This is a genomic window from Streptomyces sp. NPDC007991, from assembly GCF_042958445.1.
Classification (GTDB): domain Bacteria; phylum Actinomycetota; class Actinomycetes; order Streptomycetales; family Streptomycetaceae; genus Streptomyces.
The window spans coordinates 1-113145 of record NZ_JBIBJD010000015.1; the positions used below are offsets into that span (position 1 = coordinate 1).

101 protein-coding genes and 1 pseudogene (1 of these 102 only partly in view) are annotated in these 113145 nt (G+C 72.1%); 47 read left to right on the top strand and 55 right to left on the bottom strand.

The window, feature by feature from the left end:
- Positions 1 to 199: 199 nt before the first annotated feature.
- Together rox and ACFZDA_RS34840 are read right to left on the bottom strand one after the other, a co-directional pair.
- Positions 200 to 1636 (bottom strand): rifampin monooxygenase, encoded by a 1437-nt coding sequence (gene rox / locus ACFZDA_RS34835; protein ID WP_391089380.1) that lies wholly within the window; start codon positions 1634 to 1636, stop codon positions 200 to 202.
- A gap of 206 nt (positions 1637 to 1842) precedes the next feature.
- The gene (locus ACFZDA_RS34840; protein WP_391089605.1) at positions 1843 to 2703 is read right to left on the bottom strand and encodes a helix-turn-helix domain-containing protein; all 861 of its coding nucleotides are present in this window, start codon (positions 2701 to 2703) and stop codon (positions 1843 to 1845) included.
- Positions 2704 to 2839: 136 nt separating this feature from the next.
- On the opposite strand from ACFZDA_RS34840, the gene ACFZDA_RS34845 reads away from it, so the two are divergent.
- Entirely contained in the window at positions 2840 to 3835 is a 996-nt protein-coding gene (locus tag ACFZDA_RS34845; RefSeq protein ID WP_391089382.1) for an aldo/keto reductase, read from the top strand.
- 22 nt (positions 3836 to 3857) lie between these two features.
- Here the strand turns inward: ACFZDA_RS34845 and ACFZDA_RS34850 are convergent, their stop codons facing one another.
- The 4 genes from ACFZDA_RS34850 to ACFZDA_RS34865 form a co-directional block, all read right to left on the bottom strand.
- Positions 3858 to 4700 (bottom strand): ABC transporter permease subunit, encoded by an 843-nt coding sequence (locus tag ACFZDA_RS34850; protein ID WP_391089384.1) that lies wholly within the window; start codon positions 4698 to 4700, stop codon positions 3858 to 3860.
- A 3-nt stretch (positions 4701 to 4703) separates the two neighbouring features.
- On the bottom strand, positions 4704 to 5723 hold the full coding sequence (locus tag ACFZDA_RS34855) for an ABC transporter permease subunit (RefSeq protein ID WP_391089386.1): 1020 nt from the start codon (positions 5721 to 5723) through the stop codon (positions 4704 to 4706).
- Positions 5724 to 5784: 61 nt separating this feature from the next.
- On the bottom strand, positions 5785 to 7131 hold the full coding sequence (locus ACFZDA_RS34860) for an extracellular solute-binding protein (protein ID WP_391089388.1): 1347 nt from the start codon (positions 7129 to 7131) through the stop codon (positions 5785 to 5787).
- Positions 7132 to 7238: 107 nt separating this feature from the next.
- Positions 7239 to 8258, bottom strand: a complete 1020-nt coding sequence (locus ACFZDA_RS34865; RefSeq protein WP_391089390.1) for a substrate-binding domain-containing protein — start codon at positions 8256 to 8258, stop codon at positions 7239 to 7241.
- Positions 8259 to 8437: 179 nt separating this feature from the next.
- Here ACFZDA_RS34865 and ACFZDA_RS34870 point away from each other — a divergent pair, with 179 nt between their 5' ends.
- The 3 genes from ACFZDA_RS34870 (at position 8438) to ACFZDA_RS34880 (ending at position 11459) form a co-directional block, all read left to right on the top strand.
- Complete coding sequence (locus tag ACFZDA_RS34870) at positions 8438 to 9787, top strand: mucin-1 (protein WP_391089392.1); 1350 nt, start codon at positions 8438 to 8440, stop codon at positions 9785 to 9787.
- A gap of 551 nt (positions 9788 to 10338) precedes the next feature.
- Positions 10339 to 10818, top strand: coding sequence for a hotdog fold thioesterase (locus ACFZDA_RS34875; RefSeq protein WP_391089394.1), 480 nt, complete (start codon positions 10339 to 10341; stop codon positions 10816 to 10818).
- A complete protein-coding gene (locus tag ACFZDA_RS34880; RefSeq protein WP_391089395.1) occupies positions 10815 to 11459 on the top strand; it encodes a TetR family transcriptional regulator in 645 nt (214 codons plus the stop codon). The genes ACFZDA_RS34875 and ACFZDA_RS34880 overlap by 4 nt, the downstream gene beginning before the upstream one ends.
- A 97-nt stretch (positions 11460 to 11556) precedes the next feature.
- Here ACFZDA_RS34880 and ACFZDA_RS34885 read toward each other — a convergent pair whose 3' ends face one another.
- The 4 genes from ACFZDA_RS34885 to ACFZDA_RS34900 all read right to left on the bottom strand — a co-directional run bounded on the left by ACFZDA_RS34885 (position 11557) and on the right by ACFZDA_RS34900 (position 15569).
- Positions 11557 to 12210: an NAD(P)H-binding protein gene (locus ACFZDA_RS34885; RefSeq protein WP_391089396.1), complete on the bottom strand. Its 654-nt coding sequence runs from the start codon at positions 12208 to 12210 to the stop codon at positions 11557 to 11559.
- Between the two features lie 149 nt (positions 12211 to 12359).
- Positions 12360 to 12884, bottom strand: coding sequence for an AAA family ATPase (locus tag ACFZDA_RS34890; RefSeq protein WP_391089399.1), 525 nt, complete (start codon positions 12882 to 12884; stop codon positions 12360 to 12362).
- A gap of 241 nt (positions 12885 to 13125) precedes the next feature.
- Positions 13126 to 13770: a LuxR C-terminal-related transcriptional regulator gene (locus ACFZDA_RS34895; RefSeq protein WP_391089401.1), complete on the bottom strand. Its 645-nt coding sequence runs from the start codon at positions 13768 to 13770 to the stop codon at positions 13126 to 13128.
- Complete coding sequence (locus tag ACFZDA_RS34900) at positions 13761 to 15569, bottom strand: histidine kinase (protein WP_391089402.1); 1809 nt, start codon at positions 15567 to 15569, stop codon at positions 13761 to 13763. The genes ACFZDA_RS34895 and ACFZDA_RS34900 overlap by 10 nt, the downstream gene beginning before the upstream one ends.
- A 331-nt stretch (positions 15570 to 15900) precedes the next feature.
- Here ACFZDA_RS34900 and ACFZDA_RS34905 point away from each other — a divergent pair, with 331 nt between their 5' ends.
- From ACFZDA_RS34905 to ACFZDA_RS34955, 11 genes and pseudogenes are all read left to right on the top strand, one after another.
- Positions 15901 to 16263 carry a peptidase inhibitor family I36 protein gene (locus ACFZDA_RS34905; protein ID WP_391089404.1) on the top strand — a complete coding sequence of 121 codons (363 nt, stop codon included), beginning with the start codon at positions 15901 to 15903 and terminating at the stop codon, positions 16261 to 16263.
- Positions 16260 to 17249 carry a hypothetical protein gene (locus tag ACFZDA_RS34910; RefSeq protein ID WP_391089405.1) on the top strand — a complete coding sequence of 330 codons (990 nt, stop codon included), beginning with the start codon at positions 16260 to 16262 and terminating at the stop codon, positions 17247 to 17249. The genes ACFZDA_RS34905 and ACFZDA_RS34910 overlap by 4 nt, the downstream gene beginning before the upstream one ends.
- A 51-nt stretch (positions 17250 to 17300) precedes the next feature.
- Complete coding sequence (locus ACFZDA_RS34915; protein ID WP_391089406.1) at positions 17301 to 18575, top strand: GH25 family lysozyme; 1275 nt, start codon at positions 17301 to 17303, stop codon at positions 18573 to 18575.
- A gap of 53 nt (positions 18576 to 18628) precedes the next feature.
- Positions 18629 to 19012 (top strand): peptidoglycan-binding protein, encoded by a 384-nt coding sequence (locus tag ACFZDA_RS34920; protein ID WP_391089408.1) that lies wholly within the window; start codon positions 18629 to 18631, stop codon positions 19010 to 19012.
- Between the two features lie 55 nt (positions 19013 to 19067).
- The gene (locus ACFZDA_RS34925; RefSeq protein WP_391089410.1) at positions 19068 to 19598 is read left to right on the top strand and encodes a hypothetical protein; all 531 of its coding nucleotides are present in this window, start codon (positions 19068 to 19070) and stop codon (positions 19596 to 19598) included.
- A gap of 31 nt (positions 19599 to 19629) precedes the next feature.
- Entirely contained in the window at positions 19630 to 20010 is a 381-nt protein-coding gene (locus tag ACFZDA_RS34930; RefSeq protein ID WP_391089412.1) for a peptidoglycan-binding protein, read from the top strand.
- Positions 20011 to 20142: 132 nt separating this feature from the next.
- A pseudogene (locus ACFZDA_RS34935) lies at positions 20143 to 21206 on the top strand (tyrosine-type recombinase/integrase).
- Positions 21203 to 21550: a helix-turn-helix domain-containing protein gene (locus tag ACFZDA_RS34940; RefSeq protein WP_391089413.1), complete on the top strand. Its 348-nt coding sequence runs from the start codon at positions 21203 to 21205 to the stop codon at positions 21548 to 21550. Before ACFZDA_RS34935 ends, ACFZDA_RS34940 begins: the two are co-directional and overlap by 4 nt.
- A gap of 260 nt (positions 21551 to 21810) precedes the next feature.
- On the top strand, positions 21811 to 23133 hold the full coding sequence (locus tag ACFZDA_RS34945; protein ID WP_391089415.1) for a hypothetical protein: 1323 nt from the start codon (positions 21811 to 21813) through the stop codon (positions 23131 to 23133).
- Positions 23130 to 23372 (top strand): hypothetical protein, encoded by a 243-nt coding sequence (locus ACFZDA_RS34950; RefSeq protein WP_391089416.1) that lies wholly within the window; start codon positions 23130 to 23132, stop codon positions 23370 to 23372. The genes ACFZDA_RS34945 and ACFZDA_RS34950 overlap by 4 nt, the downstream gene beginning before the upstream one ends.
- Positions 23373 to 23391: 19 nt before the next feature.
- On the top strand, positions 23392 to 23829 hold the full coding sequence (locus ACFZDA_RS34955) for a hypothetical protein (protein ID WP_391089418.1): 438 nt from the start codon (positions 23392 to 23394) through the stop codon (positions 23827 to 23829).
- A 50-nt stretch (positions 23830 to 23879) separates the two neighbouring features.
- On the opposite strand, the gene ACFZDA_RS34960 is transcribed toward ACFZDA_RS34955, so the two are convergent.
- Complete coding sequence (locus ACFZDA_RS34960; RefSeq protein WP_391089419.1) at positions 23880 to 24689, bottom strand: methyltransferase domain-containing protein; 810 nt, start codon at positions 24687 to 24689, stop codon at positions 23880 to 23882.
- 242 nt (positions 24690 to 24931) lie between these two features.
- Positions 24932 to 25300 (bottom strand): excisionase, encoded by a 369-nt coding sequence (locus ACFZDA_RS34965; RefSeq protein ID WP_391089421.1) that lies wholly within the window; start codon positions 25298 to 25300, stop codon positions 24932 to 24934.
- 71 nt (positions 25301 to 25371) lie between these two features.
- Between ACFZDA_RS34965 and ACFZDA_RS34970 the strand changes: the two genes are divergently transcribed.
- The 4 genes from ACFZDA_RS34970 (at position 25372) to ACFZDA_RS34985 (ending at position 28995) form a co-directional block, all read left to right on the top strand.
- A complete protein-coding gene (locus ACFZDA_RS34970; protein WP_391089423.1) occupies positions 25372 to 26346 on the top strand; it encodes a Clp protease N-terminal domain-containing protein in 975 nt (324 codons plus the stop codon).
- A gap of 332 nt (positions 26347 to 26678) precedes the next feature.
- The gene (locus tag ACFZDA_RS34975; RefSeq protein WP_391089425.1) at positions 26679 to 27551 is read left to right on the top strand and encodes a metalloregulator ArsR/SmtB family transcription factor; all 873 of its coding nucleotides are present in this window, start codon (positions 26679 to 26681) and stop codon (positions 27549 to 27551) included.
- Positions 27548 to 28150, top strand: a complete 603-nt coding sequence (locus ACFZDA_RS34980; RefSeq protein WP_391089427.1) for a dihydrofolate reductase family protein — start codon at positions 27548 to 27550, stop codon at positions 28148 to 28150. The genes ACFZDA_RS34975 and ACFZDA_RS34980 overlap by 4 nt, the downstream gene beginning before the upstream one ends.
- Positions 28151 to 28257: 107 nt before the next feature.
- Complete coding sequence (locus ACFZDA_RS34985) at positions 28258 to 28995, top strand: transporter substrate-binding domain-containing protein (protein WP_391089429.1); 738 nt, start codon at positions 28258 to 28260, stop codon at positions 28993 to 28995.
- A 157-nt stretch (positions 28996 to 29152) separates the two neighbouring features.
- On the opposite strand, the gene ACFZDA_RS34990 is transcribed toward ACFZDA_RS34985, so the two are convergent.
- The 10 genes from ACFZDA_RS34990 to ACFZDA_RS35035 form a co-directional block, all read right to left on the bottom strand.
- Positions 29153 to 29716 (bottom strand): snapalysin family zinc-dependent metalloprotease, encoded by a 564-nt coding sequence (locus tag ACFZDA_RS34990; protein WP_391089430.1) that lies wholly within the window; start codon positions 29714 to 29716, stop codon positions 29153 to 29155.
- A 282-nt stretch (positions 29717 to 29998) separates the two neighbouring features.
- Positions 29999 to 30667, bottom strand: coding sequence for a hypothetical protein (locus ACFZDA_RS34995; protein ID WP_391089432.1), 669 nt, complete (start codon positions 30665 to 30667; stop codon positions 29999 to 30001).
- A gap of 203 nt (positions 30668 to 30870) precedes the next feature.
- The gene (locus ACFZDA_RS35000; RefSeq protein WP_391089433.1) at positions 30871 to 32076 is read right to left on the bottom strand and encodes a beta-1,3-glucanase family protein; all 1206 of its coding nucleotides are present in this window, start codon (positions 32074 to 32076) and stop codon (positions 30871 to 30873) included.
- Between the two features lie 243 nt (positions 32077 to 32319).
- A complete protein-coding gene (locus ACFZDA_RS35005; RefSeq protein ID WP_391089435.1) occupies positions 32320 to 34482 on the bottom strand; it encodes a beta-L-arabinofuranosidase domain-containing protein in 2163 nt (720 codons plus the stop codon).
- 52 nt (positions 34483 to 34534) lie between these two features.
- The gene (locus tag ACFZDA_RS35010; RefSeq protein WP_391089437.1) at positions 34535 to 35476 is read right to left on the bottom strand and encodes an Ig-like domain-containing protein; all 942 of its coding nucleotides are present in this window, start codon (positions 35474 to 35476) and stop codon (positions 34535 to 34537) included.
- Positions 35364 to 38735, bottom strand: a complete 3372-nt coding sequence (locus tag ACFZDA_RS35015; RefSeq protein ID WP_391089438.1) for a discoidin domain-containing protein — start codon at positions 38733 to 38735, stop codon at positions 35364 to 35366. Before ACFZDA_RS35015 ends, ACFZDA_RS35010 begins: the two co-directional genes overlap by 113 nt.
- Positions 38678 to 40666, bottom strand: coding sequence for a beta-L-arabinofuranosidase domain-containing protein (locus tag ACFZDA_RS35020; protein WP_391089440.1), 1989 nt, complete (start codon positions 40664 to 40666; stop codon positions 38678 to 38680). Before ACFZDA_RS35020 ends, ACFZDA_RS35015 begins: the two co-directional genes overlap by 58 nt.
- A gap of 17 nt (positions 40667 to 40683) precedes the next feature.
- Positions 40684 to 41505, bottom strand: a complete 822-nt coding sequence (locus tag ACFZDA_RS35025) for a carbohydrate ABC transporter permease (protein WP_307180098.1) — start codon at positions 41503 to 41505, stop codon at positions 40684 to 40686.
- Positions 41506 to 41534: 29 nt separating this feature from the next.
- Positions 41535 to 42491, bottom strand: a complete 957-nt coding sequence (locus ACFZDA_RS35030; RefSeq protein ID WP_391089442.1) for an ABC transporter permease subunit — start codon at positions 42489 to 42491, stop codon at positions 41535 to 41537.
- 44 nt (positions 42492 to 42535) lie between these two features.
- Positions 42536 to 43852 (bottom strand): extracellular solute-binding protein, encoded by a 1317-nt coding sequence (locus ACFZDA_RS35035; RefSeq protein ID WP_391089444.1) that lies wholly within the window; start codon positions 43850 to 43852, stop codon positions 42536 to 42538.
- A 245-nt stretch (positions 43853 to 44097) separates the two neighbouring features.
- Here ACFZDA_RS35035 and ACFZDA_RS35040 point away from each other — a divergent pair, with 245 nt between their 5' ends.
- Positions 44098 to 45126 (top strand): substrate-binding domain-containing protein, encoded by a 1029-nt coding sequence (locus tag ACFZDA_RS35040; protein WP_391089446.1) that lies wholly within the window; start codon positions 44098 to 44100, stop codon positions 45124 to 45126.
- A 12-nt stretch (positions 45127 to 45138) separates the two neighbouring features.
- Here the strand turns inward: ACFZDA_RS35040 and ACFZDA_RS35045 are convergent, their stop codons facing one another.
- Positions 45139 to 46380, bottom strand: a complete 1242-nt coding sequence (locus tag ACFZDA_RS35045; protein ID WP_391089448.1) for a nucleotide disphospho-sugar-binding domain-containing protein — start codon at positions 46378 to 46380, stop codon at positions 45139 to 45141.
- 516 nt (positions 46381 to 46896) lie between these two features.
- Here ACFZDA_RS35045 and ACFZDA_RS35050 point away from each other — a divergent pair.
- Positions 46897 to 47022: a hypothetical protein gene (locus ACFZDA_RS35050; protein WP_391089450.1), complete on the top strand. Its 126-nt coding sequence runs from the start codon at positions 46897 to 46899 to the stop codon at positions 47020 to 47022.
- 246 nt (positions 47023 to 47268) lie between these two features.
- Complete coding sequence (locus ACFZDA_RS35055; protein ID WP_391089452.1) at positions 47269 to 48132, top strand: LLM class flavin-dependent oxidoreductase; 864 nt, start codon at positions 47269 to 47271, stop codon at positions 48130 to 48132.
- Between the two features lie 19 nt (positions 48133 to 48151).
- Here the strand turns inward: ACFZDA_RS35055 and ACFZDA_RS35060 are convergent, their stop codons facing one another.
- From ACFZDA_RS35060 to ACFZDA_RS35085, 6 genes are all read right to left on the bottom strand, one after another.
- Positions 48152 to 49294: an NADAR domain-containing protein gene (locus tag ACFZDA_RS35060; RefSeq protein ID WP_391089454.1), complete on the bottom strand. Its 1143-nt coding sequence runs from the start codon at positions 49292 to 49294 to the stop codon at positions 48152 to 48154.
- A gap of 111 nt (positions 49295 to 49405) precedes the next feature.
- Positions 49406 to 50413, bottom strand: coding sequence for a trypsin-like serine peptidase (locus ACFZDA_RS35065; protein WP_391089456.1), 1008 nt, complete (start codon positions 50411 to 50413; stop codon positions 49406 to 49408).
- Positions 50414 to 50655: 242 nt separating this feature from the next.
- Positions 50656 to 51138 carry an SRPBCC family protein gene (locus ACFZDA_RS35070; protein ID WP_391089458.1) on the bottom strand — a complete coding sequence of 161 codons (483 nt, stop codon included), beginning with the start codon at positions 51136 to 51138 and terminating at the stop codon, positions 50656 to 50658.
- A 153-nt stretch (positions 51139 to 51291) separates the two neighbouring features.
- Positions 51292 to 51582 carry a zinc-ribbon domain-containing protein gene (locus ACFZDA_RS35075; protein WP_391089460.1) on the bottom strand — a complete coding sequence of 97 codons (291 nt, stop codon included), beginning with the start codon at positions 51580 to 51582 and terminating at the stop codon, positions 51292 to 51294.
- 113 nt (positions 51583 to 51695) lie between these two features.
- A complete protein-coding gene (pgm, locus tag ACFZDA_RS35080; protein ID WP_391089462.1) occupies positions 51696 to 53336 on the bottom strand; it encodes a phosphoglucomutase (alpha-D-glucose-1,6-bisphosphate-dependent) in 1641 nt (546 codons plus the stop codon).
- 240 nt (positions 53337 to 53576) lie between these two features.
- Entirely contained in the window at positions 53577 to 54005 is a 429-nt protein-coding gene (locus tag ACFZDA_RS35085; protein ID WP_391089464.1) for a hypothetical protein, read from the bottom strand.
- 137 nt (positions 54006 to 54142) lie between these two features.
- Here ACFZDA_RS35085 and ACFZDA_RS35090 point away from each other — a divergent pair, with 137 nt between their 5' ends.
- The gene (locus ACFZDA_RS35090; protein WP_391089466.1) at positions 54143 to 54289 is read left to right on the top strand and encodes a hypothetical protein; all 147 of its coding nucleotides are present in this window, start codon (positions 54143 to 54145) and stop codon (positions 54287 to 54289) included.
- 150 nt (positions 54290 to 54439) lie between these two features.
- Here the strand turns inward: ACFZDA_RS35090 and ACFZDA_RS35095 are convergent, their stop codons facing one another.
- Positions 54440 to 56662, bottom strand: coding sequence for a glycoside hydrolase N-terminal domain-containing protein (locus ACFZDA_RS35095; RefSeq protein ID WP_391089467.1), 2223 nt, complete (start codon positions 56660 to 56662; stop codon positions 54440 to 54442).
- Positions 56663 to 57038: 376 nt separating this feature from the next.
- Here ACFZDA_RS35095 and ACFZDA_RS35100 point away from each other — a divergent pair, with 376 nt between their 5' ends.
- A complete protein-coding gene (locus ACFZDA_RS35100) occupies positions 57039 to 57902 on the top strand; it encodes a hypothetical protein (protein ID WP_391089469.1) in 864 nt (287 codons plus the stop codon).
- A gap of 7 nt (positions 57903 to 57909) precedes the next feature.
- Here ACFZDA_RS35100 and ACFZDA_RS35105 read toward each other — a convergent pair whose 3' ends face one another.
- On the bottom strand, positions 57910 to 58860 hold the full coding sequence (locus ACFZDA_RS35105) for a TIGR01777 family oxidoreductase (RefSeq protein ID WP_391089471.1): 951 nt from the start codon (positions 58858 to 58860) through the stop codon (positions 57910 to 57912).
- A gap of 113 nt (positions 58861 to 58973) precedes the next feature.
- Here ACFZDA_RS35105 and ACFZDA_RS35110 point away from each other — a divergent pair, with 113 nt between their 5' ends.
- Positions 58974 to 59303, top strand: a complete 330-nt coding sequence (locus tag ACFZDA_RS35110; protein ID WP_391089472.1) for an antibiotic biosynthesis monooxygenase — start codon at positions 58974 to 58976, stop codon at positions 59301 to 59303.
- A 102-nt stretch (positions 59304 to 59405) separates the two neighbouring features.
- Here the strand turns inward: ACFZDA_RS35110 and ACFZDA_RS35115 are convergent, their stop codons facing one another.
- Positions 59406 to 60758, bottom strand: a complete 1353-nt coding sequence (locus ACFZDA_RS35115) for a diacylglycerol kinase family protein (RefSeq protein ID WP_391089474.1) — start codon at positions 60756 to 60758, stop codon at positions 59406 to 59408.
- 319 nt (positions 60759 to 61077) lie between these two features.
- Here ACFZDA_RS35115 and ACFZDA_RS35120 point away from each other — a divergent pair, with 319 nt between their 5' ends.
- The gene (locus tag ACFZDA_RS35120) at positions 61078 to 61584 is read left to right on the top strand and encodes an SRPBCC family protein (protein WP_391089476.1); all 507 of its coding nucleotides are present in this window, start codon (positions 61078 to 61080) and stop codon (positions 61582 to 61584) included.
- Positions 61584 to 62642: an LLM class flavin-dependent oxidoreductase gene (locus ACFZDA_RS35125; RefSeq protein ID WP_391089607.1), complete on the top strand. Its 1059-nt coding sequence runs from the start codon at positions 61584 to 61586 to the stop codon at positions 62640 to 62642. The genes ACFZDA_RS35120 and ACFZDA_RS35125 overlap by 1 nt, the downstream gene beginning before the upstream one ends.
- A gap of 205 nt (positions 62643 to 62847) precedes the next feature.
- On the opposite strand, the gene ACFZDA_RS35130 is transcribed toward ACFZDA_RS35125, so the two are convergent.
- On the bottom strand, positions 62848 to 63435 hold the full coding sequence (locus ACFZDA_RS35130; RefSeq protein WP_391089477.1) for a hypothetical protein: 588 nt from the start codon (positions 63433 to 63435) through the stop codon (positions 62848 to 62850).
- 148 nt (positions 63436 to 63583) lie between these two features.
- Between ACFZDA_RS35130 and ACFZDA_RS35135 the strand changes: the two genes are divergently transcribed.
- On the top strand, positions 63584 to 66151 hold the full coding sequence (locus ACFZDA_RS35135) for a SpoIIE family protein phosphatase (RefSeq protein WP_391089478.1): 2568 nt from the start codon (positions 63584 to 63586) through the stop codon (positions 66149 to 66151).
- Between the two features lie 394 nt (positions 66152 to 66545).
- Positions 66546 to 67211 carry an ANTAR domain-containing protein gene (locus ACFZDA_RS35140; protein ID WP_391089609.1) on the top strand — a complete coding sequence of 222 codons (666 nt, stop codon included), beginning with the start codon at positions 66546 to 66548 and terminating at the stop codon, positions 67209 to 67211.
- Between the two features lie 91 nt (positions 67212 to 67302).
- Here ACFZDA_RS35140 and ACFZDA_RS35145 read toward each other — a convergent pair whose 3' ends face one another.
- Complete coding sequence (locus ACFZDA_RS35145) at positions 67303 to 67485, bottom strand: hypothetical protein (RefSeq protein ID WP_391089480.1); 183 nt, start codon at positions 67483 to 67485, stop codon at positions 67303 to 67305.
- Positions 67486 to 67702: 217 nt separating this feature from the next.
- Here ACFZDA_RS35145 and ACFZDA_RS35150 point away from each other — a divergent pair, with 217 nt between their 5' ends.
- The 3 genes from ACFZDA_RS35150 to ACFZDA_RS35160 all read left to right on the top strand — a co-directional run bounded on the left by ACFZDA_RS35150 (position 67703) and on the right by ACFZDA_RS35160 (position 71899).
- Positions 67703 to 68524: a chitosanase gene (locus ACFZDA_RS35150; RefSeq protein ID WP_391089481.1), complete on the top strand. Its 822-nt coding sequence runs from the start codon at positions 67703 to 67705 to the stop codon at positions 68522 to 68524.
- An 88-nt stretch (positions 68525 to 68612) separates the two neighbouring features.
- Positions 68613 to 69602 (top strand): EamA family transporter, encoded by a 990-nt coding sequence (locus tag ACFZDA_RS35155; protein ID WP_391089483.1) that lies wholly within the window; start codon positions 68613 to 68615, stop codon positions 69600 to 69602.
- 59 nt (positions 69603 to 69661) lie between these two features.
- Positions 69662 to 71899: an MMPL family transporter gene (locus ACFZDA_RS35160; protein ID WP_391089484.1), complete on the top strand. Its 2238-nt coding sequence runs from the start codon at positions 69662 to 69664 to the stop codon at positions 71897 to 71899.
- Between the two features lie 10 nt (positions 71900 to 71909).
- Here ACFZDA_RS35160 and ACFZDA_RS35165 read toward each other — a convergent pair whose 3' ends face one another.
- The 4 genes from ACFZDA_RS35165 to ACFZDA_RS35180 form a co-directional block, all read right to left on the bottom strand.
- Positions 71910 to 72659, bottom strand: a complete 750-nt coding sequence (locus tag ACFZDA_RS35165; protein ID WP_391089611.1) for a TSUP family transporter — start codon at positions 72657 to 72659, stop codon at positions 71910 to 71912.
- A gap of 195 nt (positions 72660 to 72854) precedes the next feature.
- On the bottom strand, positions 72855 to 74837 hold the full coding sequence (locus tag ACFZDA_RS35170) for a DUF1996 domain-containing protein (RefSeq protein ID WP_391089613.1): 1983 nt from the start codon (positions 74835 to 74837) through the stop codon (positions 72855 to 72857).
- 253 nt (positions 74838 to 75090) lie between these two features.
- Positions 75091 to 75762: a lytic polysaccharide monooxygenase gene (locus tag ACFZDA_RS35175; protein WP_391089486.1), complete on the bottom strand. Its 672-nt coding sequence runs from the start codon at positions 75760 to 75762 to the stop codon at positions 75091 to 75093.
- Positions 75763 to 75992: 230 nt separating this feature from the next.
- On the bottom strand, positions 75993 to 76625 hold the full coding sequence (locus tag ACFZDA_RS35180; protein ID WP_391089488.1) for a GNAT family N-acetyltransferase: 633 nt from the start codon (positions 76623 to 76625) through the stop codon (positions 75993 to 75995).
- A gap of 103 nt (positions 76626 to 76728) precedes the next feature.
- Here ACFZDA_RS35180 and ACFZDA_RS35185 point away from each other — a divergent pair, with 103 nt between their 5' ends.
- On the top strand, positions 76729 to 77835 hold the full coding sequence (locus tag ACFZDA_RS35185) for a YhjD/YihY/BrkB family envelope integrity protein (RefSeq protein ID WP_391089490.1): 1107 nt from the start codon (positions 76729 to 76731) through the stop codon (positions 77833 to 77835).
- 5 nt (positions 77836 to 77840) lie between these two features.
- On the opposite strand, the gene ACFZDA_RS35190 is transcribed toward ACFZDA_RS35185, so the two are convergent.
- Positions 77841 to 78293: an NAD(P)H-dependent oxidoreductase gene (locus ACFZDA_RS35190; protein WP_391089492.1), complete on the bottom strand. Its 453-nt coding sequence runs from the start codon at positions 78291 to 78293 to the stop codon at positions 77841 to 77843.
- A gap of 95 nt (positions 78294 to 78388) precedes the next feature.
- On the opposite strand from ACFZDA_RS35190, the gene ACFZDA_RS35195 reads away from it, so the two are divergent.
- Positions 78389 to 78838 (top strand): SRPBCC family protein, encoded by a 450-nt coding sequence (locus tag ACFZDA_RS35195; protein ID WP_391089494.1) that lies wholly within the window; start codon positions 78389 to 78391, stop codon positions 78836 to 78838.
- A 97-nt stretch (positions 78839 to 78935) separates the two neighbouring features.
- Here ACFZDA_RS35195 and ACFZDA_RS35200 read toward each other — a convergent pair whose 3' ends face one another.
- Together ACFZDA_RS35200 and ACFZDA_RS35205 are read right to left on the bottom strand one after the other, a co-directional pair.
- Entirely contained in the window at positions 78936 to 83273 is a 4338-nt protein-coding gene (locus ACFZDA_RS35200) for an HAD-IC family P-type ATPase (RefSeq protein WP_391089496.1), read from the bottom strand.
- 17 nt (positions 83274 to 83290) lie between these two features.
- Positions 83291 to 83869: a hypothetical protein gene (locus ACFZDA_RS35205; protein WP_391089497.1), complete on the bottom strand. Its 579-nt coding sequence runs from the start codon at positions 83867 to 83869 to the stop codon at positions 83291 to 83293.
- A 316-nt stretch (positions 83870 to 84185) separates the two neighbouring features.
- Here ACFZDA_RS35205 and ACFZDA_RS35210 point away from each other — a divergent pair, with 316 nt between their 5' ends.
- The 6 genes from ACFZDA_RS35210 (at position 84186) to ACFZDA_RS35235 (ending at position 92156) form a co-directional block, all read left to right on the top strand.
- Positions 84186 to 86096, top strand: a complete 1911-nt coding sequence (locus tag ACFZDA_RS35210) for a protein-arginine deiminase family protein (RefSeq protein WP_391089499.1) — start codon at positions 84186 to 84188, stop codon at positions 86094 to 86096.
- A 904-nt stretch (positions 86097 to 87000) separates the two neighbouring features.
- Positions 87001 to 87687 carry a nucleotidyltransferase family protein gene (locus ACFZDA_RS35215; RefSeq protein WP_391089501.1) on the top strand — a complete coding sequence of 229 codons (687 nt, stop codon included), beginning with the start codon at positions 87001 to 87003 and terminating at the stop codon, positions 87685 to 87687.
- Positions 87688 to 87712: 25 nt separating this feature from the next.
- Positions 87713 to 88000, top strand: a complete 288-nt coding sequence (locus tag ACFZDA_RS35220; protein ID WP_391089503.1) for a BON domain-containing protein — start codon at positions 87713 to 87715, stop codon at positions 87998 to 88000.
- Positions 87997 to 88764, top strand: coding sequence for a metallophosphoesterase (locus tag ACFZDA_RS35225; RefSeq protein ID WP_391089505.1), 768 nt, complete (start codon positions 87997 to 87999; stop codon positions 88762 to 88764). Before ACFZDA_RS35220 ends, ACFZDA_RS35225 begins: the two co-directional genes overlap by 4 nt.
- A gap of 179 nt (positions 88765 to 88943) precedes the next feature.
- A complete protein-coding gene (locus ACFZDA_RS35230; protein ID WP_391089507.1) occupies positions 88944 to 90608 on the top strand; it encodes an alkaline phosphatase D family protein in 1665 nt (554 codons plus the stop codon).
- A 174-nt stretch (positions 90609 to 90782) separates the two neighbouring features.
- Positions 90783 to 92156: an alpha-lytic protease prodomain-containing protein gene (locus tag ACFZDA_RS35235; protein ID WP_391089509.1), complete on the top strand. Its 1374-nt coding sequence runs from the start codon at positions 90783 to 90785 to the stop codon at positions 92154 to 92156.
- Between the two features lie 7 nt (positions 92157 to 92163).
- Here the strand turns inward: ACFZDA_RS35235 and ACFZDA_RS35240 are convergent, their stop codons facing one another.
- The gene (locus tag ACFZDA_RS35240) at positions 92164 to 92319 is read right to left on the bottom strand and encodes a hypothetical protein (RefSeq protein WP_391089511.1); all 156 of its coding nucleotides are present in this window, start codon (positions 92317 to 92319) and stop codon (positions 92164 to 92166) included.
- Positions 92320 to 92338: 19 nt separating this feature from the next.
- Entirely contained in the window at positions 92339 to 93817 is a 1479-nt protein-coding gene (locus ACFZDA_RS35245; protein WP_391089513.1) for an aminotransferase class I/II-fold pyridoxal phosphate-dependent enzyme, read from the bottom strand.
- 231 nt (positions 93818 to 94048) lie between these two features.
- Between ACFZDA_RS35245 and ACFZDA_RS35250 the strand changes: the two genes are divergently transcribed.
- The 5 genes from ACFZDA_RS35250 (at position 94049) to ACFZDA_RS35270 (ending at position 98928) form a co-directional block, all read left to right on the top strand.
- A complete protein-coding gene (locus tag ACFZDA_RS35250; RefSeq protein ID WP_391089515.1) occupies positions 94049 to 94804 on the top strand; it encodes a hypothetical protein in 756 nt (251 codons plus the stop codon).
- 44 nt (positions 94805 to 94848) lie between these two features.
- Positions 94849 to 96033 (top strand): amidohydrolase, encoded by a 1185-nt coding sequence (locus ACFZDA_RS35255; protein WP_391089517.1) that lies wholly within the window; start codon positions 94849 to 94851, stop codon positions 96031 to 96033.
- A 63-nt stretch (positions 96034 to 96096) separates the two neighbouring features.
- The gene (locus tag ACFZDA_RS35260) at positions 96097 to 96630 is read left to right on the top strand and encodes a DoxX family membrane protein (protein WP_391089519.1); all 534 of its coding nucleotides are present in this window, start codon (positions 96097 to 96099) and stop codon (positions 96628 to 96630) included.
- Between the two features lie 76 nt (positions 96631 to 96706).
- A complete protein-coding gene (locus ACFZDA_RS35265; RefSeq protein WP_391089520.1) occupies positions 96707 to 97270 on the top strand; it encodes a hemerythrin domain-containing protein in 564 nt (187 codons plus the stop codon).
- A 377-nt stretch (positions 97271 to 97647) separates the two neighbouring features.
- Positions 97648 to 98928 carry an MFS transporter gene (locus ACFZDA_RS35270; RefSeq protein ID WP_391089523.1) on the top strand — a complete coding sequence of 427 codons (1281 nt, stop codon included), beginning with the start codon at positions 97648 to 97650 and terminating at the stop codon, positions 98926 to 98928.
- A 266-nt stretch (positions 98929 to 99194) separates the two neighbouring features.
- On the opposite strand, the gene rfaE2 is transcribed toward ACFZDA_RS35270, so the two are convergent.
- The 11 genes from rfaE2 to ACFZDA_RS35325 all read right to left on the bottom strand — a co-directional run bounded on the left by rfaE2 (position 99195) and on the right by ACFZDA_RS35325 (position 111113).
- Positions 99195 to 100601, bottom strand: a complete 1407-nt coding sequence (gene rfaE2 / locus ACFZDA_RS35275) for a D-glycero-beta-D-manno-heptose 1-phosphate adenylyltransferase (protein ID WP_391089524.1) — start codon at positions 100599 to 100601, stop codon at positions 99195 to 99197.
- Positions 100598 to 101233, bottom strand: coding sequence for an SIS domain-containing protein (locus tag ACFZDA_RS35280; RefSeq protein ID WP_391089526.1), 636 nt, complete (start codon positions 101231 to 101233; stop codon positions 100598 to 100600). Before ACFZDA_RS35280 ends, rfaE2 begins: the two co-directional genes overlap by 4 nt.
- Before the next feature lie 100 nt (positions 101234 to 101333).
- A complete protein-coding gene (locus tag ACFZDA_RS35285; protein ID WP_391089528.1) occupies positions 101334 to 102611 on the bottom strand; it encodes a glycosyltransferase in 1278 nt (425 codons plus the stop codon).
- Entirely contained in the window at positions 102608 to 103573 is a 966-nt protein-coding gene (locus ACFZDA_RS35290; protein ID WP_391089529.1) for a glycosyltransferase, read from the bottom strand. Before ACFZDA_RS35290 ends, ACFZDA_RS35285 begins: the two co-directional genes overlap by 4 nt.
- Positions 103570 to 104643 (bottom strand): glycosyltransferase family 9 protein, encoded by a 1074-nt coding sequence (locus tag ACFZDA_RS35295; RefSeq protein ID WP_391089531.1) that lies wholly within the window; start codon positions 104641 to 104643, stop codon positions 103570 to 103572. Before ACFZDA_RS35295 ends, ACFZDA_RS35290 begins: the two co-directional genes overlap by 4 nt.
- A complete protein-coding gene (locus ACFZDA_RS35300) occupies positions 104640 to 105377 on the bottom strand; it encodes an HAD-IIIA family hydrolase (RefSeq protein ID WP_391089532.1) in 738 nt (245 codons plus the stop codon). Before ACFZDA_RS35300 ends, ACFZDA_RS35295 begins: the two co-directional genes overlap by 4 nt.
- A complete protein-coding gene (locus ACFZDA_RS35305) occupies positions 105374 to 106447 on the bottom strand; it encodes a glycosyltransferase (protein ID WP_391089536.1) in 1074 nt (357 codons plus the stop codon). The genes ACFZDA_RS35300 and ACFZDA_RS35305 overlap by 4 nt, the downstream gene beginning before the upstream one ends.
- Positions 106444 to 108108, bottom strand: coding sequence for a carbamoyltransferase C-terminal domain-containing protein (locus tag ACFZDA_RS35310; RefSeq protein ID WP_391089538.1), 1665 nt, complete (start codon positions 108106 to 108108; stop codon positions 106444 to 106446). Before ACFZDA_RS35310 ends, ACFZDA_RS35305 begins: the two co-directional genes overlap by 4 nt.
- A gap of 72 nt (positions 108109 to 108180) precedes the next feature.
- Positions 108181 to 109146, bottom strand: a complete 966-nt coding sequence (locus ACFZDA_RS35315) for an NAD-dependent epimerase/dehydratase family protein (protein ID WP_391089540.1) — start codon at positions 109144 to 109146, stop codon at positions 108181 to 108183.
- Between the two features lie 929 nt (positions 109147 to 110075).
- The gene (locus ACFZDA_RS35320; protein ID WP_391089542.1) at positions 110076 to 110603 is read right to left on the bottom strand and encodes a hypothetical protein; all 528 of its coding nucleotides are present in this window, start codon (positions 110601 to 110603) and stop codon (positions 110076 to 110078) included.
- Between the two features lie 186 nt (positions 110604 to 110789).
- Positions 110790 to 111113, bottom strand: a complete 324-nt coding sequence (locus ACFZDA_RS35325) for a hypothetical protein (protein WP_391089543.1) — start codon at positions 111111 to 111113, stop codon at positions 110790 to 110792.
- A 224-nt stretch (positions 111114 to 111337) separates the two neighbouring features.
- Here ACFZDA_RS35325 and ACFZDA_RS35330 point away from each other — a divergent pair, with 224 nt between their 5' ends.
- A complete protein-coding gene (locus ACFZDA_RS35330; protein WP_391089545.1) occupies positions 111338 to 111793 on the top strand; it encodes a hypothetical protein in 456 nt (151 codons plus the stop codon).
- A gap of 70 nt (positions 111794 to 111863) precedes the next feature.
- A complete protein-coding gene (locus tag ACFZDA_RS35335) occupies positions 111864 to 112718 on the top strand; it encodes a fructosamine kinase family protein (protein WP_391089547.1) in 855 nt (284 codons plus the stop codon).
- 4 nt (positions 112719 to 112722) lie between these two features.
- Here the strand turns inward: ACFZDA_RS35335 and ACFZDA_RS35340 are convergent, their stop codons facing one another.
- Positions 112723 to 113145, bottom strand: the end of a protein-coding gene (locus ACFZDA_RS35340; protein ID WP_391089548.1) for a catalase. Its footprint extends 1236 nt past the window's final position; 423 of the gene's 1659 nt are visible here — the last part of the coding sequence; its start codon lies off the right edge, out of view; it ends in the stop codon at positions 112723 to 112725.

A 113145-nucleotide genomic window follows, 5' to 3' on the forward strand; every position in this document is an offset into this window, starting at 1 on the left:
GGGGCCCCCCCTGGGGCGGGCGGGGGCGCCCCCCCCCGCGGGCCCCCCGGGGGCCCCCGCGGGCCCCCGGGGGGGGCGGGGGGGGGCGCGGGGGGGGGGGGGGGGGGGGGGGCCCACCGGAGGCGGAACGCCCCCGGTGCCCGAACACGATCCGGGACGGTCAGGAGCATCGACTCTCCTGACCCTCCTTACAGGCCGATCAGTCGGCGGGCTTGCCGAACCAGCGGGCGAGGTGGTTGTCCAGGTCCCGCTGGTCGTCGCCGATCCACGCGACGTGGCCGTCGGGGCGTAGCAGGACGCACGGAACATCGAGTGCCGCTGTGGGATCCGCGAGGTAGTCGACCCGGTCGGACCAGCCGCCGACGGTCAGGCGTTCGGTGCGGTCCAGCAGCAGGCCGCGGCCGCGATGCAGCAGACGGTAGAGGTTGCCCTGTTTCACGTCGATGTCGCGCAGGCGGCGGCCGAGCAGGTCGGGGCCTTCGCCGAAGTCGTAGCGGATGCCGATCGCGGTGATCTTCTCGATCAGATAGCGGTTCACCTCGTCGAAGTCCATCAGTTCGGTGAGCAGCCGGCGCACGGCCTGCGGGCCCGGTTCGGTGGAGTGCAGTTCCATCTGTGCGCGGGTGTTGTCCAGCACGTCCTCGGCGACCGGACGGCGTTCGGCCTGGTAGCTGTCCAGCAGTGTTTCCGGCGCCCAGCCGCGGATCTGTGCGGCCAGTTTCCAGCCGAGGTTGAAGGCGTCCTGAACGCCCAGGTTGAGGCCCTGCCCGCCGACGGGTGGATGGATGTGTGCCGCATCGCCGGCCAGCAGCACCCGCCCGACCCGGTAACGTTCGGCCAGCCGGGTGGCGTCGTTGAAGCGGGACAGCCAGCGCGGGGAGTGCACGCCGAAATCGGTTCCGGCGATGGCGCGCAGCTGTTGTGCGAAATCATCGAGGGTGGGCGGTTCCGCGCGGTCGCCGACTCCCGCGACGGGTACTACGACGCGGTAGACCGCCTCGCCGAAGGGCCTGAGATCGAATCGCTTGTCAGTCCGCTGGATTTCGGCCACCTTGGCGGCGACCTCCTCCTGCGGCACACCCATTTCCATCTCGCCCATCAGCGTCTCGGTCCGCGCGGGCTCGCCGGGGAAGCCGACGCCGAGCAGTTTGCGCACCGTACTGCGGCCGCCGTCACAGCCGACGAGACAGCGTGCGCGCAGTTGTTCGCCGTCGGCCAGCTCGACGGTCACGCCCTCGTCGTCCTGCTCGAAACCGGCCACCGCACAACCGCGCCGGACCTGCGCACCCAGCTGGATCGCATGCTCTTCGAGCAGGTGAACGATGACGGGCTGCGGGATGCCCAGCAGATAGGCGTGCGCGGAATCCAGGTCCCTGGGCGCGGGTTTGGCGATGGCGGCGAAGAATCCGGCGGCCGGGCGCCGCCTTCCGTGCTGGAGCAGGCGATCGAGCAGTCCACGCATGGCCATCAGCTCGATACTGCGGATGTGCAGACCGACGATGCGGACGAACGACGCGGGCTCGGTTTCCTTCTCCAGGACGAGTACCCGCACATCGTGCAGCCGCAGTTCGGCGGCCAGCATCGCGCCGGTCGGCCCGCACCCGGCGATGATCACGTCGTACATGGGAGAGCGCATAGGTGTTGCCTTTCGGGAGTGCCTGGTTGGCGAGGCGCTCCCGGCGACACCTACGTCAGTCGCCGGCCGTGACGGGAAGGGGGAGCACCCACGTCGATACAGCGTTCATGGGTCTCACCTCCTCGGGTGGTGTCGCGGTCCACTGCAAGTTACAAGCCCGGCATCACCCCGTCCATTGCTTTTCTCCCCGCGACACCGGGACCGCTTCACCGTGTCGTCGGGTCCGTTGCCCCCGTGGGGAATTCCTCGACACCGATGACCCGCAGCAGTTCCAGCCGCTCGCGGCTCTCGGCGTCCGCCGGGGTGAGCACCAGCAGCTGCTGGCCCTGGTCGGGAGTGACCAGGGTCTCGCAGTCCATCAGCAGGCGGCCGACCCGCGGATGCAGCAGGGTCTTGCGGTCGGCACGCCGGACCGCCACCTCGTGCTCGGCCCAGATCCGGCGGAAGTCGGCGCTCGCGGCCCGCAGCCGGTCGACGAGTGCGGCGACCGCCACGTCGCCGGTCCGGCGGCCGGCGGCCGCACGCAGGTCCGCCACGAGCCGGCGGGCGTGGCGTTCTTGTTCCTCGGGCGGGGTGACGGCGCGGGCCGCGGGGTCGGTGAACCAGCGGTAAGCGACGTAGCGGCGGTCGCCGGACAAGCCGGTGTAGTTGCCCATGAGCAGGAGGGCGGCCCGGTTCTGGGCGAGGACCTCGCCCAGGTCGCACAGGACCAGGGCCGGGGTGTCGCCGAGCAGGTCGAGCATGCGGATCAGGCCGGCGCGGGCCAGGCGGGCCACTTTGTCGGCCGGTGGGGGCCGGTGGCCGGCCAGGTGGAACAGGTGGTCGCGCTCGTCGTCGGAGAGGCGCAGCGCCCGGGCCAGCGCCCCGAGCAGCTGGACCGAGGGCTGGCTGCTGCGGCCCTGCTCGAGGCGTACGACGTAGTCCACTGACATGCCGGCGAGCGTGGCCACCTCTTCCCGGCGCAGGCCGGAGGTGCGGCGGCGGGGGCCGTCGGCGAGGCCGACCTCGGCGGGACGCATCGCCTCGCGGCGGCGGCGCAGGAAGTCGGCGAGCTGGTCACGTTGCATGGTCCCCATGGTCCTCATCGTCCTCGCGGCGGCCGGGCCGATCCAGGGAGCGTCTCTCCCAGGATGAACGCTCCGCTCCCGTACGTCGCGGCGCGGGGCCAGGGTGAGGGGCAGACCGACGACGAAGGAGAACGCGATGCAGACACGAGCCCTGGGCACCGCCGGCCCGGCCGTTTCCGCGCTGGGCCTGGGCGCGATGGGCATGTCGGGTGCCTACGGCGAGGCCGACCGCGCGGAGAGTATCGCCACCGTCCACGCCGCGCTGGAGACCGGCGTCACGCTGATCGACACGGGCGATTTCTACGCCATGGGCCACAACGAGCTGCTGCTCGCCGAAGCGCTGCGCGGCCGGGACCGGGACAGCTACCGGTTGAGCGTCAAGTTCGGCATGCTGCGCGGGCCGGGCCCGGAGTTCGGCGGGATGGACGGCCGTCCCGAGGCGGTGCAGAACTTCCTGGCCTACTCGCTGACCCGCCTGGGCACCGACCACATCGACATCTACCGCCCCGCCCGGCTGGACCCGGCGGTACCGATCGAGGAGACGGTGGGCGCCGTCAAGGAGATGATCGACGCCGGGTACGTCCGGTACCTCGGTCTCTCGGAGGTCGACGCGGCGACGATCCGCCGGGCGCATGCCGTGCACCCGGTCGCCGACCTGCAGATCGAGTACTCGCTGATCTCCCGCGCCGTGGAGGCGGACATCCTGCCGGCGCTGAGGGAGCTCGGCATCGGCCTGACCGCGTACGGAGTCCTCAGCCGCGGCCTGATCTCCGGGCACTGGTCCGTCGGCCGTACCGCCGGCCCCGGCGACAGCCGCGGCTTCAGCCCGCGCTTCTCCAGCGGGAACGTGGAACACAACCTCGCCCTCGTGGAAGCACTGCGCCGGGTCGCCGACGCGAAGGGGTGTACGGTCGCTCAACTGGCCATCGCCTGGGTGGCCGCACAGGGCGACGACATCGTGCCGCTGATCGGCGCTCGCACCCGCCAGCGGCTGGCCGAGGCGCTGCCCGCGGTGGAGCTGGCTCTCACCGCGGACGACCTCGCCAAGATCGGGAAGGCGGTGCCGCCGGGCTCGGCGCGCGGCGACCGCTACCCGTCCGCGTTCATGTCAGGCCTCGGCACCGGAAACTGATTCCGCCCGTCGAGACCCGCGTTCAGCCCTTGACGGCGGAGCTGGCGACACCTTGGACGAACCACCGCTGGAAGAAGGCGAAGACCACCAGGACGGGCAGGACCAAGAGGACGCCGAAGGCGAGGATCTGGCCCCAGTCCGGGGGCTCCTGGCCCTGGAAGACGCTCATCTCCAGCGGCAGTGGACGTACCGACGGGTCGGAGACCATGAGCACCGGCCACAGGAACGAGCCCCACTGGATGAGGAAGGTCAGGATCGCCACGGAGGCGAAGGCCGGCTTCGACATGGGGACGATGATCGCGAAGAAGGTGCGCCAGGGGCCCGCGCCGTCGATGCGGGCGGCTTCTTCGATGCTCGGCGGGATCGAGCGGAAGAAGGTGTGGAACTGGTAGACCGAGAAGGCGTTGGCGATGAACGGCAGCGCCAGGATGGGCAGGGTGTTGCGCTGGTCGTTGAACATGTAGAAGAGCGGCACCGCCACCGACTCGAACGGGACCAGCATCAGCAGCAGGATGAGCGTGAAGACGGCGTTCCGCCCCCGCCACTTCAGCCGGGACAGCCCGTAGGCGGCCATCGAGTTGACGAACAGACCGCCGGTGACGACGACGAATGCCAGCAGCAGTGAGACGCCCATGAAGCGCCAGAAGTAGCCGGTGCTGTCGGAGTCGAGGCTGTCGAGGACGGCGGAGTAGTTGTCGAAGGACAGGTGGGTGGGGAGGAAGCCGGTCAGGCCGTCGAGAACCTCGTCCGACGGCTTGAGACTGCCGAGGAACAGGTAGATCACGGGCAGCAAGAAGACGAAGGCCAGCACGCTGAGTACGGCGTAGTCCATGAAGCGGCGCAGGGGCGTTGGGGTGGTGCCCATGGGTCAGTCCTCGTTTCCGGGCCGGACGACGCGGCGCTGGATGAGCGTCAGGACGACGACGATCAGGAAGAAGACGACGGTGATCGCGGACGCCTGGCCGATGTTGTTCTGGTCGAAGGCGGTGGTGACGGCCTGGTACATCACGGTGCGGGTGGCGTCCTCGTCCAGGCCGCCGCCGCGGACGAGGACGTACACCTGGTCGAAGACCCGGAAGGAGAGGACCGAGGTGAGCATGGCGACGAAGACGAGGGTGCCGTGGATGCCGGGCAGGGTGACGTGGCGGAACTGCTGCCAGCGGGAGGCGCGGTCGAGTGCGGCGGCCTCGTAGAGCTCCCCCGGGATCTGCTGGAGGCCGGCCAGGAGGATGACCATCTGGAATCCGACGCCCTGCCAGATCGACAGCACGATGATCGAGGCCATGGCGGTGGCGCCGTCGCCGAGCCAGTCGAAGGCGCCCCAGTTGCCGAAACTCACCGCGTCCAGCGCGGAGTTGAGCATGCCCTGGTCGCTGCGGGCCAGGATGAGGCGCCAGATCACGGCGACCAGCGCCATGGGGAAGACGACCGGCATGAAGAACAGGGACCGGAAGAGGCCGATGGCCTTGAGCTTGCGGTTGAGCAGGATGGCCAGCCCGAGTGCCAGGGCCGTCTGCACCGGGACGACGACCACGGCGAAGGTCAGGTTGTTCAGCAGGGCCCGGAGGAACGGGCCCGACAGGTCCGGGTCGGTGAACAGCCGCCGGTACTGCTCCAGGCCGAAGAAGGTGGGTTCCAGCGGGGAGCCGAGGCGGACGTTGTAGAAGGAGAGCACCACGGCGTAGCCGAACGGCACACCGACGAAGACGATGAGTCCGACCACGGCCGGGGCGGACATGAGCAGCCCGTGCAGCCAGTCGCGGTTCTTGCGGCCCGGACGGGTTGATCGCATCGATCGCTTCCAAGGCGCGGGCTTCACGGAGGTCACGGAGGGGTCCTGCTCCGGGCCGGGCGGCGGCACGGCGGGCGCGGGTTCCACGGATGTCACGGGAGGGTCCTGTTCCCGGCGGGGCGGGCGCGCGGTGGGCGGCCCGCCCCGGCCGATGGTCCTACGGGATCTTGTAGCCGGCGTTGTCGGAGTAGTCCCGGTCGATGGCGCGGGCGGCCTTGTCCAGGGCGCTCTTGGGGTCGGCGCCGCCGTAGACGGAGTTCAGGGCCTCGCTGAACTTCGCGGTGACGGTGGGGTATCCGGCGGTCACGGGGCGGGTGACGGCGACGCAGGACTTGGTGATGTCGCTGTCACCGCAGGGCTTGGCGATCTGGTCGGCGAAGAGCTGGAGCGGGCCGCCCTGCTTGTAGAGGTCGCTCTTGGCGAGTGCGGTCTTGGTGGCGGGCACCGCCCCGTTGGCGGTCGTCATGGCGGTGACGTTGGTGTCGTTCAGGAGGGTGTCGAGGAACGTGCCGGCCGCTTTGGCGTTCTTGGTGTTGGCGCCGATGCCCCAGGCCCAGGAACCCTGGCCGGTCTTGGGGCCGTTGCCGAAGTCGGGCAGCGGAAGGACGACGAGGTCGTCCCCGAGGGCCTGGCTGTAGGCGGGGTACATCCAGTGGCCGACCCAGCTGAGCGCGACGCGGCCCTTGGCGAAGGCGTTGCCGTCGGTGTTGGGGTCGACGTAGGGCTTCCAGGACTGGAAGGTCTTCAGGGCCGAGTCCACGGCCGGGGTGTCGAGGGCGCCTTCGGCCTTGCCGTCCTTGAGCAGGGAGCCTCCGGCGGACCAGACGATCGGCGCGAAGCCGTAGGTGCCCCACTCGGTCGCGAAGCCGTTGCCCTCCTGGAGGTCGAGGGTCTTGCCATCGGAGTCCTTGGCCTTCAGCGCCTTGAGTGCGGAGGTGAACTGAGCGGCCGTCCAGTCGTCGGAGAGGCCTTTCGGGTACTTCACTCCGGCCGCGTCCAGCAGCTTCCTGTTTCCGTAGATTCCGAGGCCCGAGTCGTACATGCCCAGGCCGTAGTGCTTGCCGCCTATTTCGCCCTGCGCCTTGATCGCGCCGGTGGCATTGTCCAGTGTCTTGGCGGACACGTAGCCGTCGATCGGCGCGAGCTTCTTGTTGTAGACGAAGTTGGCCATGGTCGGGCCGTCGAACTCCATCACGTCCGGCAGCTTGGTGGCGTCCGTGGCGGTGATGGTCTTGGTGTAGTCGTCGGCGGGTATCAGCTTCAGCTCAACCTTGACCTTGCTCTGCGAGGAGTTGAAGGACTTCACCGCGGACTGCAACGCGCTGTCCTCGCTCTGCTGACCCTGGTGGGCCCAGACACTGATGGTGCCCGTGCCGCTGCCCGCCTCGGCGGCGGTGTCGGTGCCGCTGCCACCCCCGCCGCAGGCGGCGAGTGCCGCCAGAGGCAGGGTGAGGGCAAGGCCCGTACAGGCCGCGTGACGGTACCTTCGGTTTCCGGCGTTCATGGGTTGGTGCCTCCGTGCGAGGGTCGGTGCTGCTGCGGGGGTTCTGGGCGCTGAAGTGCTTCCGGGTCTTGGGATGTGGGGGCTCGGGGCGTGGGGCTCCGGGACGGTTACTGCGGTCCGCGCGGGTGTGGTGGTGCGGTGGTGTCGCGCAGGATCAGGCGGGTGGGTACCTGGACATGCCCGGGTGAGGCGGCGTCCGGCTCCTCCAACTGCCGCAGCAACAGCCGGGCGGCTTCCGTACCCTGGCCCGCGACCGGCTGGGCGATGGTGGTCAGCCCGAGCACCTCGGCCAGTTCGTGGTCGTCGAAGCCGATGACGGACACGTCGTCCGGCGCCTTCAACCGGTGCAGCCGCAGGGCACGGAGGGCACCCATGGCCATCTCGTCGGACTGGGCGAACACCGCCGTCGGCGGGCGGGGAGCGGCCAGCAGTTCGGTCATGGCGCGCTCGCCGCCCTCGACCGTGTAGCCGCCGTCCGTCTCCAGGGCCGGATCGTGCGGTATCCCGGCGTCCGCCAGGACGTCCAGGTAGCCCTGGCGTCGCTCGACCGGGGTGGTCCAGTGCAGTGGTCCGCTGGTTCCGCCGATCATGCCGATCCTGCGGTGGCCGAGGTTCACCAGATGCCGCACGGCGCTCTGCGCGGCGGCTCGATCGTCGATGCCCACGACCGTGAAGCCGGGTCTGGGCGCGGTCCAGAAGGTGGCAAGCGGCACCCCGAGTGACCTCAGCGCGTCGGCCTCGTCCTCGTCGAGGACCAGCAGCGAGAGCACCGCGTCCACGCGTTTGCGTACCGGCATCTTGGTGAAGAAGCGTTTGCGTGCCTCAGGGGAGCCGAGGTTGTACAGCAGTACGTCGTACCCGGCCGCACCGAACATGTCCTCAGCCGCATCCAGCACCGTGCCGAAGAACCAGCGGCCCACGAACGGGGCGACGACGCCGATGGTGAGCGTGCGACCGCTGGCCAGGCTGGACGCCGAACGCGACGCGGTGTAGCCGAGCGAGGCGGCTGCGGCCGCGATCTGCTCCCGCACCTCGTCCGACACCCCCGGTCGGCCGCGCAGCGCGCGGGACACGGTGGACGCCGAGACCCCGACAGCACGGGCGACGTCGGTGATGCTGGCCGTCACAGTAGGTCCCTCCGATCCGGTTCACATCCGTGTGATCCGCGAGTGACCAGACCGTAAACCCACACCCTTGGTTGCGCAAGCGTTTGCGTTCATATTTACTTGCAATGCTTTCCCATCAGCGCAGATATGACAGCGATTCAGCGCACGCGTTTGTCTACCGAGAGCCACAGGAGTCATCCATGCGTTACGCCCCGCCCGGCCTCTGTGTGAACGACTTCGCCCTGCTGAGCCACGCGGACGGCACGCACACGGTGCTGCACCTGCAAGGTCCGTGGACAGCGCGGTTCGACCACCTGTGGATGGAGACTTCCTACGGCCGGGCCACCTCCACCGACCTGGTGCACTGGCAGCCGCAGGGCACCGCCTTCGGCACCGGCCTGCCCGGCTGCTTCGACCAGCAGGCCGTGTGGACGATGCACCCCTTTCCCCACGGTGACGGGCTCGCCATGTTCTACACCGGTGTCCGCGGACTCACGCCCGGAGGCTGGCCGCTCCAGGCCGTCGGGCTCGCCTACTCCGACCGCCTCGACGGCACCGGATGGCGCCGCCACGCCACGGGGCCGGTCGTCGAGGCCGACCCGCGCTGGTACCGCACCACCGAACGCATGGGCTGGCGCGACCCCTTCGTCGTACCCGACGACGAGTCAGACGGCTGGATCATGGTCGTCTGCGCCAGCGACGCCTCGCTGCCGGTCGAGGTCAGCGGATGTGTCGCCCTCGCCACCTCGGACGACCTGGAACACTGGACCGTCCACCCGCCGCTCATCGCCCCTGGCGACGTCAACGAACTGGAGTGCCCGGTCCTCGAACGTCTCGACGACGGGACCTGGCTGCTGCTCGGCTCCATCGGCTCCGCGCAGGGCTTTGAGGCATGGACCGCCCCACGCCTGCGCGGGCCTTGGACCCGCCGCGGCCCCCTCGGGCCGTCCGGCGCCTACGCCCCCCGCGTCACGACCGCGCCTGACGGCTCTCGGGTGGTCCTGCACACGACCCCCCGCCGCGTCGGCCTCACCGATGCCGGCAAGAGCTGCCGCGGCATGCTCGCCCAGCCGAAACTCCTCGTCACACCCCCGGATGCGGCACCCCGCCTCGAATGGTGGCCCGGCCTGGACACCTGGCTCGATGAGAAGACGGACCAACCGACCCTGCACGCGGTCGGCGACATCGCGGTGTCCGGACCCGTCGAGGTCACCCTGCGTACCGATGTCCCGGGCAGCAGCCGCGCCACCCTTGCCGTCGGCTGCGACGGCAAGAACCTCTGGGCCACCGGCCCCGACGGCACCCGGCTCGCCGAAACCCTCCTGCCCAGCTCCGCGGCCACCCTGCGCATCCTCACCGTCGGGGAATACGTCGAGGTCTACGCCGACGGCGTGTTCGCCCTGACCACCTTGTGCTACGCCGGTAGCCCCGCCCCGTGGACGGCCGTCACGGAAGGACGCGAACGCACCATCGCCGTCCGCCCGGTCCGGCTGCCCGACCCCCACCGCGACGACGCCTCGGCCATCTGGCCCGGCCCCTCGGCTCCCTGAGGGCGAGAGCCCGAGCGGTCGGCTACGTCCTGAGCGCCCACCGCCGAGATCGTCGGCGACGTGTCCGGGGGTGTGCCGGACAGCCGCGAGGGCGTCCGGCACAGTCCGGAACGCACAGGTCACGTGGGTGCTCGGTGTCCGGGACACCCATGAGGCCGTGGGTCTCTTGCGGCCGGCCGGCTGGTGGCCACCATCGGGCAGCGACGTCCGGCGACCTGTCCGGCCCCGACGACGTTTCCGACGCCCGGTCGTTCGTGGACCGCATGCGCGCGCTCAAAGCCTGGTCCGGGCTGACGTATCGGGAGATCGCGGCTCGCGCGCACCGGAACGGCGACATGCTGCCGCCAGCACGCTCGCGACGGTGCTGGGACGGGCCACTCTGCCCCGGGAGGACGTGGTGCGGAGCACCAGCAGGGAACCCAGGAAGCCGGTGACCGTGATCGCGGGCCGTACCAGTCCGAGTGCCGTGCGCGGGGACTCGGCCACCGCCCTGGCCCTCCTCAGCGGCCGGCGCGTCGTGTCGTGTCGTGGAAGGTCATCGAGGCAACTCGTTGACCGCATGGGTTAACGACGTTAAGTTAACGCCGTTAACCATCAGCTTCGATCGGAGTAGCCGGGTGCTCACACTTGATGCCGAAGAGGTCTACGCGCTCGCCCCGTACGCCAAGACGCTCGGAGTCGTGTTCGACGAGATCTCGGCAGTCAGCGTTCGCGCCACGCTGGCGCACGATCACTCTCTTTCCACGGTGGGCGGTGGCCTGCACGGAGGCGCGTTGATGGGACTCGCCGACGTCTGCGCTGCCGTTTGCGCCGCTCTCAACGGGCCGACCGGCGCCGCACCGGCCACCGTGGAGTCGTCCACGTACTTCCTGCGGCCGGCACACACAGACGTCGTCGCCACAGCCGTCCCCTTGCGGGTGGGGCGCAACACCGTCGTCGAGGTCGACGTTCATGACGCCGGCGGTGAACTGTGCGCCCGGGTGACCCAGGTGGTCACGACCGTCAGGCCAAGGGCTGGATCACAGCCGTGACCGGCTCCCGAGTTCGTGCCAGGAAGGGCCAAGGCGGCGTACTCCGGGACCAGTTCCTCGACATCGCCGATCAGCTACTCGAAGACGGTGGCGCCGACGCTCTTACGATTCGTGCGGTAGCGGCACGGGCGGGAGTCACTCCCCCAGCCGTCTACCTCCACTTCGCCTCGAAGGCGGAACTCGTCCATGCGACGTGCCTGCGCGTATGGGGGTCATTGTTCAGCGAGTTGGAAGTGGTTTCCCGGGAGGTCTCCGATCCGGTGACGGCGCTCTACGAAACCTGCGTCGCCTATATCTCCTTTGGACTTCGCCACCCATCCCCATACAGACTGGTGATGTCCGGCACGGCCACAGAAGCCAGCCGTCAGAACGAAGACGCGTGCTTTCGCTATTTTCGCGAGAAGGTGGCGGCCTGCCTGGATGCCGGAGTGCCGATGGAGAGCAAAACCGGGACCACCAGATTGCTGTGTGCCGGCGTCCACGGGGCAGTTTCCCTGCTCATTCACCAAGAGAGTGACGCATGGCCGCCGGATGTCGCCGGCTACGTGAGACGGGCAGCCTCCTCAGCCGTCTACGGTGCTCTTCTCACCGCGTTTCACACCGCCAGGCCCTCGATGGCGGCCTTGAACCAGCCGGGCTGAACCGCGCATCGAACAGGACTTTGTCAGCGGTCAGCTCTACCCTGCGCGACCGGTCCGGAGAGGGGCGCAGGATGCCGGCCGCCGCGGCGGCGGTTGGTCACGAGCGGACGTTCGCTCGGACCGCTTCGTCGATGGGTGTCGACCCTGAGTTGAGTTCGAGGATCTGCCGGCCGATCCGGGGCTCGTGGAGCAGTTCGGCCAGGGTGGCGGCGACGTCGTCGCGAGTGATCTCACCGTGGAGCTCTGCCGGACCGAGGGATACGGTGCCGGTTCCCGGGCCGTCGAGAAGCAGTGACGGACGGAGGATCAGCCAATTCAGATCGCTGCGGCTGAGCGCGACGTCCGCGGCCTTCTTCACGGCGAAGTAGTACTCGACCTCCTCTCCGAGGTCGCGTTCCCGCCATGATTCCGGGAGCACCGAGACCAGCGCGAAGCGCTCCACACCGGCGACGCGTGCCGCTTCGATCGCTTTGACGACCCCATCGCCGTCGATCGCCGTCGTGACCTCCCGGCTGCCGCCATTCGATCCGGCGCTGAAGACGATCACGTCGACGTCACCGAATGCTGCCGCCAGTTGTTCCACCGTCATGCTGGACAGCTCGCCGACTCGTGCGTTGACGCCTCGCGTTGTGAGGTCAGCCCGCTGATCGTCCCGGCGAACGAGCCCGTGCACGGCGTCTCCCCGAGTGCGCAGCTTCTGCGCGAGCAGGCCACCGATACCGCCGGTGATGCCGATGATGAAGACGTCCACGCCGGATGCTCCGTTCTCTCGGACGTGACTCCTGGCTCCGTCGTCAGACCGGTGCCTGAATGATCAACGGCCCGCTTCCGCCCGGGTATTTCCGGGCCCGGCGCTCCTGGCACGGTGCGTTACTCGGCGGCACCAAGGCCGGCCGACAGTCACGCGAGTGATGGCCACCGAGCGGCGGCCCACTCCAGCCATCCTGACCACCCGGGAGGCGGACCTCCTGCCTCATGTCCAGCGAGTTCCGTGGCGTCGGGCTCCTCGAACAGCGTCCTCCAGCGCACGAGGTCCGTCTCGCTCATCGCGAAGGTCTGATCAGGGGTGGTCGACCGGCGATGGGCGATCCGAGCGCGTTGGGTCTCATGGTCCACCGGCACGTACACCAGGTGACAGGACGCGCCCACAGACATCGCCAACCAGCGGATCGCGGACCTCTCGTCACGAGACCAGCAGCCGAAATCCAGCACCACGTTCGTTCCCAGCTTCAGCGCCTCCAGCCCCAGCCAGAGCAGCCGTCCTTCCAGCACATCGCGCTTCCCGGCCGGCTGCGGATCACCGAACAGCGGGAGCATCCACTCATCCGGCGTCAGCCGCAGCGCGCTGTGCTCCTCGGCCAGTTGTCGAGCTCTCGTGGTCTTTCCGGCCCCGGGCAGGCCTACCGTCAGGAACAACGTCGTCACGCCCAGATCTTGTCACGAAGGCCAAGTGATCACGGCTTGAGCCAAAGTCGGATCGAAGCCGCGGTGACAGTGCCATGGAAGACGTAGGCGCGCTTGTCGAATCGCGTGGCCACGGCCAGGTGTGGTAGATCATCCGACGGAGTTGTGCCGGGGCGGATCAAGTGTCAGGACAAGTTGATCGAAGTTCCAGCCAACGATCGGGCAGGGTGGATCGACTGGGACTTTGCAGCGCGCCTTGGCGTCACGCCTCCAGATAGGCGAGCACGGCCAGTACGCGGCGGTGGCCCTCGAGGTCGGGTTCCAGACCCAGTTTGGTGAAGATGTTACGTACGTGCGTCTCGACGGTCTTACCGCCCACCCCCAGACGCCGGGTGATCGATTCGTTGGAGCGGCCTTCCGCCATGAGCGCGAGCACCTCCCGCTCACGCCGCGTGAGCGTCTCCAGGGCGCTCGCCGGGCGCCGTCGTTCGAGGAGTCGGCGGATGACCTCCGGGTCGATGCAGGACTCGCCGTTCGTCAGCCGTTCGAGTGCGTCGACAAGCTCGTGCGTGTCGGATACCCGGTCCTTGAGGAGATAGCCGAAGCCCGCTGTGTCACGGGACAGGGCCTTCAGGGCGCTTCCGGTCTCCACGTACTGGGAGAGGAGCAGCACGGCCGTCCCCGGGTGACGGGAGCGGATGGCGGCGGCCGCTCGGATGCCCTCGTCGGTGTGGGTGGGGGGCATCCGGATGTCGATGACAGCGGCGTGCGGACGTAGTTCGGACACCAGGGCGAGGAGGTTGTCGGCGTCGCCGGCCTGGGCGACGACCTCCAAGCCCGCCTCCCGCAGCAGTCGTACAAGCCCTTCGCGCAGCAGCACGGAGTCCTCGGCCACGATCACGCGCATGGCAGCTCCGCCCGTAGCCGCGTCCCGTTTCCGGGTGGACTGGTCACCTGCAAGGTGCCGCCGGTGGCCGCGACGCGGTCGGCGAGTCCGCACAGGCCGGATCCGCCGGCCGGATCGGCGCCGCCGATCCCGTCGTCGACGACCTCGATCACCAGCCGGTCCCCTCTCTCGGAGGTCTCGCGTCGTCCGGCCACGCTGACCGCGGTGGCCTGCGAGTACTTCATCGCGTTGGACAGCGCCTCGCAGATGACGAAGTAGGCCGTGGACTCCGTCAGCGAGGAGAAGCGTCCCGGGTCCACCATGACGAGCACCGGAATGTGCGCCTGCTGTGCGAGCGTTCGGACCGCTGCCGCGAGGCCGTCGCGGGTGAGGACGGCGGGGTGGATGCCACGGGCGAGGTCGCGCAGTTCGTCCAGTGCCTGCCGCACCGCCTGGTCGGCCTCCGCCACCGTGCGGCGCAGCGCCGGGTCGGGGGCCCGTTCGCCGCCGCGGGACAGCCCGGCATCGAGCCTGCGCAGTGTCATCAGGGCGAGGACCAGCCGGGTCTGCGCACCGTCGTGGAGGTCGCGTTCCAGCCGCCGGCGCTCCTCGTCCGCGGCTTGCAGGAGCCGGGGGCCGATGCCCGTGGTCTCCGGCGCGGCGGACCGCAGACACATGCGTACGGAGCAGCTGACGGCGAGCAGCAGCTTCCCGTCCTCCTCCAGCGCCGTGTCATGCACGAGGACGACCGTGGGTGTTCCCGCGGACTCGTCGATGACGGTGGTGCTCGCCCCGCTTCCCGGGCGTGGCAGCACGAGTGGCTGCCCGTCCGGGTCGACGTACAACGGTTCCCCGCCTCCGCTCCGCCCTCCGATCTGAGGTGATCGCAGGCCGAGACGCAGCGACGGGTCGCCGAGCAGTCGTGCCAGCGTGTCCTGCAGCCGCTTGGGGGTCGGGTCCGCGCCCACCTCGATGACGAGATTGCCGATGTAGGCGCGGCGCAGTCGCATGCGCAGCAGACTGATCAGGAACGCGATCGGCACCAGGACCTCGCTCGCGTCCGACGGCCAGGTCAGCACCGCGTCGGCGGTGTCCATGGCCTCGGGGGCGAGCAGGTGGATGATCTCCCAGCCGACGAAAGCCACGGCGATGGCGACCGCGACCCACGCGGGCATGAGGACGTGACGCCGCGCCGGGCAGCTGATCCGCCAGCGACGGACCAGCGCCCCGAGGCACAGAACGGTCAGCATCGCCCCCGCCCAGCGGTAGCCCAGATCCACCGCGTCGAACCAGCCCGGCTCCGTGTGGGCCAGCAGGAGGTTGAGGTCCGGTCGGCAGTCCCGGCAGGAGAGGTAGGTGGCGTCTTTGTGGACCGACGGGTCGTACAGCGTCACCCGGACCAGTCCGCCGAAGGCCACCAGTGCGTAGCCGCTTCCCACCACGGCCCGGTCATAGACCGTGGCGAGCCGTCCTTCCGGGAAGGCGAGCAGAAGGTGCGCCAGGACGGCCAGGTTCAGCGCCTCGCCCCACACGCCGAGGGTGAACAGCGGTGGGATGCCGGTGCCTTGGAGGTTGCCGAGGAACCAGGTGATTCCTTCGGCCAGCATGATGCGCCCGGTGCGGTTGGCCGGTCGCCGCCACCATGCGATCAGCCCGGCACCCGCGTAGGACCAGCCCACCGACAGGTCGCGCGCCACGTCCGCCCACGCAGCGCCGGCGCGGTGGTAGGCCCAGGCTCCGCTGAGCCCCGCGACGACTGCGGTCGTCGCCCAACCCCACGGTGACCAGCGGAAGTCCGTTCCCCCACGGCTCCTCTTCACGGCGGTGACCATAGGCGGGCAGTCCCTGGGGACCACAGCTTTCCGGCCAGGCGGCGGAACTCGGGCCGGATGGCGCCGCCGGGCGGCATGACGATTTCAGGGTCTGCCCTGATGCCGCGCTCCCCTGGCCGTCCCTACCTTGTGTTCGTGACGCCGAGGAGCGCGGCGGGCCTGATGGACCGAGGCCCGGTGGCTCCTGGGGCCCTCGCGCCGGAGGCTGCCGTTTTCCTCGGTTTGTCACGCTGTCAACTGCTTCAGAAAGTGCCGAATCGAACCGTCACCCAGTTGACGTGTTCATGACCTATTTGCCGCACGAAGGAGGACCTACATCATGAAGAGGACAGCTGTACTCATCTCGGCTCTGGCACTCACCGGCGTCGGATTCCTCGGGTCCACGGGGACCGCGTCCGCCGACACCTGTCCCTCCGGCGCGGTCTGCGCCTACCTCAACGAGAACTGGTCGGGCAAGGCGTACCCGGTCTATCAGGACAACGACGACCTGACCATGTACTCGGGGTGGCGGTGGGCCGAGTCCATCTACAACAACGGCAAGTCGTGCAACGTCCACATCTACTCGGAGAAGAACCACGGGGGCGCCCGGTATCCGCTGAACAGGGGAACGGGCTGGAAGTCCATCAAGGGCTCGGCCGTCTACCACCACGCGTTCTCCAACAAGTGGTACGGCTGCAAGTGACGCTCGCCGTGTGGCGCAGGGTGCTCACGGCATCCTGCGCCGCCGCGGCGGCGGGCGCGGTCCTGGCCGGGTGTACGCAGCAGCCCGCACCGGACCGCCCCGTTCCCCGGCTCTATCCCTTCGACTCGGCCGTCTACTTCACCCCGCAGCAAAGCGTGCTCCTGCAGAGCGCGGAGGAGCGCGCCGTCCAACGGTGCATGCGCCGGCACGGCTTCGCTTACACACCCGCGCCCCCGTCGCCGGTGCAGGAACCGCGCAACCCCTACGGGCTGCTCGATGAGCGCACGGCACGGACGAACGGCTACGGAATCACGGCGGCCGCCGCGCGGGGCGCCTTCGCCTCACCCGCCCCCTCGCCGCCGGCCGGCCGGTCGCGGGACTCGGCGCGATCGCGCCGGGTCCTGCTGGGGACCGAGGCGCGGCAGCGGACCATCTCGTTGCCCACGGGGGAACAGGTGACCGTGCGGACGGACGCCTGTGTCACGCGCGCCCGGGAGATGGTGTACGGCCCGGGATGGGACGATCTGTTCTACCTCTTCCAGGCACTGAGCAACGAGGTCATCGAGCGGGTGGAGGACGATCCTGCCGTGACGGGGGCGTGGCGCCGTTGGGCGGCATGCATGGAGAAGCAGGGCTTCGCCAAGCCGACGCGGGACGACGTCCTCAGCTCGGTCGAGCGGCGTGTGCGCCGGGCAGCCGGCAGAGGCGAGTCCGTCAGGGCAGCCGCCCGCGCGGAGATCAAGACCGCGGTGCGGGACGCCCGCTGCCAGGAGCAGGCCGGCCTGCGACGGCATGTGGAGGCAGCGCAACACGCGGCGGAGCAGCGGCGCCTGGGGTCCTACGAGGACGAGCTGTCCCGGCTGCGGTCCATGCGGGACCACGGACTCGCCCAGGCCTCCTTGCCCGCAAAGGCGCCCTCCGACGAGTCCGCGGAGGGGTCCTCGAAGACGACCGCGGAGCAGTCCGCGGCGGACTCACGCCACTGACCTCCAGCCCGACAGCGGGCTGAACTCCCTTCCCCACTCGGAGTCAACAGCATGCACAGATCTCCCTCCCGCCGGACCCGGACCCGTCGAAGCGCGATGCGCGCCGTCGTGCCCGTCGCCCTCGGGGCGGCCGTGTGCTCCGCCGTGCCGTCCGCCCAGGCGGCCCCGCTCCCGGCACCGTCCAGCCCGTCCTCGACCGCTCCGAGCGACGACCACCACGCCGGCTTCGGTCTCGCGGCCCGGACCCCCGCGCCGGTCGCTCCCCGGCTCGCGGCGAGTGCCGTACGCGGCCTGGACGTCAGCAGCCATCAGCAGAACGTGAACTGGCCGTCGGTCGCCGCGGCCGGAGCCGCGTTCGCCTACGTCAAGGCGACCGAGGGCACGAGCTACAAGAACCCGCAGTTCGACCAGCAGTACAACGGCTCTGCCTCCGCGGGCCTCCTGCGCGGCGCCTACCACTTCGCACTGCCCGACAGGTCCGGCGGCAGCGCCCAGGCGGACATCTTCCTCGCCAACGGCGGCGGTTGGTCCAAGGACGGCAAGACGCTCCCGGGCGCGCTCGACATCGAGTACAACCCCTACAGCGGCGGGACCTGCTACGGGCTCTCGCAGACCGCCATGACGAACTGGATCAGCTCCTTCGTCGAGCGCTACAAGTCGCGTACCGGCCGTTACCCCGCCATCTACTCGACCACCAGCTGGTGGTCGCAGTGCACCGGCAACAGCGCCGCGTTCGGCGCCAAGTCGCCGCTGTGGATCGCCAACTACAACGGGACCCCTCTGCCGCTCCCCAAGGGCTGGTCCTCGTACACGATCTGGCAGACCGCCGACAGGGGGCCCTTCCCCGGCGACCAGAACGTCTTCAACGGCTCCCTCGCCGACCTGCGCAAGTTCGCCGAGGGCTCCTACACCCCGCCCCCGCCGGGCGACGTCTGGCCGACGGTCCAGGAAGGCAGCTCCGGCTACCGGGTCACGGGGTTGCAGCACCTGCTCAACGCCCACGGGGCGGGCCTCGCGGTGGACGGGCGGTTCGGCCCCGGAACTCGCGCGGCGGTCGTCTCCTTCCAGAAGTCCAAGGCGCTGGACGCCGACGGCATCGTCGGCCCCCTGACCTGGCAGGCACTGATCATCACCGTGCAGTCGGGCTCCAGCGGCCACGCCGTGCGCGCCGCGCAGGCGCTCCTCAACGCCCACGGCGCCACGCTCGACGTGGACGGTGAGTTCGGCCCCGGAACCCGCGCGGCGGTCGTCTCCTTCCAGAAGTCCAAGGCGCTGGACGCCGACGGCATCGTCGGCCCCGACACCTGGAAAGCCCTCGTCGACTGACCGGGGGCCGCGCCGCGCGGCCCCTCGGCAACACCCATGAGAGGACACCGAACGTGACACCCATCCGAACGACCTCCCGCCTCACGGGCACCGTCCTGGCCGGCGTCCTGGCGATCGGCTCACTCACCATGGTGGCGGCACCGGCCGGCGTCGCCACGGCCGCCGCCGCAGCGTACAAGTGCGACCGCACCTACTACACCGGCAACGCGCTCACCTCCTACGGCGACTCGGGCAACCGCGTCATCGAGGCCCAGTGCCGTCTGGTGTTCTACCAGCGGCTCAAGGCCGGCGACGTCGACGGCCGGTTCGGGCCGAAGACCCGCAATGCCGTCATCGCCTTCCAGCAGGGGCTGCGCAGCGGCGCGTGCGGCAAGGTCGACGTGGACGGCATCGTCGGCCCGGTCACCTGGTACTTCCTGCGCCATGGCTGCGGATGACCACGTCGCTGACTCAACCCCCATCCCACCTTCCTCTCGACTCAGGAGCACCCTCATGAGCATCAAGGCGTACGCAGGGTCCGCCGCCGCGGCCCTGCTGGTCACCGGCCTCCTGGCGGCACCGGCCGTGGCGCGGCCCGGTCACGCCTCCGCGGCCCCGCAAGCCGTGGCCGCCGTGACGAAGATCAGCCACACCGAGGCGACGAACCGCTTCCGGGCCGCCGGCATCGCGTGGAGCTCCAGCGGCAACTGCTCGGACCGGAACCGGCCCACCTGCACGTCGTTCCAGAACCTCAACCTCAACACCGCGCTCGGGGCGGTCACCCTCAAGCGGGCCACCGGCTGTGCCCTGACCATCACCGGCGGCACGGAGACGGGGCACGCCTCCGGCACGTACAGCCACTGGAACGGCTACAAGCTGGACTACAGCCCCACGACGTGCCTGTCGAACTACATCACCGGCACGTTCACCCGCATCGCCGACCGCGGGGACGGGGCCAGGCAGTACCGGTCCGGCTCCGGCAACATCTACGCCCGCGAGAGCAACCACTGGGACGTCACCTACTACAACTGCGGTGGCTGCTGAGCCCCGCGCTGACGACCGAAGGAGAGTACGCATGGCAGTGCTCAGGAACAAGACGGCCTTGGCGGCGGCCGCACTGGCGGCGTCCGCCGTGCTCGCCGGGGGCTTGCCGGCCACCACGGCCTCCGCCGCGCCGAACGTCGCCAACATCTCGCAGGGCTCGGGGAACCGGCAGGGCGTGTGGTGCGTGCAGTTCGCCACCAGCAACTGGGCCAGCCGCACCGGCAAGGCCGACCCGATCAGTGTGGACGGCGTGTTCGGCCCCGCCACGCTCGCGTTGGTGAAGAAGTTCCAACGAGCGTCCGGGCTGGCGGCCGACGGCATCGTCGGCAAGCTGACCGGCAACAGCATCCTGGACAACGCGGGTGCCATGCGCGACTGGTGCTACCCGCGGGTCCCCAGCACCAGGCGCTGAACCACGGCCCGCTGTCAGGCCGTGGGGACGGGCAGCATCGTGCCGCCGTCGCAGGAAATTTCCGGGGTCGTGTCAGATTCCGAAAGTCGTCTGCTGAGGCTCCTCCGCCCAGCGGGGGATTCCGCCACTCCCCTGGACCCGGCAGCCGTGGCGGTCGAATCCGGGCTGGCGGATGTCGTGACGCTGCAGCGACATCGGCAGGCCCGGGTGTCCGCGCACGATGAGGAGAGCTTCTTCCTCGACACGCTCTCGGAGTACCAGTGGGCCAGGGACGCGGCGGGGCTCGCACCGGCCACCCTTGATGGCCTGGTCAAACCAGTCATCGAGGTGTGCGACTACTACGGCACAGTCCCGTGGCAGCTCTCGCCGAGGGAGGCCGACCGGTACTTCACGGGGCCGGGCAAACGGGCGTCCTCGACTCTGCGCGCAAAGATCAACAAGATCGACGCGTACTTTGCATTCCTTGAACAGCGGTATGCCGGCGAGATCACGCGCCGATTCGGTGCTTCCGTGGAGTCACCGATCGACATGTTCAACCGCCCCAACATCGCGGGGACTTCGGCCTTCGGATCCCGCCGTCGCAGGCGGCGATGCGCGACTTCTTCGCGAGCTGGCGCGAGGACCTGCCGAACGCACGGAAGTACTTCGTTGCCTGCCGCGACTACGTGATGACCAAGGTCGCGTACCTGTCAGGTGTCCGCGCGGTTGTCCAGGGGAAGGGAGCCCGCGGTTCCGGGCCCCGGCCTCGCGAGGCGTACATGTTCCAGGAGGGACGTGCCCTGTTGTGGTGGTACATCGAAGAGATCCGGGGCGAGTTCGGGGACGATGCCGAACACCCCAGGGCGCCTTTGTGGCCGTCGGAGCGCAAACCGACTGCGGTTGCCGCTCTGAATCTGCCGATCGCTCCGGCGATCGGGCCATCCACCTTCCGGCGGTCGCTTCACGGCGCAGCCTCCAACTACCTCACGGGCCCAGTCACTGACCTGTTCCCGCACTTGCTGCGGCACGCCTGCGCGACCCACAACTACGAGCGCGGGATGACGCTGTGGGAGGTGCAGAAGGTCCTCGGACACGACTGGGCCACCACGACGCTTCGGTATATGGCAACCGCGCATGCCGATCCGGAGGTGGCGAACCTGGCCGCGAGCTCGCGGGCGGCGCAACGACTGGTGATGGACAAGGGGAACCTGCGGTGAACTGGAATCTGCGGATGGTTGCCGCCCAGCGGGACCTGTGGCGACCCACCGAGGTGCTGGCTGCCTTCCAACAAGTGGGGTTCAACCCTTCCCTGAGCAAGGTCGCCGCACTGTGGGGCGGTACCCCGGTCACGGTCCGCCTGGACGACCTCGACAAGATTTGCACCGCGTTGAACTGCACAGTCGCTGATCTGCTTCAGGCAGAGCCGCTTGCAGACATGCAGGCGGCACCGGAGTCCGGCCAGCAGGCGGTCGGCGCTGAGACGCCGCCGTCGGCGGGCCCGCTGAGGCCAGTGCCGCGTACTCGGTGGGGCAGTGGGCCTCGAACGCTTCCGCCGAGCTGACAGCCGGTGGGGACGGACCAGGGTACGGCCCGGAGTTGCGAGTCGTGCCTGGGCTGGGTCGTGTTGCACCAGAGCCGGGTGTGCGCCGGCTGCAAGGGCTGGCAGCAGAAGCATCGAGAGCGGGGCCTATGCCCGCGTTGCCGCCATGACGGCTACCTGAACACGGATGGGCTGTGCGTCCCTGCCTCCATGCGATCCGTGCCGAGGACGACGCAGAGTGGGCCCTGGGCATCGAGGGGGCACGGCCGCTACGCCGAGGCGTGAACGACGGGCGCTACGTGCTGGCGGATTGGCGCCGCAAGCTCAATCAAGCGCGCGTCTACCTCGACGAACCGGCGGCTCACGTATTGAAGCCGGCGCCCCGGGGGCAGATTCCGCTGTTCACCCTGCCCAGGACGCTGACTGAGACGACGGTCAGGGCGATCGCCGACCGACCGATATCCGGCTGGGATCGGACCCGAGAAGTGCTCGTCGCGATGGCGGACGAGCATCGTTTCGGTCGGGGGTGGTACTACAGGGTCGCCGAGATGGTGCGCCTCGCCTTGGCGGTCAGGGAGACCGAGGGCACGGACCTATTTCCCGAGACGCTGTTGTGGGAACTGCCGGCCAGAAGGGATGCGGTCCGCCTGGTCCTCCTACGCGCCGGACTGCTGGCCGAGGCGCCGGAACCCATGCGGTTGCACCCGGCCGACCAACCCAGCACGCCCTACATCAACGTCCCAGTACCCCGGCCGCCGCTTACGCCGCGCCAGTGTCGGGACTGTTATGCGTGGATTCCTGGAGGCTGGCGAGGGTTCCGCTGCAACCCATGCAAGGACTGGCGCGAGAAGTACGACCGAGGCTGCTGCCTGCGCTGCCGCCGCGACGGCCTCCCGTTGCGTGGCGGTCGCTGCCGCGGGTGCCACCCCTATCGCCTTCTCGATGAGGCAGGGAGTCCCACAGCGCAAGTCACACAGCTCCAGATCGACCTGCCCGCTGGCACAACAGCAGGGGTCCGGCCACTGAATTGGGTCCGACCACCCCATGGAACTGACGAGAAGGCGGTGCCTCATGTCGGCCGCGGGCAAGAGACACTCTTCGACATACAGCGCGACTGGGCGCCTGTGCTAGCCCGCTTGGACCGCAGGGACCCTGGCGTGTTGCCGTTGTCCGAGGAAGCCAGGCGGCTGGTTGAGAAGTTCGACCAGCTCATTCTCGATCGTCGGACGCCCGACTACCCCAAGAACATTCGCACGCTGACCATCCTGGTGCACTGGCTCAGCGCCGAGAACGCCATCCCGGAGCGCGACGTCCATGACTTGGCAAGATGCTCGGCGACTCTCGCGGCCAAGCCCGTCTGCCAGTTCCTCCGCTCTCACGGTCTGCTCATCGATAATCCAGACCGTCGCCAGGACGTGAATCTCGTGTGGATCCAGGCAGCGACCAGTGTCCTCCCAGATCCGCTTGCCAGCGAGATCCGCGCATGGGTGACCCTGCTACGCAATCAGGGCCGCCACGAGGGCGAGCTCCGCGATTACCGCAGCATTCGCCGCTACTTCGCCCACATCCAGCCCGTCCTCACCACGTGGACCGCCGACGCGTGACAACTCTGCGAAAGATCACGACGCACCACATTGAGGCGGCGGTAGCCGGCCTGTCCGGACAAGAGAGGCAGAAGGTCGCGGTGAGCCTGCGCAGTCTCTTCAAGACGCTCAAGCGGGAACGGATGGTCTTCCGGGATCCGACCCGTCAACTGTCGGCCGGCCACCTCAAGGGACTCCCGCAGTCCATGCGAAGTGATCTTCTGGCCGGATTGATGGATCAGGACAATACCCAAGCTTAGCCGTCTGATCATCGCTTTGGTGGCCATCCATGCGTTGCCCGGTGAAGAACTCCGTACGCTGCTGGCCACCGATTTGAGCCTCGCCCGCGGCACCCTCGAAGTCCGCCGCGGCTTGCTGCGACACACCCTTTACCTGGAGGAGTTCACTCACCGGCTTGCCAGCGAATGGCTGGCCTACCGCCACCGGCGCTGGCCAGCCTCAACCAACCCGCACCTCCTCGTCAGCCAGAAGACGGCCCTTGATCCGGACCACCCAACAGTCAGCAGGACTCTGCTCCGCAAGGCTCTGCCCAAGGACGTCACGCTCGTCGGCCTGCGGCAGGACCGCATGCTCAACGAAGCGTTTGCCACCGGCGATCCACTCAAGCTGATGCGGCTCTTCGGGATCACCGCTCAGACCGCCATGCGCTACGTCGCTGCGGCGTATCCGGAGCGGACGGCCCGACTACCCCGTTGACCGCCTGGCTGCTGAGGTGATCACCGCGATAGAGGGTGCCTGCGGGGCTGTCAGCCTGCCAGCCGGGCTTTCCAGATCTCGTCGCTCGGCCATTGCTGGGCCCAGTCGGCGGAAACTTCTGCGTAGTCCCGTGCATGCTGGGGTGCCTGAATCTCAATCAGGTCTTCGACGACGAAGTTGCAGGACCGCAGCAGACGGACCATCTCGCCGTGCGGCAGGATGAACTGCACATGATTCCCCCAGTCCAGCCGCGTCAGGCCGAATTGGCTGCGGGACAGGGTGGTGGAAGCCGGTCCCTCGGGCGGTACACACAGCGCGAACAGCGGTGAGTAGTGCGAGAACACCAGCCAGCCTCCGGGAACGAGAAGCCGGGCTGCCTCCGGGATCCACTGGTAGGGGTCGCACCACAGCGAGGCGCCGTATTCGCTGATCGCCAGGTCGAACGTGTTGTCCTCGTAGGGCACCTTCTCGGCATTTCCCAGGACAAGGGGGAAGTCGATGCCGAACTCCGTCTGCATCGCGCGAGCAGTGGCGAGTTGCTCCTCCGAGACGTCGATCCCGACCGGGTGGGCTCCTGCTCGGGCCAGCCAAGCGGAAACGTAGGCAGTACCGCAGCCCAGCTCAATGGTGCGCATCCCGTCGATGCCGTCGGGAAGCACGGAGACCTGCGACTCGGGGGTGGCCCACAACCCCCAGGACGGTTCCATCCGCGCCCAGTGATCACGGGCGAGGGGACCGTGCCACGCAGCAGCCTCGTCATCCCAAAAGCGTCGGTTCTGCTCCACATGGTCCGCCGGGCCGTCATGAGTCATGGAGGCATTCGATCGAAGATGCTGCTGTTCCGGCAACGGAATTTCCACGGCGCCAGGCTTCCTCGAGAGGACGCGAGTACGCGGCACCTCAACATACGAGCCCGCCGACAGGCGAGTGGGTTCGTCATCTCACCGCTCCAGGAATCCACGAACCCACGTGTTTCAGCGGCGGAGTTGACGTTGCTGCCCGAGCACCGGTGTGGGCACGGGGCGATGTACGACAGCCTCAACCGGGGCCGGGTCGCGGCCGACCGACGGCAAGGCCGTCATACAGGCGGGGTTGAAGCCGCTCACGCCGGTGACTTCCGCTCCAACGCCGCCAGGCGCAGCTCGAGTTGGTCGACCCGGTGCCGTAGCAGGGTGACCTGGGCTTCCAGGCTGACTTCCCGCTCCGCCCTGCGCTGAATGCGCGGTGACGCGGCGGCGCGCTCGATCACCGCGTCCAGCTGCACGAGGCGCTGCGGTCCGTTCGGGCCGTCCACCAGCCGGGACTGGATCTCGCCGTTGCGGTACCAGGACCGCAGGGCTGAGCGGGAAACCCCGGTCTCGGTTTCTGCCTTGGCCAGCGTGACCCAGGGCGTCTCGTCCAGCTGCTCGAACAACTCCAGCTCGTTCCGCCAGCGCGCGAGCCGGTCCTCCCAGTCCGACGGTGTCTCCATCACACCACCCTCCCTTCGGCACGGTGACTCTGTCAATGACAGTGTATTGACAGGGTTGAGACCATGGAACCATGACTTTCGAGAGGTTCACGGTGAAAGCCCGTCGGGTGGTCGTCACGGCTCAGGAGCAGGCGAGGCTGCTCAAGCACCATCACATCGGCACGGAGCACCTCCTGCTGGGGCTGCTCGACGTGCCGGACAGCACGGCGGCGAAGGTTCTGCACGAGCTCGGGTACGACAAGGAGACGGCGCGGGCCGATGTCGTCGCGGTGGTCGAGCCGGGTACGGAGGAGCTGAGCGGGCATATCCCGTTCGCGCCGCGCGCGAAGAAGACGCTGGAACTGGCCCTGCGTGAGGCGCAGCAGCTGCACCACAACTCCATCGGTACGGAACACATTCTGCTCGCCCTGGTGAGGGAAGGGGAGGGCGTCGGCGCGAAGGTGCTTGCCGAGCGGATCAATCCGATCAGCAAGATCCGTGCCGCGGTGCTGGCCTCATTGGAGGGGTCGCGGGACGCCGCGGCCGGCCCCTGGCCGGTCGGCACACCTGCCACCGAGGACACCGTGTCCGCCGCCAGCGCGCTGGCCGGTGGCGCGCCGGTCGGCAGCCATCACCTGCTTGAGGCGATGCTGCGGGCGGAGAACAGCATGGCGGCCAAGGTACTGCGCGAACTCGGGGTCGACCCGGACGAGGTCGCCGCCAAGATCGACGAACTGGATCCGGAGACGACCACGGACGCCAACCCGGAGGAAGCCGCCGCCCGCAGGATGGAGATCAGGCTGGTCGACGACGAGGTACACGTGATTCTCCGGGATCCGTCGACGGTCGCGATCGCCAAGAAGGTCACCGAGCTGTCCGACGGCCCGATCCAGGGTGTCGGGCCGGTCGCCGGCCTGTTCGTCCCGCTCTGGCGGTCGACCAGCCAACTGCTGCTGCAGATCCAGCGGATGCTGGAACCGCAGCCCGAAGAAGAAGAGGACGACTCCGCCGCGAGCAAGGTGGCCAAGGTCGTGCGCACGGTGCTTGCGCCCCGGCTCCGCCGGTGAACCACTGACGTGGCGAAGTGTGCCTGCGCGGCTACCGCAGCGCGGCGATCCGCACAGTCGAGCGATGTGATCACTCGATCGTGAGTTCCTGTGTTCTCGTGCCCGGTCTGCCCAATGCTCGGAGGGGCGGCGCGTGACCGGCGTCGCCCGGACGCGGTGTGAGCGAGGGGGCACGACGCGGGAAGCGGGACGGCGCGCGGCGGCTTGGACGAGCAGGCGGTGCTGCTGGTGGCCGGGCCGGCCGATCTGCTCTTCGAGCGCGGCCAGGCAGGCACGTTCAACGGGGAAGTATTCCTTGACACGAATATTCGTTGCGAGGAATACTCGCGCCCATGGACGCACTCCTGGCCGCGCTGGCCGATCCGGCCCGCTGGCGGCTCGTCAACCTGCTGGCCGAGCGGCCCCGCCCGGTCGGTGTGCTCGCCCAGCTCGCCGATGCACGCCAGCCGCAGACGACCAAGCACCTGCAGACCCTTGAACGCGCAGGTGTCGTCACCTCCCGACGCACCGGTCAGCGCCGCATCTACGCACTGCGGCCCGACACCCTGCGGGACCTGGCCGCCACGCTCGGCGGTATCGCCGACACCGCGGAACGGGTCAGCGGCCCGCGGGCGACGTACGACCGCTACGGGCGCAGCCTCCACGAGGAGCGGCTCGCCGCGCAGGAGCCGGGGTGGGCCGACGGCCGCTCGTTCGCGTTCCACCGGTCACTGACAGGGCGCCCCGAGCTGGTCTGGCGCCACCTGACCGAGGCCGTGCTGCTCGCGCAGTGGTGGACTCCCGAGGACCTCCGTGTCTCCGAGCTGGTCTTCGAGGCGCGACCCGGTGGGCGGATCGTGCAGGAGTACCGCGACGTCGAAGACGCCGACAATTCCGATGCGGTCGCCGGGCGCGCGGAGGGAGTCGTCGACGACGTACACCCCGGGGAGCGCCTCGCCTACCGGCTCTCCCCGCTGCTTCCCGACGGCGGCCCCGCCTTCACCGCCCACGTCGACATGGCCCTGAGGCCCACGGACACCGGCACAGACCTCGACATCCGCTGGCGCGTCACCGACAGCACGATCGACTCCGCGGACTTCATCGCCGGCATCGAGGTCGGCTTCGGCCAGAGCCTGGACAAGCTCGCGGCGATCCTCGCCGCCGACACGCACGACACCGACAGCACCGACAGCACCCACAGCACCCACACGAGGAGCACGAAATGACTGAGCAGACCGCAGGCCGCCGGGTCGTCACCAACATGAGCCTCTCCCTCGACGGCCATTACGCCGCGCCGGACAACCCGCTGGACATGAGCTGGGTGATGCCGTACGCCATGAGCGACGTCGCCCGCGACCACCTGACCAGCCTCTGGGAACCGGCCACCACGGCGCTGCTCGGGCGGGTCAACGCCGAGGGTTTCCTCGGCTTCTGGCCCACCGTCATCGGCATGGAGGGCGCAGACCCGCGCGACGAGGGCTTCGCGAAGTGGCTCGTCGACACCGACAAGGTGGTCCTCTCCTCCACCCTCGACGCGGCGCCGTGGGAGCGGACGACGATCGTCGACAAGTCGGCCGCCGAGGCGGTCGGGGACCTGAAGGCAACCGCAGGCGGCGACATTCTCGTGCTGTCCAGCGCGAGCGTCATCAAGGCGCTGCTGGCGGCGGACAAGGTCGACCGGCTGGCGCTCACGATCTTCCCGGTCTTCCTCGGCGGCGGGCCGCGCCTCTTCGACGACGGTCTTCCCGCGGGGCAGTGGACGCTCGTCAGCCAGGCCGCGGGCGAGCACGGCACGCTGGCCCTGGTCTACGACCGGGTCCGCTGAGTCACGCCCTGGAGATGGGCAGCCGCCTGGAGTCCGAGTCGCTGGAGTGCCGCCGGCTGCCCGGAAAACACGGCCTGGACACCGGATCAGGAACCTAAACTCGCGGCATGGTCCTTCCCTCTCTCGCCGCCGACCTCGCGCCCACCGGTGTCCTGCGCGCCTCCATCAACCTCGGCAATCCCGTCCTCGCCCAAGGGACACCGCAAGCGCCCGGCGGCATCACCGTCGATCTCGCCCGGGAGATCGCGGCCCGGCTCGGTGTGCCGGTGGAATTCCTCTGCTTCGACGCCGCACGCGCCTCGTTCGAGGCGATGGCCGGTGGACGGGCCGATGTCTGCTTCCTCGCGATCGAGCCCGCCCGTGAGACGCAGGTCGCGTTCACCGCCCCGTACGTGCTCATCGAGGGCGTGTACGCCGTGCCCCGGGACTCCGCCCTGAACACGCCCGAGGACGTCGACGCGCCGGGCATCCGCATCGGCGTGAAGGCCGGATCGGCCTACGACCTCTACCTCACCCGAACTCTGCGCCACGCCACCCTGGTTCGTGGCCACGAAGGCGTCGACGTCTTCACCGAGCACCACCTGGAGGCGGGCGCGGGCATCCGGCAGCCGATGACCGCCTACGTCGAAGCACACCCCGAAGTGCGGCTGATCGAGAAGGAGTTCATGGAGATCCGCCAAGCCGTCGGCACCACCACCACCCGGCGGCCCGAGACCGTACGATTCCTCCGGGAGCTGGTCGAGGAGCTCAAGGCCGACGGCTTCGTCGCCGCGTCACTGCGTCGCGCGGGCCAGTCCGAAACCCTTGCGGCACCGGCCCTGCCGGAACACCGTCCGGCCGGGTGAACACAGCCCGGCCGCCGTCGGCACCTCGGCTTTGAGACGGCGGGGCCGCGTTCGACACGGGGCCCGGTGCAGTGGGCCGCTCCCCCGGCGGCGGGATGCCCCCCGGGGGGCTCCGCCTCGCCGCGGAGCTCCCCGCCGCCGTGTGATGCGGTACGCGTCAGTCCACGATCACCTCGGTACGCACCGCCGGGGCCCGACCGGCGAGTCCACCGCCGAAGTTCCCCTCGACCTCCGTCTTCTCCGCCGCGTTCGGATAGGGGTTCCTGCACGCGGTGCCCGCGGTGGAACCGGACATCAGGCTCGAGCACGGTCCGGGCTTGCGGTCGGGAAGGCCCAGGATGTGCCCGAGTTCGTGGGCGGAGATACGGATCGTGTCGTAGCCCTGGTCGACGGCCTGGCGCCCGATGTAGACGGTTCCGTTGCCCAGGGTGGTGGGCAGGGCGCGCGGCCAGCCGTTGTCCGCGAGGACCCGTATGTTCGCGCGTTGCCCGGCTGCGGCCGGTCGCAGTTCGACGGCGTCGACACTCTCGTTCCAGATCGCCGCGCCCCGGTCGACGGCGCTCTTGAACTCCGCGGAACCGCTGGCGTCGTAGACGAGGACACGAGCGGCCAGGGGGGCGTCCTCCCCGGCGGGGGGAGCGGCCACAGCCTGGCCACCGGTCAGGGAAACGGACAGCACCAGGGCAGCGGCCAGGCCGCCGGTGAGCGTGCGGACGTACATGATCGACCTCCTTGTGGGGGAAGGGCAGTCGTGCTCATGACATTCTCGGGTTCACTGCCCACCGGGGATGGAGGTGAATCCGTCAATTCGAGGTGGTCCCGACCGGACGCCGCCAAGGGCCAGGGCCTGGTTGGCCGGACGACAGGCGCAGGACGTCGGCCGTCCTCAGCACGAGTGGAGACGACACTGAGCCCACGGCCCAGGACGCCGTCGGACAAGGCAGTATTCGATGACCCGTCTGCCGCTCCGGCCGGACCGGCCGGCCGGAGCGCGCGCTGTGGGTCAGCCGCGGGTGAAGAGCTCGCCCTGGGTGGAGCCGGTGGAGCACAGCTTCTTTTCCTCGGCGGTCATCTTGCGGGACTTGACGACGACCGCGCTGTGCTTGCCGTCCGTGCCGTTCGGGGCCGGGCCGGTGACCACGTCGGGGACGAACCAGTAGTAGTGGCCCCACTTGGGGTCGTCGTAGTGGGTCTGCCACGTGCCGCTGATCTGCCGCATCACCTGGGCGCGGGAGATCCAGCCGACTTCTCCGGGCCGCACGTTCACGGTGAAGGAACTCGTCTCGGTGTGCGAGCTCTGCCATGTGTAGTTGTACGTGGCGGTCACGCTGGCCGTGATGATGCCCTCTATGCCTCCGCCCGCCGTGACCGAGCCGCCCACCGAGTGGGAGGAGCCCACCGTGTCGGCCCAGGACATCAACTGGGAGGCGGGCGAGTCGGTGCAGTTGTAGAGGAGTTCGGAGACCTGGTGCGGCTCACCGAGGTAAGCCCGGCCGAGCTGCGGGGAGTTGAAGGTGCACTTGCCGTCCCCGGACGCGCAGTCGGCCATGATCTGCTCGGCGGTGGGCTGTTCCTCGGCCGCCGCCGGAACGGCCGTCGCGATCACTCCGAGCGCGGTCGCCGTCAATGCCAGTGTGCGGCTGCCGTACCGCGGTGTGCGGTTCTTCGTCATGGTTGGTGCCTCTCACCCTTGCATGGGGGGACAGTGACCACACCCCCCTGTGACAGGAGGGTGTGCAGTCACTGCCTGGTGCCCACGAGGCTCACGCACACCGCGGTCCATCTACACCAAGAACAAGTAAAGTTGTGATTGATTTCCAGAAATGATGCAGAGTCAACAGTGCCTCTGTAAGCCGGAGTTGGGGAGGGTGCAGGTCAGTTGAGAGGATCGAGGGTGAGGTAGGCCTGGCGCGGGTTGCCGTCGTGCACGAGGGACTCGTGGTGGCCCACGTCGTCGAACGCGAAGGCGTACGCCTTGCCGTCGGCCATCTGGGCGTGGATCTTGCGGGCGTAGTGGTTGGTGACGGCGTCCTTGTAGAAGGCGTCGGCGCCGGCGTCGGGTTGCTGGGGGTTGGCCAGCAGGGTGGAGCGGTTGAACCCGGCGCACAGGGTGCGGGAGATCGGGCCGCGGACCTGGTCGTTCGGCGCGTCGAGCCTTCCGTGGCAGCCGAAGACGGAGGAGGCGTCCGGCTTCTGGAAGCCGGTGACCGTGGCGCCGGCGCTGTTGGTGAAGTGCATGACGCCGCCGGAGACCCGGCCGTAGTACTTGGTGCCCGGCTGGTCGGCGAACGGGGTGACCGTCAGGGTCGAGGTGGAGTACTTCTGCCAGACGCGGTTGATGTAGTCGTCCATGACGGTGGCCGGCAGTGCGCCGGTCTCCAGGCCGTACAGCGGGGACAGGGCGCGCAGGACTGTGCCGTCGGGGCGGGTCTGGATCAGGTTGGCCCAGCCTCCGGGCTGTCCCCTCAGGGCGTTGAAGAAGCCGTTGTAGCCACCGGGCTTGAGGCGGCCTGTGGTTACGGTGGTTCCGTCGGCTCGCTGCACTCCTACCGCGTACGGTACGGAGAACATGTCGACCTGTGTGCTGTTGATCCACAGGCCCGCGTCGTTGAGTGTGTACTCCGACCAGTTGAACAGGATGTTCCGGTTGGGGTCGGACGGGTTCTGTACGGCGGGCTGGACCAGGCCGCCGGTGGTGAGCCTGAACACCAGTTTCTGGCCGTAGGAGAAGTACACCCGGCCGGAGAACTTCGGCATGCGGATGGTGGTCGACTGGCCCGCCGCGGGGCCCGGGATCGAGGCGTCGGGGGCGGGAGTCGGCGGGTTGCCGCCCGCCGGCCAGGGGTGGAACGTGCCGTTGGCGTCGGCCCAGCCCTGCCGTCCGGTCGACAGGTCGGTGCCGAGGTTGTAGATGTACACCTGCTCGCCGCGCGCCGAGTTGTTGGTGATCTTCAGGGGGATCGTCGCCGGGACGGCGGCGTGGGCCGGTGTTCCCGCTCCGGTGGCGAGGAGGGAGCCGGTCAGGGCTGTGGCGAGGGACAGCCCGACAGCTCGGAGGCTGCGTCCGATGGTGCGTAACATGCTCTGTCTCCGTTCGACGAAGGCCGATCCGGGAAGGGGGTGAGAGCGCTCTCAGAGCGTGCCGTGTTGGTCCGGACCTGTCAATGTGCCGGGACGGATGCCGGCCCGGTCCCTCACTCCACCGCCGTACGGGCGATGCGGTCCGTCAGGACGCCGAAGGAGCCGGCCGCACCGCCCCGTTCACGTAACTGCCGTACGTCGAGAGGCCGTTGCCCAAGCTCTTGCCTCTCAGGACGCCGCCGGTCAGCGTCGCAGGTCCGCCCGGTTCGCCGCCGTGATGACGGCGTCGTGTTCGGCGCGGGTGAACAGGCTCTCGGACAGCCAGCGGCCCGCGAGGGTGCGTACGGCGCGGACGAAGTGCGCGGAGGTGAGGAAGGGGGCTTGCTGCCACAGGACGTCGAGGAAGGTCTGGCCGTCGGGGCGGGCGTGGTTCGGGACGCCCGAGTCGGAGGCGCCGAACGCGATCACGGGTTCGGAGCGCCTGAAGTAGGCGTGGTAGGGGGCGTCGTCGCCGATGTGGAAGGGGGCGAGGGTCAGGTTGTGCGTGGTGAAGTGCAGGGGGCGGTCGGTGGGTTTGACCGCGTCGGCCAGGTCGCCGCGGAGGGTGAAGTCCTTATAGAAGGAGAAGGTGCGGAACTGCTGTTCGGGGCTCTGGGCGGTCAGCAGGAGAGGGCCGTAGAACAGTGACTGGACGGCCGGGTCGTCCAGGGCGCGTTCGATGCGCAGGCGGTAGGGCGTCGAGACGCTGACGCGGTCGCCTCGGCGCCATGTCCTGTTCAGGGTGAGGTGGGTGCCGGGTTCGGCGTCGGCCCGGTGCGGGGTTCCGTTGACGGTGACCGTGGCGCCTGCCGTGGCCCAGGACGGGATGCGGAGTTTCAGGGCGAGCCGGCCGCCGCCCTCGCGGAACGTCAGGGTGCGGACGCCCTCGGCCGGGTAGTCGCTCGTCTGCTCGATGACGAGACCGCGTTCCGGCCAGCGCAGGGTGGAGGCCAGGTAGAGGTTGACGTACAGGGCGTTGCCGTCGGCGGAGCGGAAGTAGACCGAGTCCTGGTACTTGGTGTGGTTCTCCATGCCGGTGCCGCCGCAGCAGGTGCCTGTGTTGCCGAACTGGCGGCGTACGCCCGGCCCCATGCCGACGAAGTAGGTGACCTCGGGGCTGTCGGTGCTGGGCGCGTCCCGGCGGGAGGCGAGGATGTGGTTGGTCAGGCCCCGCTCGTAGTAGTCCATGTAGGCGGGGTCGGGGTCGTGGAAGAAGAGCCGGCGGCTCAGCTTGAGCATGTTGTACGTCGCGCAGGTCTCGGCGTTGTTGTCGTCGAGGGTGGCCGCGATGGCGCCGCGGGCGCGGAACATCTCGCCCTGTCCGGTGCCGCCCAGGGCGTACGTGCGGGGGCCCGCGACCATGCCCCAGAAGTTGCGGGCCGCGGCGGCGTACTGCTCCTCCCCCGTGTGGTCGAACAGGCGGAGGTAGCCGGTGAACTGTGGGATGTGCTGGTTGGCGTGTCTGCCCTCCAGGATGTCGCGGTCCTCGGCGCAGGCCTTCAGCAGCGCGGTGTTGTCGAAGCAGCGGGCGGCGGCGAGGTGTTCCTCCCGGCCGGTGAGCGCGTACAGGTCCGTCATGACCTCGTTCATGCCGCCGTACTCACCGGCGATGTAGATCGACCACATGCGTTCCAGCTGGGCCTTGGGGAGGTGGCCCAGCCGGCCGTGCACCCAGTCGCCCATCTTCGCGGCGATGGTCAGCGCCTGTGCGTTCCCGGCCAGGGTGTGGGCGTCCAGGAGGCCGCGCATGATCTTGTGGCAGGTGTAGTACGGCGCCCAGATGGTGGGGTACGTGGTGTAGCTCTCCAGGAGGATGAACTGGGTCTCCGGGTAGGCCGCCAGGTAGCCGGGATGGCTGGGCTTCGGGGAGCCGTGCTCGGCGAGGGCCTGCTGGCAGTCGCCGAGGGCCGCCACCAGATAGTCGAGCTTGGACTTGAGCGCGGCCTCGCGAGTGCCGGCGTACGCCTGGGAGACGAGGGTGAGGAAGTGGCCGCCGTAGTGGCCGCGCAGGTTGCCGTCGGCCGTCTCCCAGCCGCCCGGCGGCCGTGCGCCGCGTGTGTCGAGTCCGGCGTTGGCGCGGAAGACCGCCAGGATGCGGTCGGCCGGGTACGACCGGGCGTAGTCGAGCATCAGATCGCGCTTGGCGCGGAAGACCCCTCCGCCGAGGGTGACCTCGTGCAGGGCGAAAGGCCGCACCGACCAGGCGGGCGGGGCGGGCAGCGCGCCCCCGGTCTTCGCCGTGGAGGTCGCCGGAACGGTGTGGGCGGCGTGGGCGGCTTGGGCCAGTGGCCCGGAGGCCATGAGCGGGCCGGCCGCGGCGCCGGCGGTCAGGCTCAGCACGCGGCGCCGGGTGGGTGACTGGGACATGGCGCACTCCGATCGTCGTCGGTCGTCAGCGGGCGGGAGAGGGGCCCACCGGTCATGCGGGGGGCGTCACGGTGACCGTGGCCGTGGCGCGAAGCGAGGTGTCCGGCACGGTTCCCTCGATCTCGAAGGTTCCGGGGCCGGCGTACTGGTCCGGGTTTACCGGGTCCCAGGTCACCTTGGTGCGGCTGTCCTTGGAGCCGTCGTTGTAGGTGGCGACCACCGTGGCGGGGAGCGCGGGGGGCGTGCCCGGGCGGGTGGTGACGCGTTCCCCGGCGAAGCCGGTGATCTCCACCGCGTCGGTGTGCCGTACCCACACCGTGGCGGTGACCGGCTGCGCGGTGCGGTCGGCGAGGCCGGTGATCGTCACGCTGGTGCCGCCCTCGGCGACCTGGTCCTCGGTCAGGGCGGGCCAGGCCACGGGTGAGCGGGCCGTGGAGCCGTCGGCGTAGACCAGCGTCACCTGTCCGGGCAGGTCGGGGACGGTGCCGCGCGGGGTGGGGATGTGGGTCTCGCGTACCGACTCCGGTGTCTCGGCGTAGACCTTCCACTCCTGGACGCCGAGGGCGAGGTTCGGATGGCCGGTGAGTTTCGCCCGCACCGCGGTCGTGGTGACGGGTGTGAAGGTGGTCCGGTTGTAGCGGTCCTCGGCGGTGCCGTAGCCGCTGGGGGCGGGGACCTCGCGCCAGGTGTCGCCGTCGCGGTACTCGATGGTCCAGGACCGGGGCACGCCCACGCCGTCGGCCGCGCCGGGCTGCGCGTCGCGGAAGAAGTACAGGTCGGATCCGGCCACGCGGACGGGTTCGTCCCAGGTGTACTGGACCCACTGGGTGTCCTTCTGCGGCCAGCTGCCCCAGCGCGGGGCGTCGGAGGACGAGGCGGGTTCACGGCCGTCGTTGATCGCGCCCACCGACTCCCAGCCGGAGGTGTAGGACGCGGTGGGGGTCGCGGACGGTGCCAGGTTCACCTGGCCGTCGCCGGGCTTCTCGACCTTCACCACGACCCTGCTTCGACGAGGTCGACGCGCCGTCGTCAGCGGTGAGTTCGAGGGTGTACGCACCGGCCTCGGTGAACCGGGCGACGGTGGTGGGGGCGCGCGGGTCGTCGAAGATGACGGCGGCGCCGTCCGGCCCGTCGGCCGTCTTCCAGGAGGCGGAGAGGGTGCGCCGCGGCAGTCCGTCGTCCTCGACGATGCCCGTGAGCCTCACCTGACCCGGGCGGGCGTGCGTGGTGTCCCGCCAGGCCTCGACGTAGGGAGGGCGGTTACGGGCCGCCGGCGGGCGCGTGCCGGTGTCGTAGGCCTGGATCTCCTTCAGGCCACTGGTGTGACCGTCGCGGTGGCGCAGCAGCACCCGCAGCTTGGCCGTGGTCACTTCCTTGAAGCGCACCTGGTTGAGGTTGGCGCGCGGATACGGCGGGGACTTGGCGGCGCCGGTCACGTCCTGCCACTGACCGCCGGCGTTCTGGTACTGCACGGTGTAGAGGGCCGGTTCGGCGTATCCGCCGGGCCGTTTGTCGCTGGAGAAGTGGAGCCGGACGTCGTCGACCGTGCGGGGGCGGCCGAAGTCGAGCTCGTACCAGTCCTCGGCGTTGCCGGAGCCACGGGCGCCCCAGGAGGGCTCGTTGACGGTGAAGCCGTCGACGGCACCTGCCACGCCGTGGCCGTCGGCCTCGTGGGAGGCGCGGGCGGTGGCGCCGGCCGCGAGGTTGTCCCCGGCCTTGCCGGTGAGGTCGCGGCCGGCCTTGGCGAACAGGTCGGTGACGCGGTCCTTCTTGCCGTAGGCGACGTCCTGCGGGTTCGCCACGGCCGTGCGCAGGCCGGTGGTCCTCGCCTTGGCCCCTCCCCCGTCGGGGAGGGTGACCGTGCGGGTGGCGGGGTCGTAGACGAGGTGGGCGAGGCGGTCGGCGGTGAGGGCGAGCTTCCCGTCGAGGTAGACGGAGTAGCCCTCGGGGACCTGGTGGCCGTACGGCCGTTTCCCGTCGCCCGGTTCGTCCCAGAGGACGGCCACGTCGGTGCCGCGGTAGTTGATGTCGGTGGCGGCGAAGTGAGGCCAGTCGACGTCGATCGGCCACAGCTCGATCTTCCGGTCGGTGCGCGGCCGGAAGCCCATCGCGTCCTCGATGACCGTCCAGTTGGTGGTGCCGAGGATGGTGTGGTGGATCCAGGAGCGGTAGCCGATCTTCTGCGGATCGGCGCTGCCGTCGGACCAGAACTCGTTCTGGTCGGGCCGGCGGTTGTCGCCGTCGATGTAGTGGGCCCAGGCGTTCCAGGACAGCAGCTTCTTGTACCAGGTGCGGTCGATGTACTCGTTCGGGTATTTCCGCAGCACCGAGGACAGGAAGCGGAAGGTGACGGTGGAGTTGATGACGGAGAAGTTGTTGCTCCCCGGGTGCCCCTGCCCGGCCGCCTCCGCCTTGTCGGCCTGGTTGGCGGTGAAGAAAGGGAAGACGGGGTACTGCTTCGCGTCCGCCCACAGCCGCAGCGCTTCGAGGTACTGCGGGTCCTCGTCCGGGGTCGGCATCAGGCCCACGCTGTACGGGTAGTAGTTGTTGATCTCCTTCCAGGGCACCAGGGTGTCGCTGTCGACGTGCCGGTGCTTGAGCAGCTTGTCCTTCGGGTCCCAGAGGTGTTCGAGGACGGCTTTGCGCACGCGGTTCGCCGTCGCGCGCATCTCGTCGGCCTTCGTCTTCTCGCCGAGCAGGTCGTACGCGCGGGCCGCCGCTGTCGCGTTGCTGTAGACGTACGCGGATTCGGCGCGGTCCAGGTTCCCGGGCTTCCAGTGGAACGACACGGCGTCGGCGTCGTTGCCGGTCATCGCGCCCCAGTCGTACTCGATCAGGCCGTTGCCGTCGTGGTCGTAGCTGTCCAGCTGGCCCTTGACGTCCTTCTCGGCGTAGCGCGCGAGGTTGCGCACGATGCCGTCGGGGCCGCCGTGCACCTGGTAGGAGCGCCAGGCCGTCTCGGAGAGGTACTGGGTGTAGCTGTTGGACCAGTTCTCCGGGTCGCCGGGGTTGTCGGAGTACTTGCCGTTCTTCGACACCTCCCCGGCGGACACCCACGGGCCGTAGGAGTAGGCCGGGTCGCGCAGGTACTTGAGGTCGTCGACGAACATGCCGACCGTCAGGGCGATCGCGTTGTTGTAGCCGAGCACGCCCTCCATGGAGGTGGGGAACTGGTAGTCGCTGCCCGGGATGTCGGCGTCGAGGTAGTTGTACCGCAGCAGCCACCAGCGGTAGTACAGCGTCTTCTCGATGTTGTCGTCGGGGAGGTCGAGGTACGGCAGGTTCTCGGCCCACCAGCGGTTGTACGTCTGTACGTGCCGGCGGAACGCCGTGGCCGGGGAGGCGGTGCGCACCGCGTCGTACTCGTGCCGCGAGTCGGTGATCTCCTCGGTGACGAAACCGAGTTGGACCTTGGTGGTGAGGGTCCGGCCCGCGGCCAGGGTCAGGGTGCGCGTCAGGGACTCGTCCTCGGGGGTGAAGCCGTCACCGCTGAGGCGGGGGAAGACGGTCGTGAGGTTGTTCTTCGCGGGCACAGTGCCGGTGAGTTCCCGGCCCTCGGCGGTCGTCGTGTACGGGGACGTGGCGCGCAGCCGGACCTCGCGGAGCCGAGTCCCTGTGTTGGTGAGGGCCAGGTTCGTGACGGCGACGTTCGACTCGGTGATGAACTTGGTCTGCGTCACCTTCAGGCCGGTCGCTTCGTGCGTGAACTCGCTGCGCCAGTAGCTGGGCGTCTGGGTGCGGGCCCCGGTGTCCTCCCGGAGGGTGAGGTTCTCACCGTCGGCGTTCAGGGTGAGCGTGTACGCGGAGCGGTTGTCGATGCTCTCCCAGTAGGCGACCTTGCCGGCGAAGCCGAGCCCGGCGGGGTCGTGTTCCTTCATGAAGACGGCGCGTCCCCGGGTGAACAGCCAGTCGCCCGCCGGGTCCTCGCCCTTGCGGGCCAGCATCCGGTCCATCCAGAAGTCGGTGCCGTTCCCGGCCTTCCGGTCGGCCTCGTACTGGGCGCGCAGGGTCCGGTGGACGGTGAAGCCGGCGGGGAGGGCGGGCACGGGGTGGTCCGTGCCCGAGTAGACCGGGTAGCCGATCGCCGAGTTGTCCGCCGCGGCCGGTGCGGTCACGGCGAGCGGGGCCGGCAGGCCCAGGGTCAGCGCTGCGGCCAGGGCGCCGCGGCTGTGCCGTCTTCGCGGTGCGGGCACGACTACCTCCGGGTGGGCGTCGTCGGGGGCGTGGTCGGGGACTGGGTGGTCGGCAGCCACACGCGCATGGTCGAGGGTCCGCGGTTCGCCCAGGAGTGGTACGGGACGAGCGTGATCCCCGTGCGGTCGGCCGTGGGTGCGGTGGCCCGGTCGAGCGGGCGGTACGGCCAGGCGCTGTCGTGTGGGCCGGCGGGTGCGGCGAGTTCGCCGGGGGCGACGACCGTGCCGTCCGGGCCGTCCTCCGGTGCGGCGGACGGGTCCACGCGGAGTGCGTCGACGTCGTGTCCGTGCGGCAGGTCGGCGGACTCGGCGCAGTAGACGAGGGGTCCGCGCTCGACGGCCACGGTGCCGCGGATCGCGTCGACGCGCGGGTCGGACACGGTCCAGCGCGGGGCGACGGGCAGTTCGAGGCGTATCTCGTCGCCGGGCCGGAAGACCTGGGTGAGCCGCGCCGTGCCCGGGGTGGCGGTGCGGCGTCGCCCGTCCGGGTCGACCAGCCAGGCGGTCGCGCCCGCCGTCCACGCGGGGACGCGCAGGGACAGGGTCCAGGGGCGGGCCGGGGAGCGGCTGATCCGCACGGCGACTCTCCCGCCGGACGGGTAGTCGGTGCGGACCCGCAGCGCCACGCCCTGCCCGTCGGCGAGGGTGGTGGCGAGCTCCGCGTCGGCGTACTGGTGCAGCTGGACGCCGTCGTCGTCCGCGGTCGCCAGGTACGCGGGCAGTTGGGCAAGGGTGCGCGCCACGTTGGTCGGGCAGCACGACACGGCGAACCAGGGGGCGCGCAGGCCCGAGTCGGCGCGCGGGCTGACCCGGTCCGCCCAGGGCGTGGTGCCGCGGTGGCGGCGGTGCAGGGTGTTGGCGTAGAAGAAGGCCCGGCCGTCCTCGGAAGGGGACGTGGCGATCACGTTGAACAGGGTCCGCTCGGCCAGGTCCGCGAAGCGCTGTTCGCCGGTGGCGAGCAGCAGCCGCCAGGCGAGCAGCACGGAGGCGACGCCGGCGCAGGTCTCCGAGTAGGCGCGGTCCGGTGGCAGGACGAAGTCGTCGCCGAAGGACTCGTCGCGGTGGTGCGAGCCCATCCCGCCGGTGAGATAGGTGCGCCGGGCGACGGTGGCCTCCCACTGCCGTACGACGGCGGCGAGCAGGGCGTCGTCGCCGGTCTCCACGGCCACGTCGACGGCGCCGGCCGCGAGGTAGAGGGCGCGCACGGCGTGGCCGCGCAGGACACCGGCCTCGCGGACGGGCACGTCGTCCTGGAAGTAGGCGCGGCCGAACTCGATGTCGGCGAGGGTGCCGTGGCCGCGCCGGTCGACGAACAGCGCGGCCTGGTCGAGGTAGCGCTGCTCGCCGGTCAGCCGGGCGAGTTCGACGAGGGCCGTCTCGATCTCCGGATGTCCGCACAGGCCCGGGTTTCCGCCCGGGCCGAAGGCGGCGCAGACGTGGTCGGCTGCCCGGCGGGCGATCTTCGTCAGCTCGCCCTCGCCGCGGGCGCGGGCCTGGGCGACCCCCGCCTGGATGAGGTGCCCATGACAGTAGAGTTCGTGGCCCCATTCGAGGTCGCTGTAGCGGGGCTGCTGTCCGGGTCGGCCGAAGGCGGTGTTCAGGTAGCCGTCCGGGTCCTGGGCGGCGGCGATCACATCGGTGAGCGCGGCGGTCTCCGCGTCGTAGGCGGCACCCTCCCACGCCATGGCTTCGAGCAGCTTGTAGATCTCGGAGTCGGCGAACTCCCGGCCGCGCCGGTCCCGGTGGATCCGGCCCTCGGCGGCGGCCCGGAAGTTGCCGGTCCAGCCCTCGCGTTCCATCCAGTCCCGGCAGTGCCCGAGCGTCGCGGTCGCGTTGGTGTGGCGGCGCCGGGCCCAGAAGCCCCCGGTGATCCTGACCTCGTCCAGGCCGAGCGGGCGCAGCCGGCCGCGGGTCGGCGCCACGGGCAGGACGGGCGAGTGCGCCGTGTTCCCCTTCACCGGTTCATGCCTTCGGTACGTCCCTTCGGTCATGGTGGATTCCCCGCGCCTCAGCCCTTGAGCGCGCCGGACATGAAGCCCCTGATGTAGTGCCGTTGGAGGAGCAGGAACAGCAGCAGGCAGGGCACGGCGAGGACGACCACGCCCGCCTCGGTCGCGCCGTAGTCGACGGCGCCCATGCTCTGCTGCCGCAGGTTCGCCACGGCCAGCGGCAGCGGTGCCTTCTCGCTGTCGGAGATGAGGATCAGCGGTGCGATGAAGTCGTTCCAGGCGGCGAGGAACGCGAACAGGCCCACCGTGATGAGCCCCGGCCGCACCGCCGGGAGCAGGACCCGGCGCAACGCGCCCGCGGTACCGCAGCCGTCGACCAGTGCCGACTCCTCCAGTTCGCGGGGCACCGCCTCGAAGGAGATCCGCATCATGAAGGTGGCGAACGGCAGTTGGAACATGGCGAGCACCAGGCTCAGCCCGATCAGCGAGTTCTGCAGGTGGAGCCTGCCCAGCAGGACGTAGAGGGGGATGAGGAGCGTGGCGTAGGGGACCATGAGGATGGCCAGGGTCAGCAGGAACAGCAGGTTCCGGCCGGGGAAGTCGAAGCGGGCGAAGGCGTAGCCGCCGAGCAGGGAGACGCCCAGGGTCAGGGCGACGGTCAGCGCCGAGACGACGGTGCTGTTGAGGAGGTACCGCCACAGGCCCGCGTCGTAGTCGAGCAGGGTCCGGTAGTTGCCGAGGCCGTAGCCGGACTGCTGGGCGGTGCCGGGCTGGCCGCTGACCGACGCCCAGGCGTTCCACAGCAGGGGGAAGAGGAAGATGACCGCGAGGCTCGCGGCGACGACGTAGTGGGGCGTGCGGCCGAGGGCGCGGGTGAGCACCGTGGTGTCCCTTCTGGGTGCGGCGGGGGTCATGAGTCGTCGGCGTGGCGCAGGCCGCGGAACTGCAGGGCGTTCAGCAGGAGCAGCACGGCCAGGACGACGATCGACAGGGCGGCCGCGGTGCCGAGGTCCAGCCGCTGGAAGGCCTCCCGGTAGATCAACTGGACGACGGTGACGGTGCTGTTGTCCGGTCCGCCCTTGGTGAGGATGAAGAACTGGTCGAAGGCGAGCAGGGAGCCGGTCACGCACAGCAGCAGGCACAGGGCGAGGGAGGGCCGCAGCAGCGGCAGGGTGATCGAGCGGAAGATCTGGCCGCGGCTCGCGCCGTCCATCCGGGCCGCCTCGTACACCTCGTGCGGGATGCGCTGGAGGCCGACGAGCAGGATCAGCATGTAGAAGCCGGCGAACTTCCAGACGATGAGGAAGACCGTCGACAGCAGGGCCGAGGTCGGGCTGCCGAGGAAGGACACCGGCTCGTCGACCAGTCCGAGCTTCTCCAGCAGGCGGCTGAGGGGGCCGGTGGTGGGACTGTACAGGCTCCAGAACAGCAGGGAGGCGGAGGCCAGCCCGAGGGCGCTGGGCAGGAAGTAGACCGTGCGGAAGAAGCCGGCTCCGGGGCGGGATTCCTGCACGAGCAGGGCGAGGCCGAGTGCCAGTGCGAGGAGTACGGCCGTGACGATCACGGTGTAGAGCAGGGTGAAGCGGATCGCCGGCCAGAACAGGGTGCTGCCGGTGATGTCGCTGTAGTTCTCGGGGGCGTTGAGGCCGCGGTCTCCCGCCAGCAGTGGCCAGTCGCTGAGCGACATCTGCCCGACGAGCAGCAGGGGCAGCAGGAAGAACACGGCGACGAAGACGGCCGTGGGTGCCGCGTAGGCCAGGCCCTTGGCCGTGCGGGACCGCCAGCGGGGCGGGGCGGCGGCCGGAGCCGGGCGGTGTGGTGGCGTCCGGGGCTCGGCGGCCGTCCGGTCGGGCGCCTTGACCTGCATGACTCTCCTCTGCCGTACGACGTGGGAGGGGCGGGGCCGGTCGCTCAGTCGGCCAGGGATGCGGTGATCGCCTCGTTGTCCTTCGCGACGGACGTCCCGTCACCGAAGACGGCGTGTCGCATCAGGGTCAGCCAGGGCCCGTTCGGGTCGTTGAAGGTCTGGCCGAACTTCAGGGCGTACGGCGTGCGGCCGTGCGCGACGAGTTCGTTGATGGTGACCAGCCGCGGGTCGGCCTTGGAGTGCTTGTTGGACGCGAGGTCGGTGCGGGCCACCACGTCCTTGTGCGCGGCGACCACGTCGACCTGGGCCTTGTCGCCCAGGGACCAGGCGAGGAAGTTCCAGGCCTGGTCGGCCGACTCGCTGGTGGCGGAGATGCCGATGGCGTCACCGCCGACGAACGTGGACTTCCCCCCGTCGGGTCCGGGGATGGGTGCGACGCCGAGGTCCAGGTCCTTGGGCATGAGCCCCAGCGTGGTGGACGGCATGGGCATCACACCGACCTTGCCCTTGGGGAAGACGCCGGTCCAGGTCGTGCCCGTCTCGTCGCGCGCGCCGGGGGCGACGATGTCGTCCCGCACCCAGCCGCGGTAGGTGTCGTAGACCTTCTTCGCGGCGCCGGAGGCGAGGTTCGCCGCGGTGCCGTCCTTGTCGAGGACGTCCTCGCCGGCGGCCCAGATGGACGGCCACCAGGTGAAGACGCCGCAGCCGCCGCAGTTGCCGCCGAAGAAGGTGCCGTCGACGCCGCCGCCCAGGGCGTCCACGGCCCGGGCCTGCCGGTCCCACTCGCGCAGGGTGGCGGGCGGCTTCTCGGGGTCGAGTTCCGCCTTCCGGTAGAGGTCCTTGTTGTAGAAGAGCACCGACAGGTCGAGGGTGTGCGGGACGACGTACTTCTTGTCCTCGTACGTGCCGGCCTTGATGTGCGACGGGGCGAGGTGCCCGGCGAACGGCAGGGCGTCGATGCGGTCGGTGAGGTCGGCGAAGAGGCCGCTGGAGGTGTAGTTGGGCACGAACACGACGTCGGAGGCGAACAGGTCGGGCAGGTCCTTGGATCCGGCCGCCGCGCCGACCTTGGCCTGGTAGTCGTCGGTGGGGACGACGGTCAGCTCGATCTTGTTCTTGTGGCTCGCGTTGTACGCCTCGACCAGGGCCTCGCTCTGCGGCCGGGTCGCCGCACGCGTCCACATCGTCAGTTTCGTGCCGTCGTCGACACCCCTGGCGTCCGCCGCTCCCCCACCTCCCCCGCCGCCCGAGCCGCCGTCACCCGACCCGCAGGCCGTCACCAGGCTCGCGGCGGCGAGCAGCGCGGCGGTGCCGGTGACAAGGCGGCGCAGATGTCGACGTGGTCCGGCCGTGCTCCCCATGTTCGATCCCCCTCGTGTCGCGGCGGACCGTGCGCGGGCCTGCCGGTCGGGACGATGGCTGTGGTGGCACTGAACTGAGCGGCGAAAAGAAACAGAAAAGGCTTTCAGAGACGCTAGAACCCGGCTGACTGCCCGTCAATCCCCCGGTAGCGGACGATTCTTGGCGGAACTCCGAAACCACTGAAAGCCTCTGGACCGAAACATCTCGCGTAGGGTGGGACGCGAGACGAGACAGGAGAACTCGCATGGCAGAGGCCACCGGCCCCGTTCGTTCGCAGCCGGCCACGCTCAGCGATGTCGCCCGGCTGGCGGGCGTGTCGATCGCCACGGCGTCCAAGGCTCTCAACGGCCGCAGCCAGGTGCGGGCGGAGACCAGACAGCGGGTCGTCGAGGCGGCCGAACGCCTGGCGTTCCGGCCCAACCAGGTGGCCCGGGGCCTGCTGGCCGGGCGGACGGGCACGGTGGGGCTGCTCACCAGCGACCTGGAGGGCCGGTTCAGCATCCCGATACTGATGGGTGCCGAGGACGCCTTCGGAGCGGGCGAGGTCGCGGTGTTCCTGTGTGACGCCCGGGGGGACGCGATCCGCGAACAGCACCATGTCCGCGCGTTGCTGGGCCGCCGGGTCGACGGCCTCATCGTGGTCGGCAGCCGGACCGATCCGCGTCCGTCCCTGGGCCGCGAGCTGCCCGTCCCCGTCGTCTACGCGTACGCGCCGTCGGAGGATCCGGAGGATCTGTCCATCGTCCCGGACAGCGTCGGCGCGGGCCGCCTCGCGGTGGACCATCTGCTGGCCAGCGGCCGTACCCGGATCGCGCACATCACCGGTGACCCCGGGTACGCCGCGGCACGGGAGCGGGCCGAGGGCGCCCGGGCCGCGCTCGCCGACGCCGGCCTGACGCTGGTCGGCGAGCCGGGGTTCGGGGCGTGGTCGGAGGGCTGGGGCCGGGCGGCCACCACGATGCTGCTGGACCGGCACCCGGAGGTGGACGCGGTGCTGTGCGGCAGCGACCAGATCGCCCGGGGCGTGATGGACCTGCTGCGCGAGCGCGGCCGGCGGGTGCCGGAGGACGTGGCGGTGATGGGCTTCGACAACTGGCGGGTCCTGACGTCGGCGTCCCGGCCGCCGCTGACCAGTGTCGACATGAACCTCGAACAGGTCGGCCGCGCGGCGGCGCACGCCCTGTTCACGGCGATCGCCGGCACGCGGCGGTCGGGAGTCGAGACGCTGCCCTGCCGGGTGGTGATCAGAGGGTCGACGGTGCCGCTGTCGTGAGCCGGTGACCCGTCACGTGGCGAGTCGGCCGAGCGCGGCCAGGACCGGTGCCACACCGTCCTCCCGGGCCAGCCGGCGTGCCAGGACCTGGGCGCGGTCGCGGTGGGCGGGGTCGGTCGTGGCGCGGCGCAGGGCGGGGGCGAGGGCCTCGGCGGTGAGACGGCGCAGCGGGACGGCGGCGGGAGCGGTGCCCAGGGCGATGAGGCGGGCCGCCCAGAACCCGGCGTCGAACTGCACGGGCACCGGCACGGTGGGGACGCCCGCGCGCAGGACGGCGGCGGTGGTGCCGGCCCCGGCGTGGTGGACCACGGCGGCCATGCGGGGAAACAGCCGAGCGTGCGGTACGTCGCCGACCGTGATCACGTCGTCGGCGTCGGCGGCGAGGCCCGCCCACCCCTGCTGGATCACGCCCCGCAACCCCGCCGCCCGCAGGGCGCGCACGATCTCGCCGCTGAGGCGCTCGGGGTCCGGCACGGTGGCGCTGCCCAGCCCGACGTAGACCGGGGCGGGTCCGGCGGCGAGGAACTCCTCCAACTCCCGGGGCAGCGTGCGGTTGTCGTACGGCCACCAGTACCCGGCGATCTCCAGTCCGGGCCGCCAGTCCCGGGGGCGGGGCACCACCAGTTCGCTGAATCCGTGCAGCACGGGCCAGCGCGCTCGCTCATGGGCCCGGCGGAGCGCGGCCAAGCCGGGCAGGGTCATGCCGTGCCGGGTGCGCAGCCGGCGCATGGCCTGGGTGAAGACCCGGTCGACGGCGGTGGTGACGGCCAGTCCGCCCAGGTGGTTGCCCACGGCGCCCAGGGAGCGTCCGCCGAGCATGGGCGCGCCGAACTCGCGTGTCGGGTGCTGGGGTTGGAGGAACAGTCCCAGGCTGGGCAGGGCCAGGCCCTCGGCGATGGCGCGGCCCAGCGGTGCCACGGCACCGGCGGCCAGCACGGCGTCCGCGCCGCGGGCCGCCTCGACCAGGGCGTCGGTCATCTCCTCGGCCGCGGACCGTGCCATCGACGCCGCGCGCAGCAGTTTGCCGAGCCCGGTGGTGCTGGCGTGCAGGCTGCGGCCGCGGTCGGAGTGCGACACGGCGTGCGGGTCGACCGGGGTCGGTCGGAACCGCACTCCGGAACCGGCGGCCAGCGGCTCGAACAGGCCGTGGGTGACGAGCGTGACCTCGTGCCCGCTCCGCGCCAGCCCCGCTCCCAGCCCGGTGTACGGCGCGACGTCGCCGCGCGATCCCGCCGTCATGATCACCAAGCGCATGGGTCCCAGTGTGGACCGGCCGGGCGGCCGACACGCGGGGTACGGCGGCGGGAGTCCGAGAATCGCCGGTGCGGGTGATGGCGGACGGCGGGGCGAAGGGGCTGGTGAGCGGGAGGGCCAGTCGGTGTCCAGGACTTGGAGCAGGCTTGTGGCGGCCTGGCGCAGGCGCGGGGAGGCGTCCGTGGTGGGGGCGGTCGGCCGACGGTGCGTGTCCTCGTAGGGGGCTGTTTCGGTAGCGGGGCTGTTGCACCGACGGCCGTCTCGGCGCACGGGCCGCTTCGGCGCCGGTGGCCGCTTCGGCGCCGGTGGCCGCTGCGGCGGCGGAGGAAGGGCCGGCCGTCCGGCTCGTGCGGTGGTCGATGGCCTGGTCGATGAGGGCGCGCAGGCGGGCCAAACGCTGGGCGCGCGCCCGGTTGGCGGGCAGCGGCACAGCCCCGTGGCCCACGGCGGGAGGATGGTCTGCGGGATCGTCCCCTTCATGATCTCCGGCATCAGCGCGGTGAATTCACCCTCCAGGTGCGCGGGCAGGTCCGCGCCGAACAGGGCGACGAGGAGGCCGCGAGCATGACCTCGTTCATGTCCTCGTGCACCTCGCGCGGCCGCGCCTCGGGCGACGCGCCGACCATGGCCGCGACCTGCTGATGAAGGGCAGGGGGCTGCGGGCGAGTCGAAGGCCGTGACCGAGCAGAGGGAGGGATCCCAGGGCCGTTCGTGTGCGGGACGTCGCGGGAGCGTTCATGGCCGGTTTCACTCCTTGTGGGGGCGACGATCGATCGACGCATGCCCACCGCACCGTCGTTGAATCCGTCACTCCGTGATCAGTGCGTCCCATCCGGTTCGCGCGGCACCGGGTGGGTAGGCGCTTCCCTCTCACGACCGGAGGCGGACATGGACATCGGTATTGGCCTTCCCAACACGGTTCCCGGGACCGAGGGCCCGGTTCTCGTGGAGTGGGCCCGGCGGGCCGACGAGGCGGGGTTCAGCACGCTCGGGACGATCGGGCGGCTGGTCTACGCGGGGTACGAGGAGCTGGTCGCGCTGAGTGCGGCCGCGGCGGTCACCAGCCGGATCCGGCTGACGACGAGTGTGCTGCTGGGGCCGCTCCACACGAACAGCGCTCTGCTGGCGAAGCAGGCCGCCTCGCTCGACCGGCTCTCCGGGGGGCGGTTCGTCCTCGGTGTGGGCCTGGGCGGGCGTGACGACGACTTCGCCGCGAGCGGTCTGTCCACCGAGGGCAGGGGGCGCCGCCTGGAGGAACAGCTGACGGAGATGAAACGCATCTGGTCGGGTGAGAAGCGGGGGCTGGCCGGTGCGATCGGGCCGGAGCCCGTGCGCGAGGGCGGTCCCGAGCTCGTCCTGGGCGGGTCGAGCCCGGTCAGCTTCCGGCGGGTGGCCCGGCTGGCCGACGGCTGGATCATGGGCGGTGGTACGCCGGACATGTTCGCGGAAGCCTCGGCCGGCGTCGACGCCGCGTGGAAGGAAGCGGGGCGTACCGGCGCGCCGCGCAAGCTGGCGCTGGCGTACTTCGCGCTCGGCCCGGACGCCCGGGCGCACGCGGACGGCTATCTCCAGCACTACTACGCCTTCCTCGGCGACGCCGCCGCGCAGGTCGCGGCAAGTGCCGCGGTGACTGCGGAGATGGTGAGGTCTTATGCCGACGCGTTCGCCGCGGCCGGCTGTGACGAGCTCATCTTCGTGCCCGCGGCGTCGGGACTGGAGCAGGTGGGGCTGCTCGCCGAGGCGACCGGCTGAACCGTCGGCGCACCCTCGCTCACCCCTCGGCGGCGCCCGGTTCCGGGAGGGTGATCCCGGCCTGCCGGGCGCGGAGTTCGCAGCGGACGAGTTCCAGGAGGCGGCCCGTCCAGTTCCGGCCACGTCCGCCGTTGTCGCCCCAGTAACCGGAGTCGGAGTCGTCGTAGACGAGGGTCGCGTCGCGCGTGTCCAGGAGGATCCGGGCGAGGGCCGGGTGCCGGGTGTACTTGGCCCTCAGCAGGGCGCTCATGACGGCGGTGCGGGCCTGGTCCCACCCGTCGCGCCGGGGGGCGCCGGCTGCCGTGTTCCGGGCGGCGTACACGGTGGCCGCGTCCCTGATGGCGGCCCGGGCGCCGGGGTCCGTGGTGGACAGGGCCCAGTACGCGTGGGCGACGGACGGGTAGGTGACGCCGTCGGCCTGGACGGGAGCGGGGAAGTCGTTGCGGAGGGCCTTGGTACCCGGGTCGTCCGGGGGCGTGCGGGAATAGCTCTCGTACAGGTGGATCGCGGGGGCGAGCGGTGTCGCGGGTCCGTCCGCCGGGACCCGTGCGGGCCGTTCGGCGATCCACTTCGCCCGGTCCTCGAAGTAGGCGATCGCCTCGTCGTACTCCTCGCGGGTGACCGGCTCGCCGGGCGGGGTGCCGTCCAGGTGCTCGCCGGGTCCGGCCACCAGGACCCTCAGCGGCTGGTCTTTGCGGTCCATGTCGCCGAGCGCGTAGTGGCGTCGGGTCTCGGGGATGGCCAGGTAGGCGGCGCGGGCCGCGGCCCGGTTCCGCTCCGTCCGGTCGGCGAGGAAGGCGTCGACGGCGGCCAGGCAGCGGTCCGTGGAGTCCGGGCGTCCGTTGAGCTGGTCGATGGTGTCTCGGACCTCGGCCAGCAGCAGCTCGGGCGTGAGCCGGGTGCGCGGCTCGCTGAACCGCCAGGCGGCCAGTTCATGGCCGGACGCCCGGGCGCCGTCCGGGAGTTCGGTGGCGACCCAGCCGCAGCGCAGCTTCTCCTCGAACTCGTCGAGGGTGACCAGGCCCCAGCAGTCGATCAGCCCGTCCGCGTAGATGAACAGGTCGGTCAGGAAGTAGTCGCCGTTGCGGATGAAGGCGTGGCGCCAGGTTCCGGGGACGCGGACGCCGTCCGCGGTGCGGTAGGTGATGCGGTTGCCGATCATCCCGGCATTCTGTCGGAACCGCTGATCGACGCAACGTGTTTGCCGTCTGCGCGACCCGAGGGCCGGGTCCTCCGCCACCACCGTACGGAGGATCCGGCTCCTGCCGGTGGCTCAGGACGACTGGGCGCTCTGGTACAGGTTCTGTGCGTCGGCGCCGAAGTACGGGCCGTACATGGCGTTGGGCAGGAAGTTGTACTTGAAGCTGTTCACCGAGGACTGCAGCCCGGTCCCGGTGGCCTCGTCGAACTGGGTGAACCACGGGCCGCCGCTGGCGCCGCCGGTCATGTCGCAGGCCAGACCGTGGTCGCCGGACAGCAGGAAGTCCCGGTAGGTGGTGCCGCTGCAGTAGATGAACTTCTGGCCGTCGTAGGGAGCGGCGGCCGGGAAGCCGAAGGCGTACATGGCCTTGTTGTAGCCGGTGTTGAAGGCCAGGCCCTGGCCGCCGACGACGTCGGTCAGCTTCTTTCCGTCCAGCGGGGCGACCACGGCCGCGCCGATGTCGTAGTTCATGTCCTCACTGGCGGTCCACTGCGGTGTGGAGAGGGTCTTGGACGCCGTCCAGGTGCCGTACGGGGTCTGTCCGTCGTGGTAGCCCGGAGCGAACACCCAGTTGGTGTGCCAGGCCCCCTCCAGTTTCACGCAGTGGCCCGCGGTGATCACGGTGCTCTTGTTCGCGCTGGTGACGGCGTTGCCGGAGCAGGAGGCGGTGCGGCCCTGGTAGGTGAAGAACACCCGCCCCGCCGTCTTGGTCACGGCACCGCCCCCGGTCCACGGGCCACCGCCCTGCGGGATCGCCAGGGGGCCGGGGTCGGCGGCGGGCGTGCTGGGTGCCACGACGGTCGCCTTGCCCTTGCGGGGTGCCGGAGCCCGCACGTCGGAACGGTCGACGGACAGGACGTCGAGCGGGGTCGCCTCGCGCATCCGCTGTGGGGTCCAGAAAGCGAGGGCGCGTTCCCGTGCCGAGGGCGCCACGGCTCCCGGGTCGGGCGCGGCGCTCGCCGGTGCCGCGGTGACGCCGGTCGCCAGCAGCGCGGCGACGGAGGCGAGCGCGCCGAGGACGGTGTGACGAACGCGGGTGCCGCTGCCGGAGGAGCGAAGGCTACGGAGTGTGCCTGTCACGCGGTCTCCTTCTGCTGTGGGGGCCGGGTGGTGAGGGCTCACCACCCGGTCAGGGCAGGGGTGTCACTGCGAACCAGAGGGCAGCGTGCCACCGGGAGACCAATTTGGACAGGTGCATGTCACTGAGTTGACCGAAAGGCCACAGGTTCCCCGCGTCGGGGACACGGACCCGGGCACAAAGGAACCCGGCCTCCACCGGGTCTGCGGTGGAGGCCGGGTCCGGGAGCGCGGGGCCCTGGGTGTCAGAGGGGGGTGGGACCGGTGTCGCCGCCGGGCTGGATACGGCCGCGCCAGGCGCCGGACTCGCCGCCGCGCTTCTCGATGTACTGCTTGAAGCGCTTCATGTCGCCCTTGATCTGGCGGTCGATCGTGCCGAGCAGGTCCCCGGCCTTTTCCACGGCTCCGGTGGGCTCGACGTCCATCACGAGCTCCACGCGGGTGTGGGTGTCGTCCAGACGCTGGAAGCGCACACTGCCCTTCTGGTGGGTGTCCCCGCTGGTCGAGCGCCAGGTGACGCGCTCGTCGGGCAACTGGTCGACGATCTCGGTGTCGAACTCGCGCCGTATGCCGCCGATCTTGGTCGTCCAGTGATTGTGACGGTCGTCGAGCTGCCTTACCTCCTCGACGCCCTCCATGAAGTTCGGAAACTCCTCGAACTGGGTCCACTGGTTGTACGCGGTGTGGACGGGGACGTCGACTTCCACGGTTTCCTTGACGGTGCTCATCTGTATGCCTCCGTATTCCTGATCGACTGCTGGAGGCCCATCGGCCCACACACAGGTCCGGGCCCATGGCGGACGAGTACCCGGGATCTTCCGGTTGCCACGCACTCGAAGCTGAAGAAGCGGGCCGCTCCGCCCCGGGAGGTCCGGGCAGGCTCAGAACCGGTGTTGCTGCTGCTGCGGCTGTCCGTAGGACTGGCCGCCGTCGCCGCTCGTGCTCTGGGCCTGCAGCTGCTCCGCCTGTTCCTTGGTCACCTTCTGTTCCGCACCGCAGAAGGTGCACTGCGTGAGGTACTTCGTCGAGATCGGGAACAGCGGCACGAAGAACAGCGTGAACTTCGTGACGCGCTTCCTGAGCGTGTGCGCGGCGGGGTTGCCGCACTGGCCGCAGACCAGCGTCAGTATCGCCAGCTGGTACAGGTACCCCTTGGTGCCGAAGATGATCATGTGACGGTCCTTCCCGGGTCGGATCTTCCTCCAGTGTCCTGTATCGCGGCCCACCGGGGCCCGGGCCACCCTGATGTGGCCCGGGCCGTCTTTTGCCGGTGCTCAGGCCGTGCTCAGCTGGAAAGCGCCGTCAGCACCACGGTCTTGGCCTCCTCCTGGACCTGGCGGAGGTGGTCGGGGCCGCGGAACGACTCGGCGTAGATCTTGTAGACGTCCTCGGTGCCCGAGGGGCGGGCCGCGAACCAGGCGTTGTCGGTGGTCACCTTGATGCCGCCGATGGGTGCGCCGTTGCCGGGAGCCTCGGTGAGCACCGCCGTGACCGCGTCCCCGGCCAGGGTGTCCGCGCTGACCTGGGCCGGGGAGAGCCTGGCGAGCAGCGCCTTCTCCTCGCGGGAGGCCGGGGCGTCGATCCGCGCGTACGCCGGTTCGCCGAAGCGGGCGGTGAGTGCGGCGTAGTGCTGCGAGGGCGTCTTCCCGGTGACCGCCGTGATCTCGGAGGCGAGCAGCGCCAGGATGATGCCGTCCTTGTCGGTGGTCCACACGGAGCCGTCCCGGCGCAGGAAGGACGCCCCGGCCGACTCCTCCCCGCCGAAGCCGATGGTGCCGTCGACCAGCCCGTCCACGAACCACTTGAACCCGACGGGCACCTCGGCCAGTACGCGGCCGAGGTCGGCGGCGACCCGGTCGATCATGGCGGAGGACACCAGGGTCTTGCCGACACCGGCCGCGGCGGGCCAGCGGTCGCGGTGGGCGTACAGGTAGGAGATGGCGACGGCGAGGTAATGGTTGGGATTCATCAGACCCGCGTCGGGGGTGACGATGCCGTGCCGGTCGGCGTCGGCGTCGTTGCCGGTGGCGATGTCGAAGCGGTCGCGCTGCTCGATGAGCGAGGCCATCGCATAGGGCGACGAGCAGTCCATGCGGATCTTGCCGTCCCAGTCCAGCGTCATGAACCGCCAGGTGGGGTCGGTGTGCGGGTTGACGACGGTGAGGTCGAGGCCGTGCTGTTCGGCGATCCGGCCCCAGTAGGCGACGGACGCCCCGCCCAGCGGGTCCGCCCCGATACGCACGCCGGCCGAGCGGATCGCGTCCAGGTCGAGGACGCCGGGCAGGTCGGTGACGTAGGTGCCCAGGAAGTCGTAGCGGCCGGTGGTGGCCGCGGCGAGGGCCCGGGCGTGGGGAATACGCCGGACGTCCTTCAGGCCGCCGCGGATGATCTCGTTCGCCCGGTCCTGGATCCAGGAGGTCGCGTCGGAGGCGGCGGGGCCGCCGCTGGGCGGGTTGTACTTGAACCCTCCGTCGGCGGGCGGGTTGTGGGACGGGGTGACGACGACGCCGTCCGCGAGGGCGGTGGTGCGGCCGCGGTTGTGGGTGAGGATGGCGTGCGACACGGCCGGGGTCGGCGTGTAGCCGTCCGCCTCGTCGATCAGCACCGTCACCTCGTTGGCGGCGAACACCTCCAGCGCGGTGACCCGCGCCGGCTCGGACAGGGCGTGCGTGTCGGCGCCCAGGAACAGCGGGCCGTCGGTGCCCTGGGCCGCGCGGTACTCGCAGATGGCCTGGCTGGTCGCGGCGATGTGGTCGTCGTTGAACGCGCCGGCCAGCGAGGTTCCGCGGTGTCCGGAGGTCCCGAACGTGACGCGCTGCCCCGGGTCGTCCAGGTCGGGATGGAGCGCGTAGTACGCGGTGACCAGCCGAGCGACGTCGACGAGATCTTCGGGACCGGCCGGACTGCCCGCTCGCTCGTGCTGCATGGGCCCGCTCCTCCACATGGGTGTGATCCTTCGCTTGCGCACTCATCCTTCCTCGTCACGGCCGTCACGCGCGAGAGGGGCACCGCTGTGAGGGGCCGGATGTGCGCCAGGCCACGCGGCGGACCACCGGCCGCGGCACGCTCCACGAGGAGGCGGCGCCGCGTACCACCGGGACACCCGGTGCTGCGCCGCGCCGCCTTCCGGTCTGGTGGGCGCCTTGCCGGGCGCCCTCGCCTCGCGTCAGATCCGCCCGCCGGTGAGCCGCGTGAGCGGGCCGTACGTGTGGCGCTGCGCGCGGCGTCCCACCGCGTACGACGCGGCGGTCAGGGCGGTCAGGCCGGCCCCGACGCCCGCGGCGACGGCCTTGCGGTGGGCGATCACCGTCCAGGCCGTCTTCGCCGAGGCGGCGACGTGGCCCGAGGCGGCGACGACCGCGTGGCGGCCCGCCTCCACGCCCTTGGCCGCGGACTGCACGGCCGCCGTCGTCGTCGCGGCGGAGCGCTCGGCGCCGGCCTTGACGGCTGACGCCGCGTCATCGGCCTTGGTGGTCGCGCGCTTCGCGGCCCGGGTCGCCGGCGCGGTCGCCTTGTCCGCCGTGCGCCGGGCCTTGGACTCCGTCGTCCGTATGGTGGTCGGCTTCTGGTTCGTGCGCTTGTTCTCTTCTGTCATGGAGTCCGACTTGCCTCTGACTCCCGCCGCAAACACGTTCGGTCACGCACCGTCCGGGCCGGTGAAGGGCTGAGGTCTTCGCCGGAGGGGTAAACGAGCTACAGACAAGACAAGTCGGAACACGAGGGAAGTGCACCATGGCCGGCATCCTGAATCGCATCAAGCAGTTCGCCCGGAGCCCGCAGGGGCGGCGGGCCGTCGAGCAGGCACGGCGGGCCGCCGCCGATCCCCGCAACCGGGCCCAGGCCCAGCGGCTGATGGGCAGGCTCCGCGGCCGCCGCTGACCGGGGCAGCGCCTCGCAGCGCGGCCACCGCGACGCGGTCCCCGCCCACCCGCCCCAGCCGTGAGCGTTCATTCCCGGCGGACGCACCACCCACGCTCGGCCGAGGCCCGAAGGCCGCCACCGCGGAACCCGGACCTCGGCGTACGGGCGTCACTGCCATGTGTAGCGGCGGCCGGCCACAGCCCTGAACGTGGTCTCACCGTCCTTCAGCAGTCCGCTGCGCACCGTCAGCCGTCGGGTGCGGGTGGCGGTGAGCGCGATGCGCGTGGGCTTCCCGTCGGTCCAGTCGATGTCGACGACCGCGCCGCCACGAGCGCGCAGTCCGCGGACGGAGCCGCTCGGCCAGGCGGAGGGCAGGGCGGGGAGGATCTCGATCACGCCGTGCTGGCTCTGCAGGAGCATCTCCACGACTCCGGACGTGGCGCCGAAGTTGCCGTCGATCTGGAACGGCGGGTGTGTGTCGAAGAGGTTGGGCAGCGTCGACGACTTGAGCTGTTCACCGAGCATCTTGTGCGCGTGGTCACCGTCGTGCAGCCGGGCCCAGAAGTTGATCTTCCAGGCCTTGGACCAGCCGGTGCCGCCGTCACCGCGGGCGGTCAGGGAGACCTTGGCGGCCTTCGCCCAGGTGCTGCCGGGTTCGATCTGCCGACCGGGATGCAGGGCGAACAGGTGCGAGACGTGCCGGTGGTCGTCGGCCGGGTCGTCCAGGTCCTCCTTCCACTCCTGCAACTGGCCCCAGGAACCGATACGCAGGCCCGGGTCGAGGTGGGCCAGGGCCTGTTCGACCCGCCGGCGGAAGTCGGGCGAGTCGCCGAGGACGCGGGCGGCTTCCAGGGTGTTGGTGAACAGGTCGTGGACGATCTGCTGGGACATGGCCGCGCCGGCCGTGAAGTCTCCGTGCTCGGGCGAGTAGCTGGGGGTGATGACGAGCCTGCCGTCGCGCGGGTCGGTGCGCAGGTTGTCCAGCCAGAACTCGGCGGCCTCCTTCATCACCGGGTAGGCCGTGGTGCGCAGGTAGTCGGTGGAGCCGCCGAACCGGTAGTGCTCGTACAGCTGCTGGGTGAGCCAGGCCGCGGCCTCCGGGAACCAGAAGGCGGTGGCCCAGTCGTGGACACCGGTGAAGCCGTACGGGTTGGTCTCGTTGTGCACGACCCAGCCGCGCGAGCCGAACATCTGCCGTGCGGTGTGTCGCCCGGGGGCGCGCAGGGCCTGTACGAAGCGGTCGTAGGGGACGGTCGTCTCGGGGAGGTTGGCGGCCTCCGCGAGCCAGTAGTTCATCTGGAGGTTGATGTTGACGTGGTAGTCGGCCGACCAGGGTGGCGAGGTGCTGTGGTTCCAGACGCCCTGGAGGTTGGCGGGCAGCGAGCCGGCGCGTGAGGAGGCGATGAGCAGGTAGCGGCCGTACTGGAAGAACAGGGCTTCCAGGGCGCGGTCCCCGGCGCTCGTTCCGCCCGTGTACGAGGCGAGCAGCCGGTCGGTGGGGACATCCGCCGGGACCGACTGGCCGATGTCGAGGGTGACGCGGGCGAACAGGGTGCGGTGGTCGGCGATGTGCCGGGCCCGCAGGGAGTCGTATCCGCGGCTGACCGCCCGGTCGACCGCGCGGGTGACGGCCGGGTGCGGGTCCGCCCCCCGGTAGTCGGGATAGGTGTCGGCGTAGTCCGTGCCCGCGGCCAGCACGAACCAGGCGCTGTCGGCTCCGGTGACCGTGACCGTGCCGTCCGCGCCGGACGTCACGGTCCCGCCGTCACTGCGGACCTGGACCTGCGCTTCGAAGCGCAGCCCGTTGTCCTTCAGCGCGCCGCGTACGGTCAGACGTCCGCCGGTCGCGGTGGTGGTGAAGTCGCCACGCGGGGAGGTGTAGCGCAGGGTGAAGGTGATGCCGGCGGGCCGGTCGGCGCCGATCCGGCCCACGATCACCCCGTCGGGGCAGGAGGCGAAGAACTCTCTTCGGTGGCGGGCCTGTTGGTGGGTGTAGGTGACCGACGCGACGCCGGTGTCGAGAGCCAGTTCCCGGCGGTACGCCTCCGGAGTGGGCGTACCCGGGAAGTCCAGGTACAGGTCCCCGAACGTCTGATACGCGCCGAAGCCGACGCGTGGCTGTCCCAGCCGGCCGGCGACGTCCCCCGGGGCGAGCCGTCGCCGGGTGTCGAGGTCGTCCTGCACGGCGTCGATGGCTGTGGGGCGCGGCTCACGCCAGTCGCCGTGGTCGTAGCCCTGGACCGAGCCCGGGCCACCGGTCCACAGCGTCTTCTCGTTGAACTGGAGGCGCTCGGAGGTGATCGAGCCGAACACCATGGCCCCGAGCGCGCCGTTGCCGACGGGCAGTGCCTCGCGTTCCCAGTCGTCAGCCGGCGCCGTGTACCAGAGCACCAGTGGAGCTCTCGATACATCGGATGCTTCTCCAGGGGCAGCTTGAGCGGTACCGGTCGGCAAACCGCCCATGGCAAGCCCACCGGCTCCAACTGCCGCGACTTTGAGCGTGGTTCTGCGGGAGAGGTCTTGCGACTCATGAGACATGCCGAGGACCATAGAAGTCCGATGAATTGGGTGACAAGGCCCATGACAGGGTGCTCTGCCGAGTTCCCCGTTTCCCCTCGGCCGGCCGGAGGGCCGGGCCGTCACGGTGAACCCCTCTCGGTACCAACCCTCGCCGGCACCAGGTGTGTTCATGCCCTGAAGGGGCACTTGGGCAGCGGACCGGCACCGGACCCGGACCGGTCGCCCCCACCTGAGAGGAGCTGGTCCGATGGGCAGGGCAGGCAACGGCAGGAAGGTCTGTGCGTTAGGCGTCGCCGGTGTCCTGGCGGGAACGGTACTGGTCGGCTGCGGCGACGACACAGGCGACGGTGCGCGGGATTCCTCGGCCGGGGGAAGCACCCGGGAGGACGGCACGCGGGCGGTGCGTTCGGCCTACGACCGGACGGCCGAGGAGGACACCGCCCGGGTGAAGCTCCAGGTGCGCACCTCGGCCCAGGGCGCCTCGGAGACCGCGAGCGGACAGGGCGCCGTGGATCTGGACGACGGCGACAGCGTCATGACGCTCGCGGTGCAGGGGCAGCGGATCGAGCAGCGCGTGGTCGATCAGGTGCTGTACCAGAAGATGCCGAACGGGCAGGCTCCGGGCGGCAAGCCCTGGATCAAGATCGATCTGGCGAAGATCTCCGCACAGCAGGGCGCGGGCGACCGGTCCATGAGCGATCCGGCGCAGTCCGCGGCGTACGCGAAAGCGATCACCGACAAGGACGTGACCAAGAAGGGCACGGCCGCGATCGACGGCGTCGAGACCACGCGCTACCGCGTCTCCCTCGACGTCGCGAAGCTGCCCAGCGGCGACGCCCTGCGCCGGCAGGTCGGCCCGACTCTCCCGATGGACGTGTGGCTCGACGAGGAGGGCCGCATGCGCCGTCAGCAGATCGACATGACGCTCAAGGCCGCACCGGCGAGGGAACGGTCCTCCACCGACTCCTCGTCCTCGCCTCAGCGGGTCACGGTGCGCACGGTCATGGACTTCACCGGCTTCGGCACCGAGCTGGAGGCGGACGCGCCCCCGGCCGGACAGGTCACCGACATGACCGGCAAGGCCCTGGAACGGGGCGAGAGGCGGAGCTGACCCCGGCTCACCTCACAGCACGGCCCCGGAGCCGCCGTACGAGGTCCTCCGCGGCCGCCGGCCAGTCGGGGCGGCCGAAGGTGAAGCCCGCGTCCAGGAGGCGGCCGGGGACGACGCGGCGGCTCTTCAGCAGCAGTTCGGTGTCCGAGCGCAGGACGAAGGCGCCGGCCTCGGCCATCCAGCGCGTCGCGGGCAGGCCGACCGGGACACCCCACGCGGTGCGCAGGGCGCGCATGAAGTCGCGGTGCGGCAGGGGCCCGGGAGCGGCGAGATTGACCGGCCCCGTGATGTCGTCCCGGGCGACGAGGAACTCGACCGCCCGGACGAAGTCCTGGTCGTGGATCCACGACACGTACTGTGCGCCGCCGGCCACAGGGCCGCCGAGGCCCAGCCGGGCCAGCCGCAACAGGACGTCGAAGACACCGCCGCGGTCCGGGCTCATCACCATGGCGGCGCGCAGAGCCACCGTGCGGGTGTGCTGGGTGCCGGCCGCCTCCTGCTCGCGCTCCCAGGCTTTGGCGATGTCGACGCTGTAGGACCAGTAGTCGGGGGTGTCGGGTTCGGTGCCGCCGATCACGCCGGTGGCCTCGTCGTTGGGCGCGTCGTAGCGGTGGGCGTAGACGGTCGCGGTGCTCATCTGGAGCCACACCCCGGGCGGCCGGGCGGCTGCGGCGATCGCCTCGCCCACGACCCGGGCCGAGTGGACCCGTGAGTCCATCATCTCCCGGAGGTTGGCGGGGGTGTAGCGGCAGTTCACGCTCCGCCCGGCCAGGTTGACCACGACGTCGCTGCCGTCGATCTCCCCCGCCCACGGCCCGAGGGTCGCGCCGTCCCAGTGCACCTCGTCCTGCCGCCGTGGGTGCCTGCTGAGCACCACGACGTCATGTCCGGCCGCGCTCAGCGCGCGCTTGAGGACTGTGCCGACCTGCCCGGTCCCGCCGGGAATCACGATCTTCATGCCACTCCCCCTCGATGCGTGGGAATGACCCTAGCCCATATTTGAACGCGTTCAAAACCCTCGATGGCCCAGGACTTGGCCTGCGCGGATGTGCCATGGGGCAAGATGGGGCCATGAGCGTAGTCAAGATCAATGTGCTGACCGTGCCCGCCGAGCAGCGGGAGACGCTGGAGAAGCGGTTCGCCTCCCGCGCGCACACCGTGGAGAGCTCCGACGGGTTCGAGTGGTTCGAGCTGCTGCGCCCGGTGGAGGGCACCGACACCTACCTGGTCTACACCCGGTGGCGGGACGAGGAGTCGTTCCAGGCCTGGATGGAAGGGCCGATGAAGGCCGCGCACCAGGGCGGCGGCGAGGGAGGCGAGCGGCCCAAGCCCGCGGCGAGCGACTCGACGCTCTGGTCGTTCGAGGTCGTGCAGCAGGCGGCGCCCAAGGGCGCCTCCTGATCCAAGGGAAAACAACGCGTTGTGCCGCGAGGGCGGGTAGGCCGTACGGCTCAGGCCGGGCTCCCGCGATGCCTCCCCCCTCGGGGCGGCGGCCGGGGCTGCTCAGGTGCGCCAGGAGCGCGAGGGTGCGGCGGTGCGGCCGACCGCCGCCGCCAGTTTGCGCAGGCGGCGCCAGTCCAGGCGGGGTGGTGCCTCGGGGACCCCGGGGCGGTTGCGGGGCACCCGGACGCGCAGGGCCCGGCGGGCGATGCGGCAGTGGACGGGGGCGGGCAGGGTGAGCGCCTCGCCGTCGAGGCCGACCTCCAGGTGCGGGGCGTCGGCCCCGACGACCACGTGCTGGGCGGTGAGCACCGTGAGGCCCTCGGGGCGCGGGGCCAGCAGGAGTTCGGCCGCTTCGACGGCGTTGTCGACGCGGACGGCGAGCACGCCCAGCTTCCCCGAGTCGAGTCGCTGGCGACGGCCGAAGCCGAACGGATCGTCCATGCGGTACGGGTTGTTGCTCACCAGCACGGCCTGCGGGTCCGCGATGGTGGTGCCGTCGGCGCCGGCCGTCAGCCGCGGGCCGCTCTGCCGCGTGAGCAGTTCGGGCAGCCGGTCCAGCGCCGCGCCCACCTTGTCCTCGCGGTAGCCCGGGCTCTGGACGACGGCTCCGTACACGCCGAACGACGCGTTGTTGACGAACGGACGGCCGTCGGCGAAGCCGAGGTCGACGCGGAGTTCCACGCCGTCGGTGAGGGCGTCCAGGCACGTGGACGGATCCTCGCGGTCCAGTCCCAGGTCCATGGCGAAGTGATTGCGCGTGCCGGCCGATATGACGAGGAACGGCAGGCCGTGTTCCGCCGCCACGGCGGCGACCAGAGCCTGCGTGCCGTCGCCGCCCGCGACTCCGAGCAGATCGGCTCCGTCGGCCACGGCGGCCCTGGCGAGGGCGGTGACGTCCTGGTGCTGGTCCGCGTCGAGGAGGACGACCTGGGCGCCCAGTGCCTCGGCCTTCTCCTTGAGGCCGAACTTCGCGACCTTGCCGCCGCCGGAACGTGGGTTGAGCAGCAGGAAGGGGCGTTTCGGCGGCGGCGTGCGGTACTCCTTGATCCGTACCGGCCGCAGGCCCGTGCTGCGCAGGGCGTAGCGGCCGCTCCAGACCGCGAGGCACCACAGCACCAGGGACGCGGAGACCACCCAGAGCAGATTCGCCGCCGCGAAGAGGGTGATGACGGCGACCGGGGTGACGACGGCCAGCGCGGCCGCCCCCGTGCGGGCCGGTCCCCGCCGGGACAGGACCCACCAGAGCGCGGCCGCGGTCAGGGCGAGTCCCGCCAGGCCGGCCGCGAGCAGCAGCAGTCCCTTCAGACCACCGGACACCAGAGGCAGCAGCGCCGCCAGCGCGACCGCGGCGAGGGCGCCCCTGGCCGCCCATCTCTGCCGGCGGTGATACCGCTCGCTCATCGCCGATCCCATGAGTTCCTCCGCTCGAAGGCACGGGCGGACCGTCCAGACCGCGCCCGGCCGTGAAACATGGTGCCCGCCGACGGATCGGCACGGCCACCGCCCTCTGTGATGGCTCCCCCGCCGTCGGACACGTCAGACGTCTCCCGGGGCGGAGCCATCGGTAGCGTACGCGGCCCCGACGAGCGCGGCTGCGGGCACCGGGGCACGTCGGCGCCCACCCGCGCCACCACTGCCGGCCATGGCTGCGCCCTCCTCCTTGACGTAGTGAGTCTTATTACGCAACTCTGCTGGCTGTCACAGTTCCTGTCGATGGGGAGGCCGGCACGCGATGGAGTGGACGGGCGCGCGGTACGCGGACGGACCGACGGTCGAGGTGAGTACGTGGATCGCCGCCCCGCCGGAGCGGGTGTGGGCGCTGGTGTCGGACGTGACGCGCATGCCCGAGATGAGCGAGGAGTTGCAGTCGGTGCGGTGGGTCGACGGGGCCACCTCTCCGGTGGTCGGAGCCCGGTTCGTCGGGCGGAACCGGCACGAGGCGTTCGGCGAGTGGGAGACGACCTCCACGGTCGTCGCCTGCGAGCCCTGCCGGCTGTTCACCTGGGCCGTCGGGGATCCGGACGAGCCCAGTGCCGTCTGGCGGTTCGTCCTTACGCCCGGGAACGGCGGGACCGAGTTGTCGCAGTGGATGCGGATGGGGCCCGGCCGCTCCGGGCTCTCCTTCGCGATCGACGCCATGCCGGAGAAGGAGCAGAAGATCGTGTTCGTGAGGTTGCGGGAGTTCGAGCGCGGCATGACCGCCGCGCTGGAGTGCATTCGGCAGTGGGCACAGGCGTGATGCGGACGGCGACGACCGTCGAGGCGTCGGGCCTCGGCCCCTGGTCCCGGCAGGCCGACTTCGTCGTCGAGGCCGAGAAACTGGGGCTCGACATCTGCTGGGTCGCCGAGGCGTGGGGCTCCGACGCCCCGTCCGCCCTTGGCTTCTACGCGGCCCGGACGGAACGGATGCTGCTGGGCTCCGCGGTCATGCAGGTCGGGACGCGCACGCCGGTCGCGCTCGCCCAGACGGCGATCACCCTGTCCAACCTGTCCGGCGGACGCTTCCTGCTCGGCCTCGGCCCGTCCGGTCCGCAGGTGATGGAGGGCCTGCACGGGGTGCCGTTCGCCCGTCCCCTGGCGCGCGTGCGCGAGACGGTGGAGATCGTGCGGCAGGTGCTGGCGGGCGGCAAGATCTCCTACTCCGGCTCCGAGTTCAGGATTCCGCTGCCCGGCGGGGAGGCGGTGCCGATGCGTCTGTCGATGCGGGCCGAGCACTCCGTGCCCGTCTACCTGGCCGCGCTGTCGCCCGCCATGCTGCGGCTGACCGGGCAGATCGCGGACGGCTGGCTCGGCACCAGTTTCGTCCCGGAGGGCGCGGCGGACGCCTACTTCGCCCCGCTGGACGAGGGGCTGGCCGCCGCCGGCCGCGACCGCGCCGGCTTCGACGTCTGCCAGGGCGCCGAGGTCGCCTTCGCCCGGGACGAGGAGGCGCTGGGCGCCATGGTCGCGGGCCGGAAGAAGGAACTCGCCTTCAGTCTGGGCGGCATGGGATCCGCGTCGGCCAACTTCTACAACCGGGCCTACAGCCGGCAGGGCTGGGCCGAGGTCGCGGCTCAGGTGCGGGAGCGCTGGCAGGCGGGCGACCGGGACGGTGCGGCCGGTCTGGTCACCGACGAGATGGTGCTGGCGACCACGCTCATCGGAACGGAGGAGATGGTGCGGCGGCGGCTGCGCGTCTGGCGGGACGCCGGGGTGGACACGGTCCGTCTCTATCCGGCCGGACAGACCCTTCAGGACCGGCTCGACACCCTCGGCCGGGCGATCGAGTTGGTCCGTGAGGCCGGCGGCACGGCCTGAACGCGGCAGACGGGGAGGCTCCCTTGCCGATCAGGCCGCCCACCGGGTGGGCCGGGAGCCCGCACGGGCCGCCCGTCGCTTCGTCCGCAACCGGCCCCGACTGGCCGGCGCGGCGGCGCGGACACCGGAGGGGGTGGGGCGGCTGCGCGGTCACTGAGACCGGCGCGACCGGGCGCCCGGCTCCGGAAAGCCGGGCGCACCCCGGTCAGCTCGCGCCGGTCCAGCTGTGGGCGACGTCCACGATGACGTGGCCGTCCAGCTGCAGCACCCGGAAGGGCAGCCGGGCGCGGACGCCGAGCCCGATCTGCGTCTCACCCTCGAAACTGCCGGCGAACCGGGTGTCCCGGAAGGTGCGGTAGCCGGTGAGCTCCACGCCCGGCAGCGGGCGTCCCGCCCGGGCGGGATACGTGGCGGCGCCGGTCTCCGGGTCGTAGGCGGGTGCTGCCACCCGCACCTCCAGGACGGCTCCGCCGGCCACGGGGATCTGCCGGCCCGATCCGTCCTGGTAGAGCCGGTCGACGTAGCGGACCGAGTAGCCGACTGCGCTGCCCCCGCCGGGCACGTCGACGACCATCCGGTCGAAGCAGGTGTGGCGGCCGGTCCGGATGTTCGTCACCGGCGAGATCGTGCCACTGGTGCCGGTCTTGGGGAGGCTGCCCCAGCCGGTCGGACAGGCCGTGGCCTGGGTGGCGGCCCGGGTGACGGCCGGTGCGGCACCGGCCGGGACGGCTGCCACACCCACCGTGGCGCCCACGAGCGCGAGAGTCGCGCATGCTGTTCTGATTCGTACCATTACCGCCCCCGAGGCTCTCATGTTGCTGGTATGAGGTGAGACGTCCGGACGGACCGAAAGGTTGCACCCGCCGCGCCGGACCGCCGACCATGGCACATCCTGGTGGGGAGCGATGGGGTCCGGTGCGTCCGTACCGGGAGGACGCGAGATGGATGAGTCAGCCGCCGTACCGGACGGGCCGCGGTCACCCGACGGCCGGAGCCGGCGGGGTGGTGACGGCCGGGTCCGGGCCGGGGACACCGGCTGGATCGAGGATGCCCTGGCCGCTCCGCTGATCGAGGCCGTACGGGACCTCGGAGGCTACGGCGGGCTGGTCTACCTGCGCTCCCGCGACCGGCGTTCGCTCGTGCTCGCGATGGTGACCGGGGTGCCCCGGTCGCTGCTCAGGACGTGGTGGCGGGTGCCGGTGGGCGGTGCGCTGCCCATGGCGGAGTCCTACCGGCGCGCCGAGAACCTGTGGCTGCCGGACGAGCGCGCCACCATGGTGCGCTTCCCGCACTTCACCGCCGGGCTGCCGTACTCCTTCGGCTCGGCCTACCGGCCCGTCCGGGCCGGCGGCGAGGCCGTGGGTGTCCTGGTCGTACTGCGTTCGGCCGCCCGGTCGCCGCTGGACGCGGAGGCGGTGGAGCCCGCGCTGCGCCCCGCCGCGCAGGCCATGGAGGAGCGTCTCACCCGCCTTGCCGCCGGCCTGCCGGGCACGCGCCCGGCCACGGACCGGGTCGAGTACGACGGCGAACCGGTCGGCGTGCGGCTGCCCACGCCCGCCGTCCATCCCGTCCGGGTCGGGATCATCGACTGGGACCTGGACGGCGACCAGTGCACGGCGGACGACGAGGCCCTCGCTCTCCTCGGCATCGACCGGGCGGACTTCGGCGGCACGATGGCGGACATCGAGGCCCGGGTCAGCCCCGACGACCTGCACGAACTGCGCGCGTGCCGGCACGACGCGCTCACGCTCGGCCAGGTCAGGTCCCGGCACTTCCGGGTGCGGGACGACGCCGCGGGCGAGGCGGAGGCCGGCTACCGGCCCGTCGAGCTGTGGGGGCATCTGGTGCGCGGCCGCACCGGTTCCGGCCGGATCCTGGTGGGGGCCCTCGTCGACGCGGTCAGCGGACTCAGGGCGGCGGAGGCCGCCGAGCGGCTGCCCGACGGTGTCTTCTCCCTGGACCAGGACGGCCGCGTGACGTACGCCAACCACCGCTGCGAGGAACTCCTGGGCGGCGGCCGGGAGGCGCTCCTGGGCCGCTACCCGTGGGAGGTGATCACCTGGCTCCGGGATCCCGCGTACGAGGACCGCTACCGGGCGGCGATGCTGTCTCAGGAACAGGTGTCCTTCCTCGTGCGAAATCCCGCGGGGAACTGGCTGAGCTTCGTGCTGTACCCGGATGTGCACGGGCTGACGGGCCGGGTCCGTCCGGCCGGACCGCCCACCGAGGCCGAGACGGCGCACGAGGCGGGCGCCACCGCCGGTCCCGTCCCCGGGGCCGTGGCGCCGCCGCCCGGGCCGGTCGCCGCGGCGCGCGCCGGGGCGCTGTACCACGTGGTGCAGATGGCGAGCGTGCTCACCCAGGCGGTCACCGTCGAGGACGTGTGCCGGGCGGTGTCCGAGCAGCTGCTGCCCGCGTTCGGCGTCCGGGAGCTCGCCCTGTACAGGGTCCGCGACGGACGGATGTACCTGCTGTGGGAGTCGGGCTATCCGGAGGGCTTCCTCGCCCCGTTCGAGGGGGTCACCCTCGACACGCAACTGCCCGGCGTGCACGCCCTGACCACGCGGCTGCCGCTCTTCTTCGAGTCGCCCGAGGACCTCTCCGTCGCCTACCCGGGCATCACCCTGGACCGGATGAGCGCCTGGTCGTTCCTGCCGCTGATCGCCTCCGGGCATCCCGTCGGCTCGTGCATCCTCGGCTGGGACACCCCGCACCGGTTCACCCCGGACGAGCGTTCCGCACTCACCGCGCTGAGCGGGCTGGCCGCGCAGGCCCTGGAGCGGGCGCGGCTCTACGACGCCGAGTCCGCCGTGGCCCGCGGTCTTCAGGAGGGGCTGCTGCCGCACCGGCTGCCCGCCGTCGAGGGGCTGCGCACCACCGGCCGCTATCTGCCCGGCACCCAGGGCATGGCGATCGGCGGCGACTGGTACGACGTGATCACCACAGGGCGCGGGGTGGGTCTGGTCATCGGGGACGTCGAGGGCCACAGTGTCGGCGCCGCCGCGGTGATGGGCCAGCTGAGCAGTGCCGTGCACGCCTTCGCGGCGAGCGACCGGCCGCCGCAGGAGGTCATCACGCACACCAACCGGCACCTGGCCGAGCTGGAGGCGGACGTCTTCGCGACGTGCTGCTACATCGAGCTGGACCCCCGTACGGGGCACGCGTTCGCCGTGCGGGCCGGGCATCCCCCGCCGCTGCTGCGCCACCCCGGCGGAGGCGCGCAGACGCTGGATCTCGCGGGCGGCGTCATGCTGGGCGTGCAGCCCGACGCGGACTATCCCGTCACGGAGCTCACCCTGGCTCCCGGCAGTGTCCTGGCCCTCTATACCGACGGGCTCGTGGAGCAGCCGGGCAGCGACATCGAGACGGGCATCGAGGAGGTCCGCCGCTGCCTCGCCGACACCCCCGCGGACTCGGTGGAGGCACTCGCCGACCGACTGGTGCGCACGGCCCGCCGCGCCCGGGAGCGGCCCGACGACGTGGCGCTGCTGCTGACGGCGTACCGCTGAGCGAGCGGGCTGCCAGACCGCAGGCGCCGGTGTGGTGCCCGCCGGGGGCGGGGAGGGGGCGGGCGGTTCGGCCATGGCTTCGTCGCGGCCGTCGCGGTGGTGGACGGGGGGCGGGGCCGAGGCGGCCCGGGTGAGCCCGGCGACGGTGAGGGCGGCGCCGCTCAGCTCCGCCGTCACGGACCCGCGGACGAAGACCAGGGTGCGCCCGCACACGCTCGCGACCTCCTCGAAGTCGAGGGTGTCCGTGCGCCAGGTGTCCGTGCGCCAGGTACCGGTTCCCCGCGGCTCCCCCTTCCGCACGCGACCGGCATGGGCGGCGCGACGGGGGGTACGGTGGGCGGGACGGGTGAGTGAGGCGGTGGTGGCGGTGGAGTGGCAGCGGTACGCCGAGCAGATGGCGATGCTCGCCCGTGATCTGGTGGCGCAGGACTCGGTGCAGGCGACGCTGGACGAGATCGCGGCAGCCGCTGTGAAGCTGGTCGAGGGCTGTGACGCGGCCGGGATCCTGGCGGTGTCCAAGGGCCGGGCCCTGACGCTCTCCGCCTGCGGCGACATGGTCGAGGAGTCCGACCGGTTGCAGGGCGAGCTGGGCGAGGGGCCGTGTTTTGACGCGGCCCGGCGGGTGGACGGCGAGCGGCTGTTCCGGATCGCCGACATGACGAAGCCGCAGCCGTCCTGGCCGCGGTTCTCCGAGGCGGCCCGCGACCTCGGGATCGGCAGCATGACCGGTGTGCTGCTGTACACCGGCGAGGAGGACTTCGGCGCGCTCAACCTGTACTCGCGCCGGCCGGGGGCCTTCGGCAAGGACATCGAGGCCGCGGGCTGGCTGCTCGCCTCCCATGCCGCCGTCGCGATGGCCACAGCCCGCACGGTCGACCAGCTCGAACACGCCCTGGAGACCCGGCACGCCATCGGGGAGGCCATGGGCATCCTCATGGAGCGTCACCGGATGAGCGAGGACGAGGCCTTCGACGTGCTGCGGCGCATCTCGCAGCACCACAACATCAAGCTGCGCGACGTCGCCCGGCACGTCCGCGTCGACGCCACCGGCCCGGCCTGACCGGGGCGCTGGTCACGGGCGCCTCTGGGGCGCCCGCGACGGTGGGCCGGCTGTCGAGGTGCGCGGAGCCGCTCGTAGCGTCCCTGGCGTCTCACAAGCAGTAGCGCACCAGCCACTCGTCCTGGTTGTACGCGGTGCGGGCCGGGTCGGGCGTGCCGGCGGCCTGTTCCTCGACCGTGTCCTCCAGGCGGATCGGTTCCGGCAGTGTCCCGAACCGGGCCTGGCGTGCTGCGGCCTCCGCCTCGCTGCTCCGCTGCGCCATCGCGTCGTCCACGGCGATTCCCCTCTCCGGCTGGTCTCCCCGGCCGATCGGCCTCCCTGAGCAATGAGTTGACGCGTGAGCCGGGCTCATGGTTCCCGAGAAGGCCGCTTGTCCGACCCTACGAACTTTCCGCTCGGCTGTTTCCCTCACGCTCCAACAATGATAGGAAACTTTCCTGTCAGTTCTGCACGGCCAGCTCTTCCAACCCCCCACCCCGCTTGGAGGCCCCGTGAGACACCCCTCGACCCCGGCGGCGCGCCGCACCGTTCTGGCGCTGTTCGGCGCGACCCTCGCCGCCGCCCCGTTCCTGAAGCCGCCGCTCGCCACGGCGTCCGTCCGTGCGGCCGGGCTCGACGACCCGGCGAAGAAGGAGATCGCCATGCGGCTCGTGTCGAGCGCGGAGAACTCCTCACTCGACTGGAAGGCGCAGTATCCGTACATCGAGGACATCGGCGACGGCCGCGGCTACACGGCCGGCATCATCGGGTTCTGCTCCGGCACCGGCGACATGCTCGACCTCGTCGAGCTCTACACCGACCGCGAACCCGGCAACGTCCTGGCGACGTACCTGCCGGCGCTGCGCAGGGTCGACGGTTCCGACTCGCACGACGGGCTCGACCCCGGCTTCCCCGGCGCCTGGCGCAGGGCGGCCCGCGACGCCGCGTTCCGCCGGGCCCAGGACGACGAGCGCGACCGGGTGTACTTCGGCCCGGCGGTCCGGCAGGGGAAAGCGGACGGGCTGCGGGCGCTGGGCCAGTTCGCGTACTACGACGCCATCGTCATGCACGGCGACGGCACCGACCCGCTGAGCTTCCGCGGCATCCGCAAGCGGGCCCTGCGCACCGCGAAGCCGCCGGCGTCGGGCGGTGACGAAGTGAGGTATCTCGACGCCTTCCTGGACGCACGCGTGTGGGCCATGAGGCAGGAGGAGGCGCACAGCGACACCAGCAGGGTCGACACGGCGCAGCGGGTCTTCCTGCGCGAGCGCAACCTCGACCTGAACCCGCCGCTGGACTGGAAGGTCTACGGCGACAGCTACCACATCGGCTGACGGCCGCGGCCCGGGCGGGAATTGGTCCGGCAAGCAGGCACGGAAGTGGACTCCTTCCCGGGCCGCCCGGCTGCCTAGCGTCGCGGGCATGAACGCCACCTCCACGCGCGGCGCCCTGCTCGCCGCGCTCGCCTGCGTCCTCGTCGGAGGTTCCTTCACGGCCAACAGCGTGCTGGGCGACTACCCGTACGCAGGCGGCCAGTTCCTGCGCTACGGGCTGGCCTGTCTGCTGCTCGTGCCGCCGGCCGGGAAGGGCGCTGCCGCCCGGCTGCGGGCGCTGCCCCCCCGTCAGTGGGTCCGGCTCCTCCTGCTCGCCGCGGTCGGCATGGTCGGCTTCAACCTGGCCGTCATCGCCGCGGAGCGCACGGCGGAGCCGGCCGTTCCAGGCGTGTTCGTGGGCTGTGCGCCGGTGGTCGTCGCCGTGCTGGTGCCCTTCCTGGACGGGCGTCGGCCCCAACGGGCGGTGTTGTACGGGGCGTTGCTCGTGGCCGTCGGTGCCTTCGCCGTCCAGGGCTGGGGGCGCGGCGACGGCGCGGGGATCGCCTTCTCCGTGTGCGCCCTGGCGGGGGAGGTCGGGTTCGCCGTGCTCGCCGTGCCCGTACTGCGGTCCCTCGGTCCCCGGCTGCTGTCCGCCACGTCGTGCGCGGTCGCGGCGCTGGAGTCGGCGGTGGTGGGGCTGTGGGCCGACGGCGCCGGGTGGCTGCGGCGTCCGGACACCGTCGAGGCCTGCGCGCTGCTGTGGCAGGCGGTGGTGGTCACGGTGGTCGGCTTCGTGTGCTGGTACATGGGCATGCAGCGGATCGGCGCGGAACGCGCCACCCTGTTCTCCGGCCTCATCCCGGTCGCGGCGGCCTGCACCGCACCGCTCGCCGGCACCGGATCCTACGGCCTCGCCCAGGCAGCCGGCAGCGCGCTGGTCGGCCTCGGTGTCGCCCTGGGGTCCGGGGCGTTGACGCGCCCGGGCCGAGGCGCGCCGTCGGTGATCCGGGCGGACGGCCGCACTCCTCCGGCAGCCACCTTCCGGGGGAACGGCCGCCCCGAGGGACGTGGCGACGCCGTGTCCGGCAGGCCGGAGTGACCCCTGGCACATCTAATGGACGGCGTCGAACGTCCCGGCTTACCCAGGAGTTCATGTCCATGCCGCACACCCGCACCGGTACAGGGGACGAGAAGGCCACGCGTGCGGGGCTGCTGCGAAGGCTGGGCGAGTGGTGCGCGCGCCACTTCGTGGTCGTCATCGTCGCCTGGCTCGTGGCACTGGTGGTTCTCCAGGTCGTCAGCCGGTCGGTCGGGGGCACGTACTCCGACAACTTCACCCTGCCCCAGGCGCAGTCGCAGAAGGGCCTGGACGTGCTCCAGAAGCACGATCCGCAGGCCGGCGGCTACAGCAGCCAGATCGTGCTGCACGACGAGGACAAGTCGCTGACCTCTCTGGGCTCCCAGATGTCCACCACGGTCGCCGATCTGGAGAAGCTGCCGCACGTCCTGTCGGCCCAGAACCCGCTCTCGGCCCCGGGCTCGTCCTCCGGTCAGTCGCAGCAGAACGTGGGGCCGTTGTCGGACGACGGGAAGACGGCCTACATCACCGTCCGCTTCGACGTGCAGCCGTCGACCCTCGGCGACGACTATCTGAACGGGGTCGACAACGCCGTACAGCCGCTGCGTTCGGCCGGGGCGCAGGTCGAGTACGGCGGACCGCTCGGCGAGCTCGCCCGGCCGGCCGCCGACGACCGGGTGAGCGAGCTGATCGGGTTCGGCGTGGCCATCGTCGTACTGCTGGTCGGGTTCGGGAGCGTGATCGCCGCCGGTGTCCCGCTGCTGACCGCGCTGATCAGCGTCGTCGCCGGTCTCGCGGTCCTCGGGCTGCTGGCCGCCGCGTTCACCTTCGCGACCGTCTCACCGACGCTGGCCACGATGATCGGCCTCGGTGTCGGGATCGACTACGCCCTGTTCCTGATCACCCGTCACCGGCAGAACCTCATCGACGGGGCGGACCCGGTGCGGGCCGCCGGGCAGGCCGCCGCCACCAGCGGCCGCGCCGTCCTCGTCTCCGGCTGCACCGTGATCATCGCGCTGGCGGGCCTGTCCGCGTCGGGCGTCTCCTTCATCGCCAAGCTCGGGGTCGCCGCCGCCGTCACGGTCATCTCGGCCATCGCCGGCGCGCTCACCCTGGTCCCGGCCCTGCTCGGGCTCCTCGGCCGGCACATCGACCGCTACCGGGTACGCCGCCCGGTCGCCGAGACCGACGCCGGGGCGGGTGACGCACCCCAGGGCACCTGGCACCGGTACGCCCAGCGGGTGGAGCGCAGGCCGCTGTGGTTCCTGGCGGCGGGTGTCGCCGTGATCGTCGTCCTGGCGATCCCCGTGCTGTCCATCCGGCTCGGCCACATCGGTGACGGCGCCGACCCGACGTCCTTCACCGACCGGCGGGCGTACGACCTGATGACCGACGCGTTCGGGCCCGGGTCCAACGGTCCGCTGACCGTGGTCGTCGACCAGACGGACGTACCGGACTCGCAGCGCTCCGCTCTGGCCTCGAAGGCCCAGCAGACGCTCGACAAGGCCGAAGACGCCGCCGTGGTCACCTCCCTGACGCCCACCCAGGACGGCGACGTCCTGATCGGCACGGTCTACTCGACGTCGTCCCCGCAGAGCGCCACGACCACGGATCTGACCAACCGCCTGGTCGACGACACGCTGCCCGACGCCGTGCAGGGCACGGACGCCCAGGGGTACGTCACGGGCACGACGGCGGCGCAGGTCGACTTCCGTGACATCGTCGCCGCCCGGCTGCCGTTGATCATCGCCGTCGTGGTGGCCCTGGCGTTCGTGATCATCCTGGCCGTGTTCCGGGGGCTGCTCGTCGCCGTGAAGGCCGCCGTCCTCAACGTCCTGTCGATCAGCGCTTCGTACGGCGTGGTCGTCGCGGTGTTCCAGTGGGGCTGGGGCGGTCCCGCCCTCGGCGTGAACGGCACGGTGCCCATCGAGAGCTACGTGCCGATGATGATGTTCGCCATCATCTTCGGCCTGAGCATGGACTACGAGATCTTCCTGCTGTCCCGGGTCCACGAGGCGTGGCTGCGCACCGGGGACGCCAAGGCCTCGGTCGCGCATGCCCTGGAGATCACGGCCCGGGTCATCACCTGCGCCGCGCTGATCATGGTGAGCGTGTTCGCGGCGTTCATCATCAGCGACAACATCGTGGTCAAGATGCTCGGGCTGGGGCTCGCGGTCAGCGTCCTCATCGACGCCACCGTCGTACGTCTGCTCATGGTGCCGGCCGTGATGACGCTGCTGGGGCGGCACGCCTGGTGGGCTCCTCGGTGGCTGGAGCGGGTGCTGCCGCACATCGACGCCGAGGGGGGAGGGGCGTAGGCGGCGGGTGTCAGCGGAGCACCAGGTTGACCAGGGCGACGGTGCCGACCGACACGATCAGGGTGCGCAGCACGGCGGGGCTGAAGCGGCGGCCCGTCCGGGCTCCGATCACACCGCCCAGTGCGGAACCCACGGCGATGAGCAGGACGGCCGTCCAGTCGAAGTCCGCGAAGAAGAGGAAGAGCACGGCGGCGACGGTGTTCACGACGGCGGCCAGCACGTTCTTGACGGCGTTGAGCCGCTGGAGCGTGTCGTCGAGCAGCATGCCCATCAGGGAGACGTAGATGATGCCCTGCGCGGCGGAGAAGTAGCCGCCGTAGACGCTGGCGAGCGTCAGGCCGGTGAACAGCAGCGGGCCGCCGTCACGGCGGGCCGGACCGCCTGCCGGGCGACGGCGGCGCACCCGTTTGGAGATCAGCGGCTGGCAGGCGACCAGGACGAGGGCGAGGCTCACGAGGACCGGCACGATCCGCTCGAAGGCCGATGCGGGCAGGGTCAGCAGCAGGACGGCGCCCGCGAGGCCGCCCAGTGCGGCGCCGATGGCGAGCAGCAGGACGCGGCGGCGCTGTCCGCGGAGTTCCTCGCGGTAGCCGATGGCCGCGCTGATGGAGCCGGGGACCAGGCCGAGCCCGTTGGACACCGTGGCGGTGACCGGGGGCAGGCCGGTGGCGAGCAGGACCGGGAAGGTGATCAGGGTGCCCGAGCCGACGACGGCGTTGACGGCGCCCGCGCCCATGCCGGCGGCGAACACGGCCGCCATCTCGCCCGGCGTCACCGCGCCCCTCCCCCGGCGGCACCGCCGCGTCCGGCCTTCCTGGTCAGGTTCATGGGATCACGCTAGAGGACGGGCACTTCGGCGGCCGTCGAAGGGTGGCGGACGACCGGGCACGCGCAACGGCGGCGGGACCCGGTCCGGATGCCGCCGCCGTTCGCCGGTCGTGCCTGTGCCGTCGTCTCAGCCTCGCCTGACGCGGCGCAGGACGACGAAGCCCGCGATGACCAGGACGGCGCCCGCCGCGGCCGGCCAGAGCTGGGCGCCGGTGTCGGCGAGGCCGCCGCTGCCGACCGCCTGGGGCTCGGTCCGGGACGGGGGCGACGGGCTGGGAGCGGCGCTCGTCGCCGTTCCGACGGCCTGGGACTGGCCGAGGCCGTCCGTGTCCTCACCGGCGTCGTCCTTCGAGCCGCCCTGCTCACCGGCGTTCGCGGTGCCGCCGCCGGGCGTGGGCGTCGCGAACACCTCCGGTTCGCCGGTGCGCGGCGCGGCCGCGGGCGAGCCGCCCCGCTCCGGCGGCTTGGCGGTCTCGCCCTTGCCGCTGTCGCCCTTCCCGCCGTCGCCCTTACCGCCGTTGCCCTGGTCGCCATCGCCGTCACCCGTGTCGCCGGGCTTTCCGCCGGCGTTGCCGCCCTGCGGGGCGTCCGGGGCGCCGGTGGGCTGCTCCTGCGGGGCCTCGGGGGTCTTCGTCGGCTGCTCCTGCGGCTCCTCCTCCGGAGTGCCGCCCGGCTCGGCTTCCGCTCCGGCGCCGCACGTGCGGCCGTCGTTGACGCAGTCGGCCATCTCCCGCATCAGGTCCTCGTCGAAGACGTTGATGAAGTCGCCGTGGTCGGTGACCGGCTTGTGCAGCTGCTCCGGGAAGGAGTCCACCGCGAACAGCGGTGTCGTACGGCCGCCGTCCTCGAGGCTCGGTGCGTCGACGTCGTAGACGATGCGCTGGACCAGTTGCGGGATGGGCCGGAAGCCGGCCGGGCAGGTGCCGGCGGCGTCCGTGAACGCCACGTGCGTGCGGTGGTTGGCGCTGTCGATGTTGCGGCCGTCCCAGCAGCTCTGGAACCTGAAGGTGCGCACCACGTCGCTGCCCCGCGGGCACAGCGGGTACTTGTCCTTCAGCTGCCGGTCCTCGAAGCCCGTGCAGCTCCAGGAGGCGTTGGCGTTGGCCGGGCCGTTGACGAACGACTTGGCGTCACCGGTGATGATGCGCAGCAGCCGCGGCATGGCGGTGACCTTGCCGCGCGGGTTCCCCACGAAGGTCAGCGTGACCTGCTTCGGCGTGACGATCTCGCCGGCGTTGCCCTCGATGCCGCCGCCGGGCGACGTGGCGTCCCGCTCCTGGGTGCCGTTCTGGAGGCGCAGCACGGGCCAGTAGTAGGAGGACTTGTCGCCCTGGTCGGCGCAACTGGTCTTGGCGTCCGCGAGGTCCTGGTCGCTGGCGAAGGCGTTGTTGCCCTGGTTCCCGACGTAGTCGTGGAAGTGGTGGGCGCCGTTGGTGACGCCCGGCGCGGCGATGATGTTGTCGGAGTTGAACAGGCCGTTCTCGTTCACGCCGCAGTCGGTGGCGAAGGAGCCCCGGGAGGCGTTCGTCCCCTGGCGCGGGCCGTCGGCGGTGGGCTGGACGCCGGTGATGGGCGCGTAGTCCGCGGCGACGGGGCCGTTGCCCGCCTGTCCGCCGTTGCCGCCCTGACCGCCCTGGCCGTCGCCCTGCTCCTGCTGCCGGCCGGGCTGTTGGCCGCCGTCGGCGTCCTGGCCGTCGCCCTGCGCGGGGGCCTGGTTGCCGGAGTCCCGTACGGTGCAGGCGGCGAGGGCCTCCAGCCCTTCGGGGCGGTCCCCCACCCGGTCGACGGCGATCGCGATGCGTTCGAGGGCCGCGGCCCGCTTGTCCTTCAGCGGGTTCATGATCGCGCTGTCCGCGAAGCCGGAGTCCTGTCGCACCTGCTGGGCGGACTCGCTCAGCCGCTGGTAGGCCTTGGCGATCTGCTCGTCGAGGAGGGCGAGTTCCTTGTCGACCTCCCCCCGCGCCTGCTCGGGGACCGAGGTCAGCTTGCTGCCGACGTCCGGGCAGTCGATCGTGGAGCCCGCGGTCCGGACCCCCGTACCGGACCGCGTCTGGGCGGAGTCACCGCCCGAACCGCCGTCCGTGGCCGAGGCGTAGACGTTCGCCGCCATCAGGCCGCCTCCGCCCAGGATCAGCGCGATTGCGGCGAACGTCGCGCGTCGTGGGCCGGTCGGGCGTCTTCGCGTGTTGCGTCCCAAGGGTGCTCTCCTGCGCTTGTGGCGTACCGGGCATGAAAATCCCCTCGCCCCATACGTGCGCGAGCACCGGCGTGTTCACGACTTTCGAAAACTTTCGGAGAACTCTCATGAAGTCGCCAGACACCCGAACCCCGCCGGACCCGGGGGCCCGGCGGGGAGGCGCGGGTCAGCGGAAGTTCACATCACTGCACAGGAAGTAGGTCTGGTCCATGTGCGACGCCTGCCAGATCGTGTAGACGACGTGACGGCCGCTCAGGCCCGACGTACTCACGGGGATCTCGTAGTTCTGACTGGGCGCGTACTTGCCGGTGCGGGCGACGAGCTGGAGGTCGTTCCAGGTCAGCGGCTGGGTGGTGGGGTCGAAGCCCTGCCGTGTGACGTACACCAGGAAGTAGTCGGCGCCGTGGCTGGCCTGGTCGTACAGCTTCACGGTGAAGTCGGCGCCGATGTCGGTCGTCTTCCAGGCGCCGACCGCGTCGAGGGAGTTGTACCGGCCGCCCTCGGTGCGTCCGCCGCTGCACAGCTGGCCGTCGGGGACCGCGGCCGGGAAGTTGCCGCCCGAGCCGTTGCGGTACAGGCCGTTCCAGTTCCACATGGCGTTGGGGTTGTCCTGCCACGCCTGCCAGCACATCGGGTCCAGTCGGGCCATCTCCGGGTTCTGGAAGTCGCTGCCCCAGCGCTGCCAGCAGCCGTAGTTGCGGGAGGCGGGGTCGACGACGGAGCCGTGGGCGACGGCGGTGCCGCTCCAGGGGATGAGGCTGAGCAGCGCGGCGACCAGGACGCTCAGGGCGAGCGTCAGACGGGAGCGGACCTTCCGGTCATGACCATGACAATCCATGATCTCCTTCTTTCGGATGTGGGGGTTGTGGTGCTCTCCATCCGTTCCGTGGGGGTGCGGGAGCGCATGCGTGGGAGCGCTCCCGCACGCCCAGGCTGCGCCGGATGCCCGAAGTCGGCAACGTGCGATTGCGCCACTTCCGTTTCTCTCCTGGCGGGTTCGATGCGTTCGATGCGTTCTGACGGGTTCGAGACGTCCGATGGAGTCGGCGGAGTCGGCGGAAGGTTCTTTCAGAGCCGGTCGAGTTCCTGCGTGGTGCGGCCCAGGTAGGTGGCCGAGCCCGGCTCGCGGACATCGAGTTCATGGAAGCCCATGCGGTCGTAGAAGGCCCTGGCCCGGGTGTTGGCGGTCGCCATGGCCAGGTGGACGGCCGGCACTCCCCTGTCCTGGAGGGCCGCCAGAAACGTCCGCATCAGGCGGCGGCCGTGGCCGCGCCCCTGCCACTCGGGCAGCAGGTCGATGTGCAGGTGCGCGGGGTAGGCCGCGAGTTCGGGCAGCACCATCCGCTCGGGGTCGTGCAGCAGTCCCGCCATCACCTCGTCCGGAGTGCGGGGCGGCCGCGGCGGCTGCGGGTAGCGGCCGGCGACCAGCGGCAGCCATGTGGTGCGGAACGCGGCGGCGAAGCGCGCGGTGTCCGCGGCGCCGAGGACGTACCCGACGGCCCGCCCCTGCCCGTCGTCCAGAACGAACGCCAGGTCCGGCTCCAGATGGGCGTAGGGAGCCGCGAACGTGACCGGGAAGATGCCGGGGTCCGTGTAGTGAGGGCGGCTGTCCTGGCCGTTGTGGGCGGTGCGGACGCAGATGTCGTCCAGGGCCGGACGGTCCTCGGGGCGGTACGGGCGGATGGCGGGGAGCGCGGTCATGGCGGCATCGTGCCCGCTCCGGGAGCGCTCCCTCAATCCGAAATCGAAGGCCGGGCGCGCCCCGGTGCGGCTTAAGCGCGCGGCTCGGGGTTACCCGGCCCCCATGGTGAAGCTGCATATTCCGGGACGAAAAGAACATCACCCGAGCGAGGCACCGCCTCAGGACTCCGAACCGGCCCGGGCCGCCGCTCCGGCCGCGGAAAGGCCCGGTCCAGAGCCGGACCGGGAGCCCGGGCCGGGGCCCGAAGTGGAGCGGGCCGCACCGGACAGCCCGAGTGAGCTGCCCCGGACGTCGTGGCGTGCCGTGCTGAAGGGCAGCCTGCGGGAGTTCAAGGACGACGAACTGACCGACCGGGCGGCGGCGCTCACGTACTACGGGGTGCTGGCGCTGTTCCCCGCGCTGCTGGTGCTGGTGTCGCTGCTGGGCCTCACCGGCAAGTCGACCACGGACAAGGTGCTCGACAACGTCCAGCAGCTCGCCCCCGGCTCGGCCCGCGACATCATCACCCGGGCCGTCGAGCAGTTGCAGGGCAACGCCGGTATCGGCTCGCTGATGGCGATCGCCGGGCTCGTCCTCGCGGTGTGGTCGGCCTCCGGCTACGTGGCGGCGTTCATCCGCTCGGCCAACGCCGTCTACGACATGCCCGAGGGCCGGCCGGTGTGGAAGCTGCTGCCGGTGCGGGTGGCCGTGACGGTCGTGCTGATGGTGCTGGCCGTGATCAGCGCGCTGATCGTGGTGTTCACGGGCGGGCTGGCCCGGCAGGCCGGAACCACGCTCGGGATCGGGGACACCGCGCTGACGGTGTGGTCGATCGCGAAGTGGCCCGCTCTGGTGGTGCTCGTCACGATCATGATCGCGATCCTGTACTGGGCGACCCCGAACGCCAAGGTGAAGGGGTTCCGCTGGATCACGCCGGGCAGCCTGCTGGCTCTGCTGATCTGGATGATCGCGTCGGCCGGCTTCGCGGTCTACGTGGCCAACTTCGCCTCGTACAACAAGACCTACGGCACGATGGCCGGCGTCATCGTCTTCCTGGTGTGGCTGTGGATCACCAACCTGGCGATCCTGCTGGGCCTGGAGTTCGACGCCGAGACGATCCGGCAGCGGGCCATCGCCGGTGGTCATCCGCCCGAGGCGGAGCCGTACACGCAGCCGCGTGACACCCGTGCGTGGGACGAACAGGACCGACGCCGGATGGAAGGGGCCTGATCCGTTCAGCCCATGAGTCCGGCGGCGACCGTGGCGCCCAGTTCCCAGCACTTCCCGATGTCGTCCTTGCCGGGCTCGCCGGTCACGGTCACGGCCTCGGCGGCCCGGCGCCAGCCGAGGCCCGTCGTGATCGACTCGATGCCCCGCACGGCTCCCGTGACGTCGTTCCCGCCGTGCACCCAGTAGCCGTAGGGCCGGCCGCGGGTCGCGTCCAGGCACGGGTAGTAGACCTGGTCGAAGAAGTGCTTGAGGGCGCCGGACATGTAGCCGAGGTTCGCGGGGGTGCCGAGGAGATAACCGTCGGCGGCGAGGACGTCGGAGGCGGTGGCCGCCAGCGCCGGCACGCGGACGACCCGGACGCCCTCGATCTCCGGGTCGCCCGCCCCGGAGACGACGGCTTCGAACATCGCCTGGCAGTTGGGCGAGGGCGTGTGATGGACGATCAGCAAGGTGGCCACGTCACCCGACCTTACAAGTCGTGACGACCATGCGTGTCCGGCGCGAGAACTGGTACCCGTCCGTCGCTCTCCGTACGAGAAAGGGAGGTACCGCCTTGTCACAGGTAGAGGAATCCATCGAGGTCCGTGTCCCGGTGCACACCGCGTACAACCAGTGGACGCAGTTCGAGGACTTCCCCCAGTTCATGGACGGCGTCGAGCGCATCGAGCAGCGCACCCACACCCTGACGCACTGGGTGACGAAGGTCGGCGGCCAGGAGCGGGAGTTCGACGCGGAGATCACCGAGCAGATCCCCGACGAGCGCGTCGCCTGGACCACCGTGAACGGCGAGGCCAGGCAGGCCGGTGTGGTGACCTTCCACCGCATCCAGGACGACACGACCAAGGTCATGCTCCAGATGGAGTTCGACCCCCATGGCGTGGCCGAGACCGTGGGCGACAAGCTCGGCTTCGTGAAGCGGCAGGTCTCCGGTGATCTGCGGCGCTTCAAGCAGTTCATGGAGGCGCGGGGGACGGAGACCGGGGCCTGGCGCGGCGAGGTGTGAACAGCCCGAACGGCGGCCGCCACCACGGATCGTGGTGGCGGCCGCCTTGTGTCGCCCTGTCGTCGCTGTCGTCGCTGTCGTCGCCCTGTTGTCGCCGTTACGCCGCCGCCGGCCGGGCCGTCCCGCTCCGCAGCCGTCCCCGGGCCTGCTGGGTCAGGTCGTTGAGGCGCAGGGCCAGTCGGGTCGCGGCGTCGTAGAGGGTGTGGACCGTCTGGAGGCGTTCCAGGCGCGGGGCCAGGGCCGAGAGGGCGATGGCCAGGGCCACACCGGCCCAGCCCACGAGGCCCAGCGGGGTGCAGCCGAAGAAGTGGCTGACGCCGGGCGTCTGGACGAGGGCGGCGAGTACGGCGGCCGAGCCGAGGGCCGTGGCCCACACCAGGGGGCTGTGGCGCCGGCCGGAGAGGGTCTGCGCGAGCTGGGCGCCGACCACACCGCACAGGGCCATGGTGGTGGACCGTCGTTCGGTGCCCGGGGTGAGGCGGCCGATGAGGTACGCCGTGACCGCGCCGAGGCAGGTGGTGACGCCGCGGCGCCGGATGGAGCGCAGCAGCGGCGCGCCGAGGACGTCGAGACTCATCGGGCCGGTCGCGGCGTGCTCCGCCGTCGAGGGGTCGTCGCTCGGTGTGACCGCGACGGCCATGGCCGGGAACATGTCGGTGAGCAGGTTGACCAGCAGCAGCTGACGCGTCGACAGGGGCGAGGCGCCGGCCAGCAGGGTGCCGAGGACGCTGAAGCCGACCTCGCCGGCGTTGCCGCCGATGAGGATGCTCACCGCGTCGGCGACGCTGCGCCACAGGGCACGGCCCTCGGCCACCGCGTCCACCAGGACGGACAGGTCGCCGGAGGTGAGCACGAGGTCGGCTGCGTTGCGGGCGGCGGCGGATCCGCGGGCCTCGACGCCGACCCCGACGTCGGCGGCGCGGATGGCGGCGGCGTCGTTGGCGCCGTCGCCGGCCATCGCCACGACGCGCCCGGCCTGTTGCAGAGCCTCCACGACGTGCAGCTTCTGCTCGGGTGCGACCCGGGCGATGACGCCCGCGCCGCGCAGCACCCGGACGCGTTCGCGGCGTTCCATGGCGACCAGTTCGTCACCGGTCACCGCCTCCGTCTCCTCCGGCCAGCCCAGTTGCAGGGCGATGGCGCGGGCCGTCTCCGGGTGGTCGCCGGTGAGCATGACGGGCAGGATGCCGGAGCGGCGCAGTGACGCGAGCAGGGCGTGCGAGGTCTCGCGGGGGACGTCGGCGAGGGCGACGAAACCGCTGAACTGCAGGTCCGTGAGCGGCGCGTCGAGTTCGGCGTCGGCGTCGCCGGACCGGCAGGGACGCCGGGCGACGGCGAGGACGCGCAGTCCCTGCCCCGCCAGTTCGTGGGCGGTGTCGGTCGTGCCGTCGGGGAGGTTCCGGCAGGCGGGCAGGATCGTCTCCGGGGCGCCCTTGACGATGAGGAGTTCACCGAAGTCCGGGTCGCCGTCACGGCCGACGGCGGCGGCGTAGCCCCGCCGTGTCTCGAAGGGCAGTTCGCCGGTCGGTGTCCAGCCCTCGTCGGGCGGGGCGACGTCGAGGACGGCCTCGTCGGTGGCGTGCGCGACGCGGCGGCCCTGGCCCGTCTCCTCCTGCGGGCAGGCGCGGGCGGCCAGGCGCAGGATGGGCAGGGCCTGTTCGGCGTCCACGGGCAGGACGGTGCCGTCGGCGGTGGCGACGCGGACCAGGCGCAGTGTGTTCTCGGTGAGGGTGCCGGTCTTGTCGAAGCAGACGGTGTCGACCCGGCCGAGCGCCTCCAGGGTGCGCGGGGTGCGGACCAGGACGCCGCGCCGGGACAGCCGGCGGGCGGCGGCCATCTGCGCGACCGTCGCGACGAGGGGCAGTCCCTCCGGTACGGCGGCGACCGCGACCGCGACACCACCGCTGACGGCGCGCCGTACGGGGCTGCCGCGCAGCAGGGACAGCCCGGTCACGGCCGCGCCGCCGGTGAAGGTCACCGGCAGGGCCTTGCGGGTCAGTTCCTGGAGCCGGGCCTGGACGCCGGCGGGCGGCGGGGTGCGGGCGGCGAGCGTGACGGCGCGGCCGGCCTCGGTCTGGTCGCCGGTGTCGACGACGAGGGCGGTGGCGCGTCCGGCCACGACGGTGGTGTCCTCGAACACCATGCAGGTGCGCTGGGCCACCGGCAGGCCGGGGGTGGCCTCGACGGCCTTGGTGACCGGCAGGGACTCGCCGGTGAGCGCCGACTCGTCGACTTCGAGACCGTCGACGTCGAGCAGCCGGGCGTCGGCGGGCACGACGTCACCGGCGCCGAGGGTGATCTCGTCGCCGGGCCGCAGCCGGGCCGCGTCGACGGTGACGGTGCGCGTGCGGCCCTCCCGCTTGCGGGCCTTGGGCTGCTGCCGGGCGGCCAGCCGGGCCAGTGCCTGTTCGGCGCGCAGCCGCTGGAGTCCGCCGGTCACGGCGTTGAGGTCCATGGCTCCGACGACCAGCAGCGCGTCGACGAGCGAGCCGAGCAGTGCCGAGGCGACGGCGCCCGTGGCCAGGACGGGGGTGAGCGGATCGTCGAGTTCGCGGCGTACGGCGCCGGCGGCCCGCCAGGTCCAGCGGACGGGGGTCAGGGCCGGGTGCCGGCCGACGCGAGCGGTGTGGTGCCGGGAGCGGTCGGCGAGCCGGGCGAGTCCGGTGGGCTCGTCGTCGTGGTCGGGGCGTCCCAGCCGGTCGCGGGCCTCGTGGGGTTCCAGGGCGTGCCAGGGGATGTGCAGCCGGGGCGGGGGCGGGGTGGCCCGGGCCACCCGGGTGGCTTCGAGCCAGCCCGTGAGCAGGGCGTTCGCGGCGGCGATGTTGACGGGGGCGTGCCGGGTGAGGGGCCACAGGAGGCGGCGGCCCGGGGGCTGTCCGCCGCGGGCGACCAGGAGCCCCGAGAGGGCCGCACCGGCGCGGGCCAGGGTCTGCGAGCGGCGTCCGACCCGCCGGGCCGCCGGGATCGCGGTCAGCAGCCGCCAGACGTCGGCGAGTCCGCCCGGGGCCAGCGCGTCGGCGCCCCAGGAGACGGCCGCGCGGTCGTCGGTGAGGGCGATGGCCACATCGCCGGCGGGCAGTCCGGCCGCCACGTGCCCGTCGGCGGACCCGTCGATGCGGGCGACGGTGACCACGACGTGCCCGTCGTCCTGGAGGCCCCGTACGACGTCGCCGAACGGCCTGGCGCCCGGGGCGACCTCGTCGGCGAGCCGGGTGATGTCCCTCAGGTCGGAGCCGCCGGCGACCACGACGTGCAGTCCTGCCCGGCGGGCGGCGTCGAGGACGGCCTCGGCGAAGGGATGGACCGGGTCGTCGGGCAGCCCGTCGGCGTCGTGTTCGGCGTCCTGCCGCCGGCTGCGCAGGGCGTCGGCGTGCAGGACGAGGGCGTCGGCGATCTCCAGTTGGCGCAGGCGCTCCGCGCTGCGCACGAGGATCCCGGCCCGGGCGAGGAAGGTGCCGAGGGTCGCGTTGAAGGCGGCCGGTCCGTACCGGGCCGCCTTCGGGGATCCGGCGAGGACGGCTTCGGCCGCTTCCCTCGCGGCGTGTGTGACGAGGAGGGTGGCGGCGGCGCCGGCGAGGCTGCCGGTGCTGGCGTGGGAGGCGTACTCCTGGGCGGGCGTCACCTTGAGCGGCGGCCGGGTGTCCGGGGGGCAGGGCAGGCTGGTGCGCCGTTCGTGGCAGATGTCGTCGTGCAGTGCCTCGAAGGCCGCGGCCCGGGCCACCGCCTCGGTCAGCTGGGTGCCGCGCAGCACACCGTCGAGCACGAGCGCCGGCGGGGTCTGGCCGACGCCGTGGGCGGCGGCGTTGGCGGCGGCGAGGACGAGTTCCATGCCGTGGGTGCCGAACCGCTGCCGGAGCAGGGCCCGGAAGCGGGGGTTCTCCCGCAGCAGCGTGACGGTGGCGGTGACGATGCGTGAGGTGGGCGGCAGGCGCAGGGACCGGCCGGCCAGGGCCCCGGCGGCGCCTGCGGCGTCCAGCAGGATCGCCGCCGCGGTGAGGCGCACCTCGCCCGGGTCGCCGGGGTGGGTGGTCTCCTCGGCCTCCGGGTCGGCGCCCTCGGTCAGGCCGAAGCGGGTGGCGAGTGCGGTGGCCCGCTCGGTGACGCGGTCGGTGGCGGCGTCCTCGGCCACGGTGACCACCAGACGGGAGAGGCCTTCGTCCCAGTACGCGGTGAGCACGTCCGGATGGTCGAGCAGTTCCCCGGCCAGTTCGCGGGCGAGTGCGCCGGCCTCGCCGTCGGAGTGCCGCAGGGCGAGGTGGACGCGCTGCCCCGCCTTCCAGTGCCGGCCGCCGGACAGCGCGTTGCGCGCGACGTTGCGGACGCGCCGCGTGGTGTCGTAGGCGGACGTCACGCCCTGGGCGGTGCTGCGGGCGGCGCCTGCCGCCGCCCCGGCCATGGCCCCGGCGAGCGGGGCGACGTCGAAGCGTGTGAGCATCTGTCGTCGTCCCCGACTCAGCCGGTGGGCCGACTGCCGTGTCCGTGCCGGTGGGTCTGCTCCCGGTCCGGCTCCTCGCCGTGCGGGTCGTGGTGCGCGGTGGCCTCCGCGACCTGCTTCAGCGCGGAGGCGGTGACGGTGTCGCCCACCTTGGCGGGCTGTTCGTGGACGTGGTGTTCCGGCCGGTCGTGCCGGTAGTGGGAGGCGGCGAGCTTGTCGCCGGGGCCGTACGAGGAGGTGCCCTCGTCGTCCGGTACGACCTGCACGGCGGCGCGGCGTTCCGGGGCTCCGGCGGTCTGCGTGCCACCCTCCGCCGACGCGCCGTCGGGTCGCTGTCCCGGCTTCGGCTGGGTCAGCCAGGCGACGGCCGCGCCGCTCAGCGCCACCGGCCACTCCACCACTCCGGCCACGCCGAGCACTCCGGCACCGGCGTAGACGGCCATCCGGCGGCCGCGCGGCGACACGGCACCGATCCGGTCCAGGGTGTCTGAGGCCATCTTGCCCACCTGCTCCGCGCCCGGCAGATGCCGCAGCCCGGAGGCGACGGCCCGCAACGGCTGCGGAAGATCGGGCGAACGTGATGCGTCCTGGTTCATGGCGACCTCCACAAGCGCGTTTTCCAGCGGTTTCCACCGGTTTCCCAGCTCTCTGCCCCATATTCCGCCTTTGCCGGAGTGAGCGCTTGTCGTGGTCGGCTGAGGCCCCGGCCGAGGGCCGTCGCCCACGGAGGGGAACAGGGCGGTGTAAGGGGAGGAGGGCGGCGTAAGGGGAGGAGGGTCCGGTGGCCCGGTAGTCCCATCGATGTAGCCGTCGGCTCGGCGCGCAGCAGGATGTCCGGCGTGCGAGCAGGGGCGAGCATGGTCGGTGGACGTCCTCCGTACCGGCCCCTCACCTGCCCCGAGGAGACTCGTCATGCCCGAAACGCCCGGGCGGCGCGTGCCGCGCCGCACAGCGGTGGCCACCGTGGCCCTGCTGGTCGCGACCGCCGCGACTACGGCGGCCGCCGAGCACCGGCCTCCGGTCGCGGACCTGCGTGCCGACGTGAACCAGGACGGCCGCGTGGATGTCACGGGGGTGTCCGACGAGGCGGGCGAGGAGGTGTGGCGGCCGGGCCGCGGGGCCGTCTTCCTGGCGAACGTCGACGACGACGCGCGGCGCTGCCGGCTGCGCCCCGGGGATCTCGACCGCATCGATCCGGCGGTCGACGAGCGACTGGCGGCCTGCCATGACGCGGCGGACGAGCGGGTCGACGGCGTGCGGGACGAGGCGGACCTGGCGCCGTTGCGCGTTCCGCCGGCGGCGGTCGGCGATCAGGCGTCGGGGCATGTGGAGGTACCGCCGGCGCAGCGTCCGTACGTCCGCTTGTTCGTCAGGCGTGACGGGGCGCTTCGGGTGCTGCGCGGGCCGCTGACGGCCCGTGAGCTGCGGGCCGGTGTGGAGTTGGCCCTGGAGGGACGCGACGTCGTCCGGGACCCCCGGCGCTGGGACGGCGAGGTGACCGTGACCCTCACCGTGACCGACGGGGGGCGCCGCACCTTCGACCGGGTGCGGCTGAAGGTGGCGCCCGTGCTGTTCCAGCACGACCTCCAGCGCGCCGAGCGGATCTTCGCGGCCAGGCCGGGTCCCGGCCTGGGTGTCGCGCCCGGGCCCTGGGGCGTGGGCGACCGTTACCGGCCGCGGGAGTGGCGGCCGTTCGCCTCGTCGCTGGTGCGGGCGGCGGGCGCCGCGGGGGTGTCCGGGCGGGATGTGACCTTCACGGCCGGTACGGAGCAGTGGTGGCGGGACATCTGGCGGCAGGACTTGGTCGAACCGGCCGTGGCGAGCGTCCCCGCGCCCGGCGGAGGGGTGCACCGCATGCGGGTGCTGCTGCGGGCGCCGGTGCTGTGGGCGCCGCCCGAGGGCGGCGAGGCGACCCTGAGCAGGTCTGCGCGGCTGCTCTTCCGTGACTTCCGGGGGCCTGACGTCGGCGTGGTGCAGCAGTACACGCCGGGGCGCGAGCCGAGCGGCGTCGATCTGCAGAACTTCACCGGGAACTTCGAGTCCGTGCCGCCGTACGAGGGCCACCCGCAAGGGCGGGTGCTGTTCGGCACGGCCCCGCATCGGGCGCCCGACCCGGCGTTCGTGCGGATGATCGAGGCGCAGGGCAGGCAGCCGGCCATCACGATCGACACGTCGTGGCTGCTGGTCGGTCATGTGGACGAGACGGTGCACGTGGTCCGGGCCCGCAACGAGCGCGGCTGGACGCTGGCGGTGGCCGACCCCCGGCAGGCGGTGGAGTTGCTGCGCCGTGCGCAGCGCGCCGGGGAGGGCGGGCAGCGGCTGTTCGCGGACACGACGGCGGAGCGCAAGCCGGCCGTCGACGCGCTGCTGGGCGACGACGCCTTCCTGGCCGGCAACGAGGAGGCGGCGCGGCACGTCGACGACCAGATCGAGGTGCTGCTGCGGGAGACGGGGCTGTCCCGTCGCGACCTGGTACGCGTGCCGGTGCTGTACGCGACGGCGCCTGCGGCCCCGGGTGCGCCCAAGGGCGCGATCGCCTACTCCCCCAGCGTCGCCAACGGACTGTCCCTGACCGCCCGGGACTACGCCGCGCCCGATCCGCACGGACCGAAGGTGGACGGCCGCGACCTGTTCCGCGAGGCCACGCGCGAGGCGCTCGCCGCCGGGGGTGTCCGCGTGCACTGGGTGGAGGACTTCGCCTGGTCACACCTGGCGGGCGGAGAGGTCCACTGCGCGACGAACGCGCTGCGCGACACGTCCGGGGGTGCGCCGTGGTGGGGCACGGCGGTGACGGGCAGGGGCGGTGACGGACAGGGGCACTGACACCCGGGACGGTGGCGCCGGGGCGGGGGCGCGGCGAGGCTCCCGGGGAGGTGACAGGCCGGGGCGGGGGCATGGCCGGGTAGCGGTAGAGCCCGGGGGGAGAGACGGCCGGGGCCGGGGCGGGGGCGACAAGGGATCGGGGCCGACACGGCCAGTGCGACGGCCCGTCCAGGGCGGGGCGAGCCCCCGGGGGGTGACGCGGCCAGGGCGTGACGGGGGCCGGGGCGGCTGGAAGCGCCGGTCTGGCGGTCGGCGGGACTGGTCGCGGCCGACCGCTACCGACGCGGCTCGGGCGACCGGCTCGGGCGACCGGCTCGGACCGGCAAGGCAAGGCCCCGCACGGCACGGCACGGCTTGGCCAGGCCCGGCACGGCACGGCACGCCTTGGCCCCCGGCCGGCCACGACTCGAACGGCGGACGCGGCTCGACGCGGTCGGCGTCCCGGGCCACGCGACCCGACGCAGACCTCACGGCTCGACGCGGCCGGCGGGATCAACACGGCCTACGCGACGCGGTCGGCGGTACTCCACGCGGTCGTCCCGGGCAGCACGGCTCGCCGCAGCCGACCAGGCCCGACGCAGACCTCCCGGCCGACGCGACCCGGCTGAAGCCTCGCAACCCGACCAAAGCCTCGCAGCTCGACACAACCAGCGGAGCTCGACACAGCCGACCCAGCTCGACGCAGCCGACCCCGCTCGACCCTGGCAGCAGAACTCGACCCCGTCCTCGCGCCCGGCGCGGCTCCTCGCGCCCGGCGTAGGCGAAAAGCCCGCCTCCGCCCCCGGCCCGTCGGAGACCTGCCGTGTCGGCGTGGCGGCTCCGGGTACTCAGAGCGGGCACGTAGGCCGTCACGGGTCCGGGTGCCGCGCGGCGGCGGGTGCCCGGTTCGGCGAATGGAGTGGTCATGACGCAGAACGGTGATGACGCGACGCTCGTCCGGCGACCGGGAATCCCCGATTTCCGGCTGGCCCCGGACCAGCCCGAGCCCGCGCCGCCCGCGCCGCCGCAGGACCCGCAGGCCGACGAGCCGCCGCAGGAGCTGCCCCTGGACCGCAACCAGGCGATTCTGGAGGCTGCCAAGCAGGTCGGTGCCGTGCTGAAACGCAAGGGGCACCTGTTCGCGCTGGCCGGGAGCGTGGCCGCCTACGCCCACGGCGGCGAGAAGAACCTCCAGCACGACGTCGACTTCGCCATCCGCCCCGAGGACGCGGACGCCGTGGCGGCCACGCTCCGCGAGGCCGGGCTGACGGTGTACAGCCCGCCGGAGGACTGGCTGATCAAGGCCACGTGCTTCGGCCAGCCGGTGGACATCATCTTCGAGCTGGCGCACCAGCCGGTCGGCGCGGACATGCTGGAGCGGGCGGAGGAGGTCTCGGTCGACTCGGTGCGCATGCCCGTACTGGCCCCGACCGACCTGCTGTGGAGCCTGATCGCCGCCTTCTCCGAGCACCACTGCGACTTCGGCGCGGCCCTGCCCATCGCGCGTGCCCTGCGGGAGAAGGTCGACTGGGACCGGGTGCGGCGCGCGTGCGGGGACGCGCCCATGCCCGCCGCCTTCTTCTTCCTCCTGGAGCGCCTGAACGTCATCTGATGCCGTCTGATGCGGAAGGAACACCATGACTACCCACGGCTCACAGCACTCGGGCGGCGGGGAGCCTGCGCAGAACCTGGACTACCGGATCGCCCACCTCCAGGAGCGCCTCGCCTCCGGTGAGCTCGGTGAACTGGGCGTCCGGGTCGAAGCCCGGGGCCAGACGGTGCTGCTCACGGGCACCGTGCCGTCGGCGCCCTGCCGCGACGAGATTCTGGGCACCGTCCGCGAGGAACTCGCCGGGGTCCCGGTGCACAGCGACCTCGTGGTCACCGAGACGTCCTCCCCCGACCACGCGGAGGAACTCGCATGATCCGCATCGCAGCCGTAGGAGACATCCATCTGGGGCCCGGCGACCAGGGCCTGCTCCGTCCCGCCTTCGAGACCCTGCCCGAGTGCGCCGACCTCCTGCTGCTGGCCGGGGACCTGACCCGGCACGGCACGCCCGAGGAGGCCCGGGTGGTGGCCCGGGAGATCCAGGACCTCGGGGTTCCGGTGGTCGCCGTACTGGGCAACCACGACCATCACGACGACCGGCCCGACGAGGTCTCGGCCATCCTCCGGGACGCCGGCGCCCATGTCCTGGAGGGGCAGGGGACGGTGGTGACGAGCGGCGGGGCGCGGATCGGCGTGGCCGGCACCAAGGGGTTCGGCGGCGGCTTCGTCGGCCGCTGCGCCGGGGAGTTCGGCGAGCCGGTCATGAAGGAGTTCGTCAGGTACTCGCGCCGGTGCGCCGACGGCCTGCGCACGTCCCTGGAGCGGCTGGGCCAACTGGGCTGTGACGCGCGGATCGCCCTGACCCACTTCTCCCCCGTCCCGGACACGCTGGCGGGCGAGCCGCTGGAGATCTATCCGTTCCTCGGCAGCTATCTGCTGGCCGAGGCGATCGACACCGCCGGTGCCGACCTCGCGGTGCACGGGCACGCGCACGCCGGCACCGAACACGGCATGACCAGCGGCGGCGTGCGGGTGCGCAACGTCGCACAGCCCGTCATCGGACGGGCCTTCCACGTCTACCATCTGCCCGTCCACGACCACGCCACCCGCACCGGGGCCGCCGCACCCGCGGCCCGCTAGACAGCCCGGTCCCCCTCCGCCGCCGGCCGACGCCGGCGGCGGTCTTCGTGTGCCCCGCTCCTCTCTCGCGACGTACGGCCCGTACCGCCTCTTGTGTGAACGCCCCACAAGTCGTGCCGCTTTCAGGCATTTTGTCCGCTTAGCATGCTTGCTCCGCGTCCCGTACGAGAGGACATCAGATGGCACTGACGGGCCGTCAACGACCACCGTCCGAGCATGCCTTCTCCCCGCACGACGCCGTACTGCGCACCGCGGCACCACAGGTCGCCCGCCGTCGCTTCCTGACCGTCGCCGCGGCGGCCGCGATGCTCGCCTTCTCCACCAACCGGCCGGCCCGAGGCGCCACCGCCGCTCCCGAGCTCCACCCGGCGCGGATCACCGACGACCCCTTCCCCCTCGGCGTGGCATCCGGGGACCCGCTGCCCGACTCGGTGCTGATCTGGACCCGGCTCGCTCCCGAGCCGTTCGCGGAGGACGGCGGCCTGGGCCGGCGGCGGGTCGTCGTCCACTGGGAAGTGGCCACGGACGAGTGGTTCGCCTTCGTCGAGCACCGGGGGGTCGCCACGGCCCACCCCGAGTACGCCCACAGCGTGCACGTCGACGTCAAAGGTCTGATGCCGGACAGCCACTACTACTACCGTTTCCGGGTGGGTGCCTGGATCAGCCCCACGGGCCGTACCCGTACCGCGCCGGAAGCGGGCAGCGACGCCGACAGCATGCGGCTGGCCGCCGTGGCCTGCCAGGCCTACCAGGACGGCTACTACACCGCCCACCGCCATCTGGCCCAGGAGGACGTCGACGTGGTCTTCCACCTCGGCGACTACCTGTACGAGTACGCCGTGGACTCCGCCGGCGGCGCCCGCCGCTACACCGACGTCAAGCTGCCCGACGTGTTCAACCGGGAGGCGACCACGCTGGCGGACTACCGGCTGCGCTACGCGCTCTACAAGACCGACCCGGATCTGCGGGCCGCGCACGCCCAGCATCCGTTCGTCGTCACCTGGGACGACCACGAGACGGAGAACAACTACGCGGGCGCCTTCGACGAGAAGAACAGCCCGCAGGAGGAGTCCCTGGTCCGCAGGGCCGCCGCCTACCGGGCGTACTGGGAGAACCAGCCGCTGCGCGCCGCGCAGTTGCCGCAGGGGCCCGGCGCCCGGCTGTACCGCCGGCTGGCCTGGGGCTCGCTCGCCCAGTTCGACATCCTCGACACCCGCCAGTACCGCTCCGACCAGGCCTACCACGACCGTCCGCACGCACCGGGCACCGAGTCGGACGATCCGGTGCGCACCCTCACCGGTGCCGAGCAGGAGCGCTGGCTGCTGGAGGGCTGGCGGGCCTCCGAGGCGCTGTGGAACGTGATGCCCCAGCAGGTGTGCTTCTCTCAGCGCAAGTTCGACCTGCCCGCGCCTGCCCGGATGTCGATGGACGCCTGGGACGGTTACCGCGCCTCCCGCAACCGGGTCATGGCGGGCGCGAAGGCTGCGGGCATCGACAACTGGATGGTCCTCACCGGCGACGTCCACGTCGGGTACGCCTTCGACATCAAGGACGACTTCGACGACCCGCAGTCCAGGACGGTCGGCACGGAGTTCACCTGTACCTCCATCGCCAGCGGCGGCAACGGCACCGAGAAGCCGGCCGACTGGGAGACCTACATGAAGGCCAACCCCCACATGAAGTACTTCGACGGCCGACGCGGCTACGTCCGGGTCGAGCTCGGCCGCGACAACGCCCGGGTCGACTTCCGCACCGTCTCGGCCATCACCAGGCCGGGCGGCACCATCGCGACGGCCGCGTCCTTCGTCACGGAGGTGGGTTCGCCCGGTCTGAAGTCCGCGTGAGACGAGGGGCGGCCGCCGTACTGCACTTGGCGCCCTTCGCCGCACCAAAGCGCGAAACGGGCCAGCCGTGGACATCACGCAAGGCCGTTCAGGCAAGGCCGTTCAGGCAAGGCCGTTCAGGCAAGGCCTCGGGCTTTGCGGCGGTTACACCCGTGAACGAAGGAGGCACCACGCATGGTCCACAGACATGCCGTCACCGGCCGCCGGGCGGCCCTGAGCGCGATCGGCGCGCTCGTCGCCACCGGGGTCCCCTCCGCCGTGGCGGCCGAGCCCACCCCGGCGGCGGGCCCGCCGCCCACGGCCGCCCAGAGGCTCGGCGCCGACCGGCCGTCGGCTCCGGTGCTGCGCGCCATGGAGCGCGATCTCGGGCTGACCCCGGCCCAGGCGTCGCGGCGGCTGGTCGACGAGGCGGAGGCGGGCACACGGGCCGGGCGGCTGCGCAACGCCCTGGGCGACCGGTTCGCGGGGGCCTGGCTGCGGGGCACGACATCGCAGGAGCTCGTCGTGGCGACCACGGACACCGCGGACGTGGTCACCATCAAGTCGCAGGGCGCGAAGGCGGCCGTCGTGAAGAAGTCGCTGCGCGACCTGAAGGCGGTGAAGCAGAAGCTGGACGCGGCCGCGGCCCGGGTCAGCACCCGGGACACGCCCCTGTGGTACGTCGACGTCCCGGCGAACCGGGTCGTGGTGCAAGCCGGGAACAAGGCCGCGGCGGCCGCGTTCGTCAAGGCCGCGGGGCTCGACGGCAAGAGCGTGGGCGTCAGGGTGACGGCGAACCGGCCGCGGCTCATGGCGGACGTCACCGGCGGCGACGCCTACTACATCGACGGCGCCCGCTGCTCGGTGGGCTTCTCCGTCACCAAGGGCGAGCAGGAGGGCTTCGCCTCGGCGGGACACTGCGGCAAGCAGGGCGCGAAGACGACCGGGTTCGACATGACGGAACAGGGGACGTTCCAGGCCTCCATGTTCCCCGGCAAGGACATGTCCTGGGTGGCCGTCAACGACCAGTGGAAGGCCACGCCGAACGTGAAGGGCGAGGGCGACCAGAAGGTGGAGATCACCGGCTCGGTCCAGGCGCTCGTCGGGGCGGCCGTCTGCCGCTCCGGGTCGACCACCGGCTGGCACTGCGGCAAGGTCGAGCAGCACGACACCAGCGTCAGCTATGCGGAGGGCACGGTGGACGGGCTGACCCAGACCACGGTGTGCGCCGAGCCCGGCGACTCCGGCGGGCCGTACGTCGCGGGAGTCCAGGCGCAGGGCGTGGCCTCCGGCGGCACCGGTGACTGCAGGAGCGGCGGCACCACGTTCTTCCAGCCGATCAACCCGCTGCTCCGCGAGTTCGGCCTCATCCTGACGACCGCTGAGGCCGACCCCCCGGCACCGGCGCCGCAGGACAACGCCGCGGCGCAGCCGTGGGCCGCGGGCCGGGTCTACGAGGCCGGGGCCACCGTGAGCCACGCCGGGGTGCGCTACCAGTGCCTCCAGACCCACCAGGCCCAGGGCCGGTGGGCGCCCACCGGCACGCCGGCCCTGTGGCAGCGGATGTGACGACGGGTCAGGGGCGCCCGGCGCCGGTACGGTCCGTGCCGCCGGCCGGGCGATGGGTGATGAGGCGGGCGAGTGTCACGGGGGCGCCGCCGACCGGCCGTCCGCCGTCCAGGAGCGACGCGGCCGGTTCGGCTCGCCGCTGTCGATCAACGGACTGCTCCATGGACAGCTTCTTCAGCACCTCAGGGATGAGTGGTTGACCCTCGTGCCACGACGCGCAGGGTGCGGACGGTGGAGTCCGCCGCGTCGGGGATGAGGACGCCGTGCTCGACACCGCTGCGCAGGTAGTCCAGGACCTCGTCGGTGACGACCTCGCCGGGCGCCACCACGGGCACGCCCGGCGGGTAGGGGCTGATCATCTCCGCGGCGATCCGTCCCGCGGCCCGCTCGGCGGGCACGTGTTCGACCGGGGCGAAGAACGCCTCGCGGGGCAGCATGGCCTGCTCCAGCTCCAGCCCCGAGGGCTCGGGCAGGTGGACCGGCGGCCGTCGCTCGATGGTGTCCGCCCGCTCGACGAGCGCGGCCAGGGCGTCGACCAGGACGGCCTCGGTCTCGTCGTCGTCCGCGTGCGTGATCGAGGCGCTGACGCGGCAGGTGTCCGAGCCGCCGACGTCCACGTGGCGGTGGGTGCGCAGCCACTCCGCGGCCTGCATCCCGCTGATGCCGAGCTTGCGTACGTCGATGACGAGCTTGAGCGGATCGAGGTCGGCGGTGAGCCCCTCCTCCACGACCTCGCGGCCCATGGGCCGCAGTCCCGGCAGGTCGACGATCGCGGCCCGGACGCGTTCGGCCCGGCGGATGGCCGCTTCCAGGAGATCATGCCCCTGTTCGACCATCTGGCGGCGCCAGCCGTCGAGCGTGGCGTACACGAGGGAGGAGGCGCTGGTGGTGCCGAGCAGGTCCTCGCGCTGCTTGAGTGCCTCGGGCGAGACGCGGTCGTACTGGAGGTGGAAGACGGAGCTCTGTTCCACGGCCCCGCCCATCTTGTGCACGCTCGTCACGACCAGGTCGGCCTCGGCGTCCATGCCCCAGGCGGGCAGGGCCGGGTGGAACGGCAGGTGGGCGCCCCAGGCCTCGTCGACGATGACGGGCACGTCGAACTCGTGGCACACCCGGGCCACTCCCCCGATGTCCGCGCAGGAGCCCCAGTCGGTGGGCGTGATGAGCAGCATGCCCTTGGCGTCCGGGTGTTCCCGGAGCCGCAGGCGGACGTCGTCGGGCTCGGGCGGGTGGGCCAGGTGCCGTTCGGTGTCGAACTTCGGGCGCACCCAGATCGGTTCGACGCCGTCGACGATGACGGCCGCGATGACGGACTTGTGGGCGTTGCGCGACAACAGCAGCTTCTCGCCCGGCCCGGCCGCGGCCAGCATGGCGGTCTTCACGGACAGGGAGCTGCCGCAGGTGGAGAAGAACGCCTGCTCGGCGCCGACCGCGTCCGCCATGAGCTCCTGGGCCCGGCTGAGGACGCCCTGCGACTGGCGGCGGTCGTCCAGGCCGTTGAGGGAGAGCACGTCGGAGCGGAACACATCGAGCCCGACGATGCCGGCGACCCGGGGGTCCACTCCCCTGCCCTGCTTGTGGCCCGGCGGGCCGTAGGCGATGTCGCCGCGGCGCCGGAAGTCCTCCAGCGCCTCCAGGACGGGCACGCGCGAGTGGTCCATGGTTCCTCCCAGGTCCGGCCCGCCCGGCCGCCGCCGCGGCGTCCACGGTGTCGTGGCGGGGTACACCGACCGTGTTGCACTCCGGCACGGGTCGAAACGCGATGCTGTCGCGGAACCGGGGGGTGTCCCGCGCGAGGGCGGGGACGCCCCGGCCGAAAACCCGGCGAGCGCCGACGCGCCACGTGCTGACCTGCCCGCAGGCACAGCCGACCGCGGCCGCGGTACGAGCTCGTGGCCCGGCATGTGCCGCTGCCGGCGGTGTGGGAGATCGCCACGCCCGGCCGGATACCGCAGGTGCCGGAGCGCCGGGACCGGCCGGGCCCTGCCCTCCGGCGTGCGTGCGGTCGACGCGACCTGCGCCGCCTGCCGGGCGAGGAGGCCGTGGCGTCGGCCGGGATTGCCAGGGCCGCGCGGCCCGTGCTGTGCGCCGCCGAAGCCGGTTTACGCGGGCCGCGGCCCCTGCACGCCGCCCAGGCCGACCTGCCCGTCCCCGAGGAGCCGCATCCCGCTCACTGGCAGGCGGCGGGCCTGCCGAGCGAGCAGTCGCGGCAGGCCCGCCCACCAAGGGGACACAGGCACCGGTCGAAGCACGGCGAATGCCGCCGGCCCGGGCGGCGGCTCGGTGCGGCGGCCCGCCCAAGGGCACGGCCTCACCAGTCGAACACGCACCGGTCGAACGCGCCGGCCTCGCGGCAAAGCCGATCCCGTCAAGCGACACAGCCACCGGTCGAAGGCGGGGCGCATACCGCCGCACCGGGCGCTGACCCGCCCAGCATCACAACCGCACCCATCGAAAGGCAGCGAGTGCCCCGCCACTCGGCGCGGCCCCGCCGGAAACCCACCGCACCAGCCGAACGCGACCGGCCTCGCAGCGGACACCGCCGCACCGCCCAGAACGCCGCAATGCCGCACCACCCACCGCCGCCCCGCCCCGATATCCACCCGCACCGCCCCGGACCCCGCGAGTGTCGCCGCACCGGGCGGTGAAACCCGGTCGGGGACACACCGCGGCCCACGTCGGGGAGGTCCCTGTGGAGCGCACGCTCGACGACGTGCACGAAGCCGTTCGTCAGGAGGTGGCGGCGCGGGCCGACGCGTTGTGGGGCGTGGCCTCGCTGCTGCACGCCGAGCCCGAGTACGCCTTCGCCGAGCGCCGGGCAGCCGCCCTGCTGTCGGGGGAGCTCGAACGGGCCGGTTTCACCGTGGAGCGCGGCGTGGCCGGGATGCCGACCGCGTTCACGGCGCGCTCGGGCGAGGGCCGGCCCGCCGTGGCGCTGCTGCTGGAGTACGACGCCCTGCCCGGCCTCGGCCACGCGTGCGGCCACAACCTCATCGCGGCGGCGGGCCTGGGAGCCGCGCTGGCGGTGGGGGCCGTGATGGAGGAGTCCGCCGGTTCGGTGCTGGCGGTCGGCTCACCCGCCGAGGAGGGCGGCGGCGGCAAGGCCCTGGAGGTGGAGGCCGGGGTGTTCGACGGCGTCGACGCGGCGCTGATGTTCCATCCGGGCGTCCACAGCTGGGCGCGGGCGCCGCTGACCGCGCAGGTGCAGTACCGGGTGGCCTTCCACGGCCGGGCCGCGCACCCCACGGGCAATCCGACGGAGGGCATCGACGCGCTCGCGGCGCTCGTGGAGCTGTTCAACGTGCTGGCCGTGCTGTGGCGGCGCCTGCCGCAGGGCTCGCACGTGCAGGGCATCGTCACCCAGGGTGGTATCGCCACGAACATCGTCCCGGAGTACGCCGAGGGCCTGTTCGGACTGCGCGCGGCCACGACCGGGGCCTTGGACGACCTGATAGGGCGGCTGCGGGAGTGTGCCGACGGTGTGGCCCGGGCCACGGGCACGAGCGCCGAGGTGGAGCGGGCCACCGTGCGCTACGAGCACTTCCGGGACAGCGAGACGCTGTCCGAGCGGTTCGCCGCGCATCTGTCCCGGGCCGGGATCCCGCTGTCACCGCCCGTGCCCGGCGTGTACCCGGGGTCGTCCGACATCGGGAACGTCAGCAGGCGGGTGCCCGCCATCCACCCCTTCGTCGCGATCATGGACGAGGACGGCTCCGACCACACCCCGGAATTCGCCGAGGCCGCCGCCTCGCCCCGGGCCCGCGAGGTACTGGTCGCCGCCACGCAGGCCCTCGCGTGCACCGCCGTGGACGTCCTGCTGTCCGAGGAACTGCGCGCGCAGGCCTGGGCGCGGCACCGGGCGGCGCGAACCGGGTGAGTGCGTCCGCCCCGGTCGGGGAACCCGGCGAGCGCTGTACCCACCGACACCCTGGAGAGGGTCATGAGTCTGTTGCGTGTGCTCGGCCGTCCCATGCTGGCCTCGATGTTCCTCACGGGCGGCCTGAACTCCGTCCGCGACCCGGAGTCCGTCGCCCCGGCCGCCGAGCCTGTCGTCCAACCGGTCACCGAACGCGTCTCTGCGCTGCCCGACCGCACCGAGCAGGCGGTCCGGCTGAACGGTGCCGTACAGGTCGTGGCCGGGCTGATGCTGGCCACCGGGCGCATGCCGCGTCCGGCCGCGCTGGCCATCGCGGCCACGCTGGTGCCGACGACGCTGGCGGGGCACCGCTTCTGGGAGGCGGAGGATCCCTCGGAGCGGGCCCAGCAGCGGATCCACTTCTTCAAGAACATGTCCATGCTGGGCGGGCTGCTGATCGCCGCGGACGACACCGGCGCCCGCCCCTCGGTGCTGTGGCGCGGCAGCCACGCCGCCCGTGACCTGCGGCGGGACGCGGGGCTGGTGCGGCGCTCGGTCCGTGCCACCGCCCGCCCGGCCGCGGCGGCCGGGCGTGTCCGGGCCAAGCTGCCGGCCTGACGCGTCGACGGGGGCCGATCCGGCCGCACGTTAGCCCCCTGGGGCCCTGGGGACCCGGGGGCTGGAGGTGAAGGACATGGGACACGGAGGAAACGTCATCGACGAGCTGGTGACCGATCACCGCGAAGTCGAGGAGATGTTCAGCAAGATCGAGGGACTGCCGTCCGGTCACAAGGACCGCAAGATGTACGCGGACCAGGTCACGATCGAGCTGGTACGGCACTCGGTGGCCGAGGAGGCCCACCTCTATCCGGCCGTGCGCGAGCACGTGGCAGGCGGTGACGCCCTCGCCGACCAGGAGCTCCAGGACCACGCCACGGCCGAGCAGATCATGAAGGACCTGGAGGGCTGCGACCCGGGCGACGCCGAGTTCGACCGGCTGATCGGCATGCTGATGATCGAGATCCGTTCGCACATCGCCGACGAGGAGGGCAACCTCTTCCCGGCGCTGCGGCAGGCCTGTCCCATGGACGCGCTGAACGAGCTGGGCGAGAAGGTCCGGAAGGCGAAGAAGACCGCCCCGACCCGGCCGCACCCGGCCGCCCCCGACAAGCCTCCGGCGAACAAGCTCCTGGCTCCGGGCACCGGGATGGTGGACCGGCTGCGCGACGCGCTGACCGGTCGCGGCAAGTCCGCGTAGCGAAGACTCCGAGTAGCGAAGACAGCGGGAAGGGCCCGTCGCCGACGCGACGGGCCCTTCCCGCTGTCTTGTGTGGTCGCCGTCACGTGCCGCGCCCCGGGCGGGGCCCATGATCGACAACTGTGATCAACCACACTCGCGTCCTCAAACGCCCTCGGGCCGGAGGCGGTTGGGAAGTGTGAAGGAAGCGGACGAGGTGTGGACGGAACCGACTCGGGGGTTCCCTCTGCCACGATGGTCGGCGCCGTACGCGGCCAGGGGAGCCACCGCGCAGCGCTGCCGGTGCCTCTCGTTCCTCTCGTCCCCCTCCTCCTGAGTCCTCCGGCTCATATTGCGAGTACCGCACTGTGTCTTCGTCGTCCTCCCCTGCCCAGCCCGTGTCGCGCTCGCCCTGGCGCTCGCTGCGGTACCGCAGCATGCGCTGGTGGTCCGCCGCGAACTTCGTGTCGAACGCCGGTACGTGGATGCAGCTCACGGTGCAGAACCTGCTGGTCCTGCAGATCACCGGGTCCGCCGCCGCGACGGGGCTGTCCATGTCCGTGCAGGCCGCCCCGGCACTGCTGATGAGCGTCCTGGGCGGCGCGGCCGTCGACCGGTGGCCCCGCAAGCTGACGGCGGCCGTGAGCCAGGCGCTGCTCGGCGCGATCGCGTTCACGACGGCCGTGCTCGTGGCGCTGGACCAGCTCGACATGACGTCCCTGATGGTGCTGGCCGCCCTCACGGGTGTCGTCGCGACCGTCGACAACCCGGCGTGCGCGCTGCTGGGCAACGATCTCGTCCCGGCGCAGGACGTGCCCTCGGCCATCGGGGTCGGGGCGCTGGTGCACCAGTCCGGCAGGCTCGTGGGAGCGGCGATGGCCGGTGTCGCGGTGGGGTTCCTCGGCACGTCGGCGGCGTATTTCGCGAACGGCGTGTCGTTCCTGTTCGTGGCCTCGGTCATTCCCTTCCTGCGGCCGGCTCCCGGAGCGGTGCGGGAGGCCGCCGCGGGACCGGAGCGGACCGGCTCGGACCTGTCCGTGCGTGAGGGGCTGGCCTTCTTCGCGCGCCGGCCGCGTCTGATGGCGCTCGCCGGGGTGACCGGGATCAGCGCGGTGTTCGGCCGCAACTACGGGCTCACCCTGGCCGTGCTCGTCACCGGGCCGCTCGCGGGCGGTGCCGGTTCGTTCGGCACGGTCTCGACCGTGCTGGCCGTCGGTGGCATCCTCGGCGCGCTGCTCGGCGCCCGGCTGCGCCGGCCGTCCGTGCGGCTCGTCGGGGCGCTGGCGGCGGCCGGGGCGCTGCTCCAGGTGGTGGCCGGGCTGTCGCCGTCGCTGGCGGTCCTGATCGTGCTCGTGCTGCCGATGGCCGTGGTGGAGTCCGTCTCCGACACCGCCGGCACGGCGGTCCTGCAGACCGATCCGCCCGCGCATCTGCGGGGCCGTGTGCTGGGCGTGTGGGGCAGCGTCGGCACGGTGTGGAGCCTGGGCGGCCCGCCCGCGCTCGGCCTCCTCATGGAACTGGCCGGCGCCCGTGGCGCCCTCGTGACCGGCGGGCTGCTCATCGCCGGCGCGATCGGCTCGGGCTACCTGCTGCGGCAGCGCCGCACCTCGGCGCCGGTGGTGCTCCGCACGGAGGAGGGCGACGTGCACGGGCAGCCGGCGCTCAGCACGGCGGCCTGAGCGGATGCGTGCAGGGGGCTGGTGAGAGAACCGGCGAAAGCCGCCGTGATCGGCCGCCCGGGCCTGGAGGGGGACCCGCGCGGGCCCGGGCGAACGATCACGGTCGGGCTCCCCCGGTGGATCCGCCTGCCGACCAGTCGGGTGGGGTCCGCAGGGCCCGAGCCTCTGACGGCCGGGCCAGACCCGGAGGGCTTCACAGAGCCCCCCACCTGGTCGACGGGGCCGCCCCGGCGGGAGCGCCTCAGCGGCAGGCCGCCCGGACGCCGTCAGGAACCCGACGGCCGCAGGGCCGTCGTCGCCGCCTTGGCCGCCCGGCGGGTCAGCAGGGTCGTGGAGCGGCCGTCGAGATACGGCAGGACCACGGCCTGGCCGCCCCAGGTGCGCAGGGTCTCGGCCTCGGGCAGGTCCTGGACGGAGTAGTCGCCGCCCTTGACCCAGACGTCCGGCCGCAGCCGGGCCAGTACCGCCTCGGGGGTGTCCTCCTCGAAGACCACGACGGCGTCGACGCTGCCGAGCGCGGCGAGGACGCGGGCGCGGTCCGCCGCCGGGTTGAGGGGGCGGCCCGGGCCCTTGCGGCGGGTGACGGACGCGTCGGAGTTCAGGCACACGATGAGGCAGTCGCCGATCCGCCGGGCGCTCTCCAGCAGGCCGACGTGTCCGGCGTGCACCAGGTCGAAGCAGCCGCCGGTGGCGACCACGGTGCCGCCCCGGGCCCGGACGCTCTCCGCGAGGGCGAACGCGTCGGTCGCGTCGTCGTCCGCGGGGCCGGGCGGCGGCTCGGTCCGCCACAGGTCGGGGTTTGCGGCGCCGCCCGCCGCGACGAACGCGGCGGCCTCGGCGACCGCCCGTTGCAGCGCCTCCTCGGGCAGCAGGCCGTCGGCGAGGGCCGCCGCCGCCGTCGCGGCGAAGCAGTCGCCCGCGCCGCACGGGTCGCCGTCGGCCCGGTAGGGCACGGGGACGAGCATCGGCGTGCCGGAGCCGGGCCGGGCCAGCAGCACCCCTCGCTCACCGAGGGTGACGGCGACTCCGGCGGCGCCCCAGCGCTCCGCGAGCCGCGTCCCGCGCTCGGCGTACGCGCCCAGTGACGTCCCTCCGGGGTCCGGGTACAGGGCCTGGGCCTCCGCCGCGTTCGGGGTGACGAGCCGGGCTCCGGGCACGGGCGGATCGCCCTTGGGGTGCGGGTCCCACACCACAGGGGTGCGGCGGGCGATGTCCTCCAGGTGCGGCCGCAGGGCGCCCGCGGTGTGGCGGCCGTAGTCGGCGACCAGGATCGCGCGCGCGTTCGCCAGGGCCTCCCGGACCGCGTCGCCGGGTTCGCCGGGGGTGCCGCCGCCCCGGTCGATGCGGACGACGGGCCGGCCGCCCGCGAGGACCCGGGTCTTGACCGGCAGGGTGCCCTTCAGCGGCAGCTCCAGCAGCCGGACCCGGCCGCGCAGGTCACGCCGTACGGCCTCGCTGGCGTCGTCGTCGCCGAGCGCGGTCACCAGGACCACGTCCCGGCCGCCGCGGGCGGCGAGGGCGGCGGCCAGTCCGGCTCCCCCGGGGTGCCGCCGGTCTCCGGTGACGTCGACGACGGGGGCGGGGGCGTCCGGGGAGAGCCGGGTGGAGACGCCTTCGATGTCCTCGTCGAGGAGGACATCCCCGACGACCGCGAGCGGTTCCGGTCCCGTCATGACGTGCTCCCGTGGGTGAGGACCGTGCGCCGTGCGAGCGGTGTGGACACGGCCGTGTCGAAGCACTCGCAGAGCAGGTGGACGGCGACGAGGTGGGTCTCCTGGACGTTCGCGGTGCTGCCGGCGTCGATGCACAGGGCCTCCTGGGCGGCTTCCGCGAGGGGATTCGGGCCGCGCCCGGTGAGCGCCCACACGCGCAGTCCGGCCTGCCGGGCGGCCACGGCCGCGGCGACGAGGTTGGCGCTGCGGCCGGAGGTGGACAGCAGCAGCAGGATGTCGCCGGGGCGGCCGTGTGCGGTGACCTGGCGGGCGTAGACGTGGTCGAAACCGTAGTCGTTGCCGATGGCGGTCATGCTGGACGTCTCGGCGTGCAGGGCGAGCGCGGAGTAGGCGCGGCGCTCCCGGCGGTAGCGGCCGACCAGTTCGGCGGTGAGGTGCTGGGCCTGGGCGGCGCTGCCGCCGTTGCCCGCGGCGAGCAGCCGGCCCCCGCCGGTGAGGACCTCGGCGAGCCGGCCGCCCCAGTCCGCGATCTGTTCGAGGCCGTGCCGGCGGAACCGGCCGAGCGTCTCTTCCAGTGACCGGCAGTGCAGGCGGGCGGCATCGAGCGCGGGGTGTGCAGGGTGTTCGCTCATGCTGTTCGGGCGTGCCGCCGCCCGGTGGGACGGTGGCGGACCCGCACCTCCTTCGGTCGTCGGGCGTCGGCCGCGGCCGGCGGGCCGGGGACGGATCGGTTCAGCCGGCACCTGTCGCGGCGGGCTCGGCGTCGAGGACCTCGCAGTAGGCGGCCTCGGTGGCAGCGGCGACCCGCCCCCAGCCGTAGCGGCTCAGCACCCGTCGGCGGCCGGCCGCCCCGCACGCCGCGCGGGCCGCCGGGTCGGCGAGCAGGCCGGCGACGGCGCGGGCCAGGGCGTCCGGGGCACGGGGCGGCACCAGCCGACCGGTGCCCGGGTCGGCGACGGTGTCGAGCTGCCCGCCGACCGCGCTGGCGACGACGGGCACGCCGCACGCCATGGCCTCCAGCGGGACGATGCCGAAGGGCTCGTAGTCGGCGGGGCACACCACGACGTCGGCGGAGCGCAGCAGCGCGGGCACCTCCTCGCTGGGCACGGCGCCGGTGAAGCGGACCCGGTCGGCGACACCGGCGTCCCGGGCGATGCCGCGCAGCCGGCGCACCTCCGGGTCGTCGTCGAGCCGGTCCGCGGGCGGCCCGCCGACGACGACGAGCTCGGTGCCGGGCAGCCGGGCCAGCGCGCCGACGGCCACCGCGGCGCCCTTGCGCGGCACCAGCCGGCCCAGCTGGAGCAGCCGGTGCGGGTACGGTCCGCGCGGCGCGGCCGGGCCCCTGGGGGTGAACCGGTCGGGGTCGACGCCGCACGGCACGATGCCGATCTTGTGCGGGGGTATGCCCATGCGGGTCAGTTCGGCGGCCTCGTCCCGGCACGTGGCGACGACGCGGTCGCAGCCCAGCCCGATCTCGGTCTCGCCGGGGACGCGCTCGGGCGGGCTGGTGTCGGCGAGGCGCTGGTGCCGTCGCTTCACGGTGCCCAGGGCATGGTAGGTGTGCAGCAGGGGCAGCCCGTGGGCGCGGGCCGCGTGCAGTGCGGCCAGGCCCGACATCCAGTAGTGCGAGTGCACGACGTCGGGGGCCCGGGTGCGCCAGCAGCGTGCCAGGTAGCGGCCGAACTCGCCCATGTACGGCAGGAGTTCGTCCTTGGGGAGTGGCTCGGCCGGTCCGGCGGGGACGTGGTGCACCTCGACGCCGTCGCGCAGCTCCACCCGGCTGGGCAGGTCGGGCGCGTCACGGCGGGTGTAGACGGTGACGCGGTGGCCCCGGTCGGCGAGCGCCCCGGCGAGACAGGCGACGTGGACGTTCTGGCCGCCGGCGTCGACCCCGCCGAGCGCGGCGAGCGGACTCGCGTGCTCGGAGACGAGCGCGATCGCGAGGACGCCCGGGTCGAGTGGGTCGCCGCCGAGCGGTCCGGTGGGAAAGGGGCTGAGGGACGGGGTCATGAGCACACCTCCGTGATCAGACGCTCCCAGTCGGCCAGGAAGCGCTTGAGCCCGTAGCGTTCGAGGGCCGCCTGCCGGGCCCGGGCTCCGTGCGCGGCCGCGGCCTCGGGTTCGTGGAGGTAGCGGCGGGCGGCGCGGGCCAGGACGTCGGGGCGGGTGGAGAGGGTGCCCGCGCCGGGCGGCACGGCCTCGACGGCGCCGGTGGTGGCGAGGGCCAGGACGGGCAGGCCCAGGTGCATGGCCTCCAGCAGGGACAGGCCGAGGGAGGTCCAGCGCACCGGGTGCAGGTACATGCGGCGTTCGGCCAGGGCCGTGTGCAGTTCGCCCTGCGGCAGGTCGGCGGTGCGGCACCGGTCGGGTGGCAGGCCGAGCCGGCCGGCCAGGCCCTCCGTGCCCATGCCGAACACGTCGAGCGGGACCGCCTCGGCCAGGGAGGGCAGCAGGTCCGTGCCGGTGTACCGGGCGCGTCGCACCGGTTCGTTGACGACGACGGCGGCGCGGGCGAGCCGGCCGGTGTAGCGGTGACCGGGGTCGACGATGCCGTGTTCGACGACCTCGGTGCGGGTGCTGCCGCAGTCCCAGAACAGCCGGTTGAAGTGCGTGACGTGCACGATCGTCAGATCGTCGCGGTCGGCGCACGGATGCCGGGTGTCCGGTACGCCGCCGTCGGGCGCGTTGTGCTCCAGGTACAGCGCGGGCACGTCCCGGCCGGGTCGGCGTCCGCCGAGCCACCGCTCGGCCAGTTCGAGCTCGTGCGGGCGTTGCAGGAGGACCAGGTCGACGGGCGTGTCGCTGAGTTCCCCGGGGGTGGCCTCGCGGACCGAGGCGGGCCAGGAGAAGGTGCGGGCCCGCCCCAGGCCGTCCGGGTCGCGGCCCGGGGTGACGGGGACGACGTAGGTGTGCGGGCCCTGGACGAACGCGGTCGTCCAGGAGCCGTGCACATGCCACAGCAGGATGTTCATACGGCCGCTCCTCGCTCCGTCTGTTCTTCCTGGTCCGCCGGGTCGTGGATGAGGGCCGCCAGGGCGGCGAGCACCTCGGCGTCGCCGATGCCGTCCAGGCAGGGGTGGCCCGGCACGGGGCAGTGCCGGGCCCGGGTGTCCGCGCAGGCGGCGTGCCGGTCGCCGAGCAGGACGTGCGGCACGCCGTAGGGGGCCCACCGTTCGGCCGGCACGACCGGTGCGAAGAGGCTGACGACGGGTGTGCCGACGGCGGCGGCGAGATGGGCCGGGCCGGTGTTTCCGGCCACCACGGCCCGCGCTCGGGCCAGGACTCCGGCCAGGTGGGGCAGGTCGGTGGCACCGCCGAGGTCCAGGGCGTGCCGTCCGGCGACCCGCGCGGTCAGTTCCCGCTCGGCGCTGCCCCCGGTGACGACGACCCGGTATCCCTCGGCGGACAGGGCGGCGACCGCCCGTGCCGCCCGGCCGGGGGTCCAGGCCCGGGCGGGGACGGCGGCGCCGGGATGGACGACGATGTACGGCTCGGGGCCGGTGAGGTGCGTGGTGCGGGGCGGCGGTGTGACACGCAGCCCGCCGTCGTCGCCGGGCGGCAGGGCGTGGCCGGCGGCGCGTGCCAGGTCGAGGGCGGCCAGGGCCTCGTGGCGATGCGGCGGTCTGCGGTGCCGCAGGTCGAGCAGTGCGCCCGGGTAGTCCTCGCTGTCGGCGGCGATCCAGCCGATTCCGGCGAGCCTCAGCAGCAGGGCGATCGGCAGCGGGCTCTGGTGGTACGACACGAGCGCGAGCGCCCGGTCGAAGCGGCCCGCCGTGAGCGTCTCCATCAGCCGCCGGGTGGCCGTCCGGGTGACCGGCGGGGGCTCCAGGCCGACCCAGGGGGCGTCGTAGACCAGCACCTCGTCCGCCCCGGGCAGCATCCGGCCCGCCGCGGCGCCCTGCGGCCCGCACAGCAGCGCGGTGTACGAGGACCCGGCGGCGACGGCCCGCACGGCGGGTCCGGCCAGGAGCACGTCTCCGGCGCTGTCGAGGCGGACGACGAGGGTCCGGGGGCGTCGGCCGCCGGAGCGGAGGGGGGTCATCGCGGCCCCCCTGTGGGCAGGGCGGGCCGGCCCGGTCGCGTCATCGGCCAGGGCGGATCGCCGCGCAGGGATCCAGGCACTCCCTTCCGCGCGCCTGGATCCCTGCGCGGCCCGCTTCCCGGTGCCGTCGCGCGCGACGGATCCAGGGCCAGGCGGACCGCGGCGGGCAGGTCGGCGGCCGTCGCGTCGGCCTGCGTGATCTCCTCGGGCCGGGTGACCTCCGTGGGAACCAGTACTCCGCGGGCTCTCACGGCCCGCGCCGCCTCCATGTCGGCCCCGATGTCGCCGATGACGACGGTGCGCCCGGGCGGGACCCCGAGCCGGCGGCACGCGGCCAGGATCAGTCCGGGGGCGGGCTTGCGGCAGCCGCAGCCCTCCCTGGGCCCGTGCGGGCACACCGCCCAGACGGCGAACGGCCCGAGCAGTTCCTCCACCCGCTGACGTACGTCCTCGACCTGGCGGGGGGTGAGCAGGCCGCGAGCCAGGCCCGACTGGTTGGTCACGACGCCGACGGGGATCCCGGCGGCGCGCACGGCGTCGACGGCCTCCCGCGCACCGGGCATGAGCGCGACCCGCGCCGGGTTCCCGTTGTAGGGGACGTCGGCGACGAGTGTGCCGTCACGGTCGAAGAGGACAGCCGCGGGGAGCGGGCCGCCGGGCTCGTGCGGGGGCTGCCGTACGCCGGTGGGCCCGTTGCGCCCGGAGAGCAGCCAGGGGCCGGTGGGCCGGTTCATGAGCGCAGCCGTTCCCCGACCGCCGGGCGGGGCGCGGGCGCCGGCTCACCGGTCCCGAGCGGGGTGAGCGGCCGGGCCCTGCGGTGCGCGAGTCTCCCGCGCAGCCAGTGCCAGGTCGCGGCCGGCGGGATGAGCGCGCTGGTCACGGACATGGTGAGCACCTCGTCGCGGGTGCGCGGCCCGGGCAGGATCCGGGACAGGGCGAACTCGGCCGTGCCGGCCAGCCATGCGGCGCCGCAGGCCCCGGCCGGCCGGTACCGGCCGAGCAGGGCGCAGCCGAGCGCCGCCACGCCCGCCCCGGTCAGGGCGAGGTGCAGGGGCAGCCGGCCGCGGGGCGCCTCCGCTCGGCGCCACCAGTGGCGGCCGTGCAGCCGGGTCATCAGCACGTCGTCGGCGTTGCCTGCCTGGAGGCGGACGGAGGTCCAGCGCCCGGTCTGCCGCACGGGGTGGGTGGTGGTGCGCCGGCCCGTGGTGAGGGTCCAGCCGGCGTCGAGGACGCGCAGGGCGAGGTCGGCGTCCTCCCGGAAGGCCCTCCGGAAGCGCTCGTCGAATCCGCCGACGGCGGCCAGCGCGGTGCGGCGGTAGGCCATGTCGGCGGTGATCCAGTGGGCGCCGGCGAGTCCGGCCGTGTTGCGTTCCCAGTCGGTGGGGCGGCGGTCGGCGGGCAGCGGCACCTCGATCCGGGCGGTGATCCCGGCGGTCCGCTCCGTCGCCGCGGACAGGTCGAGCGTCAGGTCGTCGCCCCAGGTGGGCCCGGGGACGACGTCGTCGTCGAGGAAGACGACCCAGGGCACGTCACCGACCGCCCGCCAGCCGAGGTTGCGTGCGGCGGCGGGTCCGCGCGCCCCGCCGGGTACGACGAGGGTGCGCGGGCGCAGGGACGGCGGGATGTCGGCGGTCAGGGGCGGATGGGCCGGGCCGGGCCGGTCGTCGACGAGGACCACCCGGACCGGCCCCGGTCCGCTCGCCTCGGCCAGGGCGTGCAGGCACACGCGCAGGCTGGGCCGGCCGAGGGTCGGGACGACGACGGCGTACTCGGCGTCCCGGGTGCGGGCGTCGGGCTCGGTCATCGCAGGCCTCCTGCGTCCTCGGAACGGAACAGCTCGCCGCGGCGGACGGCGTACGGGCCGATGGCCAGCAGGTCGACGGGCGAGGAGCCGAAGCACTCCAGGGCGTCGCGCGGGTCGTCGACCATGGGCCGGCCGGCCGTGTTGAGGCTGGTGTTGACGACCACGGGCAGGCCGGTGAGGTGCTCGAACGCACCGAGCATGCGGGCCACCAGCGGTTCGCGGGCCGGGTCGACGGTCTGGATGCGGGCGGTGCCGTCGACGTGGACCACGGCGGGGATGCGCTCCCGCCAGGCCGGGGCGACGTCGTGTACGAACAGCATGTACGGGCTGGGCAGCGGGCCGTCGAAGATCTCGGCGGCGCGGTCGGCGAGGACCATCGGGGCGACGGGCCGGAACTGCTCGCGGCCCTTGACGTCGTTGAGCCGTTCGAGGTTGCCCGCGTGCCCGGGGTGGGCGAGCAGGGAGCGGTGGCCGAGCGCCCGGGGGCCGTACTCGGAGCGGCCCTGGAACCAGGCGACGATCGCGTTGTCCGCGAGGGCGCGGGCGACGGTGGCGGCGATGTCCGGAGGCCGTTCGAAGGGGACGGCGGCGGTCTTCAGCCAGGCTCCGAGCTCCGCGTCGGACCAGTCCCGGCCGAGGTCGGCGCCGGTCATGGGCTCCGGTTCGTCGCCCGCGCCGGCGGACAGCAGCAGGGCGCCGCCCAGGGCGGTACCGGCGTCCCCGGCGGCGGGCTGCACCCACACCCGGGAGAAGGGGCCCTCGCGTGCGATACGGGAGTTGGCGACGCAGTTGAGCGCGACACCGCCGGCGAGCGTGAGCACCCGGTCGTGGGTCCGGCCGTGCAGCCAGCGCACGAGGTCGAGCAGGGTCTCCTCCAGCACGGCCTGGGCGCTGGCGGCGACGTCGGCATGGTCCTGTGTCCACGGCTCGTCGGGCCGGCGCGGCGCGCACAGCTCCCGCCACGGCACGCCGGTGGCGTGGAAGCCGCCGTCGCCGGTGGGATACACGTGGCGGCGCAGTTCGCCGAGCATGCGCGGGGTGCCGTGGGAGGCGAGGGCCATCACCTTGAACTCGTCGGAGGAGCGCAGGAAGCCCAGGTGTTCGGTGAGTTCCTCGTAGACGAGGCCGAGCGAGTGCGGCAGGTCCTGGGCGTGCAGCGCCTCCAGCCGGCCGCCGACGCGGCGTGCGGCCAGGTGGGAGGCGCGTTCGCCGCGGCCGTCGAGGACCAGGACGGAGGAGTCGCCGGCGTCCGGTGCGGCGAAGGCGCCGGAGGCGGCGTGGGCCATGTGGTGGGGCACGAAGCGGACGAGGCCGGGGGCGAGGCCGGGCAGGGCCGTCCGCAGGAATCCGGGCGCCTCACGTGCGTAGATCAGCCGCAGGTGGTCCCAGGGGTCGTCCAGGCCCATGTCCTCGGCGGGCCGGGCGAGTGCCGGGTCGAAGGAGTAGGCGACCGCGTCGAGGTCCTGCGGGCGCAGCCCGGCCCGCTTCAGGCACCAGGCGGCGGCCTTCTCGGGCAGCTCCCAGGCGGAGAACGGCAGGGGTCTCTTCCCGTGCTTGCGCCGGGAGAACCGCTCCTCCTCCGCGGCGGCGACGGTCCGCCCGTCGATGACCAGGGCGGCGGCGGGGTCGTGGAAGAGGGCGTTGATTCCGAGGATGCGCATGGGGGTGGCGGCCTTTCGGCGGGTGGGATGGGTCCGTCGTGGCGCGGGACCCGGGGCGGGCCGGGACCCGGGTCAGTCGTCCGTTCCGTCCTCGCGGAACCAGGCGATGGTGCGCCGCAGCCCTTCCTCGGCGCGCACCTGCGGCTCCCAGCCGAGCTTGTCGCGGGCCAGCGTGATGTCCGGGCAGCGCACGGCCGGGTCGTCCACCGGGCGTTCGATGAAGCGGATCTCCGACGGGGCGCCGGCGAGTTCGACGACCAGCCGGGCCAGGCCGAGCATGGTGATCTCGGCCGGGTTGCCGATGTTGACGGGACCGCGCATGCCGTGGGCGGCCGCCGCGAGGACGCCGTGCACGGTGTCGTCGACGTAGCACAGCGACCGGGTCTGACGGCCGTCTCCGGTCACGGTGAGCGGCTCGCCGTCCAGGGCCTGCCGTACGAAGGTCGGCACCGCGCGTCCGTCGTGGCCGCGCATCCGCGGGCCGTAGGTGTTGAACAGCCGCACGATGCAGGTGTCGGTGCCGTGGGTGCCGGCATGGGCGGTGGTCAGCGCCTCGCCGAAGCGTTTGGCCTCGTCGTAGACGCTGCGCGGGCCGACCGGGTTGACGTTGCCCCAGTAGCGCTCGTCCTGGGGGTTCTGCTGCGGGTCGCCGTAGACCTCGGAGGTGGAGGCGAGGACGAAACGGGCGCGGGAGCGGTGCGCGAGCTCCAGGGCGTTGCGGGTGCCGATGCTGCCCGTCTCCATGGTGTGCAGCGGCAGGCGCAGGTAGTCGGCGGGGGACGCCGGGGAGGCGAGGTGCAGGACCAGGTCGGGCGTCCGCTTGATCCGCAGGCCCTCGGTGACGTCGGCCTGCACGAGTGTGAAGCCGGGCCGTTCGAGCAGCGGGGATATGTTCTCGGGCCGGCCGGTGCAGAAGTCGTCCACGCAGGTGACGGCCGCGCCCGCGTCCAGCAGGGCGGCGCACAGGTGGGAGCCGACGAATCCGGCACCGCCCGTGACGACGGCGTGTTCCCAGCTCCGCGAGAGGGCGGTGGTCATCTCGGTCTCTCCTCCGTCAGCGGCGTCACGGCCCGGCCTCAAGGTGGTCGAAGGCCGTCGAGCCCACGCTCAGCGTCCGCCGCCGGCGGAACCACGGCACGATCGCGTACGGCAAACCGGTGAGTCACGGAGGGTGAGGGCTTGACGTCACCGACTGTTCGCGCAGGTCGGGGAAGGGGTGGAGCGTTGAGAGCGGGGGTGCTCGTCCAGCGGGCGACGGGAGGCCGTGAGGGCAGTCCTCAGGTCGGCGGCCCAGGACCACGTCGGCCGAGGGGCCGGGGCCACCGCAGGCGCACGGACCAGCACCGTCGGGGGTCGGCTGGCCAATGCGGATACGGATCGGTAGGCCAGCACCGCCGTGGACCGGCCGGCCGACACCGCCACGGACCCTCCGGCCGACACCGCCACGAACCGGCCCGGCCGACACCGCCACGAACCTGGTGACCGACACCGCCACGGACCTGGTGACCGGCGCCGTCGCGGACCCGTATGCGGACGCCGTCGCGCACCCGGAAGCCGTCGCCGCCTCGGCCCACAGACCCGGCCCCCCAAACCGGCGGGGCAACGCGAGGCGGACCGGCAGACCGGGACCGCCGGGCGTCAGGAGGCCTGAGTTCGCAGAGGGCGACCACGGCGGACCGGCGGCCAACGCCGTCGTCGCGGGCCGGCAGGTGCCGCCGGACCGTAGGCGCGGCCGCCGAAGGCCGGGCGAGCCAACCGCACCGCGGCCGGGAGGCCGGCGCCGCCTTGCCCGGCAGACGCGGCGACCACACGACCGGCGGGACATCGCCTGGGACCGGCAGACGGACACCACCGCAGACCGGCGACGCGACGTCGACACCGACCGGCAGGCAGACACTGTCGAAGGCCGGTGGACCGAGGCCTCCCTGCGTCGGCGGCGCGGCCCCCGCAGGGGCAAGGCTCCCGTGTCAGGCGATCAGTGTGCGGCCCGGGTGCAGGCGGGCGAGGAGTTGGGCGTGGTGGAGGTCGGCCACGGGGGCGAGCAGGTCGGGGTGGCGCAGGAGGGCGGCGGCACGCTGGTCGCTGTCGTCGGGGGCGACGAGCCGGCGGAACTCGGCCGGGGTGCCGGTGCTGTGGCTGCCGTCGGCGAGCGCGGCCACCGCCAGGGCGGCCAGCTCCGGGTCGGTGAGCAGGCAGGCTGCCCAGCTCGCCACGACCTCGTCCACCCAGGTGCGCCAGGCGTGCGCGTCCACGTCGTCTCCCAGGGACGCGTCGGCGCCGGTGAGCCAGTCCAGCCGCGCGGAGCCGCCAGGACCCGCCATGCCGACCAGGGCGGCGTCCATCTCCGTCGGGTACCTGAGCCAGGCCGCGACCGTCACGGCCTGCCGGGCCTGCACCTCGCACAGCGCGGAGGCGAGCGCGCCGCCGGAGGCGGGGAAGGCGCGGGTCAGCCACTGGGCGGTCGCCGCTATCACAGGGGAGAGATCTGCTTGCACTGCCGGGCCGTCCGAAAGGGGTGGGGAAGCGGGGGGATCTGCCCGTAGACGGTAGCCGCCGCTCCGCGCACCCGGACGTGACCGGGGCCTCGTCCAGGATGTGGCCTCGGCCACATCGAACGCCCCGCAGCGTCTGCTGGGCGTCTACCTCAACACCTGACGCGCAGGTCCCGCCGTCCGCCCGATTTACCAGAACCTGCTGCTGAGAGCCGGCTGATGCGACAGTTCCACGGCGTCCCGCAGCCGCAGCGCGACGCTGATGGTGGCGCGCAGGGCGGAGGGCCGTACGGTCTGGGCGGTCTCGGTGGCCAGGACCAGCAGACAGGCCGCCGCCTGCTCGACGACCGTCACGGGAAGGACGAAGTCGGTGTCGGCGGCCGCGCGGAACGCCTTCAAGGGGACCGCGGCCCCGTCGATGGACCGGTGCGCGGCCTGCTCCAGATACTGTGCGGCCTGTTCGCACACGGGGGCCGGCAAGGCGATGGTGCTCTGGAACGGTGTGCTTGTCATACCCCGACTGGTCCCCCGGCGGTGGCCGGTTCTGTCGGCGGGCGGCGCGATTTCACCGTCCCGCGTGACCGGGGGCTGGCGAATGTCCCGGAATCGAAACGGCCGCCGAGCGGGCCACAACGGCGGCCGGGCATGAGAGGTCTACACCTGCGATCGGCTTCCCGCGCGAACGGTCCGCCGCGGCGCGGGGAGCGAAGGAGAAGAGACCAACGGGGGTATCCACCATGTTCCGCAACGCTGCCCGGCCGACCCGCCGGCACATGTTCGCAGTCGGTTGTATCGCCGCCCTGGGAATCGGCGCGGCGGCGGTTCCGGCCGCTGCCGCGTCGACCGCCGACGACAACGACCGGTACACCGCCCAGGAGATCCACACGTTCCTGGAGGACTTCTACGGGGAGCAGGGGCCCGGGGACTTCGCCCGCACGTACGGGATCTCGCCGCAGCTGAAGGAGAAGGTCGCGGCCAACCCGGAGTTCGACGTCCTGCTGTGCGCGCAGAACATCCCGGTGTCCATCGACATCGGTGCCGTGACCACGGCCCAGTCGGCGCGGGTCGGCTGGGCGACGGTGAGCACGTACTGGAACGGCGGGTCCGACAAGGCCGACTTCACGGCGTACGTCGACCTCGACGCGACGCGGCCGATCCAGTTGCTGGACGTCGACTGCGGGTCCGACGGCTGAGTGCCGGGTCACTGAGGCGCGGTCGTACTCTGGGTGTTCGATCAAGCTCGGACCTGAGAGAGGAGCACGTATGACCGCCCCTGCGGATGTCGTGGCCCGGCTCACCGGGCGGGCGGTCACCGGCGAACGCCCCCTGTCCGAGGCCCTCGCCGAGGTCACACTCGACGACGGGCGAGTGGTGATCGCCAAGCGTGCCGACGATCCGGGTGCCGCGCGGGCCGAGGCGGCCGGGCTGCGCTGGCTGGCCGGGGCCGGCACGGTGCGGGTACCGGCCGTGCACGGCCACGACGGGAACTGGCTGGTCGTCGACCGGGTCACGCAGGGCAGGCCGAGCCGTCAGGCGGCGGCCCGCTTCGGCCGTGACCTGGCCGCCCTGCACGCCGCCGGGGCGCCCGCGTTCGGCGCACCGCCTCCGGGCGGGCCGGCGGACGCGTACATCGGGCTCGCCCCGATGCGCAACGAGCCCGGCACCGACTGGCCGCGCTGGTACGCCCGGCATCGCGTGCTGCCGTATCTGCGGCGCGCGGTCGACCAGGGCACGGTCCGCCCCGGCGAGGCGGCCGACGTGGAGCGGCTGTGCGAGCGGCTGCCGGAGCTGGCGGGGCCCGCCGAGCCGCCCTCGCGCCTGCACGGGGACCTGTGGAACGGCAATGTGCTGTGGGCGGCCGACGGGGACGTCCGGCTGATCGACCCGGCCGCGCACGGCGGACACCGCGAGACCGATCTGGCGATGCTGCGTCTGTTCGGCTGCCCGCACCTGGAGCAGGTGCTGGACGGCTACCAGGAGGCGGCGCCGCTCGCCGCCGGCTGGGCGGACCGCGTCGGCGTGCACCAGTTGTTCCCGCTGCTGGTGCACGCCGTGCTGTTCGGCCGGAGCTACGCCGAACAGGCCCTCGCGGTGGCCCGTAGCACCCTGGCGGAGTGAGCGGTCAGCGGGTGACGACGTGCCGTTCGTCCGGCACGCAATGGGTCATGGTGAGGCCCTCGACGTCGCGCGGCTGGTTCTTGCCCAGGTTGGCCAGGCGTTCGCGGTCCTCGTCCGTGAGGTCCTGGCTCGCCAGCGGCTCCAGACCGGCGACGTCCTCGGGGCCGATGTCCAGCCCCTCGCCGACCCGCAGACCGAGGTCGTTCTCGACCAGCAGGAAGTGCCAGACCATGCGCTCCTGCACGGCCCGGTCGCACTGGGACAATTGACCGATGAAGTTCTTCACCAGGTCGTCCCGCTCCCAGTCCTCCAGCAGCAGGTAGCGCTGCCCGGCCTGCAGGTAGTCGTTGGTGCGGGGGATGCGCTTGCGGGTGAGCCGCCCCTCGATCACGGGTCCCTGCTCGTCGTGGGTCGGGTAGCGGGCCTC

Coding starts and splice junctions, on each gene's coding strand:
- ACFZDA_RS35305 (WP_391089536.1), bottom strand. CDS start 106,447: ATGACCGAGCCCGACGCCCGCACCCGGGACGCCGAGTACGCCGTCGTC.
- ACFZDA_RS34925 (WP_391089410.1), top strand. CDS start 19,068: ATGAGCATCAAGGCGTACGCAGGGTCCGCCGCCGCGGCCCTGCTGGTC.
- ACFZDA_RS35000 (WP_391089433.1), bottom strand. CDS start 32,076: ATGTTACGCACCATCGGACGCAGCCTCCGAGCTGTCGGGCTGTCCCTC.
- ACFZDA_RS35055 (WP_391089452.1), top strand. CDS start 47,269: ATGGACATCGGTATTGGCCTTCCCAACACGGTTCCCGGGACCGAGGGC.
- ACFZDA_RS35165 (WP_391089611.1), bottom strand. CDS start 72,659: ATGGCGGCCGTGTTCGCCGCCGGCATGGGCGCGGGCGCCGTCAACGCC.
- ACFZDA_RS35085 (WP_391089464.1), bottom strand. CDS start 54,005: ATGACAGAAGAGAACAAGCGCACGAACCAGAAGCCGACCACCATACGG.
- ACFZDA_RS35100 (WP_391089469.1), top strand. CDS start 57,039: ATGGGCAGGGCAGGCAACGGCAGGAAGGTCTGTGCGTTAGGCGTCGCC.
- ACFZDA_RS35225 (WP_391089505.1), top strand. CDS start 87,997: ATGATCCGCATCGCAGCCGTAGGAGACATCCATCTGGGGCCCGGCGAC.
- ACFZDA_RS35040 (WP_391089446.1), top strand. CDS start 44,098: ATGGCAGAGGCCACCGGCCCCGTTCGTTCGCAGCCGGCCACGCTCAGC.
- ACFZDA_RS35235 (WP_391089509.1), top strand. CDS start 90,783: ATGGTCCACAGACATGCCGTCACCGGCCGCCGGGCGGCCCTGAGCGCG.
- ACFZDA_RS35060 (WP_391089454.1), bottom strand. CDS start 49,294: ATGATCGGCAACCGCATCACCTACCGCACCGCGGACGGCGTCCGCGTC.
- rox (WP_391089380.1), bottom strand. CDS start 1,636: ATGCGCTCTCCCATGTACGACGTGATCATCGCCGGGTGCGGGCCGACC.
- ACFZDA_RS35045 (WP_391089448.1), bottom strand. CDS start 46,380: ATGCGCTTGGTGATCATGACGGCGGGATCGCGCGGCGACGTCGCGCCG.
- ACFZDA_RS35175 (WP_391089486.1), bottom strand. CDS start 75,762: ATGGATTGTCATGGTCATGACCGGAAGGTCCGCTCCCGTCTGACGCTC.
- ACFZDA_RS35090 (WP_391089466.1), top strand. CDS start 54,143: ATGGCCGGCATCCTGAATCGCATCAAGCAGTTCGCCCGGAGCCCGCAG.
- ACFZDA_RS35285 (WP_391089528.1), bottom strand. CDS start 102,611: ATGACCCCGTCCCTCAGCCCCTTTCCCACCGGACCGCTCGGCGGCGAC.
- ACFZDA_RS35135 (WP_391089478.1), top strand. CDS start 63,584: ATGGATGAGTCAGCCGCCGTACCGGACGGGCCGCGGTCACCCGACGGC.
- ACFZDA_RS34915 (WP_391089406.1), top strand. CDS start 17,301: ATGCACAGATCTCCCTCCCGCCGGACCCGGACCCGTCGAAGCGCGATG.
- ACFZDA_RS35230 (WP_391089507.1), top strand. CDS start 88,944: ATGGCACTGACGGGCCGTCAACGACCACCGTCCGAGCATGCCTTCTCC.
- ACFZDA_RS35260 (WP_391089519.1), top strand. CDS start 96,097: ATGAGTCTGTTGCGTGTGCTCGGCCGTCCCATGCTGGCCTCGATGTTC.
- ACFZDA_RS34995 (WP_391089432.1), bottom strand. CDS start 30,667: ATGACGAAGAACCGCACACCGCGGTACGGCAGCCGCACACTGGCATTG.
- ACFZDA_RS35210 (WP_391089499.1), top strand. CDS start 84,186: ATGCCCGAAACGCCCGGGCGGCGCGTGCCGCGCCGCACAGCGGTGGCC.
- ACFZDA_RS35035 (WP_391089444.1), bottom strand. CDS start 43,852: ATGGGGAGCACGGCCGGACCACGTCGACATCTGCGCCGCCTTGTCACC.
- ACFZDA_RS35170 (WP_391089613.1), bottom strand. CDS start 74,837: ATGGCGGCGAACGTCTACGCCTCGGCCACGGACGGCGGTTCGGGCGGT.
- ACFZDA_RS35220 (WP_391089503.1), top strand. CDS start 87,713: ATGACTACCCACGGCTCACAGCACTCGGGCGGCGGGGAGCCTGCGCAG.
- ACFZDA_RS34845 (WP_391089382.1), top strand. CDS start 2,840: ATGCAGACACGAGCCCTGGGCACCGCCGGCCCGGCCGTTTCCGCGCTG.
- ACFZDA_RS35120 (WP_391089476.1), top strand. CDS start 61,078: ATGGAGTGGACGGGCGCGCGGTACGCGGACGGACCGACGGTCGAGGTG.
- ACFZDA_RS35330 (WP_391089545.1), top strand. CDS start 111,338: ATGTTCCGCAACGCTGCCCGGCCGACCCGCCGGCACATGTTCGCAGTC.
- ACFZDA_RS34850 (WP_391089384.1), bottom strand. CDS start 4,700: ATGGGCACCACCCCAACGCCCCTGCGCCGCTTCATGGACTACGCCGTA.
- ACFZDA_RS35125 (WP_391089607.1), top strand. CDS start 61,584: ATGCGGACGGCGACGACCGTCGAGGCGTCGGGCCTCGGCCCCTGGTCC.
- ACFZDA_RS34860 (WP_391089388.1), bottom strand. CDS start 7,131: ATGAACGCCGGAAACCGAAGGTACCGTCACGCGGCCTGTACGGGCCTT.
- ACFZDA_RS35205 (WP_391089497.1), bottom strand. CDS start 83,869: ATGAACCAGGACGCATCACGTTCGCCCGATCTTCCGCAGCCGTTGCGG.
- ACFZDA_RS35185 (WP_391089490.1), top strand. CDS start 76,729: ATGGTGAAGCTGCATATTCCGGGACGAAAAGAACATCACCCGAGCGAG.
- ACFZDA_RS35295 (WP_391089531.1), bottom strand. CDS start 104,643: ATGACCCCCCTCCGCTCCGGCGGCCGACGCCCCCGGACCCTCGTCGTC.
- ACFZDA_RS34980 (WP_391089427.1), top strand. CDS start 27,548: ATGACTGAGCAGACCGCAGGCCGCCGGGTCGTCACCAACATGAGCCTC.
- ACFZDA_RS35155 (WP_391089483.1), top strand. CDS start 68,613: ATGAACGCCACCTCCACGCGCGGCGCCCTGCTCGCCGCGCTCGCCTGC.
- ACFZDA_RS35020 (WP_391089440.1), bottom strand. CDS start 40,666: ATGACCGAAGGGACGTACCGAAGGCATGAACCGGTGAAGGGGAACACG.
- ACFZDA_RS35075 (WP_391089460.1), bottom strand. CDS start 51,582: ATGATCATCTTCGGCACCAAGGGGTACCTGTACCAGCTGGCGATACTG.
- ACFZDA_RS35105 (WP_391089471.1), bottom strand. CDS start 58,860: ATGAAGATCGTGATTCCCGGCGGGACCGGGCAGGTCGGCACAGTCCTC.
- ACFZDA_RS34870 (WP_391089392.1), top strand. CDS start 8,438: ATGCGTTACGCCCCGCCCGGCCTCTGTGTGAACGACTTCGCCCTGCTG.
- ACFZDA_RS34965 (WP_391089421.1), bottom strand. CDS start 25,300: ATGGAGACACCGTCGGACTGGGAGGACCGGCTCGCGCGCTGGCGGAAC.
- ACFZDA_RS34975 (WP_391089425.1), top strand. CDS start 26,679: ATGGACGCACTCCTGGCCGCGCTGGCCGATCCGGCCCGCTGGCGGCTC.
- ACFZDA_RS35070 (WP_391089458.1), bottom strand. CDS start 51,138: ATGAGCACCGTCAAGGAAACCGTGGAAGTCGACGTCCCCGTCCACACC.
- ACFZDA_RS35200 (WP_391089496.1), bottom strand. CDS start 83,273: ATGCTCACACGCTTCGACGTCGCCCCGCTCGCCGGGGCCATGGCCGGG.
- ACFZDA_RS35115 (WP_391089474.1), bottom strand. CDS start 60,758: ATGGGATCGGCGATGAGCGAGCGGTATCACCGCCGGCAGAGATGGGCG.
- ACFZDA_RS35325 (WP_391089543.1), bottom strand. CDS start 111,113: ATGACAAGCACACCGTTCCAGAGCACCATCGCCTTGCCGGCCCCCGTG.
- ACFZDA_RS35265 (WP_391089520.1), top strand. CDS start 96,707: ATGGGACACGGAGGAAACGTCATCGACGAGCTGGTGACCGATCACCGC.
- ACFZDA_RS34930 (WP_391089412.1), top strand. CDS start 19,630: ATGGCAGTGCTCAGGAACAAGACGGCCTTGGCGGCGGCCGCACTGGCG.
- ACFZDA_RS35245 (WP_391089513.1), bottom strand. CDS start 93,817: ATGGACCACTCGCGCGTGCCCGTCCTGGAGGCGCTGGAGGACTTCCGG.
- ACFZDA_RS34840 (WP_391089605.1), bottom strand. CDS start 2,703: ATGCAACGTGACCAGCTCGCCGACTTCCTGCGCCGCCGCCGCGAGGCG.
- rfaE2 (WP_391089524.1), bottom strand. CDS start 100,601: ATGACGGGACCGGAACCGCTCGCGGTCGTCGGGGATGTCCTCCTCGAC.
- ACFZDA_RS34990 (WP_391089430.1), bottom strand. CDS start 29,716: ATGTACGTCCGCACGCTCACCGGCGGCCTGGCCGCTGCCCTGGTGCTG.
- ACFZDA_RS35335 (WP_391089547.1), top strand. CDS start 111,864: ATGACCGCCCCTGCGGATGTCGTGGCCCGGCTCACCGGGCGGGCGGTC.
- ACFZDA_RS35215 (WP_391089501.1), top strand. CDS start 87,001: ATGACGCAGAACGGTGATGACGCGACGCTCGTCCGGCGACCGGGAATC.
- pgm (WP_391089462.1), bottom strand. CDS start 53,336: ATGCAGCACGAGCGAGCGGGCAGTCCGGCCGGTCCCGAAGATCTCGTC.
- ACFZDA_RS35315 (WP_391089540.1), bottom strand. CDS start 109,146: ATGACCACCGCCCTCTCGCGGAGCTGGGAACACGCCGTCGTCACGGGC.
- ACFZDA_RS35240 (WP_391089511.1), bottom strand. CDS start 92,319: ATGGAGCAGTCCGTTGATCGACAGCGGCGAGCCGAACCGGCCGCGTCG.
- ACFZDA_RS35300 (WP_391089532.1), bottom strand. CDS start 105,377: ATGAACCGGCCCACCGGCCCCTGGCTGCTCTCCGGGCGCAACGGGCCC.
- ACFZDA_RS34970 (WP_391089423.1), top strand. CDS start 25,372: ATGACTTTCGAGAGGTTCACGGTGAAAGCCCGTCGGGTGGTCGTCACG.
- ACFZDA_RS35005 (WP_391089435.1), bottom strand. CDS start 34,482: ATGTCCCAGTCACCCACCCGGCGCCGCGTGCTGAGCCTGACCGCCGGC.
- ACFZDA_RS35310 (WP_391089538.1), bottom strand. CDS start 108,108: ATGCGCATCCTCGGAATCAACGCCCTCTTCCACGACCCCGCCGCCGCC.
- ACFZDA_RS35110 (WP_391089472.1), top strand. CDS start 58,974: ATGAGCGTAGTCAAGATCAATGTGCTGACCGTGCCCGCCGAGCAGCGG.
- ACFZDA_RS34905 (WP_391089404.1), top strand. CDS start 15,901: ATGAAGAGGACAGCTGTACTCATCTCGGCTCTGGCACTCACCGGCGTC.
- ACFZDA_RS34895 (WP_391089401.1), bottom strand. CDS start 13,770: ATGCGCGTGATCGTGGCCGAGGACTCCGTGCTGCTGCGCGAAGGGCTT.
- ACFZDA_RS35160 (WP_391089484.1), top strand. CDS start 69,662: ATGCCGCACACCCGCACCGGTACAGGGGACGAGAAGGCCACGCGTGCG.
- ACFZDA_RS35140 (WP_391089609.1), top strand. CDS start 66,546: ATGGCGATGCTCGCCCGTGATCTGGTGGCGCAGGACTCGGTGCAGGCG.
- ACFZDA_RS35280 (WP_391089526.1), bottom strand. CDS start 101,233: ATGAGCGAACACCCTGCACACCCCGCGCTCGATGCCGCCCGCCTGCAC.
- ACFZDA_RS34985 (WP_391089429.1), top strand. CDS start 28,258: ATGGTCCTTCCCTCTCTCGCCGCCGACCTCGCGCCCACCGGTGTCCTG.
- ACFZDA_RS35290 (WP_391089529.1), bottom strand. CDS start 103,573: ATGAACATCCTGCTGTGGCATGTGCACGGCTCCTGGACGACCGCGTTC.
- ACFZDA_RS35180 (WP_391089488.1), bottom strand. CDS start 76,625: ATGACCGCGCTCCCCGCCATCCGCCCGTACCGCCCCGAGGACCGTCCG.
- ACFZDA_RS35130 (WP_391089477.1), bottom strand. CDS start 63,435: ATGGTACGAATCAGAACAGCATGCGCGACTCTCGCGCTCGTGGGCGCC.
- ACFZDA_RS35030 (WP_391089442.1), bottom strand. CDS start 42,491: ATGCAGGTCAAGGCGCCCGACCGGACGGCCGCCGAGCCCCGGACGCCA.